Annotated in this window: 107 protein-coding genes and 6 tRNA genes (2 of these 113 running past the window's edge); 53 read left to right on the top strand and 60 right to left on the bottom strand. The window is 69.4% G+C overall.

Going from position 1 to position 110362, the window contains the following annotated elements:
• On the top strand, positions 1-686 hold the final stretch of the coding sequence (locus AMK58_RS20255; protein ID WP_035678348.1) for an AsmA family protein. It extends 1333 nt beyond the left edge of the window; only the last 686 of its 2019 coding nucleotides appear in the window; the start codon falls outside the window, past its left edge; the stop codon is at positions 684-686.
• Positions 687-719: 33 nt separating this feature from the next.
• On the top strand, positions 720-2501 hold the full coding sequence (locus tag AMK58_RS20250; protein WP_035678351.1) for an SLC13 family permease: 1782 nt from the start codon (positions 720-722) through the stop codon (positions 2499-2501).
• Positions 2502-2511: 10 nt separating this feature from the next.
• On the opposite strand, the gene AMK58_RS20245 is transcribed toward AMK58_RS20250, so the two are convergent.
• Both AMK58_RS20245 and AMK58_RS20240 read right to left on the bottom strand, forming a co-directional pair.
• The gene (locus tag AMK58_RS20245; protein WP_035678354.1) at positions 2512-3336 is read right to left on the bottom strand and encodes an aldo/keto reductase; all 825 of its coding nucleotides are present in this window, start codon (positions 3334-3336) and stop codon (positions 2512-2514) included.
• A 40-nt stretch (positions 3337-3376) separates the two neighbouring features.
• Positions 3377-4570 carry an MFS transporter gene (locus AMK58_RS20240; RefSeq protein ID WP_035678356.1) on the bottom strand — a complete coding sequence of 398 codons (1194 nt, stop codon included), beginning with the start codon at positions 4568-4570 and terminating at the stop codon, positions 3377-3379.
• A gap of 127 nt (positions 4571-4697) precedes the next feature.
• Between AMK58_RS20240 and AMK58_RS20235 the strand changes: the two genes are divergently transcribed.
• From AMK58_RS20235 to AMK58_RS20210, 6 genes are all read left to right on the top strand, one after another.
• Entirely contained in the window at positions 4698-5597 is a 900-nt protein-coding gene (locus AMK58_RS20235; protein WP_059399432.1) for a LysR family transcriptional regulator, read from the top strand.
• Between the two features lie 57 nt (positions 5598-5654).
• Positions 5655-6131: a MarR family winged helix-turn-helix transcriptional regulator gene (locus AMK58_RS20230; RefSeq protein WP_035678360.1), complete on the top strand. Its 477-nt coding sequence runs from the start codon at positions 5655-5657 to the stop codon at positions 6129-6131.
• 90 nt (positions 6132-6221) lie between these two features.
• Positions 6222-7127, top strand: coding sequence for an efflux RND transporter periplasmic adaptor subunit (locus tag AMK58_RS20225; RefSeq protein WP_035678362.1), 906 nt, complete (start codon positions 6222-6224; stop codon positions 7125-7127).
• Positions 7124-9211, top strand: coding sequence for an FUSC family protein (locus tag AMK58_RS20220; protein WP_059399344.1), 2088 nt, complete (start codon positions 7124-7126; stop codon positions 9209-9211). The genes AMK58_RS20225 and AMK58_RS20220 overlap by 4 nt, the downstream gene beginning before the upstream one ends.
• A complete protein-coding gene (locus AMK58_RS20215; RefSeq protein ID WP_035678363.1) occupies positions 9208-9414 on the top strand; it encodes a DUF1656 domain-containing protein in 207 nt (68 codons plus the stop codon). The genes AMK58_RS20220 and AMK58_RS20215 overlap by 4 nt, the downstream gene beginning before the upstream one ends.
• Positions 9415-9644: 230 nt before the next feature.
• A complete protein-coding gene (locus AMK58_RS20210; RefSeq protein WP_035678364.1) occupies positions 9645-9878 on the top strand; it encodes a hypothetical protein in 234 nt (77 codons plus the stop codon).
• On the opposite strand, the gene AMK58_RS20205 is transcribed toward AMK58_RS20210, so the two are convergent.
• On the bottom strand, positions 9869-10651 hold the full coding sequence (locus tag AMK58_RS20205) for a glycosyltransferase family 2 protein (protein WP_051140570.1): 783 nt from the start codon (positions 10649-10651) through the stop codon (positions 9869-9871). The two genes, AMK58_RS20210 and AMK58_RS20205, sit on opposite strands and share 10 nt — an antisense overlap.
• Positions 10652-10732: 81 nt before the next feature.
• Between AMK58_RS20205 and AMK58_RS20200 the strand changes: the two genes are divergently transcribed.
• Positions 10733-12406: a tetratricopeptide repeat protein gene (locus AMK58_RS20200; RefSeq protein ID WP_059399343.1), complete on the top strand. Its 1674-nt coding sequence runs from the start codon at positions 10733-10735 to the stop codon at positions 12404-12406.
• Between the two features lies 1 nt (position 12407).
• Here the strand turns inward: AMK58_RS20200 and AMK58_RS20195 are convergent, their stop codons facing one another.
• The 3 genes from AMK58_RS20195 to AMK58_RS20185 form a co-directional block, all read right to left on the bottom strand.
• A complete protein-coding gene (locus AMK58_RS20195) occupies positions 12408-12653 on the bottom strand; it encodes a hypothetical protein (RefSeq protein WP_035678382.1) in 246 nt (81 codons plus the stop codon).
• Between the two features lie 114 nt (positions 12654-12767).
• The gene (locus AMK58_RS20190; RefSeq protein WP_059399342.1) at positions 12768-14930 is read right to left on the bottom strand and encodes an O-linked N-acetylglucosamine transferase, SPINDLY family protein; all 2163 of its coding nucleotides are present in this window, start codon (positions 14928-14930) and stop codon (positions 12768-12770) included.
• A 54-nt stretch (positions 14931-14984) separates the two neighbouring features.
• On the bottom strand, positions 14985-15530 hold the full coding sequence (locus AMK58_RS20185; RefSeq protein ID WP_079285597.1) for an RT0821/Lpp0805 family surface protein: 546 nt from the start codon (positions 15528-15530) through the stop codon (positions 14985-14987).
• A 137-nt stretch (positions 15531-15667) separates the two neighbouring features.
• Between AMK58_RS20185 and AMK58_RS20180 the strand changes: the two genes are divergently transcribed.
• The 5 genes from AMK58_RS20180 to AMK58_RS20160 all read left to right on the top strand — a co-directional run bounded on the left by AMK58_RS20180 (position 15668) and on the right by AMK58_RS20160 (position 19948).
• Positions 15668-17284 (top strand): acyl-CoA synthetase, encoded by a 1617-nt coding sequence (locus AMK58_RS20180; protein ID WP_035678391.1) that lies wholly within the window; start codon positions 15668-15670, stop codon positions 17282-17284.
• A gap of 254 nt (positions 17285-17538) precedes the next feature.
• Complete coding sequence (locus tag AMK58_RS20175; RefSeq protein ID WP_035678399.1) at positions 17539-18282, top strand: sulfite exporter TauE/SafE family protein; 744 nt, start codon at positions 17539-17541, stop codon at positions 18280-18282.
• Positions 18283-18358: 76 nt separating this feature from the next.
• The gene (locus AMK58_RS20170; RefSeq protein ID WP_035678402.1) at positions 18359-19063 is read left to right on the top strand and encodes an ABC transporter ATP-binding protein; all 705 of its coding nucleotides are present in this window, start codon (positions 18359-18361) and stop codon (positions 19061-19063) included.
• A 92-nt stretch (positions 19064-19155) separates the two neighbouring features.
• On the top strand, positions 19156-19569 hold the full coding sequence (locus AMK58_RS20165; protein WP_035678404.1) for a MerR family transcriptional regulator: 414 nt from the start codon (positions 19156-19158) through the stop codon (positions 19567-19569).
• Entirely contained in the window at positions 19520-19948 is a 429-nt protein-coding gene (locus AMK58_RS20160) for a carboxymuconolactone decarboxylase family protein (protein ID WP_035678406.1), read from the top strand. The genes AMK58_RS20165 and AMK58_RS20160 overlap by 50 nt, the downstream gene beginning before the upstream one ends.
• A 3-nt stretch (positions 19949-19951) precedes the next feature.
• Here AMK58_RS20160 and AMK58_RS20155 read toward each other — a convergent pair whose 3' ends face one another.
• Positions 19952-20230 carry a GNAT family N-acetyltransferase gene (locus tag AMK58_RS20155; protein ID WP_035678432.1) on the bottom strand — a complete coding sequence of 93 codons (279 nt, stop codon included), beginning with the start codon at positions 20228-20230 and terminating at the stop codon, positions 19952-19954.
• Between the two features lie 43 nt (positions 20231-20273).
• Positions 20274-20906, bottom strand: a complete 633-nt coding sequence (locus AMK58_RS20150; RefSeq protein WP_035678407.1) for a trimeric intracellular cation channel family protein — start codon at positions 20904-20906, stop codon at positions 20274-20276.
• A gap of 169 nt (positions 20907-21075) precedes the next feature.
• Here AMK58_RS20150 and AMK58_RS20145 point away from each other — a divergent pair, with 169 nt between their 5' ends.
• On the top strand, positions 21076-21774 hold the full coding sequence (locus AMK58_RS20145) for a pirin family protein (protein ID WP_035678409.1): 699 nt from the start codon (positions 21076-21078) through the stop codon (positions 21772-21774).
• 37 nt (positions 21775-21811) lie between these two features.
• On the opposite strand, the gene AMK58_RS20140 is transcribed toward AMK58_RS20145, so the two are convergent.
• The 3 genes from AMK58_RS20140 to AMK58_RS20130 are packed head-to-tail and all read right to left on the bottom strand — an operon-like array spanning position 21812 to position 23724.
• Positions 21812-22372, bottom strand: coding sequence for a hypothetical protein (locus AMK58_RS20140; protein WP_035678411.1), 561 nt, complete (start codon positions 22370-22372; stop codon positions 21812-21814).
• A 60-nt stretch (positions 22373-22432) separates the two neighbouring features.
• On the bottom strand, positions 22433-22870 hold the full coding sequence (locus AMK58_RS20135) for a hypothetical protein (protein ID WP_051140573.1): 438 nt from the start codon (positions 22868-22870) through the stop codon (positions 22433-22435).
• Positions 22871-22884: 14 nt separating this feature from the next.
• On the bottom strand, positions 22885-23724 hold the full coding sequence (locus AMK58_RS20130; RefSeq protein WP_035678415.1) for a TIGR02587 family membrane protein: 840 nt from the start codon (positions 23722-23724) through the stop codon (positions 22885-22887).
• Between the two features lie 137 nt (positions 23725-23861).
• On the opposite strand from AMK58_RS20130, the gene AMK58_RS31150 reads away from it, so the two are divergent.
• The 4 genes from AMK58_RS31150 to AMK58_RS20110 all read left to right on the top strand — a co-directional run bounded on the left by AMK58_RS31150 (position 23862) and on the right by AMK58_RS20110 (position 27626).
• Positions 23862-24068 carry a heavy-metal-associated domain-containing protein gene (locus AMK58_RS31150; RefSeq protein WP_035678417.1) on the top strand — a complete coding sequence of 69 codons (207 nt, stop codon included), beginning with the start codon at positions 23862-23864 and terminating at the stop codon, positions 24066-24068.
• Between the two features lie 78 nt (positions 24069-24146).
• Entirely contained in the window at positions 24147-26543 is a 2397-nt protein-coding gene (locus AMK58_RS20120; protein ID WP_035678420.1) for a heavy metal translocating P-type ATPase, read from the top strand.
• Between the two features lie 11 nt (positions 26544-26554).
• On the top strand, positions 26555-27046 hold the full coding sequence (gene cueR, locus AMK58_RS20115) for a Cu(I)-responsive transcriptional regulator (protein WP_196813177.1): 492 nt from the start codon (positions 26555-26557) through the stop codon (positions 27044-27046).
• A 19-nt stretch (positions 27047-27065) separates the two neighbouring features.
• A complete protein-coding gene (locus AMK58_RS20110; protein WP_059399341.1) occupies positions 27066-27626 on the top strand; it encodes a glycine zipper 2TM domain-containing protein in 561 nt (186 codons plus the stop codon).
• Between the two features lie 13 nt (positions 27627-27639).
• Here the strand turns inward: AMK58_RS20110 and AMK58_RS20105 are convergent, their stop codons facing one another.
• From AMK58_RS20105 to AMK58_RS20080, 6 genes are all read right to left on the bottom strand, one after another.
• Complete coding sequence (locus tag AMK58_RS20105; protein ID WP_059399340.1) at positions 27640-28668, bottom strand: 4-(cytidine 5'-diphospho)-2-C-methyl-D-erythritol kinase; 1029 nt, start codon at positions 28666-28668, stop codon at positions 27640-27642.
• A 101-nt stretch (positions 28669-28769) separates the two neighbouring features.
• Complete coding sequence (locus AMK58_RS20100; protein WP_236778248.1) at positions 28770-30464, bottom strand: tetratricopeptide repeat protein; 1695 nt, start codon at positions 30462-30464, stop codon at positions 28770-28772.
• 190 nt (positions 30465-30654) lie between these two features.
• Complete coding sequence (locus AMK58_RS20095; RefSeq protein ID WP_059399339.1) at positions 30655-31668, bottom strand: phosphotransferase; 1014 nt, start codon at positions 31666-31668, stop codon at positions 30655-30657.
• Positions 31665-32201 carry a molybdenum cofactor biosynthesis protein B gene (gene moaB, locus AMK58_RS20090; protein WP_035677415.1) on the bottom strand — a complete coding sequence of 179 codons (537 nt, stop codon included), beginning with the start codon at positions 32199-32201 and terminating at the stop codon, positions 31665-31667. The genes AMK58_RS20095 and moaB overlap by 4 nt, the downstream gene beginning before the upstream one ends.
• Positions 32188-34158 carry a lytic transglycosylase domain-containing protein gene (locus tag AMK58_RS20085; RefSeq protein ID WP_059399338.1) on the bottom strand — a complete coding sequence of 657 codons (1971 nt, stop codon included), beginning with the start codon at positions 34156-34158 and terminating at the stop codon, positions 32188-32190. The genes moaB and AMK58_RS20085 overlap by 14 nt, the downstream gene beginning before the upstream one ends.
• A gap of 416 nt (positions 34159-34574) precedes the next feature.
• Complete coding sequence (locus AMK58_RS20080; protein WP_059399337.1) at positions 34575-35441, bottom strand: uracil-DNA glycosylase; 867 nt, start codon at positions 35439-35441, stop codon at positions 34575-34577.
• A 145-nt stretch (positions 35442-35586) separates the two neighbouring features.
• On the opposite strand from AMK58_RS20080, the gene AMK58_RS20075 reads away from it, so the two are divergent.
• On the top strand, positions 35587-37236 hold the full coding sequence (locus tag AMK58_RS20075) for an electron transfer flavoprotein-ubiquinone oxidoreductase (RefSeq protein WP_059399336.1): 1650 nt from the start codon (positions 35587-35589) through the stop codon (positions 37234-37236).
• Positions 37237-37257: 21 nt separating this feature from the next.
• Here the strand turns inward: AMK58_RS20075 and AMK58_RS20070 are convergent, their stop codons facing one another.
• Complete coding sequence (locus AMK58_RS20070) at positions 37258-39489, bottom strand: helicase-related protein (protein WP_079285428.1); 2232 nt, start codon at positions 39487-39489, stop codon at positions 37258-37260.
• 113 nt (positions 39490-39602) lie between these two features.
• On the opposite strand from AMK58_RS20070, the gene AMK58_RS31470 reads away from it, so the two are divergent.
• Complete coding sequence (locus AMK58_RS31470) at positions 39603-40052, top strand: hypothetical protein (RefSeq protein ID WP_051140500.1); 450 nt, start codon at positions 39603-39605, stop codon at positions 40050-40052.
• A 6-nt stretch (positions 40053-40058) separates the two neighbouring features.
• On the opposite strand, the gene AMK58_RS31720 is transcribed toward AMK58_RS31470, so the two are convergent.
• Positions 40059-40187 carry a hypothetical protein gene (locus AMK58_RS31720; RefSeq protein ID WP_014197696.1) on the bottom strand — a complete coding sequence of 43 codons (129 nt, stop codon included), beginning with the start codon at positions 40185-40187 and terminating at the stop codon, positions 40059-40061.
• Between the two features lie 153 nt (positions 40188-40340).
• Here AMK58_RS31720 and AMK58_RS20060 point away from each other — a divergent pair, with 153 nt between their 5' ends.
• Entirely contained in the window at positions 40341-40841 is a 501-nt protein-coding gene (locus AMK58_RS20060) for a hypothetical protein (RefSeq protein ID WP_035677373.1), read from the top strand.
• Between the two features lie 19 nt (positions 40842-40860).
• Here the strand turns inward: AMK58_RS20060 and AMK58_RS20055 are convergent, their stop codons facing one another.
• From AMK58_RS20055 to AMK58_RS20015, 9 genes are all read right to left on the bottom strand, one after another.
• Positions 40861-41625 carry a Crp/Fnr family transcriptional regulator gene (locus AMK58_RS20055; RefSeq protein WP_059399335.1) on the bottom strand — a complete coding sequence of 255 codons (765 nt, stop codon included), beginning with the start codon at positions 41623-41625 and terminating at the stop codon, positions 40861-40863.
• 239 nt (positions 41626-41864) lie between these two features.
• Positions 41865-42176 (bottom strand): hypothetical protein, encoded by a 312-nt coding sequence (locus tag AMK58_RS20050; RefSeq protein ID WP_059399334.1) that lies wholly within the window; start codon positions 42174-42176, stop codon positions 41865-41867.
• Positions 42177-42326: 150 nt separating this feature from the next.
• Positions 42327-42812, bottom strand: a complete 486-nt coding sequence (locus tag AMK58_RS31145; protein WP_035677370.1) for a hypothetical protein — start codon at positions 42810-42812, stop codon at positions 42327-42329.
• A 68-nt stretch (positions 42813-42880) separates the two neighbouring features.
• A complete protein-coding gene (locus AMK58_RS20040) occupies positions 42881-43108 on the bottom strand; it encodes a hypothetical protein (protein ID WP_035677369.1) in 228 nt (75 codons plus the stop codon).
• 142 nt (positions 43109-43250) lie between these two features.
• Positions 43251-43324, bottom strand: a tRNA-Gln gene (locus tag AMK58_RS20035).
• Position 43325: 1 nt separating this feature from the next.
• Positions 43326-43400 (bottom strand) — tRNA-Val (locus AMK58_RS20030).
• 36 nt (positions 43401-43436) lie between these two features.
• Positions 43437-43513 (bottom strand) — tRNA-Asp (locus AMK58_RS20025).
• Positions 43514-43612: 99 nt separating this feature from the next.
• Positions 43613-43688: transfer RNA gene (locus AMK58_RS20020), tRNA-Ala, on the bottom strand.
• 1 nt (position 43689) lies between these two features.
• Positions 43690-43764, bottom strand: a tRNA-Thr gene (locus tag AMK58_RS20015).
• Positions 43765-43941: 177 nt separating this feature from the next.
• Between AMK58_RS20015 and AMK58_RS20010 the strand changes: the two genes are divergently transcribed.
• Positions 43942-45276 (top strand): class I SAM-dependent methyltransferase, encoded by a 1335-nt coding sequence (locus AMK58_RS20010; RefSeq protein WP_236778247.1) that lies wholly within the window; start codon positions 43942-43944, stop codon positions 45274-45276.
• A 71-nt stretch (positions 45277-45347) separates the two neighbouring features.
• On the opposite strand, the gene AMK58_RS20005 is transcribed toward AMK58_RS20010, so the two are convergent.
• Complete coding sequence (locus tag AMK58_RS20005) at positions 45348-45821, bottom strand: RT0821/Lpp0805 family surface protein (protein ID WP_014197686.1); 474 nt, start codon at positions 45819-45821, stop codon at positions 45348-45350.
• Positions 45822-46057: 236 nt separating this feature from the next.
• Here AMK58_RS20005 and AMK58_RS20000 point away from each other — a divergent pair, with 236 nt between their 5' ends.
• Both AMK58_RS20000 and AMK58_RS29835 read left to right on the top strand, forming a co-directional pair.
• The gene (locus AMK58_RS20000; protein WP_059399332.1) at positions 46058-48853 is read left to right on the top strand and encodes a carbohydrate-binding domain-containing protein; all 2796 of its coding nucleotides are present in this window, start codon (positions 46058-46060) and stop codon (positions 48851-48853) included.
• 52 nt (positions 48854-48905) lie between these two features.
• Positions 48906-49082, top strand: coding sequence for a YqaE/Pmp3 family membrane protein (locus tag AMK58_RS29835; protein ID WP_014197684.1), 177 nt, complete (start codon positions 48906-48908; stop codon positions 49080-49082).
• Between the two features lie 143 nt (positions 49083-49225).
• Here AMK58_RS29835 and AMK58_RS19995 read toward each other — a convergent pair whose 3' ends face one another.
• Positions 49226-50929: a methyl-accepting chemotaxis protein gene (locus AMK58_RS19995; protein ID WP_035677366.1), complete on the bottom strand. Its 1704-nt coding sequence runs from the start codon at positions 50927-50929 to the stop codon at positions 49226-49228.
• A 125-nt stretch (positions 50930-51054) separates the two neighbouring features.
• On the opposite strand from AMK58_RS19995, the gene AMK58_RS30610 reads away from it, so the two are divergent.
• Positions 51055-51270: a hypothetical protein gene (locus AMK58_RS30610; protein ID WP_137165217.1), complete on the top strand. Its 216-nt coding sequence runs from the start codon at positions 51055-51057 to the stop codon at positions 51268-51270.
• A 9-nt stretch (positions 51271-51279) separates the two neighbouring features.
• Here AMK58_RS30610 and AMK58_RS19990 read toward each other — a convergent pair whose 3' ends face one another.
• The 3 genes from AMK58_RS19990 to AMK58_RS19980 all read right to left on the bottom strand — a co-directional run bounded on the left by AMK58_RS19990 (position 51280) and on the right by AMK58_RS19980 (position 54555).
• Positions 51280-52101, bottom strand: a complete 822-nt coding sequence (locus AMK58_RS19990; protein ID WP_035677363.1) for a metallophosphoesterase family protein — start codon at positions 52099-52101, stop codon at positions 51280-51282.
• A gap of 13 nt (positions 52102-52114) precedes the next feature.
• Positions 52115-53305 carry a carboxylate--amine ligase gene (locus tag AMK58_RS19985; protein WP_035677360.1) on the bottom strand — a complete coding sequence of 397 codons (1191 nt, stop codon included), beginning with the start codon at positions 53303-53305 and terminating at the stop codon, positions 52115-52117.
• Positions 53306-53367: 62 nt separating this feature from the next.
• A complete protein-coding gene (locus tag AMK58_RS19980; RefSeq protein ID WP_035677358.1) occupies positions 53368-54555 on the bottom strand; it encodes a GNAT family N-acetyltransferase in 1188 nt (395 codons plus the stop codon).
• A gap of 398 nt (positions 54556-54953) precedes the next feature.
• Between AMK58_RS19980 and AMK58_RS19975 the strand changes: the two genes are divergently transcribed.
• The 3 genes from AMK58_RS19975 (at position 54954) to AMK58_RS19965 (ending at position 55975) form a co-directional block, all read left to right on the top strand.
• On the top strand, positions 54954-55403 hold the full coding sequence (locus AMK58_RS19975; RefSeq protein ID WP_014197677.1) for a Fur family transcriptional regulator: 450 nt from the start codon (positions 54954-54956) through the stop codon (positions 55401-55403).
• Positions 55403-55654, top strand: a complete 252-nt coding sequence (locus tag AMK58_RS19970) for a hypothetical protein (RefSeq protein ID WP_035677355.1) — start codon at positions 55403-55405, stop codon at positions 55652-55654. The genes AMK58_RS19975 and AMK58_RS19970 overlap by 1 nt, the downstream gene beginning before the upstream one ends.
• 105 nt (positions 55655-55759) lie before the next feature.
• Positions 55760-55975: a SlyX family protein gene (locus AMK58_RS19965; RefSeq protein ID WP_035677353.1), complete on the top strand. Its 216-nt coding sequence runs from the start codon at positions 55760-55762 to the stop codon at positions 55973-55975.
• A 17-nt stretch (positions 55976-55992) separates the two neighbouring features.
• On the opposite strand, the gene AMK58_RS19960 is transcribed toward AMK58_RS19965, so the two are convergent.
• The 4 genes from AMK58_RS19960 to AMK58_RS19945 all read right to left on the bottom strand — a co-directional run bounded on the left by AMK58_RS19960 (position 55993) and on the right by AMK58_RS19945 (position 60006).
• Complete coding sequence (locus AMK58_RS19960; protein WP_014197674.1) at positions 55993-56253, bottom strand: hypothetical protein; 261 nt, start codon at positions 56251-56253, stop codon at positions 55993-55995.
• 155 nt (positions 56254-56408) lie between these two features.
• A complete protein-coding gene (locus AMK58_RS19955; RefSeq protein WP_059399331.1) occupies positions 56409-58094 on the bottom strand; it encodes a GGDEF domain-containing protein in 1686 nt (561 codons plus the stop codon).
• A gap of 144 nt (positions 58095-58238) precedes the next feature.
• Positions 58239-59024, bottom strand: coding sequence for an HNH endonuclease family protein (locus AMK58_RS19950; protein WP_035677347.1), 786 nt, complete (start codon positions 59022-59024; stop codon positions 58239-58241).
• A gap of 118 nt (positions 59025-59142) precedes the next feature.
• On the bottom strand, positions 59143-60006 hold the full coding sequence (locus tag AMK58_RS19945) for a LysR substrate-binding domain-containing protein (RefSeq protein ID WP_236778246.1): 864 nt from the start codon (positions 60004-60006) through the stop codon (positions 59143-59145).
• Between the two features lie 116 nt (positions 60007-60122).
• On the opposite strand from AMK58_RS19945, the gene AMK58_RS19940 reads away from it, so the two are divergent.
• Both AMK58_RS19940 and AMK58_RS19935 read left to right on the top strand, forming a co-directional pair.
• Positions 60123-61022 carry a DMT family transporter gene (locus AMK58_RS19940; RefSeq protein WP_035677343.1) on the top strand — a complete coding sequence of 300 codons (900 nt, stop codon included), beginning with the start codon at positions 60123-60125 and terminating at the stop codon, positions 61020-61022.
• A gap of 183 nt (positions 61023-61205) precedes the next feature.
• A complete protein-coding gene (locus tag AMK58_RS19935) occupies positions 61206-62846 on the top strand; it encodes a Na/Pi cotransporter family protein (protein ID WP_236778245.1) in 1641 nt (546 codons plus the stop codon).
• An 18-nt stretch (positions 62847-62864) separates the two neighbouring features.
• On the opposite strand, the gene AMK58_RS19930 is transcribed toward AMK58_RS19935, so the two are convergent.
• The 8 genes from AMK58_RS19930 to AMK58_RS19895 all read right to left on the bottom strand — a co-directional run bounded on the left by AMK58_RS19930 (position 62865) and on the right by AMK58_RS19895 (position 70475).
• Positions 62865-63812, bottom strand: a complete 948-nt coding sequence (locus AMK58_RS19930; protein WP_035677336.1) for an NAD-dependent epimerase/dehydratase family protein — start codon at positions 63810-63812, stop codon at positions 62865-62867.
• A 341-nt stretch (positions 63813-64153) separates the two neighbouring features.
• Positions 64154-64549: a response regulator gene (locus AMK58_RS19925; protein ID WP_035677334.1), complete on the bottom strand. Its 396-nt coding sequence runs from the start codon at positions 64547-64549 to the stop codon at positions 64154-64156.
• Positions 64527-66569, bottom strand: a complete 2043-nt coding sequence (locus tag AMK58_RS19920; protein WP_051140496.1) for an MASE3 domain-containing protein — start codon at positions 66567-66569, stop codon at positions 64527-64529. Before AMK58_RS19920 ends, AMK58_RS19925 begins: the two co-directional genes overlap by 23 nt.
• 217 nt (positions 66570-66786) lie before the next feature.
• Positions 66787-67173 (bottom strand): ribbon-helix-helix domain-containing protein, encoded by a 387-nt coding sequence (locus AMK58_RS19915; RefSeq protein WP_051140495.1) that lies wholly within the window; start codon positions 67171-67173, stop codon positions 66787-66789.
• 105 nt (positions 67174-67278) lie between these two features.
• The gene (locus tag AMK58_RS19910; RefSeq protein WP_035677332.1) at positions 67279-67989 is read right to left on the bottom strand and encodes a Crp/Fnr family transcriptional regulator; all 711 of its coding nucleotides are present in this window, start codon (positions 67987-67989) and stop codon (positions 67279-67281) included.
• 56 nt (positions 67990-68045) lie between these two features.
• Positions 68046-68813 (bottom strand): TfuA-like protein, encoded by a 768-nt coding sequence (locus AMK58_RS19905; RefSeq protein WP_035677329.1) that lies wholly within the window; start codon positions 68811-68813, stop codon positions 68046-68048.
• A 40-nt stretch (positions 68814-68853) separates the two neighbouring features.
• Positions 68854-70116 carry a YcaO-like family protein gene (locus tag AMK58_RS19900; RefSeq protein WP_035677328.1) on the bottom strand — a complete coding sequence of 421 codons (1263 nt, stop codon included), beginning with the start codon at positions 70114-70116 and terminating at the stop codon, positions 68854-68856.
• Positions 70117-70280: 164 nt separating this feature from the next.
• Positions 70281-70475 (bottom strand): hypothetical protein, encoded by a 195-nt coding sequence (locus tag AMK58_RS19895; protein WP_035677326.1) that lies wholly within the window; start codon positions 70473-70475, stop codon positions 70281-70283.
• A 231-nt stretch (positions 70476-70706) separates the two neighbouring features.
• Between AMK58_RS19895 and AMK58_RS19890 the strand changes: the two genes are divergently transcribed.
• On the top strand, positions 70707-71015 hold the full coding sequence (locus tag AMK58_RS19890; RefSeq protein WP_059399330.1) for a ribbon-helix-helix domain-containing protein: 309 nt from the start codon (positions 70707-70709) through the stop codon (positions 71013-71015).
• A gap of 37 nt (positions 71016-71052) precedes the next feature.
• Here the strand turns inward: AMK58_RS19890 and AMK58_RS19885 are convergent, their stop codons facing one another.
• Entirely contained in the window at positions 71053-74094 is a 3042-nt protein-coding gene (locus AMK58_RS19885) for an ATP-binding protein (protein WP_051140494.1), read from the bottom strand.
• Between the two features lie 351 nt (positions 74095-74445).
• On the opposite strand from AMK58_RS19885, the gene AMK58_RS19880 reads away from it, so the two are divergent.
• A tRNA-Gly gene (locus tag AMK58_RS19880) sits at positions 74446-74520 on the top strand.
• A gap of 117 nt (positions 74521-74637) precedes the next feature.
• Here AMK58_RS19880 and AMK58_RS19875 read toward each other — a convergent pair.
• Positions 74638-75645: an inorganic phosphate transporter gene (locus tag AMK58_RS19875; RefSeq protein WP_014197658.1), complete on the bottom strand. Its 1008-nt coding sequence runs from the start codon at positions 75643-75645 to the stop codon at positions 74638-74640.
• Between the two features lie 4 nt (positions 75646-75649).
• Positions 75650-76303 (bottom strand): DUF47 domain-containing protein, encoded by a 654-nt coding sequence (locus AMK58_RS19870; RefSeq protein ID WP_014197657.1) that lies wholly within the window; start codon positions 76301-76303, stop codon positions 75650-75652.
• Between the two features lie 230 nt (positions 76304-76533).
• Here AMK58_RS19870 and AMK58_RS19865 point away from each other — a divergent pair, with 230 nt between their 5' ends.
• Entirely contained in the window at positions 76534-77580 is a 1047-nt protein-coding gene (locus AMK58_RS19865; protein WP_059399329.1) for an NUDIX hydrolase, read from the top strand.
• Positions 77581-77638: 58 nt separating this feature from the next.
• The gene (gene rraA / locus AMK58_RS19860) at positions 77639-78136 is read left to right on the top strand and encodes a ribonuclease E activity regulator RraA (RefSeq protein WP_035677316.1); all 498 of its coding nucleotides are present in this window, start codon (positions 77639-77641) and stop codon (positions 78134-78136) included.
• Positions 78137-78214: 78 nt separating this feature from the next.
• Here the strand turns inward: rraA and AMK58_RS19855 are convergent, their stop codons facing one another.
• Both AMK58_RS19855 and AMK58_RS19850 read right to left on the bottom strand, forming a co-directional pair.
• Entirely contained in the window at positions 78215-78505 is a 291-nt protein-coding gene (locus tag AMK58_RS19855; RefSeq protein ID WP_035677313.1) for a hypothetical protein, read from the bottom strand.
• Positions 78506-78649: 144 nt separating this feature from the next.
• Positions 78650-79855 (bottom strand): MFS transporter, encoded by a 1206-nt coding sequence (locus AMK58_RS19850; protein WP_059399328.1) that lies wholly within the window; start codon positions 79853-79855, stop codon positions 78650-78652.
• 127 nt (positions 79856-79982) lie between these two features.
• On the opposite strand from AMK58_RS19850, the gene AMK58_RS19845 reads away from it, so the two are divergent.
• Complete coding sequence (locus AMK58_RS19845) at positions 79983-80783, top strand: AraC family transcriptional regulator (RefSeq protein WP_051140493.1); 801 nt, start codon at positions 79983-79985, stop codon at positions 80781-80783.
• Positions 80784-80944: 161 nt separating this feature from the next.
• On the opposite strand, the gene acnB is transcribed toward AMK58_RS19845, so the two are convergent.
• Positions 80945-83530, bottom strand: coding sequence for a bifunctional aconitate hydratase 2/2-methylisocitrate dehydratase (gene acnB, locus AMK58_RS19840; RefSeq protein WP_035677310.1), 2586 nt, complete (start codon positions 83528-83530; stop codon positions 80945-80947).
• Positions 83531-83958: 428 nt separating this feature from the next.
• Between acnB and AMK58_RS19835 the strand changes: the two genes are divergently transcribed.
• The 5 genes from AMK58_RS19835 to AMK58_RS19820 all read left to right on the top strand — a co-directional run bounded on the left by AMK58_RS19835 (position 83959) and on the right by AMK58_RS19820 (position 88619).
• A complete protein-coding gene (locus tag AMK58_RS19835) occupies positions 83959-85683 on the top strand; it encodes a DUF2491 family protein (RefSeq protein ID WP_059399327.1) in 1725 nt (574 codons plus the stop codon).
• A 40-nt stretch (positions 85684-85723) separates the two neighbouring features.
• A complete protein-coding gene (locus AMK58_RS19830; RefSeq protein ID WP_014197642.1) occupies positions 85724-86149 on the top strand; it encodes a DUF350 domain-containing protein in 426 nt (141 codons plus the stop codon).
• A gap of 46 nt (positions 86150-86195) precedes the next feature.
• Complete coding sequence (locus AMK58_RS19825; RefSeq protein ID WP_035677296.1) at positions 86196-86966, top strand: hypothetical protein; 771 nt, start codon at positions 86196-86198, stop codon at positions 86964-86966.
• A 113-nt stretch (positions 86967-87079) separates the two neighbouring features.
• Complete coding sequence (locus tag AMK58_RS30940; RefSeq protein ID WP_167555921.1) at positions 87080-87247, top strand: hypothetical protein; 168 nt, start codon at positions 87080-87082, stop codon at positions 87245-87247.
• Positions 87248-87359: 112 nt separating this feature from the next.
• Complete coding sequence (locus tag AMK58_RS19820) at positions 87360-88619, top strand: M16 family metallopeptidase (RefSeq protein ID WP_035677292.1); 1260 nt, start codon at positions 87360-87362, stop codon at positions 88617-88619.
• 119 nt (positions 88620-88738) lie between these two features.
• Here AMK58_RS19820 and AMK58_RS19815 read toward each other — a convergent pair whose 3' ends face one another.
• Positions 88739-89752 (bottom strand): DUF2125 domain-containing protein, encoded by a 1014-nt coding sequence (locus AMK58_RS19815; RefSeq protein ID WP_035677290.1) that lies wholly within the window; start codon positions 89750-89752, stop codon positions 88739-88741.
• Positions 89753-89860: 108 nt separating this feature from the next.
• Here AMK58_RS19815 and AMK58_RS19810 point away from each other — a divergent pair, with 108 nt between their 5' ends.
• The 5 genes from AMK58_RS19810 (at position 89861) to AMK58_RS19790 (ending at position 95731) form a co-directional block, all read left to right on the top strand.
• Positions 89861-90499: a gamma-glutamylcyclotransferase gene (locus AMK58_RS19810; protein WP_051140492.1), complete on the top strand. Its 639-nt coding sequence runs from the start codon at positions 89861-89863 to the stop codon at positions 90497-90499.
• Between the two features lie 55 nt (positions 90500-90554).
• On the top strand, positions 90555-92498 hold the full coding sequence (locus AMK58_RS19805; RefSeq protein WP_059399326.1) for a M1 family metallopeptidase: 1944 nt from the start codon (positions 90555-90557) through the stop codon (positions 92496-92498).
• Positions 92499-92603: 105 nt separating this feature from the next.
• Positions 92604-93236: an SH3 domain-containing protein gene (locus tag AMK58_RS19800; protein ID WP_035678448.1), complete on the top strand. Its 633-nt coding sequence runs from the start codon at positions 92604-92606 to the stop codon at positions 93234-93236.
• 122 nt (positions 93237-93358) lie between these two features.
• Positions 93359-94498, top strand: coding sequence for a hydrogenase formation protein HypD (hypD, locus tag AMK58_RS19795; RefSeq protein WP_059399325.1), 1140 nt, complete (start codon positions 93359-93361; stop codon positions 94496-94498).
• Positions 94499-94642: 144 nt separating this feature from the next.
• Entirely contained in the window at positions 94643-95731 is a 1089-nt protein-coding gene (locus tag AMK58_RS19790) for a TRAP transporter substrate-binding protein (RefSeq protein WP_035678450.1), read from the top strand.
• A gap of 45 nt (positions 95732-95776) precedes the next feature.
• Here the strand turns inward: AMK58_RS19790 and AMK58_RS19785 are convergent, their stop codons facing one another.
• Both AMK58_RS19785 and AMK58_RS19780 read right to left on the bottom strand, forming a co-directional pair.
• Positions 95777-95989 carry a hypothetical protein gene (locus AMK58_RS19785; RefSeq protein ID WP_035678452.1) on the bottom strand — a complete coding sequence of 71 codons (213 nt, stop codon included), beginning with the start codon at positions 95987-95989 and terminating at the stop codon, positions 95777-95779.
• Between the two features lie 121 nt (positions 95990-96110).
• Positions 96111-97730, bottom strand: a complete 1620-nt coding sequence (locus AMK58_RS19780) for an ABC-F family ATP-binding cassette domain-containing protein (protein WP_035678456.1) — start codon at positions 97728-97730, stop codon at positions 96111-96113.
• A 140-nt stretch (positions 97731-97870) separates the two neighbouring features.
• On the opposite strand from AMK58_RS19780, the gene AMK58_RS19775 reads away from it, so the two are divergent.
• A complete protein-coding gene (locus AMK58_RS19775; RefSeq protein WP_035678457.1) occupies positions 97871-98563 on the top strand; it encodes an AraC family transcriptional regulator in 693 nt (230 codons plus the stop codon).
• 79 nt (positions 98564-98642) lie between these two features.
• Positions 98643-99095, top strand: a complete 453-nt coding sequence (locus AMK58_RS19770) for a DMT family transporter (RefSeq protein ID WP_035678458.1) — start codon at positions 98643-98645, stop codon at positions 99093-99095.
• A 5-nt stretch (positions 99096-99100) separates the two neighbouring features.
• On the opposite strand, the gene AMK58_RS19765 is transcribed toward AMK58_RS19770, so the two are convergent.
• Positions 99101-99883, bottom strand: coding sequence for an NAD(P)H-dependent oxidoreductase (locus AMK58_RS19765; protein ID WP_035678459.1), 783 nt, complete (start codon positions 99881-99883; stop codon positions 99101-99103).
• A 96-nt stretch (positions 99884-99979) separates the two neighbouring features.
• On the opposite strand from AMK58_RS19765, the gene AMK58_RS19760 reads away from it, so the two are divergent.
• Positions 99980-100924: a LysR family transcriptional regulator gene (locus tag AMK58_RS19760; protein WP_035678460.1), complete on the top strand. Its 945-nt coding sequence runs from the start codon at positions 99980-99982 to the stop codon at positions 100922-100924.
• Between the two features lie 26 nt (positions 100925-100950).
• Here the strand turns inward: AMK58_RS19760 and AMK58_RS19755 are convergent, their stop codons facing one another.
• Positions 100951-102189, bottom strand: coding sequence for a benzoate/H(+) symporter BenE family transporter (locus tag AMK58_RS19755; RefSeq protein WP_035678461.1), 1239 nt, complete (start codon positions 102187-102189; stop codon positions 100951-100953).
• Between the two features lie 113 nt (positions 102190-102302).
• On the opposite strand from AMK58_RS19755, the gene pdxR reads away from it, so the two are divergent.
• The 4 genes from pdxR (at position 102303) to AMK58_RS30605 (ending at position 106311) form a co-directional block, all read left to right on the top strand.
• Positions 102303-103793, top strand: a complete 1491-nt coding sequence (gene pdxR, locus AMK58_RS19750) for a MocR-like pyridoxine biosynthesis transcription factor PdxR (RefSeq protein ID WP_035678463.1) — start codon at positions 102303-102305, stop codon at positions 103791-103793.
• A gap of 136 nt (positions 103794-103929) precedes the next feature.
• The gene (locus tag AMK58_RS19745; protein WP_035678466.1) at positions 103930-104631 is read left to right on the top strand and encodes a glutamine amidotransferase; all 702 of its coding nucleotides are present in this window, start codon (positions 103930-103932) and stop codon (positions 104629-104631) included.
• A gap of 99 nt (positions 104632-104730) precedes the next feature.
• Complete coding sequence (locus tag AMK58_RS19740) at positions 104731-105375, top strand: DedA family protein (RefSeq protein WP_211105205.1); 645 nt, start codon at positions 104731-104733, stop codon at positions 105373-105375.
• A 318-nt stretch (positions 105376-105693) separates the two neighbouring features.
• Positions 105694-106311, top strand: a complete 618-nt coding sequence (locus AMK58_RS30605) for an Ig-like domain-containing domain (protein WP_137165218.1) — start codon at positions 105694-105696, stop codon at positions 106309-106311.
• A gap of 42 nt (positions 106312-106353) precedes the next feature.
• On the opposite strand, the gene AMK58_RS30600 is transcribed toward AMK58_RS30605, so the two are convergent.
• The 4 genes from AMK58_RS30600 to AMK58_RS19725 form a co-directional block, all read right to left on the bottom strand.
• Positions 106354-106551, bottom strand: a complete 198-nt coding sequence (locus tag AMK58_RS30600) for a hypothetical protein (protein ID WP_137165219.1) — start codon at positions 106549-106551, stop codon at positions 106354-106356.
• Entirely contained in the window at positions 106548-108848 is a 2301-nt protein-coding gene (locus tag AMK58_RS19735) for an adenosylcobalamin-dependent ribonucleoside-diphosphate reductase (RefSeq protein ID WP_035678469.1), read from the bottom strand. Before AMK58_RS19735 ends, AMK58_RS30600 begins: the two co-directional genes overlap by 4 nt.
• Before the next feature lie 143 nt (positions 108849-108991).
• Positions 108992-109975, bottom strand: a complete 984-nt coding sequence (locus AMK58_RS19730; protein WP_035678472.1) for an alpha/beta hydrolase family protein — start codon at positions 109973-109975, stop codon at positions 108992-108994.
• Positions 109975-110362, bottom strand: the 3' end of a protein-coding gene (locus tag AMK58_RS19725; protein WP_059399324.1) for a lysophospholipid acyltransferase family protein. Its footprint extends 395 nt past the window's final position; only the last 388 of its 783 coding nucleotides appear in the window; its start codon lies off the right edge, out of view; it ends in the stop codon at positions 109975-109977. Before AMK58_RS19725 ends, AMK58_RS19730 begins: the two co-directional genes overlap by 1 nt.

The following is a 110362-nucleotide window of genomic DNA, read 5'->3' as shown; positions in this document are numbered from 1 at the left end:
CCCGGCTGTTCCGCGAGACGGCCTTCGCGCAGGAAATGGGCGGCACCGCCAGCGGGCGCATACAGCTCAAGGGGCAGGGGAGCACGGTCGCCAACATCCTGGGTGCGTCGGACGGCAAGCTGGGCGTCGCCGTGGACGGCGGCCGGATCACCAGCTACGCGGTCAAGGGGCTGAAGACCAACATCCTGGAAACGCTGGGCGTCGTCCTCTCCGGCGACAAGCCCTTGCCGTTCAATTGCCTCGTCGCCGACGTGACGGTGAAGAACGGGCTGGTGGAAAGCCGCGCCCTGGTGCTCGACACGCCGGAAACGCTGGTGACGGCGGACGGCACGATCAATCTGCGCAGCGAGGCGATGGACATGACCGTGCTGGGACGCGCCAAGAGCCCGCAAATCTTCGCCACCCATGTCCCGGTCCATGTCCGCGGCACGCTGGGCGCGCCGGACATCGGGGTAAACGCGACGGAGTCGGCGGCGCGCGGCGCGGCGGCGGTGGCGCTCGGCGTCCTGCTGACGCCGCTGGCCAGCGTCCTGCCTTTTCTTGACCCAGGCAGTGACGAGCAGCCACACTGCGGCGAACTTGTCCGGAACGCCCGGTCGCCGTCGAACGCCAACACCGGCTCCAGCGGGGCCGGCAAGGGGCGCGAGGCGGCCCCATCGGGCTCCCCGTCCGGCAAATCGCAGTAACGACGCACCAACAATTCCCGAAAAAAGGGCTGCATGACGCTCGACCAGGGACTCGCCTTCGGCATCATCGGCGCGGTGATCGCGCTGCTGATCTGGGACAAGCTGCGCTACGATCTCGTCGCCATGCTGGCGCTGCTGGCGGCGGTGGCCGTCGGGATCGTCAAGCCAAAGGACGCCTTCAGCGGCTTCTCCGACGACATCGTCATCATCGTCGGCTCGGCGCTGGTGGTCAGCGCGGCGGTCGGCCGCTCCGGCATCGTCGAGGAGGTGATGCGCCCCCTCAGCGCCCGCATGAAGACCGTGCCGGCGCAGATCATCGTATTGACGGGGGCGGTGACGCTGCTGTCGGCGGTGGTCAAGAACATCGGGGCGCTCGCCATCTTCATGCCCATCGCCATGCAGGTGGCGCGGCGCAACGGCACGAAGGTGTCGTCGCTGCTGATGCCCATGGCCTTCGGCTCGCTGCTGGGCGGGCTGATGACTCTGGTCGGCACCTCCCCCAACATCATCGTCAGCCGCCTGCGCAACGAGATGGTCGGCGAGCCCTTCACCATGTTCGACTTCACGCCGGTCGGCCTGACCATCGCGGTGGCGGGTGTGGCCTTCCTGACGGTCGGCTACCGCCTGCTGCCCACGGGACGCCAGGCGGCCACGGGGAGCGCCGGGGGCTTTTCCATCGACGACTACACGGCGGAGGCGCTGCTGCCGGAGAAGTCGCCCTTCGTCGGCAAGACGGTCGCCGACCTGGAGGCCTACGGCGAGGGCGACGTGACGGTCGCGGCGATCATCCGCGGGCGGCACCGCCGCCACATCCCGTCCGGCCACTGGGTGCTGCTCGCAGGAGACGTGCTGGTGCTGGAGGCTGACACCCAGGCGCTGGGCGACCTCGTGAAGCACGCCGGCCTGGAGCTGATGCACGAGAAGGAGCTGGAAGGGGTGCAGAGCGACGAGGATCTGGCGGTCCTCGAAGCGGTGGTGGAGCCGCGCTCGCCCCTGATCGGCAGCAACGTGGAGGATGTCGAGCTGCGCGAGCGCTACGGCGCCAACCTGTTGGCGCTCAGCCGGCGCGGCCGGCCGATCCGCCAGCGGCTGCGCCGCGTCCGCTTCCAGCCGGGCGATCTGGTGGTGCTCCAGGCACGGGCGGCCGGGCTGTCGGACACGCTGAACGAACTCGGCTGCCTGCCGCTGGCGGAGCGCAACCTGTCCATCGGGCGGCGGCGCAAGCGGCGGATCGCGCTGGCGGTGATGGCGGTGACCATCGGGCTGGTGGCAACCAGCCTCGTCCCGGTGACTCTGGCCTTCTTCGGCGCCGCGGTCGCCATGACGGCGTTGCGGGTGATCACGCTGAAGGAAGCCTACGAGTCGATCGAGCTGCCGATCCTGGTGCTGCTGGGCGCCCTGATCCCGGTCAGCGAGGCGTTGCGCACCACCGGCGGGACGGAGCTGATCGCCGGCTGGCTGTCCATCGCCGCGCAGGGGCTGCCGCCCGTCGGCGCGCTGGCCCTGATGCTGGTGGCGGCGATGGCGGTGACGCCCTTCCTGAACAACGCGGCCACCGTGCTGGTGATGGCCCCCATCGCGGCCAGCCTCGCCAACCATTTGGGCCTGCGGCCCGACGCCTTCCTGATGGCGGTGGCGGTGGGGGCGGGCTGCGACTTCCTCACCCCCATCGGGCACCAGTGCAACACGCTGGTCATGGGGCCGGGCGGCTACCGTTTCAGCGACTACGCGCGGCTCGGTTTGCCGCTGTCGCTGATCGTCATCGTGCTGGGCACAACGGCGATCGCGCTGTTCTGGCCCCTGATGCCGCATTAGACGGTGGACGTCAATCCCAGGCGGGGGCCAGACCGTCCGGGCTGACGATCCGCCCGTCGGGGCGGGCGAGGCCATGGATGGCCGCCATGTCCGCCTCCGACAGTTCAAAGTCGAAGACGGCGAGGTTCTCGGCGGCGCGCTTCTCGCCGACCGTCTTCGACAGGGCAATCACCCCCTCCTGCTGCACCAGCCAGCGCAGGACCACCTGGGCGGGGCTCCGGTCCAGCCGGGCGGCGATCTCGGCCAGCACGGGGTCCTTGAAGACCTTGCCGTCGGCCATGGCGTAATAGGCGGTGACCGACTGGCCGTGGCGGCGCGCCGCCTCCAGCATCACCGACTGGTCGAGATAGGGATGGTATTCGATCTGGTTGGTCACGATGGGCGCCGGGCTGAGGCGCACGGACTCGTCCAGCAGCGCCCGGTTGAAGTTGCTGACGCCGATGTGGCGGGTCTTGCCGGCGGCCCGGACGGTGTTCAGCGCCGCGATCTGCTCGGCGAGCGGCACGGCCTCGTTCGGCCAATGGAGCAGCAGCAGGTCCACGTAGTCGGTGCGCAGCTTCGCCAGGCTCTCGTCCACCGAGCGGCGGAAATCGTCGGCCTTGTAGTTGCTGACCCAGACCTTGGTGGTCAGGAAGACCTCGCCGCGCGGCAGGCCGGACGCCTTGATGGCCTCGCCGACCTCGCTCTCGTTGCCGTAGATCTGGGCCGTGTCGATGTGGCGGAAGCCGAGCTTCAGGACCTCCGGCACCATGCGCAGCACGTCGGGGCCGCTCATGCGGAAGGTGCCGAAGCCGAGGGCGGGGATGGAGGCGCCGTTGGCGGTCACGGTGTGCATTGGTCTCGATCCTCTCGAAGGCTGAGTTTTTCTCGGTGTATCAGGCAGATTGCGCGATGGCGGCGCCTTGGCGCCCGTCCTTGCGGTCGAGCGCGCCGCTGAGCAGGGTCAATGCCAGCCCACCCAGGACGAACAGCCCACCCACCCACGGTGTTGCCGCGAGGCCGAGGGCGCTGTCCACCACCCGCCCGCCGAAGAAGGCGCCGGCGGCGATGCCCAAGTTGAAGGCGGCGATGTTCAGGGCCGAGGCCACGTCCACCGCGCCCGGCGCGTGGCGCTGCGCCAACTGCACGACATAGAGCTGGAGCCCCGGCACGTTGGCGAAGGCCAGCGCGCCCATGCCCGCCAGCGTGACCAGCGCCGGAACGGGGCTGGAGGCGGTGAAGGTGAAGACGATCAGAACGGCGGCCTGGAGGGCGAACAGCCACGCCAACGCGCGGACCGGGTTGCGGTTGGCGACCCTGCCGCCCACCATGTTGCCGACCGCGATGGCCGCGCCGTAGAGCACCAGGACGAGACTGACCGTGCCGCTGGAGAAGCCGGTGATTGTCTCCAGGATCGGCGCCAGATAGGTGAAGGCGACGAAGGTCCCGCCATAGCCCAGCGCCGTGATGGCGAAGGCCAGCAGCAGGCGCGGCTTGGCCAGCACGCGGACCTGCGTGCCGAGGCCGGCGGCGGGCGGCTGGCTGAGCTTTGCCGGGACCAACGCGGCCACACCCAGCGCGCCGATCACGCCCAGAGCGGACACCGCCAGGAAGGTGGCGCGCCAGCCGAAATGCTGGCCGATCCAGGTGCCCATCGGCACGCCGGTGACGATGGCGATGGTCAGGCCGGAGAACATCATGGCGATGGCCGAGGCGCGCTTGTCCTCCGGCACCAGATCGGCGGCGATGGTCGCGCCGACCGAGAAGAAGACGCCGTGGGCGAAGGCGCTGAGCACGCGGGCGGCCAGCAGCGTCTCATAATTCGGGCTGACCCCGGCCAGCAGGTTGCCGGCGATGAAGAGGCCCATCAGGCCGAGCAGCAGCGGCTTGCGCCGCAGCCGGCCGGTCAACGCGGTCAGGACCGGGGCGCCGACGGTGACACCCAGGGCGTAGACGCTGACCACCATGCCGGCCATCGGCAGGCTGACGTTCAGGTCGGTGGCGACGGTCGGCAGCAGGCCGACGATGACGAACTCCGTCGTTCCGATGGCATAGGCGCTGATTGCCAGCGCCAGCAGTGCGAGTGGCATGACTGAAGGCTCCATCCATGCGAGCTGTGCAGGACGCATCAGATGAGCCAAAAATCCGGGATGCGGAATGCTGTCCGTTTTCGCATGATCGTGTCATTCAATGACAAGATCGATGAAGGGCAATGCGATGAGCGACAGCCGCGCCTGGGACATGAGGGTCTTCCTGCGCGTCGCGGCGCTGGGCAGCTTCAGCGCCGCCGGGCGCGAGGTCGGCATGACCCCGTCCTCCACCGCCAAGCTGGTGACCCGGCTGGAGGAGCGGCTCGGTGTGCGGCTGGTCGAACGCTCCACCCGCCGGCTGCGCCTGACCGCGGAGGGGGAGCTGTACCGCGAGCGGGCCGAGAGCCTGCTGGGCGATCTCGACGCCATGGAGGCGGAGGTGGCGGGCGGCGCCCGCTCGCCCACCGGCCTGATCCGCATCAGCGTGTCGGTGCCCTTCGGGCGGCATTGCCTGCTGCCGCTGCTGCCCGACTTCACGCGGGCCTATCTCGGCATCCGCCTGGACCTGACCCTGACCGACGAGGTGGTGGACCTCTACGCGGCGCGGACCGACGTGGCCTTCCGCGCCGGGCGGCTGTCCGACTCGGCGCTGCTGGCGGTGCGGCTGGGCGACGTGCGGCGGCGCATCGTGGCGTCGCCGGATTATCTGGAGCGCAAAGGCACGCCGGAGAGCGCCGCCGATCTGGAGCGCCACGACTGCCTGGGCTTCAACTTCCGCCGCGCCGCCGCGGTCTGGCCGCTGAAGTCCGGCGGGCGGCTGGTCGACCGCGAGATCGACACGCGCATCGTCGCCAACAACGGCGAGACGGTGCGCCACATGGCCCTGCTCGGCCTCGGTCTGGCCCGGCTGGCCGAATACCACATCCGCGCCGACCTCGCCGAGGGGCGGCTGGTCAGCGTGCTCGACGACGTGCTGGTCGACCGCGAGGAGATCCACGCCGTCTACACCGGGCGGGAGCGGGTGCCGCACCGGGTCCGCGCCTTTCTCGACCACATGACGCCGCGGATGCGCGCATGCCTGCAATGACCGAGCGGCGGGGTGGGGCACCTTGCCGAAATTAGATAGCAAAGCTATTAAATAGGCATGCAATCGAACGACCCGTCCATCCCCGCTCCCACCGCCGCCCCGGACTTTCCGTCCAACTTCGGCATCCACCTGTTCCGCGCCGCCCATCTGTGGCGGCGGGAAGCGAACAAGGTGCTGGCGGAGAGCGGCTTCTCCTCCTCCGTCATCTCGCCGCTGATGCTTCTCAACGAACTCGGCGACGGGATGCGCCAGCGCGATCTGGCCGAGGAGATGGGAGTGGAGGGGCCGTCGCTGGTCCGGCTGCTCGACAGCCTGGAGGCCGCGAAGCTGGTCGAGCGCCGGGAGGCGCCGGACGACCGGCGGGCCAAGACCCTGCACCTGACCGACGAGGGCCGCGACATGCTGGTCCGCGTGAACACCGCGCTGAACGACGTGCGGCGGCGCCTGCTCGAAGGCGCCTCCGGTCCGGAGATCGCCGGTGCCATGCGGGCCATGGCGGCGATTGAGTCGAACGCTCGAGCCATGAAGGGCTGACAAGGGTTCTACACAGCAGCGCGTCCCGCAGCGGCGGGACACCGAACGATCGCTCCCGGCCGTGCCGGTGGAGCGCAAGGACGAACCACGGTGAAACTCTTCTCCCTCCTCATTCGGATCACGGTCACGCTGGTCGTCACGCTGGGCGCCGTCGGCGGCGGCTGGTGGCTGTGGGACTACTACATGAACCAGCCCTGGACCCGCGACGGGCGGGTGCGGGCCGACGTGGTGCAGGTGTCCTCCGACGTCGCCGGTCTGGTGACCGAGGTCCGGGTCATCGACAACCAGGCGGTCCGCAAGGGCGACGTCCTGTTCGTCGTCGATCCCAGCCGCTACCGCCTCGCCGTCGATCAGGCCGAGGCCAACCTGGAAAGCGCCCGCGCCGAGCTGTCCTTCCGCAAGGCCGAGGCCGACCGCTACGCGCAGCTTGGCAACAACGTCGTCTCCACCGCCCAGCGGCAGGAGGTCGCTTCCACCCAGGCCAAGGCCGCCGCCGCCGCCCGCCAGATGGAGGCGGCGCTCGACCTCGCCCGCTTCAACCTGGAGCGGACGGAGGTGCGGGCGACGGTGGACGGCTTCGTCACAAACCTCCAGCTCAAGGCCGGCAATTACGTGACGGCGGGCCAGCCGGTGGTCGCGGTGATCGACCGCCATTCCTTCTACGTCGTCGGCTATTTCGAGGAGACCAAGCTGCCGCGCATCCGCGTCGGCGACCCGGTCCGCGTCACCATCATGGGCGAGCCGGAGCGGCTGACCGGGCGGGTGGACAGCGTGACCCACGCCATCGTGGACCGCGACCGCACCGAAGGCACCGGCCTGCTGCCAAACGTCAACCCGACCTTCAATTGGGTCCGTCTGGCCCAGCGCATCCCCGTGCGCGTCGCGCTGGAGCGGGTGCCCGACCCCCGCGACCTCGTCGCCGGACGCACCGTGACCGTCGAGGTGGTGCGGGAGGCGGAGCAGGGAGCGCCCGCCAAGCGGGTGGCCGAGCAATGAGGACGCCCGCCCTGAAACTGGTCTCGCTGAAACTGGTCTCACTCAACGAGGCGCTGTTCTCGGTCAAGGCCTTCGCGGCGGCCATGCTGGCGCTCTACATCGCCTTCTCCATGGGGCTGCCGCGGCCCTTCTGGGCGATGGCGACCGCTTACATCGTCTCCGGCCCGCTGTCGGGCGCGGTGCGGTCGAAGGCGGTCTTCCGCGTCGCCGGAACGGCGCTGGGCTGCGCCGGGGCCATCGCCCTGGTGCCGGCGCTCGCCGATTCGCCGGAGCTGCTGACGCTGGCATTGGGGCTGTGGGTGGCGGTCTGCCTGTTCATCTCGCTGCTCGACCGCACGCCGCGCAGCTATCTCTTCATGCTGGCCGGCTACACCATCGGCCTGATCGGCTTTCCCGCGGTGACCGACCCGTCGGCCATCTTCGACACCGGTCTGGCCCGCGTCGAGGAGATCCTGATCGGCATCCTCTGCGCGACCGTGGTGCACAGCGTGGTCTTCCCGCAGAGCGTCGGGCCGGCGCTGCTGGGCCGGCTGGACGCCACGCTGCGCGACGCGGAGCGCTGGACGCGCGAGGCCCTGTCCGGCAAAGCCGAATCCGGCGGAGACCGGCAGAAGCTGGCCCGCGACATCACCGAACTGCGCGTCATGGCGACCCATCTGCCCTACGACACGTCGGAGGTGCGCTGGATGACGCGGGCGGTGCGGGCGATGCAGGACCGCATGGCCTATCTGCTGCCGCTGACCGCCGGCATCGAGGACCGGCTGGACGCCCTACGCGGCCAACTGCCCGCCGAGGTCTCCGCCCTGCTGGCCGATCTCGACCGCTGGGTGGGCAGCGAATCAGCCGGCGGTGATGATGAGGAGGGCGGCGCCGACCTCCTGCGCGCGGAGATCGCCCGGCTGTCCCCGGTCATCGGCGCGGGCACCGGCTGGAAGGAGGCGACGCTTCTCAACCTGCTGACCCGGCTGCGCTCGCTGGTGGACATCCACCAGGATTGCCGCGACCTGCAGGCGCACATCCGCGACGGCAAGAGCAGCCTGCCGGAGCGTCTCGACCCGCTGACCCGCCGCCGCTCGCGCGACGTCTTCCATCTCGACGCCGGCATGGCGCTGTGGTCGGGCTTCGCGGCGCTGCTCGGGATCGCGGTGGTCTGCGCCTTCTGGATCGGCACCGGCTGGTCGTCGGGATCGGCGGCGGCGATGATGACGGCGGTCTTTTGCTGCTTCTTCGCTTCGCTGGACGATCCGGCACCGGGCATCCGGCTGTTCCTGGTCTTCACCCTGCTGTCGGTGCCGCTGGCCGCCTTCTACCTGCTGGTCGTCCTGCCGTCCTTCGACAGCTTCCCCATGCTGGTGCTGGGCCTCGCCCCGACCTTCCTGACGCTGGGCGTCTTCGTGGCGCGGCCGGCGACCATGGGCAAGGCGATGGCGCTGCTGATGGGGGTGGTCGGCTCGCTCAGCCTGCTCGACCTCGGGACGGGGGATTTCGCGTCCTTCCTGAACAGCACCGTCGCGCAGGTGGTGGGCATCGCCACGGCGCTTCTGGTCACCCAGCTCTGCCGCTCGGTCGGCGCGGCGTGGAGCGCCCGGCGCCTGCTTCGCGCCGGCTGGAGCGAGATCGCGGCGATGACCGCCGCGCGCTCCGGCATTCCGGTGGGCAGCTTCGAGAACCGGATGCTCGACCGCGTCGGGTTGCTGTCCTCCCGTCTGGCGCTGGCCGGTCCGCAGCAGGAACTGGCGGCGGCGGACGCGGTGAACGATCTGCGGGTCGGTCTGAACGTGGCGGAACTGCAACGCGCGCGCCGCGCGCTGGGCGGCCCGGCGGCGCCCCATGTGGCGCGGCTGCTGGGCGCGGTGGGGCAGCATTTCCGCGGCCTGTCCAGCCGCCGCCTCGGCACGCCCCCGGCGGAGGTTCTGCCGATGATGGACGCCGCCTTGTCCAACCTGTCGGCCGAGCCGCGGTCGACGGAGCGCGACCGCGCGGTGATCGCGCTGGCCGGGCTGCGCCGCGCGCTGTTCCCGCACCTGACCTTCGCCGCCCCCGACCCCTCCAGCGAATCGCTCCGCGAACCGGTGACCGCATGATCGGCGAAATCGACATCTACGGGCTGTTCATCCCGCCGCTGCTGATCCTGGCCATCGCGGCCTGGTTCGTCTCGGGCCTGCTGCGGCGCGGCCTGCGGGCGGCGGGCTTTTACGGCTGGGTCTGGCACCCGCCGCTGTTCGATCTGGCGCTCTATGTTCTGGTGCTGAGCGCGCTGACGGCGCTGACCGCATGGTTGAGGTGAGAGGGAAGGCGGGTCGGGGCGCTTATTGTTATGGACTTCCCTCCGACGCCCCGAACCACCTATACCCATCCAAACCGTAAGGTTTAGAGACGTATCGGTTACCGCTGATATAACAGTTTGTCAAGCAAAGGGACGAACGGGAACGGAGCCATCACCTCCACCTGCGACAAGGGTTGGTCCGCGCCGGCTCCGCCTTGTCAGTGAGGCGTCGGTTGCGGTACGTATCGGGCATGGTTGAAACGCGACGCACCGGTGACCGCTCCAACGAACCGATCCGCTCCGAGGTCGGGGGCGGGCGCGTCGCGTCGCCCGGCGCCGTCGGCGTCCGCAACCGGGCGGAGCAGGTGGGCGGCGGACGCCAGCGCATCCCCAGCGTCCGCGAACTCGCCAGCCTTCTGGTCAACGGCATCCTGACGCTGCCGCGCAATTACCGACGCGGCATGTATCTCGACGTTCAGGTCTGACCCGGATTCAGGTCCGACCCAGCCCACCCCCCCGTGTAAGCCGCGATCTCCGGTCCAAACAGGCGCTCCAGCAGCAGGGGCGGCAATTCATATTGCGGCAGGCACAGGCTGGTGCTGCGGGCGTGCAGGGTGTGCAGGCACAGCCCTTCGGCGTCCGGAAAGGCGGCGACGCGGAAGCGCCCCTGCGCACTCTTCATGAACGGTGCGTCCTCGCAGGCGTTGACCGGCGGGAAGCGCACCGCCTCCCACACCGACCGCCGGTAGGCGTAGGAGAAGCCGTAGCCCAGCCGATTGTCGTCGGACGGCGGTGTCTCCGGCGCTTCGACATAGGCGCGGGTCGTCCGGCCCCAGCGGTGATGAGAGCCGCCGCGCGCCGTGTCCCAATAGCCGAAGGTGCCGTGCACCGCGCTGTGCAGGAACCAGCCGGACAGGGTCACCGCGTCGTGCCCCGCCTCCAGCCAGCCGAGCAGCCGCTCGACATAATGGGGCGCGTAGAAGTCGTCGTCGTCGAAATGGACAATGACCTCGCCGCGCGCGTGCTCGGCCAGGATGTTGCGCTTCTCGCCGATGGCATAGCGGCGCGGCGCATAGAAATACTTCAGCCGCGGCCCGGCGAGTGGCTGGAGATAGGCGGACGGGCGCGGGCTATCGTCGAACACCAGCCATTCGATGTCGGGGACGGTCTGCGCCAGGACGCGGGCGTGGCACAGCGGCAGGACGTCCTCCCGTCCCCAGCTTGGCGTGATGACGCTGACGAGCGGCCGGTCGGCCATGGTCTCTCCTTCGCAACAGACGGCGCCCCCGACCGCGACGCCGCATGGACTCCGGCCCGGCGGCGCGTGTAGACAGGCGGCATGGTGACACTTCGGGATGCCCTGGCCGCCGCGGTCGGCCATCATCAGGCGGGCCGGCTGGACGCGGCCCGGCCCCTCTATCATAGCATCCTGCGCGGCCAACCGGGCCATCCCGACGCGCTCCACCTGCTGGGCGTGCTGGAAAGCCAGAGCGGTCGGGCGGGCGCGGCCCTTCCGCTGCTGCGCCGCGCCGTGGCGCAGCGGCCCGGCGACGCCGATTTCCTCGGCAATCTGGCGCGGACCCTGCGAGCCGCGGGACTGCCCGAGGCTGCGGAGCGCGCCTTCGCCCGCACGACGGCGCTCGACCCGGCGGATGTCCAGGCCGCCTTCGCGCTGGGCACGCTACGGCTGGAGCGCGGGGACGCGGCGGGTGCGGCGGCGGCCTTCGCCCAGGCGCTGGCCGGGCGGCCCGACTTCGCCGAGGCGCGGATCAACCGCGCCAACGCCCTGGCGGCGCTGGGCCGGGCGGAAGACGCGGCGCAGCTTCGCCGGCAGGCGGTGGCCTTGGCGCCCGCCCATCCCGACGCGCTGCACAACGCGGCGGTGAGCGCGCTCGCCGACGCCGGGCTGGACCGCCCGCTGTCGCACGCCCGGCGCCTCGACCCGGAGTTGGTGGAGCGCGCGGGGCGCGCCCTGGCCCGCGCGCTCGCCGCCGATCCGCGGCACGGGGCGGCGGCGGACGCGCTGCTCGGGACGGCGCTTTCGCTCGTCCAGGCCGGGCAGGCGCCGCCTTGGCTGTTGGACCGCGCCGCCCGCACCGCCCTCACGGTCCTGCGCGGCAACCCGCGCGACACGCGGGCGGCGGCCGTGGTCGCCTACCGCTTCTACCGGCGGGGGCGGACGGACCTCGCCAGCCGCTTCATGCGGCGTTTTGCCCGGAGATTCACCGCAGCGGAGGTGGCGGCGGATTTCGAGCTGCGCCTGTGGTCGATGGTGCGGGCGGGGCGGCGGGCGCTGGACGGGCTGCCCGACGCCGACTCGCTGCTCGGCGCCTTCCCCCCGCTGGAGTTGCTCGCCGAGCTGCCCGCGGGCAACGGGCCGCTGCTGGCGGTGTCCTGCGACGACGGCTATTACCGGCGCTTCGCCACCGGCCTGCTCGATTCGGTCGAAGCGGTGGGCAGCGGCGTGGCGGTCCATGTCCATGTGGTGAACCCCTCGCCGGAGACTATGGCCGACCTCACCCGGCGGCAGGAGCGCTTGCTTCTAAGCTGCAGCCGGGAACGGGTGGACTTCACGGGTTGGGACGACCACCGGCGCACCACCTACTACGCCTGCATCCGCTTCCTGCGCTGGCACCAGTTAATGACGCTTTGGGGACGCCCCCTGCTGCATCTGGACGCCGATTGCACGCTGGCCGGGGGTACGGACGCGCTGGCGTTGCTGCCGGAGGGGGCCGACGTCGGGTTGCTGCGCGATGCCCGCTGGCGCGGCCCGACGCGGGAGATCACCGTGTGCTTCGCGGCGTTCCAGCCGACTCCGCTGGGGCGTGCCTTTCTGGCCCTGACCGCGGCCTACATCGCGGCCTTCCTGCGGGAGGGGCGCGGGTTCTGGATGCTGGATCAAGCCGCGCCCTTCGTGGTGCTCGACGCGCTGGAGCGGCGGGGGGAGGGGCCGGAGGTGCGCTGGTTCGACGTTCTGGATTTCCCCTGGGTCCGCTTCATCGGTGAGAAGTGAGTCAGCAGGGAAGCCGGGCGCAGCGTCCATCCGGGCAGTCGCGGCAGCATTGCCCGCAGATGTCGTCCAGATCCACGGCGATGCCGTGCCGCTTGAGAACGCCCTGGGCATAGGCGGTGTAAAGGCGCGCCAGCGCCCGCCGGTTGGTGGCGACCGTCTTGGCGGCCAGCGTTTCCGGCGCCAGCATCGCGGCGATGGCTTGCTCCACGTCCTCAATGGCCGTGCGGACAGCCGAAAGGTTCAGCATCCAGGACCCCCTGGGCGTCACGACCCTTGATGAATCTGATATACAACATGTGACGAAAATTCAGTGGCCAAACAACCCCCAATTTAGGGATCCGGGGTGTCCTATCCGGAAAGGCTAGGCGCCTTGTGTCAAATCCCGCAGAGACTTCACCAAGGCTTCGGCCAGGCGCCGCCCGTCGCAGAGCGGCCCGGCCGCCATGCGCGGGCGCAGAGTCCGGCGCAGTTCCGCCAGCCGAGCCGGGTCGGCGGCCCAGCCGGCAGCGCGATCCACATAGTCCGCCGGGTCGCGGGCGACGCAACCCTCGACTCCCGCCACGCTCAGAAAAGCCAGGGAGTGCCGGCTGGAGAAGGTCTCGCCGGGCAGGGTGACGACCGGCACGCCCATCCACAGCGTCTCCAGCGTCGTCGTGCTGCCGGCGAAGGGAAAGGGATCCAGCGCCACGTCGACGCGGGCGCACCAGCCCATATGCTCCCGGCTGGCGGTCGCTCCGGCCAGGATCAGCCGCTCCGGCGCGATGCCCGCCGTGGCCAGCCGTTCACGCCACTGGGCGGCGGTTTTCGGGCAGGACAGGGCCTTGGTCTTGAGCAGCAGGCGCGACTCGGGCACCCGGACGAGCAGGGCGGCCCAAGTCGAAAGAACCTCGTCGGTCAGCTTGGTCAGGATGTTGAAGACGCCGAAGGTGACGGGCTGGCCGGTCAGGCAGGGCGGCGGGCCGGGCTCCGGGGCGTCCGGCGGCGGGTCGTAGGCGATGAAGGCGCCGGGCATGCGCAGGATGCGCTCGCTGTAGAAGCGCTCCGCCCCCTCCGGCACATGGTGGGCGTCGGCGACCAGCGCGTCCATGGCGGCGAGCCCGGTGGTCGCCATGTAGCCGGACCACGCCACCTGGACCGGCGCCGGCTTGCGCGCGAAGACGCCCAGCCGCCCGCGGGCGTTGTGCCCGGCGAGGTCGATCAGCGCGTCCAGCCGGTCGTTGCGGATCAATGTTGCAAGTTCAGCGTCGGTCCGGTCGGCGACCGGCACCCAGCGCGCCGCCGCGGCGCGGAAGCGGTCGGTGAGGTCGTCCGCCTCCATCTGGTTGGCGTAGAGGGTCAGTTCGACGCCGAAATCCGGAAGCGCCTCCACCGCCCGCACCGCGAACTGCCCCGCCGGGTGGCGGCGGAAGTCGCCGGACAGAATGCCGACGCGCAGTGGCCGGGCGTCATGTCTCACCGCCGGGGAGCGCGGCGCCCACTCGGACCGCAGCGGTGCGCCGTGCACGGCGTCCCAGCCGCGATGCGCCTCCAGCACGCGGGCCAGCGTGACGCCGGGCCGGAACAGCTCCAGATAGGCGAGGTTTGAGCGCACCTCGGCCAGATCGGGCCGCAGCGCCAAGGCGCGGCGGTAGCCAGCCTCGGCGGCGTCCAGCTCGCCCTGCGTCTGGCGCACCAGCGCGAGGTTCGCGTAAGCCTCCGCCAGATCGGGACACAGGGCGGCGGCCCGGGCGTAGGCACAAGCGGCCTCGGCCAGACGGTTGCGCCTTTGCCGCGCGTCGCCGCGGCGCAGCGCGGCTTCCGCGAAGTCCGGGCGCGCGAATTCGGCGCGGCGGGCCGCCCGCTCGGCGTCGGCGGGGGCGTCGAGGGCCAGCAAGGCGGCGGACAGGTTGGCGAGCGCCGTGGCGTGGTCGGGGCGCAGCGCCAGCGCGCGGCGCAAGGCCCGCTCGGCCTCTGCCGCCCGGCCGCGTTGCAACATCAGCGAGGCGCGGTTGGCGTGCGCCTCGCCGAATTCGGGATCGTCGGCGAGCGCGGCGCGGAAGGCGTCGTCCGCCTCGCCCAGCCGGCCGAGCGCCGTCAGCGTGTTGCCGAGGTTGAAGCGCGCCCGTGCGTAGCCGGGGCGCAGCGCGGCGGCCTGCCGGTAGGCGTCCGCCGCCTCCTCCAGCTGGCCCAGCCGGTCCAGCGCGTTGCCCAGGTTGTAATGGGCCTGCGCGAAGGCCGGGCGCAGGCGGATCGCCGCGCGATGGGCCTCCGCCGCCTCCGCCGTCCGGTCCAGGGCGCGCAGCGCGCTGCCCAGATTGTCGTGATAGTCGGCGACGGTCGCGTCGGCGCGGAGGGCGGCGCGGATGCGCGGCTCGGCTTCCGGCGGATGCCCGGCCTGGAGATAGACGACGCCCAGCAGATGCAGCGCGTCCGCATGGTCGGGCAGGGTGTCGAGGACGGCCTGATAGCCGGCGGCGGCCTGCGCCAGCCGTCCGGCCTGATGATGGGCCAGCGCCGCGGCCAGCACGTCCTTGATCGTCGCCATGCCCGTCTGTCTAGAGCATTTCCCCGCTTGGTTGAAGGGCGTGCGCGCGGTGCGTCAGCTCACCATGCGCCAGCTTCCGTCCGCTTGGCGGCAGGCGGTGCCATAGCCCTGCTGGAGCTGCCCGCCGACCACGATGCTGGTCTGGAACTCCCGGCACAGCTCGCCATAGGGGCCGGTGCCGTCGCGGGTCGGGGTGTAGGTGCCCCAGTTGCCGGTCTGCGGGTTGTTCCACTGCACGGTCGCGCCGGTGGGCGCCATGTAGGCCTGCCCCGCCGCCTGCTGCGCGTACATCAGGTCGGCGCGGTCCATCGACTGGCCGGCGGCGTTGCCCAGCGCGGCGCCGAGCAGCGTGCCGATGCCCACCGCCACCAGCTTGCCCGTGCCCCCGCCGAAGCGCGACCCGGCGAGGCCGCCGGCCACGCCGCCGAGCAAGGTGCCCGCCGTCGCCTTGTTGCCGTAACCGGGGGCGTAGCCGCCGCCATAGTTGGCCCCGTATCCGCCACCACCATACCCATAGCCATAGGGGCTGGCGCAGCCGGCCAGCAGGCCCACGGACAACACAACCGCAACGAACCCCTTGGCCTTCATCTCGAACCCCACGGAACGGAACCTGTGTTCATCAACATGGCAGCCCCGCAAACTATTCCGTCCGCGTGACGGAACGCCGTCGTTGCCCCTATGATGAGCCCAAATGGCCGCGTCCAAGCGGCCGGCAAGAACCCGTCGGGAGGAAAAGCATGCTGCCGGAAGCGGACAGCTACGAGGGCCTGCGCGACCGTTTCGTCTGGTCGGTGCCGGAGCGTTACAACATCGGCGTGGACGTCTGCGACACGTGGGCGGAGCGCGACCCGGACCGCACCGCCCTGATCCACAAGCGCCGCGATGGCGCGGTGGAAACCTACAGCTTCGCCGACATCCGCCGCCTGTCGAACCGGCTCGCCAACGCGCTGGCCGCCCATGGGGTGGCGCGCGGCGACCGGGTGGGCATTCTGCTGCCCCAGGCCCCGGAGACCGCGGTCAGCCACGTCGCCGTCTACAAGATGGGCGGCGTCGCCGTTCCCCTCTTCTCGCTGTTCGGGGTGGAGGCTCTCGAATACCGGCTCGGCAATTGCGGGGCGCGGGCGGTGGTGACCGACGCCTTGGGCGCGGCCAAGATCGCCCAGATCCGCGATCGCCTGCCCGAGCTGAAACTCGTCCTGCGCATCGACGAGGCCGGGGAGGGCGAACTGGACTGGCACGCGCTGGTCGATGCCGCCTCGGAGGACTTCACGCCGGTGGACACGGCGGCGGACGATCCGGCGGTCATCATCTACACCTCCGGCACCACCGGCCAGCCGAAGGGGGCGCTGCACGCGCACCGGGTGCTGCTCGGCCATCTGCCGGGGGTGGAGATCTCCCACGACCTGTTCCCGCAGCCGGGTGACCGCATCTGGACCCCGGCGGACTGGGCGTGGATCGGTGGTCTGCTCGACGTGCTGATGCCCGCTTGGCACCATGGCGTGACCGTGGTCTCCCACCGCTTCGAGAAGTTCGACGCCGAGGAGGCCTTCCGCCTGATCGCCGATTTCCAGGTGCGCAACGCCTTCCTGCCGCCGACCGCGCTGAAGATGATGCGCGCGGTGAAGGACCCGCAGACGCGCTGGGCCTACAGCATGCGCTCCGTCGCCAGCGGCGGCGAGACGCTGGGGGCGGAGCTTCTCGACTGGGGCCGCCAGACCTTTGGGCTTACCATCAACGAGTTCTACGGCCAGACCGAGTGCAACATGATCGTGTCCTCCTGCGCCACGGTCATGCCGCCCAAGCCCGGCGTCATGGGCCGTCCGGCGCCAGGCCACGACGTGGCGGTGATCGACGGTCAGGGCAAGCGCCTGCCGCCCGGCGAGATCGGCCTGATCGCCGTGCGCCGCCCGGACCCGGTGATGTTTCTGCAATACTGGAACAACCCGGAGGCGACGGCGGCAAAGTTCATCGGGGATTGGCTGGTCACCGGCGACCAGGGCGAGCTGGACGCCGACGGCTACATCCGCTTCGTCGGGCGGGACGACGACGTCATCACGTCGGCCGGCTACCGCATCGGCCCCGGCGAGATCGAGGATTGCCTGATCGGCCACCCCGCCGTCCGCATGGCCGCCGTGGTCGGTGTGCCCGACCCTCTGCGCACCGAGATCGTGAAGGCCTTCATCGTCCTCCAGGACGGCGTGCGCCCCAGCGACGCACTGGCGGCGGAGATCCAGGCCCATGTGAAGACGCGGCTGGCCGCCCACGAGTATCCCCGCGCGGTGGAGTTCGTGGACAGCCTGCCGATGACGACCACGGGCAAGATCATCCGGCGTGAGCTGAGGGGGAGGGAGTAGGTTGTTGAGCCCTTCTCCCCTCTGGGGAGAAGGGTATGGGATGAGGGGGCGGCCGCAGGCCGACAACGCTCCCTCATTGCAGTGCTTGGACGCCCTACGGGCGCCCCCTCACCCTAACCCGGTTGCTCGCAAGCCTCGCATCCCCTCTCCGCCTTTGATCGCCTTCGGCGTTCAACCGGCCTTTGGCCGGCGGCTCCGAGCCCCGGAGGGGCGAGGGGATAAACAAACAACAAGAAAAGACAACGACCCGAACGATGGTGACGACATCCCTTCTTCTGCTCGCCGCGGCCTTCCTGGCCGGGGCGATGAACGCGGTCGCCGGCGGCGGCAGTTTCCTGACCCTTCCCGCGCTGATCTACGCCGGGGTTCCACCGGTGGCGGCGAACGCCACCGGCACGGTGGCTTTGCTGCCCGGCTACGCCAGCGGCGTCTACGGCTACCGCCACGACCTGGAGCCGGTGGGCGGGGTCGGGCTGGTCACGCTGTCGGTGGTCAGCCTGACCGGCGGGCTGATCGGGGCGGCGCTGCTGCTGGTCACGCCGGATTCGGTGTTCCGCAGCATCGTGCCCTGGCTGCTGCTGGTTGCCACCGCGCTGTTCGCCTTCGGCGGCATGCTGGCGGCCCGGCTGCGGGCGGTGGGGCTGCACGGGACGGGGGCGATGCTCGCCACGCTGTTCGCGGTGTCGGTCTATGGCGGCTATTTCAACGGCGGCCTCGGCATCCTGCTGCTGGCGCAGTTGAGCCTGTTCGGGATGACCAACCTGAACGCCATGAACGCGCTGAAGAACCTGTTCTCCGCCGTGCTGACCGCCATCGCGGTCGCCGCCTACGCGGTCGGCGGGGCGGTGGAGTGGTCCTACGCCGCGCTGATGACCGTGGCGGCGGTGGCCGGCGGCTATGTCGGGGCGCGGGTCGGGCGCAAGATACCGTCGCGCATCCTGCGCGCGGGCATCATTGGGGTGGGCTTGGCGATGAGCGTCCTGTTTTTCCTGAAGTAAAAGCCGTTCGGTTCCGGCGGCGCCTGCGCTAAGGTGGCGGCCCTTCTCCCAAGGCCGCCACGACGCAAGACCCCGCATGCTGACCGTATCCGACCTCGACCTCTTCTACGGCGACGCCCAGGCGCTCGACGGCGTGTCCATCGCGGTGGCGGAGGGCACGACGACCGCCATCGTCGGGGCCAACGGGGCGGGCAAGACCTCGCTGATCCGCACCATCTCCGGCATCCTGAAGCCGGCCCGCGGCACCATCCGCTTCCGCGGCAAGGACATCGCCGGCCTGCCCAGCCACGTCGTCTGCGACCTCGGCATCGGGCAGGTGGCGGAGGGGCGGCAGATCTTCCCGACGCTCAGCATCCGCGAGAATCTGGAGATGGGTGCCGTCATCCCGCGCGCCCGCGCCGGGGCGAAGGACACGTTCGAGCGCGTGCTGACCCTTTTCCCCCGCCTGAAGGAGCGGCTGGAGCAGGCCGCCGGCACCCTGTCGGGCGGCGAGCAGCAGATGCTGGCCATCGGGCGCTGCCTGATGGGCAAGCCCGACCTGATCATGTTCGATGAGCCGTCGCTCGGCCTCTCCCCGACCATGGTGCAGGAGCTGTTCCGCACCATCCGCGCGCTGGCCGCCGAGGGCATGACGATCATCCTGGTGGAGCAGAACGTCGCCGCTTCGCTGAAGTTGGCACAACGCGCCTATGTGCTGGAGAACGGGCGCGTTGTTCTGGCCGGCACGGGCGAGGAGCTGCTGGCAGACCCTGCGGTCAAGCAGGCCTATCTCGGCCTGTGACGCCTTGGCGGTCGCGGTGACCGAATCCCTCTTGACTTAGAGCGCGCTCGAACCCGTAGCGTCCTGTGCATCGTGATGAGAAGCAGACGCGCATGAAGATCGGGGACCTCGCGAAACGCTCGGGACTGACGGCCCACACCATCCGCTACTATGAGCGGATCGGGCTGCTGCCCTACGCCGACCGGAACCAGTCCCGCCACCGCGATTACGACGCCTCGATCCTGACCTGGATCGAGTTTCTCGGCCGGCTGAAGACGACCGGCATGCCGATCCGCGACATGCTCCGCTACGCGGCGCTGCGCGAGGAGGGCGCCGGGACCGAAGCGGAACGGCGGGCGTTGCTGGAGCAACACCGGGAGCGCGTGCGTGCCCGGGTCGATGAGCTGAACGCCTGTCTTCTCGTCCTCGATACCAAGATCGACGGTTACGTCGAAACGGAACAGAGGAAGACTGACGATGACGCACCTGTCCAAGATCGCATCCGGGGTCGAAGAAAGCCGGCTTGAGCGCGGGCAACGGGCGCTTGCCGAAATCGACGGCGAGGCCGGCCACAAGGTGGTGGCGGCGCTGGCCGACATCGCGCCGGACTTCGCGACCTATGTGTTCGAATTTCCCTTCGGCGACATCTATTCGCGGCCCGGACTCGATCTGCGCTCCCGCGAGATCGCCACCATCGCGGCGCTCGCCGCCATGGGGAACGCGGCACCCCAGCTCAAGGTGCACATCGAGGCCGGATTGAACGTCGGGCTGACCCGCGACGAGATCGTCGAGGTCCTCATGCAGATGGCGGTCTACGCGGGCTTCCCGGCCGCTCTCAACGGGCTGTTCGCGGCCAAGGAGGTGTTCGCGGCGACCGACGGGCATCGGCCGCCGGGACCGTCGTGAGGCTTACCGCGCCAGCAGGTCGTGATGCTCGCGGTGGCGGTGCATCCAGTTGGCGGCATAGCCGCAGATCGGGACGATGGTCAGCCCCTCGGCGCGGGCAATGGCCATCACCCCCTCCAGCAGCCGCCCGGCGGCGCCGGTGCCGCGCAGGGACGGTGGCGCCTCCACATAGGGGATGTGCAGGATGGTGCCGCGGCGGCGGTAGGTCGCGAAGACCGTCTGGCCGTTCACGTCCAGTTCGAACCGGCTCATGGCCGGGTTGTCGGTCACGGTGTCGCTCATGCCCATTCCAACAGCGGAAGCCTTTGGTTGTTCACCGCAAATGTCATGAGCCGGGAGCGCGCGGCGCGCTCCAACCGCGCAGCACGCTGACCACCCGCAGCAGGAAGGCCGCCGCCGCCCCGGCGATGGCGACCGGCGCCTTCGGCAGGTCCAGCATGGCCCCGGCGATGACGATCGCCGCCCCCAGCAGGGCGGCCACCGCGTAGATCTCCTCGCGCAGCACGCGCGGCACCTCGGCCACCAGCACGTCGCGCACCAGCCCGCCGCCGCAGGCGGTCAGCACGCCGAGCAGAACCGCGGGCAGCGGCCCCAGCCCATAGGCCAGCGCCTTGCCGCAGCCGGCCACCGCGAAGATGCCCAGACCGGCGGCGTCCAGCACCATCACCGGCTTGACCAGACGGTTGATGAAGGGGTGGAAGAAGAAGGCGAACAGGCCCGAGGCCAGCGCCGTGATCAGGTAGCGCTCGTCCTGCATGGTGGCCGGCGGGATCGCCCCGATCAGCAGGTCGCGCAGCACGCCGCCGGCCAGCGCCGTCACCAGCGCCAGCACCATCACGCCGAAGATGTCCAGACGATGCCGCACGGCCAGCGTCCCTCCCGTCAGCCCGAAGATGAAGATCCCGGTCAGGTCCATGGCGAGGAGGAGGGGCGAAACATCAGGGATGATGGCGGGCATGATCGTGGTCGGCGACGCTGGTTGAGGGGAGCCGCCATCATAGCCGTTTGTTGCGTCTCATGGAACAGATAAGCCGCAACTCCGGCAATTGTTGTTTTGCGGAAACGGGAGCACATTCCTCTCCAGACGAGGGGCCACAGGGCCTCGCACAGGACGAGGAGGAGCAGAGATGATCACGATCCGCAACCGCGACGAACGGGGCGCCGTCAACATGGGCTGGCTGAACAGCAAGCACAGCTTCTCGTTCGGCCACTACTACGACCCGGCCCACATGGGCTTCCGCGCGCTGCGCGTCATCAACGACGACCGCGTGATCCCCGGCGCCGGCTTCCCCACCCATGGGCACGCCGACATGGAGATCGTGTCCTATGTGCTGGACGGCGCGCTGGAGCACAAGGACACGCTGGGCACCAGCTCGGTCATCCGCCCCGGCGACGTGCAGCGGATGAGCGCCGGGTCGGGCATCCGGCACAGCGAGTACAACGCGTCCAAGAAGGACCCGGTGCACTTCCTGCAGATCTGGATCCTGCCCAACGAGGAGGGGATGGTCCCCGGCTATGAGCAGAAGGCCTTCGAGCGGGAGGAGAAGCAGGGCCGCCTGCGCCTCGTCGGTTCCCAGGACGGGCGCGACGGCAGCGTGGTCATCCATCAGGACGTGGACCTCTACGCCACGCTTCTGGACGAGGGCGACAGCGTGACCCACGAGCTGCGTCCGGGCCGCCACGCCTGGGTGCAGGTCGCCCGCGGTCAGGTCCGGCTGAACGGTGAGATCCTGAAGGAAGGCGACGGCGCCGCGATCAGCAAGGAGGACTCCCTGACGCTGGACGGCGTGGTCAGCGCCGAGGTGCTGCTGTTCGATCTGGCCTGACGAGCGGAAGGCCCCTGCCCCACTGGGGTGGGGGTCTTCACATCCCCTCTGGCGCAGCGAGGCGGATGCCCATGCGGCGGGCCTCCAGCATGAAGGCGCGGGTCATCTGCACGAGGTCCGTGCGCCAGTAGAGCTGCTCCAGCGGGTTGTCGAGGAAGTCATCGGGCAGCATGGCGTAGCAGTAGGTCTCCACCGCGCGCCGGTCGGGTTGCCAGGGGTCGGTGCCGTCGCGCCAGCCGATGGTCCAGCCGGCGTGGCCGGCGCCGATGGCCCAGCGTTCGAAATGCGGGGAGATGGTGGCGCTGGCCACCGGATCGGCGACCGGAATCTGATAGATCGCCACGAAGCGGCGGACGTTCAGTTGCAGCCGCATCACCAGCGATTCGTCGAAGGCGTCCACGCGGTACAGGCAGTCGGACGCCCCCTCGACATGGCTGAAGCGCACCGCGGCCCGCCGTGCCGCCTCCAACGTCAGGCCGGACGGCCGGTCGGCCAGCGGCGGGGATTCATAGTCCACGGCGCGCAGCGCCTCCACCATGTCGCCGGTCAGGAAAAGGCGGATGCGCTGCTGCGCCTCGTCGATGGTCAGGCGGGTCATCGCGGGATCTCGGTGTCCTCTGTTTCCGGTGCCAGGACAACAGGCCGGGACCCGCTTGGTTCAGGGCTCCACGTAGCCCAGCACGCGCAGGCGCAGATCGTGTGCCCGCGGGTCGCGGTCGAAGAACAGGCCACCCTTCTGTTCGGAGCCGGCGGGCACATAGTCGAATTCGGCCACGGACGTTTCCAGAGCTTCGTCGCCCCCCATCAGTTGGCCCTCCACCTGGACCTTCGCGCCGGTCTTGCCGCCGTCGTTGGTGACCAGGATGTGGGCGAGCCAGCGCGGGCCGGCGGGAACCACCGCCTCCACCGTGGCGGTGATCACCGGCGGGCCGTTGCCGCGGGTGATGCCCTCGTAACCCAGCACCCCGACCGATCCCAGGAACAGCAGCAGCCCCAGCCCCGACGAGATCCAGGCCAGCCGGGAGACCGACGCGCTGCCGTCCTCGTCCCTGGAGGCGCTCCCGGAGGCGATGTCGTTTTCGCGGATGTCGGCCATCGGCGTCCCTCTCGTCACACGATCAGGCGGGCGGTGGCGGCGCCCAGCGCGCTGGGGAAGCCCAGCACCACCGTGGCGGTCACCAGCTCCATCATCGACAGGCCGGCGATCCGCTCGAAGGTCCACAGCAGATAGAGGCTGATGAGCAGGGCGATGCCGTAGCCGGCGACCGAGAAGCGCAGGAAGACGGACAGGAACCCGTCGTCCCCGGCGCTCTCCTGCCCGGCGAAGCCGACCGTGTAGACGAAGATGTGCAGCAGCCCCAGCGACAGCACCGCCAGCGCCACCGCGTGCCAGGGCGACATCTTGTAGGAGATCAGGATCATCTCCTCGGTCGGGGCGACGTTGAAGCCGACGAACAGCGCCCCCGCTCCCATCAGGAACAGTTCCCCCGGATAGCTGGAGCGGATGCGCCGCTCCTTGTCGCGGTCGTCCTGCTGGCCGAGCTGCTTGCGCGCCAGCATGGCGCCGATGCTGGCCGGCACGGACTGGAGCGCGATCTTGCCGATGATCTCCGGCAACGGCTGGTCCAGACGCACGATGGCGAAGACGGTCAGCAACGCCGCCGACATCAGGAAGCCGACGGCGAAGGCGGACAGTGCGTCGATCAGGTCGTCCTGCCAGCAGAAGGTCTCCTCGAATCCGGCGAAGTAGGACAGGCCGAACAGCACCGGCAGCGTCACCAGGATGAACAGGGCCAGCCGGAAGCGGTCCATGTAGAAGCCCAGCTCCCACATCTCCATGGTCATCAGCAGCGGCAGGGCGAAAATGATCGCCCCCGCCGATGCGCGGGCCAAAGCGCGGGCGAATTGAGCTTCGTCATGGAGAAAGCTGCGCTGGCGGGTGATGTCCATGGCCCATGAATGCGCGGGCAGAGCGGTTGGTTCCGGCGGTACCACGGCAGTGACCGGGTTGCGAATTTCCTCTTGACCTTCCAATCGCTGGAAGGCGGAAGCTGACGGCAACACCACCTTCTGGGAAGGAGTTCGTCATGATTGCGTTCAAGGTTCCCGGCATGACCTGCGGCGGCTGTGCTGCCTCCGTCCGCCGCGCTCTCGGCACCGTCGCCGGGGTCGAGGATGTGCAGATCGACCTGGAGTCGAAGGACGTCCGCGTCGGCGGTGCGCCCAGCGCCGACGCCTTGCGGACGGCGCTCGACAAGGCCGGCTTCGAGGCCGAAGGGCTGCCGGTCGCGTAACGGTTTTCGGCACCCTTGACCTTCCAGTCATTGGAAGCCTTATCTGGGGTGCCGGTTGACGACGAAGAAAGGACGATCATGTCCGCCACCACCGACCTCGACATCGGCATTTCCGGCATGACCTGCGCCTCCTGCGTGGGGCGCGTGGAAAAGGCGCTGTCGCGCCTGCCGGGCGTCACCGGCGTGTCGGTCAACCTCGCCACCGAACGGGCGCGGGTCGCCTTCGCGGGCGAACCCGATCCGCGGGCGGTGGCGGAGGCCATCGAAAACGTCGGCTTCGAACCGCAGAGACAGGACTTCGACCTGACGGTCGGCGGCATGACCTGCGCCTCCTGCGTCGCGCGCGTCGAGAAGGCGCTGCTCCGCGTGCCGGGGGTGGAGTCGGCCGCGGTGAACCTCGCGACGGAACGGGCGCACGTCACCGCCTATGCCGGAACGGTGGACGCCGCTCGGCTGGCCGAAGCCGTGGAGATGACCGGCTTCACCGCCGCCCCCGTTGCCGAGACAGACTCCGCCGTGGCGGCGGAAGACCCGGCGCAGGACCGCAACCGGCGGGACCTCCACCATGTGCTGATCGCCGCCGCGCTGTCGGCGCCGCTGGTCCTCGGCATGGCGGGGGATCTGCTGGGGCTGAATCTGATGCTGCCGCCCTGGGCGCAGTTCCTGCTGGCGACCCCGGTGCAGTTCTGGCTGGGTTGGCGCTTCTACCGGGCCGGTTTCATGGCGGCGCGCGCCGGGTCCGGCAACATGGATCTGCTGGTGGCGCTCGGCACCTCGGCAGCCTGGGGGCTCAGCGTCTACATGATGCTGACGGCGCATCCGGGCCACACGCCGCACCTCTATTTCGAGGCGTCGGCGGTCCTTATCACCTTCGTGCTGCTCGGCAAGTGGTTGGAGGCCCGCGCCAAGGGCCGGACGGCGGCGGCGATCCGCGCGCTGATGCAGCTTCGCCCCGACACCGCCCGCGTCCGCCGCGACGGCGTTGAGGTGGACCTGCCCATCGCCCAGGTGCGCGTCGGTGACCGCGTGGCGGTCCGCCCCGGCGAGCGCATTCCCGTGGATGGGCGCGTGGCGGAGGGGGTGGGCAGCGTCGACGAATCCATGCTGACCGGCGAGAGCCTGCCGGTGGAGAAGGCGCCGGGTTCGCGCGTCACCGGCGGGTCGATCAACGTGGACGGGCTGCTGCTGGTCGAGACGGTGGCGGTGGGCGCCGAGACGATGCTCGCCAAGATCGTCCGCATGGTCGAGGGGGCGCAGGCGTCCAAGGCGCCGATCCAGCGGCTGGTCGACAAGGTGGCCGCGGTCTTCGTGCCGGTGGTGCTGGGCATCGCCGCGGTGACGCTGGCCGGCTGGTGGATCGGCACGGGCAATGCGGAGACGGCGATCATCACGGCGGTGTCGGTCCTGGTCATCGCCTGCCCCTGCGCGCTGGGCCTCGCCACGCCGACCGCCATCATGGTCGGCACCGGAGCGGCGGCCCGCCACGGCATCCTCATCAAGGACGCGGAGGCGCTGGAGCACGCCCACGCCATCACCGCCGTCGCCTTCGACAAGACCGGCACACTGACCGAGGGCAAGCCCCGCGTCACCGATCTGGTCGCCGCGGATGGCTTCGAAGAGGCGGAAGTTTTGCGGTTGGCGGCGGCGCTCCAAGCCGGCAGCGAGCATCCGCTCGCCCGCGCCGTCCGCGACCGTGCGGCGGAACGGGGCGTGGCTGCCGCTGCACCGGAGGGCTTCAAGGCGTTGGCCGGGCGCGGCGTAGCGGCGACCGTGGAGGCGCGCGCCCTTCTGCTGGGCAGCAAACGGCTGATCGTGGAAAGCGGCCTGTCCGACGCGGCGCTGGAGACACGGGCGGCGGCGCTGGAATCCGGCGGGCGCACCGTGTCCTGGCTGGCCGAAACGGCCCCGGAGCGGCGCGTTCTGGGCCTCGTCGCCTTTGGCGACACGGTGAAGGAAAGCGCCCGCGCCGCCGTCCGCTCCCTGAAGGCGCAAGGGGTGGAAACGGTGATGGTCACCGGCGACAGTGCAGGAGCCGCCCGCGCGGTGGCCGCTGATTTGGGTATCGACCGCGTCTTCGCGGAGGTGCTTCCGGACGGCAAGGCCGACGTGGTGGCGGCGCTGAAGGCGGAGGGCAAGGTCGTCGGCATGGTCGGCGACGGCATCAACGACGCCCCGGCGCTGGCCGCCGCCGATGTCGGCATCGCCATGGCGACCGGCACCGACGTGGCGATGCACACCGCCGGGGTCACGCTGATGCGCGGCGATCCGGCGCTGGTCGCCGGCGCCATCGACGTGTCGCGCCGGACCTATTCCAAGATCTGCCAGGGTCTGTTCTGGGCCTTCATCTACAATCTGGTGGGCATCCCGCTGGCGGCGTCGGGCCTGCTCAGCCCGGTGCTGGCCGGGGCGGCGATGGCGCTGAGTTCGGTCAGCGTCGTGTTGAACGCCCTGTCGCTGCGGGGGTGGAAGCCATGAGCGTGGGCGGCATGACCATCGGCGACGCGGCGAAGGCGTCCGGCGTGAACGCCAAGCTGATCCGTTACTACGAGTCCATCGGCCTGATCCCCGAGGCCGGGCGGACGGCGGCGGGCTATCGCGTCTATTCGTCCAGCGACGTGAATGTTTTGCGCTTCGTCAAGCGGGCGCGGACGCTGGGCTTCAGCATCGAGCGCATCCAGATCCTGGTCGGGCTGTGGCAGGACCGCAGCCGTTCCAGCGCCGAGGTGAAGCGCGTGGCGCTCGACCATGTGGCGGAGCTGGAGGCCAAGATTGCCGAACTGCGCGCGATGAGCGACACGCTGACGCATCTGGCGCACGCCTGCCACGGCGACGAGCGGCCGGACTGCCCGATCCTGCGAGACCTGGAGGAAGGGGGAGGAGCCGGGCAGGAACACCCCGATCGCGCACCCCAAAAATGTCACGCCCCTCCCGGTTGTCGGATGGATGAAGACTCCAGCCCCGGATGTTCATCCGGGTAAGACGTATCCTGGAGCCATCATGACGCACATCCGCTTCGCCCCCAAACCCCTCGCCGTCGCGCTGCTGGCTGGCGTGGCGGCCTTGGGCGCGGGGGTGTCCCCGGTCCTCGCCGATCCGCCGGATTGGGCTCCGGCCCATGGCTGGCGTGCCAAGCAGGAGCGCCATCATCATGAGCGCGAACGCCATGGACGTGAACGCCATGAGCGTGGCCGCTATTACGAGCATGGCTACATCGACGGCGGCTACGGCGACGGGCGCGTGGTGATCGTCCGCCGGCCCCCGCCGGTCGTGGTCTATGAGGAGCCGCCGGTCGTGCATTACGCCCCGGCCCCCGTCTACATCGAGGAACCGCCGCCGGTCATCGTCCAGCAACGCCCGCGCGTCGTGCGCGCCGCGCCACAGGTCGTGGAATGCGGGCCGCTCGACGGCGACCTGATCGGTGTGCTGGGCGGCGCCGCGGTCGGCGGATTGGTCGGCTCGCAGTTTGGGCGTGGCGATGGCAAGCTGGCGGCGACGGCCGCCGGCACGCTGGGCGGCGCCATGCTGGGCGGCGCGATGACCCGTGGCGGTGGTTGCTAAGCCGGCATAAAGGTCAGCCGACGCCCCAGCCGCCGGTGTCCGGGAAGGGGACCGGCGGCACCGGGGCCGTGGTGACCGCGGACGGTGCCGCCAGCCCCTTGGGCAGCGGCGGCGCGTCCGCCGGGGTCGGCAGGAGCCGCGCGGCCTTCGCCCACCAGCGCGGCTGCGCCGTCTGGATCGACCGGGCGGCAGCGTCGGCCTGTTCCGCATCCGCATAAAGGCCAAAGCAGGTCGCCCCGCTGCCCGACAGGCGGGCCAGCAGGCAGCCGTCCGTGCTATCGAGCGCCACCAGCACGTCGGCGATCACCGGGGCGACGGTCAGCGCCGGTTCGGTCAGGTCGTTGCGCCGCTCCTTCAGCAGCACGGCCAGCGCCGCGGCGTCGGCGGGGGCTTCGGTGAAGCGGGCCGGGGCTGAGAAGGTACTCTTGAAGATGCCTTTACAGGCCTTGAACACGGCGGGGGTCGGCACCGGCACGCCGGGGTTGACCAGAACCGCAAAGGTGTCCGGCAGGGCCGGCGCCTCCTCCAGCACCTCTCCCACTCCGCCGAAATAGCAGCTCCGCCCGGCGACGCAGACCGGCACGTCGGCGCCCAGCGATGCCGCGATCTCATAGAAGCGCGGGTCGGTCACCGGCACGCCCCACAGCCGGGCCAGGGCGCGCAGCGTCGCCGCCGCGTCCGCCGAGCCGCCGCCGATCCCGGAGGCGATGGGCAGAACCTTCTCCAGCACGATCATTGCGTCGGCCTCGCGCCCCAGCCGGGCGGCCAGCGCGTGGGCGGCTCGGATGACCAGGTTGTTCGCCGGATTCTCTCCCATCAAGGCCGGGCCGAAGGGGCCGGAGATGGCCAGCCGCGGCCCGACCGGCGGCAGGTCCACCCCGCGCAGCGCGATCCGCGCGACGCCCGGCTGCACCGTCACCCGGTCCGCCACGTCGGCGAAGGCGACGAGGCTGTCCAACTCGTGATAGCCGTCGTCCCGGCGGCCCACCACATGCAGATAGAGGTTCAGCTTGGCCGGTGCGGCCTCGGCGATGGAACTCATGGTCGGGTCCCCGGAAACGAAAAGCCCTTCCTCCCGAATGGGGAGGAAAGGGCTTTATGCGGCACGGATGCGGCGAGCGCCAGACCCTATGTAAGCGCCGCTTACTGAACCTTCGCCGGAGCGGCCTCGGCCGCCTTGGGGTCGACCAAACCCTTATCCAGCTTAGCCCGGATGTCCTCCTTCTGCGGCTCCTCCTCCGCGGTGCGGAGCGCGCGGGTCCACTGGAAGCGGGCCTCGTTGCGGCGTCCGACGCGCCAGTAGGCGTCGCCCAGATGGTCGTTGATGGTGGCGTCGGTCGGCTTCAGCTCCACCGCGCGCTCCAGCTTCTCCACCGCCCCTTCGAAATCGCCGGTGCGATAGAGCGCCCAGCCCAGACTGTCCACGATGTAGCCGTCCTTGGGGCGCAGGGCGACGGCCTTCTCGATCATCTTCTTGGCTTCCTCCAGGTTCAGCCCGCGGTCGACGTAGCTGTAGCCCAGATAGTTCAGCAGGAAGGCCTCGTCCGGCTTCAGTGCCAGCGCCGCCCGCAGGTCGCGCTCGGCGTCCGGCCAGCGGTCCACCTTGTCATAGGACATGGCGCGGGCATAGAGCACCGCCCAATGCCGCTCCTCCGGCGTGCCGATGCGCTCCAGCGCCTTGCTGTAGCTGTCGGCGGCCTCGCCGTAGCGCTTGGCGACACGGTACAGGTCGCCCAGCCGGATCAGCGCGTCCGTCCGCTCGGGACGCTCGGCGGACAGGGCGGAGAAGGCGGCGATGGCGTCGTCGGTGCGCTCCAGACGGGCGAGGCTCTCGGCGGCGCGCAGCCGGGCGGTCCAGCCCAGCACCGGGTCCTTCTCCAGCGCCTGGAACTCGACCAGCGCGTCGGCGTGGTGGTCGCGGTTCTCCATGATGTCGCCGATCATCAGCCGCGCCAGGGACAGGTCGGGGCGCAGATGAAGGGCGATCCGTCCGAACAGCAGGGCGGTTTCCTCCGCCCCCTCGTGATGGATGGCGCTGCCCAGATCGAACAGGGCCTCCGCCAGCCCCTGCTTGGCGTCGGACACCACCGGGGCGGCGGCCTTGCCCTCGTCCAGCGCCTTCAGCGCCGGCTCGACCATCAGGCTGTCGGGATTGCCGGCGCGGAAGGACTCGTAGAGCTTGCGCGCCTCGTCCTTGCGGCCGGTGCGCTCGTAGAAGCTGCCGACGATCTGGATGACGCGCAGCGGCGCCTCCTTGTCGAGCACGCGGGCGAAGCGCTCCGCGGCGGCGTCTTTGCGCCCGCCCAGTTCCAGCAGCAGACCGGCGTGCAGGTCGTGCAGGGCGGCGAAGCCGCTGGCGGTGGAGAGCGGCTCCAGCGCCTTCAGCGCCGCGTCGGTCTTGCCCTCCGCGGCGGCCAGCCAGGCGTCGATCAGCGGGCCGATGTACTTCGCCATGCCCTCCTTGGGCATGCGCGCGGCCATGGCCTTGGCTTCCTTCAGCTTGCCGCGGGCCAGATTGTCGGAGGCCAGCAGGGCGATGGCCATCTGCGGGTCGTTGTCCTGCTCCAGCAGCCGCTTGGCGAGGTCTATGGCGGCGTCGAACTGCCCTTCGCCCAGCTTCAGCAGGTAGGTGCGGCGCAGCAGCGTCAGGTCGCCGGGGTCGGCAGACAGGGCGTGCGCCATGAACAGGGCGGCGGCGGCCCAATCGTCCTGGCGCTGGGCGAAGCGCCCGGCCAGATAGCTGCCGGTCGCCGAGGTCAGCGACGGACGCTCCGTCGCAGCCGGGGCCGCGGCAGTGGCGTTGCCGGCCGGCAGGAGACCCGCCGTGGAAAGGAGCAAGGCACCGAGCGCCGTCCGACCCAACCGGGTCCGCCCAAATCGGAATGTCATCATGCCGCGTCCACCTGCACGCCTACGGAGTCCGGATCAGGAAAGCCTGAAACTCGATTCCTCAGTCTAACACCAACCGCCGGCAAGGGTTAACCACGCTGCGGCCCGAACCATCGCATGTCTCGGCCGCCCGTCGCCCTCAACGCCATTCGGCGGCGACCTGCCGGATGATCTCCGGACGCAGGACGTCGACCGCGTGGGCGTCCATGTGGGCCGCCAGAGACTCCGGCATGTCCGGGGACAGGGCGGCGCCCTCCACCCGCCAGCGGGCCATCCAGGACAAGGTGCGCAGCCAGGTCAGCCGGCGCAAGGGCCGGCGCCACGGGCGCGCCGCCTCGGCCAGCGCGGGCGGCACCGCCTCCTCCCAGGCTCTGTGGAACGCCCTGACCTCGTCCGGCGCCAGCACCGCCGCGACCTCCCGCTCCCACATGGTGGAGGTGTAGAGGCTGGCGTGGGCGAGGTCGATGGCCGGGTGGCCGTACTGGGCCTTCTCCAGATCGGTGAACCACGCTTTGCCGGCGTCGTCGATCAGGAAGTTGCCGGGGTGGACGTCGCTGCCGACCATCGTGATGGGAATCGGCGCCGCGCAGCGGAAAACGCGGGCGGCCTCCAGTTCCTTTCCAAGCAGCGCCAAGGCCTCCGGCGCCAGCCCGGCCCGCTCGAACCACACCGCCTGCCGCTCCACCTGGGCCAGGGTCGCCGCCACCGGGTCGGCGGGGGCGGGCAGGGGGGCACGCTCGCCGTCCGGCGGCAGGGGCAGGGCGTGGAGGGCGGCGAGCGCCCGCGCGATGGCCGGCATGTCGCCCGGCAGGCGCGGCGGGCGCCCGACGATTTCCGTCACCACCAGCGCGCCCATGGGCAGCTCCGGCCCCGGCGGCAGGACAGTGGCCAGCTCCGGTGTGTGGCCGCCGGAAGCGGCGCGGCGGAAGGCGGTAGCCTGCTGCTCCAGATTGGCGAAGGGGTCGAGCCCGAGCTGGCTCCAGCGCGGGACGCGGGCAACCAAGCCCTTTCCCGACAGCCTCACATGGTCGTGCGCCACGCCCCGGCGCGGCATCGGCTCCAGCGCGCCTTGCGGCAAACCGGCGAAGGCCGGCAGCCGCGTCAGGGCGCTGTGCAGGCCGGCGGTGCCGGTCGAACCTGAGGTGCCGGTCACACCTGATGCTCGCGCAGGCGCGGCATCAGTTCGACGAGGTTGCAGGGGCGGTGCCGGTTGTCGAGCTGGAAGACGAGGATGTCGTCCCAGGCGTCGCGGCAGGCGCTGGGCGAACCCGGCAGGGCAAAGATGTAGGTGCCGTTGGCGACCCCGCCGGTCGCGCGGCTCTGGATCGTCGAGGTGCCGACCTTGGCGTAGCTGAGCTGGCGAAACAGCTCCCCGAAGCCGGGGATCGCCTTGTCGAACAGGGTCTCGACCGCTTCCGGCGTGACGTCGCGGCCGGTCACGCCGGTGCCGCCGGTGGTCAGCACCACGTCGATCTCCGGATCGGCGATCCAGGCCTGGACCTGGGCGCGGATGGCGGCGACGTCGTCCTTCACGATGGCGCGGGCGCCCAGCCGGTGGCCGGCGCCGGCCAACCGTTCCACCAGCGCGTCGCCCGAGCGGTCGTCGGCCAGCGTGCGCGTGTCGGACACGGTCATGACGGCGATGTTGACGGGCAGGAACGGACGGGATTCGTCAATTTTCGGCATCGGCGGATTCGGCGTGTTGCGCGACCTGGGTGGACCGGGCCGCCGGGAAGACATCCACCGGCATATAGACCGGCCAGCCGCCCGCCGCAACGGCGTCCAGCGATTCGATTTCCTGCCCCAGCCGCAGACGGTAGATCCAGAAGTTGGCGACGACCTTTTCGACGTAGTTCCGCGTCTCGGCGTAGGGCAGGCTCTCGATGAAGAGAAGCGGATCGTTGCCGATGTCCGACAGCTCCCGGCGCCAGCGAGCCAGCGTGCCGGGGCCGGCGTTGTAGGCGGCGGCCAGCAGGAACAGGTTGTTGCCGATGTCCTGGCTGTTCAGAAGCTCCGCCATGTAGCGCTGCCCAAGCTCCATGTTGGTGGAGGGATCGAACAGGCCGGTGCGGGCGGCGTCGGCCTGACCGATGTCGGCGTTGCGCTCCTGCACGTGCTGGGCGGTGGCGGGCATGATCTGCATCAGGCCGGTGGCCCCGGCGGAGCTGACCAGCTTCGGGTCGAAGCGCGATTCCTGCCGCATCACCGCGAAGACCAGCGCGCGGTCCACGGCGAAGCCGTCGCGGGGCTTCCAATGCGGCACCGGGTAGAGGGCCGCCGTGTAGGGCGCGCCGTCCGGGCCGGCCACCGCGTTGCCGACCTGGAGCGCCAGCCCCGGCAGTTCCGCGCGATCGGCCAGCGCGACCAGCGCCTGTTCGGCCAGCGTGTCGCCGCGCGGGTGGATGCGGCGCAGTTCCAGCTCCGCCGCCTCGCGCTGGCCGGCCTGGATCAGGGCGATGGCGCGGGTGCCGCCGGGCAGGGCGGACAGCGCCTTCAGATGGTCCCCGGTCAGCTCCGGCGTGCGCCAGTTCAGGTCGCCCGAGCCGCCCAGCTTGCGGTGGGCGAGAAGCCCATAAAAGGTGTGCGGGTAGCGCGCCGCGGCGGCCAGATGGGCGCGGGCCTGCTCCTCGCGGCCCCGGCGGGCGTGAGCGCGGGCGGCCCAGAAATCAGCGGCGGAGGCCAGCCAGGGCGATCGCGGTCCAGCCTCGGCCAGATTGGTGAAGTGGCGGGCGGCGCGGTCGTACTGCTTCAGCCGCCAGGCGGCGAGGCCGGCGATCCAATGCGCCTCCGTCAGCGCCGGGCCGGAGCGGGCGGCGCTGGCCGAGGCCAGCGACAGCGCCTGCGCCACGTCGCCGGAATAATAGAGCGAGGCGGCGATGCGCGCCCGCGCCTGATCGTACTGCACCGGGTCGAGGCTGCGCCCAAAGTCGTCCTGGTTGAGCAGGGCGAGCGCCGCGCCCGGTTTGCCGGCGCGCAGCAGCTCCGTCACGCGGGACGGGGTGGTGTGGGTGGTGCGGCTGGCGGTGCGGCTGCGCGGGGCGACGGTGAGCTTGGTCTTGTCCTCGGAAGCCTCGGCGCTCTTGTCCGGGTCGGACTGGTCCTCGTCGGAGACGGCTTCCGGCAGCGGTTCGGGGCGCAGGCCGCCCAGCCGCTCCAGCGATCCGGTCAGCCGCTCCCCATCGCTGCCGCGCGGAGGCTTCAAAGCGCGCTGCTGGCCGGCGGGGGCGCGGCGCTGGGCCAGGGCGTGGATGCGTTCGGCCCCCGGCAGGTCGCCGTAACGCTGGAGCCAGCCGGCCAACTCGTCGTAGCTGGCCTTGCGGTCAGGGTGCAGATAGCGCTGGCGCAGCACATGGCCCATCAGGCGGCGGTCGCGCAGCAGGCGGATTTCCCAGTCGGCGCCTTCCCACTCGCCCCGTTCCTGGAGCGTGAAGATGCGCCGGTAATGGCGGGCGTCCTCTTCCGTCAACTGGACGGCGCGCGCGTCGGCGTCCGTCGCCAGAAGCAGGTTCTTCTCGGCACGATCGAATCCCGGCGGGACGACGGGGCGTCCATCCGGCGCGTGAATCACAAGGCCGGCCTGGGCTGGGCGATAACCGCCCGTCGGGTCGGGTGCCGCGCACAGCGCCAGCGCCACCCCCGCCATTCCCAGGACCTTCCGCCGCAGCGAGACGGTGTTTGCTGCGCTGCACAATATCCGGAACATGGTATTCGAATAACCGCAGTGGACGGGAATCGCAAGAAGATGATTCCCCAACAGCGGTCAAGGTGATCTGTTCGTAAGGGTTTTCAGCAACTTAGTGGGGGTGGAAAAATGGCCCTAGCCCGGTGGGAAGACCCATTTGGCGTAAGGTCATGGGGCTTTCTGTGCTGATTGGCATAACGGCATAGCGGTGACTTGGTAAACCAATCCGATCTTTCGAAGTACTTGGGCAATGTTTGAAATGTCTATGGATATCGAATGTTCGAACGACCGCGTAAGAATAAACGCAATAAGCGGGACATTTTAGAGAATCGATGGCGTTAACCATCGCTGTGGGGCAAAACGACTCTTGCGGTGACTCAGCCCGGATAACGCTGGCGCAGGGTCAGCAGGTCGCGCCACGCCTCGCGTTTGGCGATCGGGTTGCGCAGAAGATAGGCCGGGTGAAGCATCGGCAGGACCGGCACCGGGCCGGACAGGCCGGGGGAGGCGTAGTCGAACCAGCGGCCGCGCAGGCGGGTGATGCCCTCCGCCCGGTTGAGCAAGGTCTTGGCGGAGGTGCCGCCCAGCGGCACCAGCACCTTCGGGCCGATCAGCTCGACGTGCCGTTCCAGGAAGGGCAGGCAGGCGGCGATCTCCGCCTGGGTCGGCGAGCGGTTGCCGGGCGGACGCCAGGGCAGGATGTTGCTGATGTAGACCGTGCTGCGGTCGAGTCCCACCTGGGCCAGCATGCGGTCGAGCAGCTTGCCGCTGACCCCGACGAAGGGCTTGCCCTGCCGGTCCTCGTCCTCGCCCGGCGCCTCGCCGATCAGCATGATGTCCGCGGCGGGGTTGCCGTCGGCGAACACGGTGTTCATCGCCGTCGCCTTCAGCGGGCAACCGTCGAAGGCGCGCAGCGCCGCCTCCAGTTCCTCCAGGCTGCGCGCCTCGGCGGCGCGGGCGCGGGCGCTTGCCCCGGCCTCGCTGGCGCCCAGCGGCAGGTCCGACCCGATCGCCGCGCCGAACATCGACGCGCCGGAGGGACCCCCGAAAGCCGACCGCGACACCGGCGCCGGGGCGGGGCGCGCCGCGGCGGGCGGCAGCGCCGACGCGCCGGCCGGCGCACGCGTCACCGCCGGCCGGGCGGCCAGCGTCGCCCAGTCCAGGGGCTCGTCCCCGATGGCTTCGTCGCACCCGATGTCGACGTGCCAGCGCAGGGCGGCGAGGATGTCGGATTGGTCAATCATCGTTTGACCTTACCACGGCTCCTGTGGTCTTACATGGGCTTAGATATCCTTTTTGGCGGGTGCGAAAGGCATACGCCGTTCCGAAAGCCGCCGGACCCTGCGGAAATGGCCCCGGCGCTTCAATCAAGCGGGAGGCATGGGGACCATGGATCGCGATCCGCGCGAGGTGATGGAGTACGACGTCCTTGTCGTCGGAGCCGGCCCGTCGGGCCTGAGCGCGGCCATCCGCCTGAAACAGCTCGCCAACGAGGCGGGGCAGGAACTGTCGGTCTGCGTCGTCGAGAAGGGTTCGGAGGTCGGCGCCCACCTGCTCTCCGGCGCGGTGTTCGAGCCGCACGCGCTCGACGAGCTGATCCCCGATTGGAAGGAGAAGGGCGCGCCGCTGACCACCCCGGCCCGCGAGGACCGCTTCCTCTTCCTCACCGAGACCAAGGCGCTGAAGTCGCCCTTCGCCCCGCCGCAGATGCACAATCACGGCAACTACATCATCAGCCTCGGCAACCTCGCCCGCTGGATGGCCGGGCAGGCCGAGGAGCTGGGGGTGGAGATCTATCCCGGCTTCGCCGCGGCGGAGGTGCTCTACGACGACACGGGGGCGGTCAAGGGTGTGGCCACCGGCGACATGGGCATCGGCAAGGACGGCGAGAAGACCGCCAACTACACGCCGGGCATGGAACTGCACGCCAAGCAGACCATCTTCGCCGAGGGCTGCCGCGGCTCGCTGACCAAGACGCTGTTCGAGCGCTTCGACCTGCGCCGCGACGCCGACCCGCAGACCTACGGCATCGGCATCAAGGAGCTGTGGGAGGTTGCGCCCGAGAAGTCCCAGCCCGGCCTGATCGTCCATACCATCGGCTGGCCGATGGACCCCAAGACCTACGGCGGCTCCTGGCTCTACCACATGGAGGGCAACTTGGTGTCGGTCGGCTTCGTGGTCGGGCTCGATTACGAGAACCCGCACCTGTCGCCGTTCGAGGAGTTCCAGCGCTACAAGACCCACCCGGCGATCCGCCCGACCTTCGAGGGCGGCCGGCGCATCGCCTACGGCGCGCGCGCCCTGTCGGAGGGCGGCTTCCAGTCGATCCCCAAGCTGACCTTCCCCGGCGGGGTGATCGTCGGCGACGCGGCGGGCTTCCTCAACGTGCCCAAGATCAAGGGCAACCACACCGCGATGAAGTCGGGCATGCTGGCGGCCGAAGCGGTGCACGAGCTGCTGTCCGCCGAGGCGCCGGCGCGCGAGGCGACGGCCTATCCGGAGAAGCTGAAGGCGTCCTGGGTGTGGTCGGAGCTTCACGCGGTGCGCAACATCCGCCCCGGCTTCCAGAAGGGCCTGTGGGCGGGGCTGGCCAACGCGGCCTACGAGACGGCGACCAAGGGCAAGTCGCCCTGGACGCTGCACCACCGGCACGGCGACCACGAGACGCTGAAGAAGGCGTCGGAGATGCCGAAGATCGCCTATCCCAAGCCGGACGGGGTGGTGTCGTTCGACCGGCTGTCCTCGGTGTATCTGTCGAACACCAACCACGAGGAGGACCAGCCGGCGCACCTGACGCTGAAGGACGCGTCGGTGCCGATCGCGGTCAATCTGGCGCTCTACGACGCGCCGGAGACGCGCTACTGCCCGGCGGGCGTCTACGAGATCGTGCGTGCGGAGGACGGCAGCGACCCGCGGCTGCAGATCAACGCGCAGAACTGTGTGCACTGCAAGACCTGCGACATCAAGGACCCCACCCAGAACATCAACTGGGTCGTGCCCGAGGGCGGCGGGGGGCCGAACTATCCCGGCGGGATGTAAGGGCCGCCTCCTACCGCCGCTCTACCGTCGCGGGCCGAAGCGCTTGCGCGGGGCGCCGCGGAAACCGGCCTTGGGTGGCGGCTCGCGCCGCTGCCCGGCGGACCGCGCCCCGCGCGTGGCGAGCAGATCGGCCAGACGCCGGCTGATCTCGCCGCGGCGGCTGCGCACCGCCTCCCGCTCCGGGAACAGGGCCGGGAACTTGCGCGCCGCCCAATAATAGAGGTCGCAGGCCCGCGACAGCCCCTCCAGCGCCGCCCCGTCCAGCCCGTCGAGCCGGGCCGGGACGAAGCGCCCGAGGGGCGACGGCTCCCCGGCCTCCACCGCGCCGAGGATGGCGGCGAGGATGCGGGCCTCCGCCTCGTCCTCCAGATCGGCGGGGATCAGCAGCAGGTCGAGCTTGGCGGGCAGCGCCAGCCGCCGCTCGTCCAGCATCGCCGCCAGCCGCCGCATGCCGGACAGGTCGCCCACCCGGTAGGGCGACCCCGCCGTGCGGGCGTCGGCGAAGCAGTCGAGCAGCAGGACCGTCTCCTCCGTCCCGATGTGATCGGCCAGCCGGGCCAGCATGGCGCGGGTCGGCCGCACGGTTAGCGGGGCGTCGGCGCGCAGCCGCCCGTCCGCCTTTTCCAGCAGGCTGCGCAGGGCCTGCGGCGTGCCCCGCCCGACCACGCCGAACTCCCCCGACTCGAACTTGCCGAAGCGCCCGGCGCGGCCGGCGATCTGCTTGACCTCCGTCGCGCTCAGCGGGCGGACGCTGGTCCCGTCGAACTTCTCCAGCGCGGTGAACAGCACGCGCCGGCAGGGCAGGTTCAGCCCCATGCCGATGGCGTCGGTCGCCACCACCACGTCGGCCTCGCCGGACAGGAAGCGGGCCGCCTCGCGCCGCCGCACCTCCGGGGCCAGAGCGCCGTAGACCGCGGCGACCGACAGGCCCTTGGCGCGCAGCGTGTCGCGCACCGTGTGGATCTCCCGCCGGGAGAAGGCGATCAGCGCGTCGCCGGGCTCCACCTCCTCCCAATTCAGGCGGCGGTCGATCAGGGTCAGCGGCACCTTGCGCTCCAGCTCGATCACCTCCAGCCGCTCGCCGAGATGGGCCGCCACCCGCTCGACCAGCGGGCGGGCCTCCGGGGCGCCCAGGATGTAGACGGTTTCCGCCGGGGCGCCCATCAGCGCCGCCGTCCAGGCCCAGCCGCGGTCGGGATCGGCGAGCATCTGGATTTCGTCGATCACCGCCACCTCCACCGGGCGGTCGGGGTCCATCACCTCGATGGTCGAGGCGGTGTGCCGGGCGCCGGGCGTCGTGATCGCCTCCTCGCCGGTCAGCAGGGAGGCGGGCGTGCCCTCGGCGTTCAGCCGCTCCATCACCTCCAGCGCCAGCAGGCGCAGCGGCGCCAGATAGATGCCGTCCCAGGCGCCCTTCAGCGCCTCGATGGCGTGGTGGGTCTTGCCGGAATTGGTGGGGCCGATCACCAGGACCAGCCGCCTCCCCAGGCCGCGGGCCACCGGGAACAGCTTCTCGAAACGGGCAAGGTCGAAATGCCGGTCGACATAGGCGCGGCCGCGCGCCTCCGCCCGCTCGCGGCGCCAGACGGCGAATTCGCGGTCCCAGCGCTCCAGCAGCTCGTCCACCCCGTGGCGGTTGCGGGCGGCGCGGGACAGCCGGTCGGCCAAAGACGTGAAGGTCCAGCCATCGTCCGCACCCTCCGCTTCTCCGGCGTAGCGGTGCAGCCGGGCGGCGGTGCGCGACAGCGCGTCCTCCAGCGCTGTGGCCAGCGCCGGGTCGCCCTCCAGCCGCAGGGCCAGATCGTCGTCCGTCAGGTCGGCCAGTTCCATGGCGTCGAGCACGCGCGACACCTGGAGCCGCACCGGGGCGGGCAGGCCGGGCCAGGGGAGGTCCTCGCCGCGCACCGCCCGCACCCGCGTGCGGTCGTCCGCCGGGTGCAGGCTGGTCGACCAGCCCTCCAGCGCGCGGCGCCCCTGGGCGAGCAGGGCGTTGCGCCGCCGCGCGCGGTCGAGCGTGCCGTGGATTTCCAGAAGCACCGCCTCGCGGCGCTCCGCCGGGACCAGCAGGTCGCGCTTGCCCTTGGGCAGCGGCAGACCGAGCGGCACCAGACCCAGCCCCTCGCCATGGGCCACCCGTGTCACGCCCGCGGCGGCGGCGGTGACCACGTCGGGGTGGGCGCTGGCCAGCTCGTGCACCAGATGCGGGTCGGCGGGCTCGCCGGCGCTGGAAGGGTCGGGGGAAGTCATGTCCATAGGGCGCGGTCTCTGGAGAACTTTTCACAAATTCGCACTGGCGGTCCGCGGCCATCCATGTCATGAGCCACGTCCCGCAGGGGCAGTCCCGGCCCCGAGGCAGGCATCAAGCCATGACCAGACCGCTCCGCGCAAAGATTCTCCGACCCGACCTCGATCCGGCCCACCGCAAGGGCGCCAGCGGGGAGAACCGCTGCCGCTGCTGCGGGCGGCCCGGCGGCGCCGTCGTGCGCTGCCTGCCGGACGGGCGCTGGTACGACGCCGCCGACCAGACCTGGCGCGACGGGCGCGGGCGGCGGGCGGCCTGGCCCGACGTGGTGGAGTATGCCGAAACCCGCGACGTGCAGGTCGTCGTCCGCCCGGTGCGCCCTTCCGGCAACCCGGAGGCCCGCCCCAAGAACCTCTGCCGCCGCTGCCACATGCAGGAGGAGGCGTTGCGCAACGCCATCCGCTCCCGCATCCGGGCGCGGATGCGCCGCGCGCTGGGCGACCTGTTCCTCGGCGATTACTCGTCGCCCGGCATCCTGGAGCGCGCCATGGCGCTCTACCGCCGCAAGCCTTGAGGACCCTTACACGGGTTCCTGCGGCTCGCCGGGCATCGGCGGGGCCTCCACCGGCTCGTCCGGCGGGGCGTCGGGCGGCAGCGGCATGGGGATCGGCACGTCGGGTTCCTGCCGGGGCGGCGGGTAAGGGCTCATGTCCGGTCTCCGGTGATGGGGTGGGGCTGTCCTGTGGAAACACCGCCTCCGCGCAATCGCTCCCTTAGTTCCTCCACCCGCGCGGCGCATGACCAAAATCAAAGCGGCGGACCCAGGCATCGCGGAGAATGCCCGCGAAAGGATCGCCCGCCCATGCCCAGAAGCTTCATCCTCGCCCCGCTCGCCAAGACCCAGGCCGATCAGGCCCTGCCCGTCGTCCAGACCCTGCACCGTGACATGACGCTGGACGAGTGGCGGCAGGTGGCCGCCCCGTTCCTGCAGGACGGCGGCGACGGCGGGGTGATGGCCTGCGAGATGAGCGACGGGCACATCCGCGGCCTGTTCTGCTACCGCGTCAGCGCCGAAGGGATGATCCGCGTGCTGACGGTGCCGATCTTCATCGCGGTGGGGCTGTTCGACGCGGCGGTGACCTCGGCGGCGCAGGCCGATGGCATCGACCTGCTGGCGCGCAAGCTGGGCTGCTCGTCGGTGGTGGTGGACGAGCGCGGCTGCGTCGTCGCGGCAACGGCGCCGAAGCTCGACGCCGCGGGCCTGTTCGGCCGGCTGGGCTACCGCCGGGTCGGGCAGGCCTTCGTGAAGGACGTGGCGGCGGGATTCGGCGGCGAGGGCTATCCGGTGGCGGGCCGGGCCTGAGACGGAATGGGGTGGGAGGTCAGGCGGCGGCTTCGAGCGCCGCCGGATTCTCGATGCGGATGCGGTCGTTGGTCAGGCGGGTGATCGCCCCGGCGCTCTCCAGTTTGCGCAGCACGCGCGACAGCGTTTCGGGGCGCAGGCCGAGATAGGCGCCGATATCTACCTTCGGCATGGGAAGGAAGGCGCTGGGCGTGCCGTCGGCCAGGGGCCGGGACCGCCGCGACAAGGCGAGGAGGAAGCTGGACACCCGCTCCACCGCCGTCTTGCAGCCGAGCAGCAGGATCTGGTCCTGCGCCGCCGACAGCTCGACCGAGGTCATGGCGAGCAGCCGCCCCTGGACCGCCGGGTGCCGCTCCATCAGGCGGCGCAGGGCCGTGCGCGACATGCGGCAGACGGTGGAGGCGGTGACCGTCTCGGCGGTGTAGGCGTAGCCGGTGCCCACGGCCAGCCCGATTACGTCGCCCGCGGTGGCGAAGCCGGTGATCTGCTGCCGTCCGTCCGGCAGGGTCTTGTAGAGCTTCAGCATGCCCGACATGACGGTGAAGACGGCCAAGGCCTCCTCGCCCTCCATCACCACCGGGGTTGCCGACAGCAGGTCCAGCGGACGCGACGTCGTCGACAGGTCCGGCAGGTCCCCGGCGGTCAGGGCGCCGCACAGCCCCTTGCTCCGCGCCGAGCAGCCGGCGCAGCGGCCGGTCACCGTCTCCGTCCCCCGCGTCTGCGGAGCGGGCATCGGCGGCGGAACGATGGCTGCGGTGGTGGCGGCGGCGACGGAGAAGGTCATGGCATGTACCCCTGGGCTGTCTCGCTTCGGCGCCGTGGGACGGCGCGCTCGCTTCGGACGTCCGGTCCAGACCAAAGCATCAGACTAAGGTCTTGGAACCGAGCCAAAGGTATGATTCATGACCAGGACCCGCCCTGATCTGGATCAACCGGACCCTGGATCGGTCCGGCGGTGGAGCAACCAGACAGAGCAACGGCCCGGAGAGTGATCCGGGCCGCGAGGCATGATTTCATTGCGGTTCAGAAGGTCCGGCCCGGCCGTCCGCGCGGCGGGAAGCGGCTGGAGGTGGCGCGCATGGTGCCGTCCGCCATCGGCATGTCGCCGGACTCCGCGTCCTCATCATCGCCGCGGGGGCGGCGGGCCTCGCGGTCCGTCACCCGGGCCGCCTCGGCGCGGGAGAGCGAGGATTCCAGCTCGCGGATGCGCGCCTGCAGGCTGCCGACGACCGCAGCACCCGCCTGACGGGACTTGAACTGTTCGAGATCCTGCTTCAGGCGGAGCAGCTGACTTTTCTGTTCCTGGAGGCTCGGCCCGTCCCGGCGCTTCGTCACGCGATAGACTTTTTCGTCAAATCGGTTCACTGCGTTTCTCCTGTCTGCTCTTAAGCAGATTGGGTCGACGCGCCGCTGCACCATCGTTCGAATGGGATAGGCCCTGCATTTCCACCGCTGGTGGCAGCGGCGGTGGCGTTTTTCCGGCGCTCAAGGCATCCGTTCGTTGACGCTCCGCTCGGCAGCGACCGCGGCGGCCAGCGCGTCGCGGTAGCGGCGCAGCCGCGCGTAGGTCGGCCAAGCCATGCCGACCAGCGGGTCGCACCAGTGCACCAGCACCATCAGCCCCATCCCGGCGAAGCCGCCGATCAGCGTGCCCGAGAGCAGGCCGGGCAGGGCGCCCAAGATCCACGGATCGGACAGCCGCCCGGCGTCGTAGGCCTGCAAACCCGCCATCCCCAGCGTGGCCGCCAGAGCGAGCAGGACCCCGACACGGCCCGGCGCGTACCAGATCCGCAAGTCGTCCCGTGTCAGGCCGTAATCTTCGGGGACCGGTCGCGCCGCAGCCTCTGCGACGCCGTCCGGACGCGCGTCGTCATTGCGGGACGTTCCGGTCACCTCGACCGGCGTTCCGCCCCCTTCGATCACCCGCCAGCGCCGCCGTGGGCAGCCACCATCGTCTTCCAGCCGTTCCATCGCGCGATATTGCGCGGGCGGAGGGGATTCGGCAACGGCGCTGTTGCGTGGTGCTCTCGCCCGGAAAGTCAGCCGGGGCGGCCTTCCGCCGACCCGGCGCCGGCAGCCGGCCGGAAACCACCATCGGACAGCAAACCGCCATCGGATAGCATGGTCTCGCAATCCGCCTCCTGGGCGTATTTCACGATGCTGCCGTCCGCCAGCCGAAGATCATAGGATGAATGCCCACCCAGGGTCCGCGCGATCACCATGGCGTCCTGCCCATGATGCCGGACCTTCGTGCCCAGTCGCAGCATGGTTCCAACCCCCACATCCCAAGTTTCGTTAACGAAACCTTACCCCGGGTTGCCGTCAACGGACGAGCAACAAAAAGAGGCATCGGAATGGGGCGGCGAACCGCGATGGCGAGATGGTGTGGGGGAGGAGAAAAATGTGGTTTGGTTGGGGGACTAGGATTCGAACCTAGGTAGCCAGAGTCAGAGTCTGGAGTCCTACCGCTAGACGATCCCCCAATGGTGGTCCCGACTGGGATTGAACCAGTGACCCCTACGATGTCAACGTAGTGCTCTCCCGCTGAGCTACAGGACCAAACCGCGAGATACCTAAACCTAACCACAAGAAACGTGGCGCGAGTGACGGGACTTGAACCCGCGGCCTCCGGCGTGACAGGCCGGCGCTCTAACCAACTGAGCTACACCCGCGTCGTAGGCGACCTTCTAAAGAACAAAGACCGCCGAAGCAAGCACTAAATTCAACCTTACCCAACTTACTCAAGTCAACCAACCAACCGCCGAAGAAGTTGGTGGAGCCGAGGGGGATCGAACCCCTGACCTCCTCATTGCGAACGAGGCGCTCTCCCATCTGAGCTACGGCCCCATGGTGCTGCCAGAGAGGATTGAACTCTCGACCTCTCCCTTACCAAGGGAGTGCTCTACCACTGAGCTACGGCAGCGTCCGGCGGGAGCGGGTGAATAGCAATCCAGGCGGCCCCCTGTCAAAGGGAAAAATATCGAAGGGGGCATTTCTTTCTTTTCACCCCCGCGGGGGGCGCAGGCGGCGCTTGCATCCCGCCGCTTACGCGGGGCATCTGTGCCCCATTCCGACCATGCCCGACCGACAGGTTTTCCCCGTGGATGAGGTTCTGACCGAGGCGCGCCGCCTGATCGCGGCGCGGCATTACCGGCAGGCGGTGCGCCTGCTGCGGGACACCGCGCCGGAGTCCGGCGGCTCCGCAGAACGCGACCGGGCCGAGCGTGACCGGCTGACCGGCATGGCCGCTCTCGGCCGGCGCGACGCCGCGGCCGCTATCGCCGCGCTGCGCCGTGCCCTGGCGCGCGAGCCGGAACACTCGGAAACCCTCTATCATATGGCCCAGGCCGTGCTGGCCGCCGGGGACCGCTTGCGGGCGGTGCAGTGGCTGGAGCGGTTGGCCGTGGCCGACCCCGCCTTTCCCGGCCTCCCTGAGGCGCTGGCCGGCGCCTACCGCCGCGACGCCCTCTATGAGGAGGCGTTGCGGGTGACCGGGAAGGCGCTGGCCGCCGGGAACCGGTCCGCGGACATCCTCTATGAGCGGGCGGTCAGCCTCGCCCATCTCGGCGACGCCGCGGGCGCGCTGGCCGTCTTCGACGAACGGCTGGCCGACGACCCGGAGCACGCCGCCGCGTGGTTCGGCAGCCACGCCGCGGCGCTGGGCCTGAACGGGGTGGAGGACGCGCTGCGCCGCCTGCGCCGGGCCGCCGACTGTCCGGGGGCGGCGGGCAAATACTGGGGCTTCCTGTGCGCCTACCTGCTGTTGCTGGGCCGCGATGCGGAGGCCGAGGCGCTGTATGGCGAGAAGCTGGCCGGTCAGCCGAAGCGCTTGGCCCTGGTGGAGGCGGTGACGGCGATTCGCCCGCGGTTGGCACAAGACGTCCGGCTGTTCGGAGTCGGGGCGGAACTGCTGCGCTTCGCGCTGGAGCGGGCGGAGGTGCCCGGTCTGGTGCTGGAGTTCGGCGTGCGCCGCGGCACCTCGCTGAACCAGATCGCCGACATGGCCGGGCAGACCGTGCACGGCTTCGATTCGTTCGAAGGGTTGCCGGAGGGCTGGGTGAACGCGCCGCGCGGCGTGCTCAGCACCGGCAAGAGCCTGCCGCCGGTGCGCGACAACGCGGTGCTGCACGCGGGCTGGTTCGAGGACACGCTGCCGCCCTTCCTGGCGGCCCATGACGGCGCGGTGCGCTTCGTCAATGTGGACAGCGACATCTATTCCTCGGCGCGGACGGTGCTGACCGCCCTGGCGCCCCGCTTCCGGGCGGGGACGGTGCTGGTCTTCGACGAGTTCATCGGGAACCGGACGTGGCGCGAGGACGAGTACCGCGCCTTCCTGGAATACGCCGCCGAGTCCGGTGCGGCCTGGGAGATCGTCGCCGTCAGCCCGCACACCAAGCAGGTGGCGATCCGGCTGACCGCGCTTCCAGCATCCTGACGGGGGCTCCCGCCCCGGCCGCCAGTTCCGCAGAGTGCGGCGGGACGGCCGGGGTGGGGGCGTGCCGGGTGTTAGGACACGATGCGCCAGCTGCCGTCCGGCTGCTGGCAGGCGGTGCCGTTGGCCCGCTCGGCCTTGCCGCCGACATAGACGGTCTGCTGGTACTCGCGGCAGTAGTTGCCGGAGTTGTCGCGGCCGTCGCGGATCGGGGTGATGGTGCCGCGGTTGCCCGATTCCGGGTTGTTCCACTGGATGGTCGAGCCCATCGGCGCCGCGTAGGCCTGGGTGGCGGCGCGCTGGGCGTAGCCCTCGTCCGCGCGGTCAAGCGACTGGCCGAGCTCGCTGCCGAGATAGGCGCCGAGCAGCGTGCCCACACCGGTGGTGATGAGCTTGCCGGTGCCGCCGCCGAACTGCGAGCCGATCACGCCGCCGGCCGCCGCGCCGCCGAGCGCGCCGACCGTCTGCTTGGTCCCGATGCCGCTGCCGCCGCTCTGGCAGGCGGCGAGCGACAGGGCGACAAAGGCGGTTACAGCGATCTTCTTCATGGGGTCTCTGCCTCTTGGTTCCGTATAAGCCATCAACACGTAAGGCTTCTCTTTAATCCGGGGGAGCCTGCGCTTTGGTGCGTATGACTCCCGTTCAACCGCCTCTCCCGTCATAGGCGGTGGCGGATACAAGCACGGACCCGGTGGCCCTCGCCTGTTATCAAAATGGCGCACAAATGTCCGGCCGGCCCCGCCATGCTCGCGGCCGTTGAGCATAAGAGCGAGGGAACCATCCAATGGCTTCGACCACCACGGGCAAGACCGACGCCAAGATTGTCGTGAGTGCCTATGGGCAGTCCGCCGGAGGCATCTGGCCGCATTTCCGCCTGTTGATCGACGGCGTCGAGGTGGGCCAGGCAACCGTCAACGCCACCAGCCCGGCCGCCTACAGCTTCACGGTGCCGGTCACCGCGGCGCAGGCGCACAAGGTGCAGATCCAATACGACAACGACGCCGTGGTGAACGGCCAGGACCGCTCGCTGATCGTCAGCGGGGTCTCCATCAACGGCAAGACCCACAAGCCGACCGACGCCAACGTCACCTACGACAAGGGCGCGCTCGACGGCAAGGACGTGGTCAAGGGCCAGTCCGGCATGTGGTGGAACGGCACGCTGGTGGTGGACACCCCGGCCGCCGACTTCCCCGCCCCGCCGGCGCCGGTCGCCGGAACCTCGACCTTCGTGGTGAACGCGCAGGGCATCGCGGCGGGCGGCACCAACGCGCATTTCAACCTGTTGGTCGACGGCAAGAAGGTGGGGGAGGGCACGGTCGGCACCGCGGCCAAGGACTACAGCTTCACCGCCAACGTGGCGCCGGACCAGGCGCACAAGGTCCAGGTCCAATACGACAACGACGCCGTGGTGAACGGGCAGGACCGCTCGCTGATCGTCAACAAGGTCACCATCAACGGCAAGTCCGTCTCCGCCACCGACAGCATCGTCACCTACGACAAGGGTGCCCTCGACGGGAAGGACGTGGTCAAGGGCCAGTCCGGCCTGTGGTGGAACGGCACGCTGGTGGTCGACGCCGACAAGAGCTTCTTCGCGACCGGCGGGTCCACGCCGGCCCCCACGCCCACGCCGACCCCGAACCCCACGCCGTCCCCCGCCCCAACCGGGCCGGCGTTCTTCGTGGCGACCAACGGCAACGACAAATGGTCGGGCAAGCTGGCCGCCCCCAACGCGGCCGGCACCGACGGGCCGAAGGCGACGCTGACCGCCGCCCGCGACGCCATGCGCGCCGATCCGAACATCGACGTCACCTACGTCCGCGGCGGCGACTATTACATGAAGGACATGCTCTGGCTGGACGGCCAGGACAGCGGCGTCCGCTTTGCCGCCTACGGCAGCGAGAAGCCGGTTTTCCACGGCGGTTCGCTGGTCGACAACTGGGTGTCGCGCGGCAACGGCCTCTACAGCGCGCAGCTTCCCGGCGGGTCCAAGGCGGTGCTCGACCTGTCGATGGACGGCGACCGCCAGACGGTGGCCCGCACGCCCAACGCCGACCCCAGCCACCCCATCGACGGCGGCTGGCTGATCGCCACCAAGGCGGGGGCCAACGCCTACACCCAGTTCGGCTTCAAGGCGGGGGCGATCCCGACCTATGCGAGCACGGACGGGCTGATGGTCAGCGTCTTCACCCAGCACGGCTACGACAACATGACCGTGCCGGTGAAGAGCATCGACTACGGCAGCAACACCATCACGCTGGCCCAGAGCACCTACGACGCGCTCGGCGCCGGCAGCCGCTTCTACCTGTTCAACGGCAAGGACCAGCTCGACGCGCCGCGCGAGTGGTTCTTCGACAAGGCGTCCAACCAGGTGCTGTTCAAGCCGGAGGGCGGGGCGGTCGCCGGGCACAAGGTCGTCGCGGCGCAACTCCCCGTGCTGGTCGGGCTGGGTGGCGCGAAGAACGTGACGATCGAGGGGCTGACCCTGACCGACGGCGCGCCGGACGGTCACGCGGTCTACGCCAACAACGCCGCCGGGCTGACCTTCAAGAACAACACCGTCACCAACACCGGCTACGGCATCACGGTGGAGGGCAGCGCCAACAGCACCGTTACCGGCAACCACTTCGCCGAGACCGGGCGCGAGGCCGTCTACGTCAAGGCCGGGTCCAACTTTACCAAGGTGTCGGACAACTTGATCCAGCACGCCAGCGCCGTCGACCACGGCGGCGACGCGCTGTGGGTGAACGGCAGCAACGACGTCTCCATCACCCACAACCAGATCGAGGACACGCCGGGCAAGGCCATCGCGGTCGGCTCCGTCCAGGCCTCGGGCGACGCCACCTACCGGGCGACGATCACCCACAACAAGATCGTCGGCGCCAACCAGGAGACCAGCGACGGCGGCGGCATCTACCTGATCAACCGTCAGCAGGATCTGGCCGGGCACACGGTCGCTTACAACGAGGTTTCGGGCACCACCGCCTTCGGCAACGTGACCTGGGACGGCAAGGTCTCCCCCACCTTCCTCGACCCGACGAAGCTGGTGAGCTGGGGCATCTATCTGGACGACTGGACCAGCGGCACCACGGTGAAGGGCAACGTCGTCCACGACAACGTCGGCGGCATCTTCCTGCACGGCGGCTGGAACAACACGGTGACCGACAACATCCTGGCCGACAATCTGGGCACCCAGATCGGCCTGCAGCAGAGCGTCGGCTGGGGCGGCTGGAAGGGCACGCCGATGGCGAACAACACCATCACCCAGAACATCGTGGACGCCGGCGACGGCCGGGCGGTCGCCCTCGACGGTCCGAAGACGGCGGGGACCTTCACCGGCAACTTCTACGCCGACCTCGACCCCAACGAGGCGCTGTTCCAGGCCTGGCCGCAGGTGATGGCCAACGGCGCCACCGGCACGCTTGCGCAGTGGCAGGCCGCCGGCTACGACAAGGGGTCCTTCACCTTCGACCCGCAGTTCACCGACGCCGCGCACGACAACTTCGCGCCGGTGGCGGGCTCGGCGGTGTACCAGCACGGGTTCGACCACCTGCCCTTCGACCAGATCGGCCTGCTGGGCTGAGGATCGCGAAGGACGAAGGGAACCGCGGGCGGGGCGGGAGCGTTATCGCGGCATGGACATCATACGCATCATCCTGGCGCTTCTGCTGCCGCCCGTCGGCGTCTTCCTCCAGGTGGGGTTTGGCGCCCAGTTCTGGATCAACGTGCTGCTGACCCTGCTCGGCTACATCCCGGGCATGATCCACGCGCTGTACGTCATCGTGAAGTACAAGGACCGCTATCCGGCGTGAGGTCCGATATAGCCCTCTCCCCTCTGGGGAGAGGGTGGCCCGAAGGGCCGGTGAGGGGGGTGCGCTTATGCCGGACGTTCCGACACGCGCAACCCCCTCACCCTAACCCTCTCCCCGGAGGGGAGAGGGAATAAAGCGCCTCCTTACGCCGCGCGGACCTTCGCGAGGAAGCCGCTGACCTCCGCCCGCAGACGCGCGGCGGAGCGGCTCAGTTCCTGCGCGCTGCCCAGCACGCGGCCCGCCGCGGTTCCGCCCTGCGAGGCGGCGCCGCTGACCTGGACGATGGCCCCCGACACCTCCGCGGTGCCCGCCGAGGCCTGCTGGACGTTGCGGGCGATCTCCTGGGTGGCGATGCCCTGCTGCTCCACCGCCTGGGCGATGTCGTCGGCGATCTGGCTGCTCTCTCCGATGACCTGGGCGATCTCCCGGATCGACTGCACCGTGCGCAGGGTCACGTCCTGCACCCCGGCGATCTGGGCGGTGATGTCCTCGGTCGCCTTGGCGGTCTGGTTGGCGAGATTCTTCACCTCGCTCGCCACCACCGCGAAGCCCTTGCCGGCCTCGCCCGCGCGGGCCGCTTCGATGGTCGCGTTCAGCGCCAGCAGGTTGGTCTGCTGGGCGATCGAGTTGATGAGCTGCACCACCTCCCCGATCTTCTGCGACGTGCTGACCAGACCTTCCGCGGTCGCCTGGGTGTCCTCGGCGTTGCGGACGGCGCGGTTGGCGATGTCGGCGGACTGGCGGACCTGCTGGCCGATGCTGCTGACCGACCCGGCGAGTTCCCCGCAGGCCGTGGCCACCGATTCCACGTTGGCCGTCGCCTGGGTCGCTGCGGCGGCCACGGTGCCGGCCTGATCGTTGGCGCGCTCCATGGTGGCGTTCAGCGTCTGGGCGGCGCCCTCCAGCTCGGCGGCGGCGTGGGAGACCAGCTCGACGATGGAGCCGACGCTGCGCTCGAACTGGTCGGCGAGCCCGTTCATGGCCTCGCGCTTCTCGGCCTCGGCGCGGCGTTCCGTCTCCTCCTTCTCCGACTCCATGCGGCGGGCGCGGACCATGTTGTCCTTGAAGACCTGGACGGCGCGGATGATCTCGCCAACCTCGTCGCGGCTGGTCGCCTGCGGCACTTCGATGCTCAGATCGCCCTCGGCCAGCTTCAGCGTCGTGTCGGTCAGGCGGCGCAGTGGCCGCACCGTCAGGATCGACCACCAGGCGAGCCCGGCGCCGAGCAGGACGGTCACCGCGCACAGTGAGATCATCAGCACCTGGAAGCTCTCGGACACCGTGCGGGCGTGCTTGGCCACCGCCTGGCTCTCGGCCTCCTGGAGGTCGATGAAGGCGTTGATGCGGGCCAGCCACTCGGTGAAGCCGGGGCGGGCCTGCTCGACCAGGATCTTGACGGCGCGGGCGGCGTCGCCGGCCTGGCGCGCCTCGATGACGCCGCGGGCCAGGGGCAGGGTCTTGGCTTCCGTCTCCTTGATGGAGGCGAGGATGTCCCGTTCCTTGGCGGTGATGTGGGTGCCGACGGCGAACATGCGGTCCAGCTGCTCGGCCGAGCGCGCGTAGTCGGCGGCCAGCCGGTCGATGGTGGCGAGTTCGGCCTTCAGCGCCGCGGCGTCGGACAGGAGCGTGACGTCGCGCAGGCTGATCGCCCGGTCATGCACGCTGCCGCGGAAGTTGATGGCGTAGCGCTGCTTGACATTGTTGACGTCGTTGATCGTGGAAAGGCTGTCGTTGATGCTGTTGACCTTGTAGATGGCGATGGCCGCCAGCGCGACCATGAGCACCAGGATGCTGGAGAAGCTCAGCATCAGCCGAAGGCCGACCTTGGCGTTTCGGAACCAATTCATTGTCCACACTCCCGCCGGTCCGTGTCGTCGAAGACTCGTTGGATGCCGCCGGTCGCCAATGGCCCCCTTTGGGATGACCCATCCTGCGGCGGAACCGACGATAGCACCAAAGAGTTGATACGGATTTGCCGAGAGATTGGATCAAAAGGAAAATTTTTCAGGAGGTGGGAAGGGATGGCTGGGTTGTGGGATTTGTCACAGAAAATCGCCGCCCGTCCGGCTACAGTCGCGCGCGTTCGCAAACCCCTTACGAGATGAAAATGGCCGGCCCGATGCTCAAGCTGCTGCTCGCCCTGTTGCCGCTCGGCGCGTCGCTGCTGATGCTGGCGACGGTTCAGTGAGAAAATGGGTCATGAGTTGATGACCCGCCGCACCATCTCGTAAATCCCCATCCGCCGCAGCCCTCCCTGAAGGGCGGCACGCAAGGGGGCCGGAATGGACAGCAGGCGCCGCGGCTCGATCCCCGCCCGGCGCGTCTTCTCGAACGCCGCGCGGTCGTCGTAGGCGACCCGCCGCACGCTCACCGTCTTCCGGCCGGTGTCGAACAGCATCCAGGTCGCCCGCCGCTCCTCGCTCCGCGGCTCCCCCACCGTGCCGGGGTTGAGCAGGTAGCAGGAACCGCCGCGCAGGGGGACCTCGCTGCCGGGATCGTGCTCCCACAACTCACCGTTGCGGTATTCGTGGATGCCGAGCCGGTGCGTGTGACCGTAGGCGCAGACGCGGGCGCCGGAGGGGTGGACGAGCAGGGCCTGCGCGGTCCGCCGCATCCGGTCCTCGCTGTTCAGCCGGACCAGCTCGCAGCCCCGGTCCACATGAAGCGCTCCATGGACGGCGACGAGATGCTCGCCGACATTGGTCTTCAGTGGCAGGGCGGACAGCCACGCCACATCCTCCGGCGGCAGGCGCTTGCGCGTCCAGGCGATGGCCCGGATGGCGCGGACGCTGAAGCCGTCGGTGGGGATCTGGCGGGTCACCGCGCGGTCGTGGTTGCCGGCGACGCAGACCGCCCCGGCCTCGCGCAGCAGCCTGATGCAGGGCGACGGGTCGGTGTTGTAGCCCACCACGTCGCCCAGGCAGACGACGCGCTCCACCCCCGCGCCGCTCATGTCGGACAGCGTGGCCTCCAGCGCCTCACGGTTGGCGTGGATGTCCGACAGGATGCCGATCCTCATCGCCGCGGCACCCTCACTGGGCCTTCATCGCGCCGTCGGGCGCGTCGTGGTGCGCGCGCGACGGCAGGAAACGGGCGAGCTGGTTGTGCAGGAAGGGCATCGGGTCGTCGAGCGCGATGGCCTTGGCTTCGCAGCCCAGCACCCAGGGCAGCCACGCGGCCATCGACAGGCCGCTGTCCTTGGCGGCCAGCCGGTCCTTGGTGATGTGGCACCAGCGCGCCCCGGCCCGCGCCTTGCCCACCGCCGGGCGCGGCAGGCCGAGCTGGTCGGCGTGGACCAGCGCCGGCAGGTTGACCCCCGCCACCGCCCCCAGATGGTGCCACAGGTTGAAGCGCGGGTTAACCTCCAGCAGGTGCAGTGCGCCGTCCGGGGCGCGCTTGAAATCGAACTTGGCGACGCCGCGCAGCCCCAGCCGTTCGGTCAGCGAGCGGCCGAGCGCCGCGACGTCCGGCGCATCGGTGATGGTCAGGGCGGTGCTGTGCCCGTAGGCGAGCGGGTAGGTGCGGATCTTGGCGCCTGTGAACTCACCGGCCACGCTGCCGCCCTCGTCGACATAGACGTGATAGCTCTCGATCCGGGTCTCCGGGCCGGGGATCATCTCCTGCACCAGCAGGTCCAGCCCGACCGCCGCCAGCCGCGGCCACAGGGCCCGCAGCTCCTCCGCGGAATCGACCTGGATGGCCTTGGCGAAGCCGTCCGCCTCGTCCCACACCCGGCGGCGGGTCAGCGGCTTGACGATCAGGGGGAAGCGCAGGTCCACCACGTCGGGTGCGGCCTCGCGGGTCGGGGAGAGGCGGCGGGTTGCCGGGACGGGCAGGTTCAGCCGCTCGGCCAATGCCTGGAAGCGGCCCTTGTCCACCAGATCCTCGACCAGCTCGGCGTCGGCGATGGCGAAGCGGAACCCCTCGGCCAGCCGGTCGCGGTTGCGCGAGACGAGCAGGAGCTGGGTGTCGTCCTGATAATAGAGGACCGGCTTTTCCGGCTGGCCCTTGGCGAAGGCCATCATCACCTCGACCAGCCCGTCCGGGTTGCGCGCCGGGTCGTCCCACAGGATGGCGTCCCTGGTGAAGCGGGAGTGCAGGGCGGCAGCGCCGGGATGGGTGACGACGGCGCAGCGCAGCCCGGCCAGCCCCAGCGGGCGCACCATGTCCATGTCGCCCATCACGCAGGCCAAGGCGGGGTTGGTGGCGGGGGTGTTTCTCATTTTCGGCATCCTCCAACCGCCCGGTCGGCGGCCCTGCGGTTGCGGCGTTGGTCTTAACGGAGTCAGCGGTTCATCAGGGGAAGCGGGCTGCGGATCAGCCGTCTCATCCGGTCCGCCACTCCGGCTTTGACGCGGCGCAGGCGGGTGTCGAGCTGGCGGCTCAGCCGGTCGGGGCCGAGCGCGATCCAGTTCATCGGCTGCTCGGTGTTGGAGAGCAGCGGCTTGTGGCCCGCCGGGGTGGACATGAAGTCGTAGCAGTTCTCGCCGCGGGCCAGCGTGTCCTCGATGGCCAGGACATGGGCGACCAGACCGGGTTTCAGCCGATTGTCGGCCTCGTAGGCGAAGCCGCCCTGGTAGTTCATCACCCGCCCGCGATGGACGAAATTGTAGAGATAGCCGATGACCGCGTCCCCGGCGCTGACCCGGCACAACCGCACCGTCCCTGCCGGCACGCCGCTGGCGATCAGCCGCTCGTGGAAGGGGCGGAAGGCCGGGTTGGAGAAGGCGCCGGACTGGCCGCGGGCGTTCCAGCTCGCCTGATGCAGGACCTCCATGGCGTGGAAATCCTCCAGCGCTTCTTCCGCCGTCGCGGCGACGCGGTAGGTCAGCGCGCCACGCTCCGTATAGAGCCGCATGGCCCGGCGCACCGCGGCGCGGGTGTTCTTGCCAAGGCTGGCGAGATAGCCGGCGCCCTGCCGGCGCACGCCCTCCAGATCGACCCATTGGCAGCTGTCGGCCACCCGGACCTGCAGCGCGTGGCCCTGGCGCGCCGCGGCGAGCCGCACCGCCGCTTCCGCCTGCGGCTCCAGCCCGCCCAGCACCAGCTCGTCCCAATTGGTCAGGCGCCGCCCCAGCCAGTCGAAACAGGCAGCCAGCACCGCGTCGGCGCAGTTCCGGTCGGCGAGGATGCCGTTGTACTCCACGAAAATTCGGTCGAAGGTCCGCTCCCCCGTCTCGTGCAGCAGCCAGCAGCGGGTGCGCAGAAGACCGAAACGCCATTGCGTCCGCGGGCAGAGGAAGGCCAGCCCGACGACCTGCCCGCCGCGTCGCGCCACCAGCGCGTGGGGCCGCGTGCCGTGGGGCAGGGAAGCCAGCCAGTTGCCGATCCACTGCCAGCTCAGGAAGAAGGACCCGTCGGCGCGCCGCTCCAAATCAATCCAAATCTTTTCAAATTTTCCGCGATCTTCCAGAGGCTGCAAGGTGATGTCGATGGTGTTGCCGTCGTCCTCAACAAGAGTCCTCATGTCCATGGGCTTGGTCTTCCCCGGGGGATGTTGATGAAGGGGCGGCTTCGGACGTCTACGTGCAAAGAATGGGATTGGATCGACGTCTCAAAAACTTTGACCTCATCCGATCTTTCCTGTTTTCCAGCGTCTGCATCATGTACGGACGACTGTGACAAAAAACGCTGTGGCGGAAGGTGGGGGGCGGCGTCCCGGTGGGGGAACCCGTCCGGGTCATCCGGGGTATCGGGCGGTGATGCGACCGCGAGATGGGGATGTCCGTCTGCCCTTGGGATGATCTTCCGCCCGATGCGATGGGCCTATATCCGGCCATTCGTCCAGGTCTTGCGGATGACCGTTGTTCTTTTGGGCTTTCCTCTCCATCTCTTGAGTCCATGGGTTAGGCATCGGAAAGGACCGGCCCCGTGACCACGCCCGAAGAAGCCCTGCCGTCGCGGCTGGAACGCGCCTGCGCCGAGCGGGGGTTGAAGATGACCGGCCAGCGCCGGATCATCGCGCGCGTCCTGTCGGAAGCCGCCGATCATCCCGATGTGGAGGAGGTCTACCGCCGCGCGGCAGCGATTGACGCCGGGATCAGTCTGGCGACCGTCTACCGCTCGATGCGGCTGTTCGAAGAAATCGGGATCATCCAGCGCCACGATTTCGGCGATGGACGTGCCCGCTACGAGGAGGCGCGTGGCGACCACCACCATCACCTGATCGACATCGAGACCGGCGAGGTGGTGGAGTTCCAAGACCCGGAATTGGAGGCCGCCGTCACTCGCATCGCCCGTCATCTCGGCTTCGACATGATCGGGCAGCGGCTGGAGATCTTCGGACGTCGCATCCAGCGCAAAGGCCCGGAGACGGCCTGATGGCGGCGGAGCGGAGAAGCGGGCCGGCGCGCGATCCGGCGGAGCGTTTTGCCGCCTGCGAGGCCGCGGTCTGCGGCTGCCGTCCCGTGGTGGAGCGCGCCTACCGCGAACTGGTCGATTGCGGGCGCCCCGACCGCCACGCGCTGGAGGCGGCAACGGTGGTGCTGCGCTGGCATCATCCGGAACTGGACGTGCCGCAGGCGCTTCAAATCGTCGAACGCTGGGTGATCGCCCAGGGCCGGCTGCATTGATACCGGATGCGGTGATACCGGCTGCATTGATGGCGCATTGATCTTGCCTTGCCCGGTGGTGCGGTTCTAAAGCTCTGTTCCGACCGCGACACCGCAGGGCCATACATGGACGCCGACGCCGAAAGACGCCTGACCGAGCTGGAATCCCGCCTCGCCCATCACGAGCGCATGGCCGAGGAGATGTCCGCCGTTCTGTTCGAGCAGGGGCGGACCATCGACCTCATGACGATGCAGATGCGCCGCCTGCGCGACCGGATCGCGGAGCTGGAATCCGGTTTGCCCCGCGCGCCACAGGACGAGCCGCCCCCACCCCATTACTGATCGTCCTTTTTGGATCGTCACCGCATCTTCCAGCCGCCGCGCGGGCCGCACCAGCTGAGCTGCGGGCCGGCGGGCGGCTGGCGCGAGCAGTCGGCCTGGGCGCAGTTGCAGGCCGGGAACAGGCAGCGGTCGCCGTTCACGTCGGTGGCCTGCACGGCCAGTTCATAACGCGTGCCCCGCATCAACTGCGCGCCCGCCGCGCTGTTGCGTTCGTAATGCTCGACGACGGCGAGCAGACGCAGCATGCGGGCCCGCTGTCCCTTGGTGTCGAGGCTCATCTTCCAATCTCCCGCCATGGCCGTCCGAGTCGTGCTCCGATGGACATGAAACGGCAGAAAAGGGCCAAGGCTCCAGCGTGCAACGGCTTTACCCACCGCTGGCCGCCGGCCTGCCAGACGCGGTTCCCCGCTTGGCGGAGGCTTGGCCGCGGGGCTTAGGACGCCGCGCTCCTTGTCGCCTCTGCGGCTATGCCCTGGCTCTCGGCGGGAGCGGGCGGCAGGCCGGCCGTCCAGCGGATGCCACGGTTGCGCCCGGCGCGCTTGGCTTGATAGAGCGCCTGATCGGCGCGGCGCAGGGTTTCCGCCACGTCGGGCGAATCTTCGGGCCACAGGGCGATGCCGAGGGAGCAGCCGACCCGCACCGCTTCACCCTGTACGCTGACGGGCTCGTTCACCGCCTCGATGATGCGGCGGGCCAGCCCGTCCAGGTCCGGCGGTTCGGCGCCGGCGCGCTGCGGCAGCACCGCCGCGAACTCGTCGCCGCCCAGCCGGGCCACCACGTCGTCGCCGCGGAAGCAGGCGGCCAGCCGCTCGCCCACCTGACGCAGCACGAGGTCGCCCGCGTCGTGGCCCAGCCGGTCGTTCACCGGCTTGAAGCCGTCCAGATCGATGTAGAGGAAGGCGGCGGAGCCGTTGCCGGCGGTCGTGGCCTCCACATATTGCTCGAAGTAGCGGCGGTTCGGCAGGCCGGTCAGCCGATCCTGATAGGCGATGTCCTCCAGCCGGACCAGGGCGGCGTCACGATGGGTCAGTCCGTCCACGAGATCGCGCAAAGTCGCTGACAGCGACGTGATCTCGGCGCTGCCGCCCAGCACCGGCATTTCCGCCCCGCGCTCGCCGCTGCGGATGCGTTCCGCCGCCTGGGCGATGCGGCGCAGCGGTCGGGTGACCCGCCCGGCGGCCATCCAGCCGAGCGCGCTGAACAGTAGCACCATGGCGCCGCCGGCCAGCACCGTCTCGACCATCTGGGCGGTGGCCGGGGCGTAGGCGACGGCCAGAGGCTGGCGGGCCACCACGCTCCAGCCCAGACCCGGATAATTCAGGTAGCCGTTGCCGTAGGCGTAGCCGGTCAGATAGCGCTGCCCGTCCGGCCAGCGTTCGACGATCCAGCCGCTCTCGTTCTTCTGCGCGCTCCGCACCGCCTCGATGTCGAGGGGGGTGCCGAGCAGTTCGCGGGGGCCGAGCAGCACCGTGCGGTCGGCCGCGACCACGATCAGCTCCAGCTCCGCGCGGCCCCGCATGGTGTCCATCAGGGAACGGCGGATCTCGCGCGTCCACTCCCAGCTCAGATGCGTGGCCAGCACGCCGACGACCTCGCCCCGGTCGTTGTGCACCGGGGTGGAGATGTCCACGAACTTCATGGCCTCGCCGGTCGGGTTCGGCAGCAGGAAGGCCAGCATCACCGCGTCGTGCACGTCACCGACGAACTGTGATTTCTGTCCGTTCTGAAAGACCGGGCGCTTGGAAATGTCCACGCCGTCCAGCAAGCCGCCCGTGGCGGCCAGAACCTTGCCCTTGGTGTCGGTCACGCCCATCCAGGAAACGGTCGGGAAGAAGCCCTGGAACTGATCCAGCAACCAGCGCAGCCGGACCGGATCGTCCATGGCCGGTGTGATGCCGAGCTTGGCCAGCATGCTGATCTCGCTGGCGCGCGACCACATGGAGCGGTCCAGCCGGTCGGCCATGTTGTGCGCGGCCTCTGCCAGGGAATGACCGATCTCGCTCTCGATCCGCTCGCGGGAGCGCAGGCCGGTCAGTGCCGCCAGCACGACGGAGACGCCAAGGACCAGAACGGCGCCGGTCAGAGCCACCGTTGTCCGCAGACCGCGTTCCCTCGCCATGACGCCCGGCCACTCCCTTCAACACCCCGCCGCCGTTCCGTCAGGAAGACCGCTTACGAAGGTTCTATCAACTTCGGCCAGGTTTCAAAAGTGACATTGGCTTCAGAGGAGGCATACCGGCGTATGGAATTGTCGGGAAGGCGTTCAGCGGGCCGGCCGCGCGCCCACCGCGGTGCGGCGACAGTCGGAAAGGATGTTGCCGACGGTGACGCGCTCCCGCTCGTCCATGGTCAGTTCCCAGCGCGCCTTCACGGCGATCCAGCCCGCCACATAGGCGCAGATGTACTCCTCGCGCGGCGGCAGCCAGTCCTCCGGCCCCTTCGATCCCTTGGCGCGATTGGCCGCCGCCGAGACGGTGACGAGGGTCAGCGGGTCGCTCACGTCGTTGGCGTAGGCGGCGCGCTTCTCGCGCGGCCAGTCGTAGCCGCCGCTGGCGTAGGTCTCCTCCAGAGGCACGCGGTGGTCGATGTCCACCTGCTTCGGCTCGGTGAAGGTCTCGCCGGTGTAGGGATCGTTCCACACGCCGGACAGCACCGAACAGCCGTTGGCCGACAGCTTCGCCGGCTTGACGGAATCGCGGATCAGCACCTGCTCGCGCGTGTTCAGGCATTTGGAGTCGATGGTCAGCCAGTGGGGCCACTCGTCCCGCACATAGCCGCGGCGGCGCTCCTCCTCCACCCGGATGCTGTCGAGCTGGGCGGCGACCGCGGCGTAGTCGATGCTGGCGTCGGGGACGGGGCGGGGGATGGGCCGTTGTCGCTGGGTCTTCTCCTCCCCGAGGATGGAATCCAGCGTGCCGGGCGGGACGAGGTGGAAACGCTCCGCCGCATAGACCGCGGCCAGCACCAGCAGAACGGCGACCAGCCCGCCCAGCGTCAGCGGACGGCCCCTCCGGCCGCCCCGCGGTGCTCCGCTTCTCCGTCGCGCCATGCCCCTGGTCCCTCAACCCTGTTCTTCGCCATACCTGGATATGGTTCCTGGGCTGTTCTATGGCGCTTTGGGGACGTGGCGCAACGGTGCGAGTGGAGTGGTCGGGCCGGGGTCTCCGTCACGCCCAAACCGGTTCCGGAAGACTCTCCACCAACAGCCCGGTGACCATCTCCACCCCGGTTCCCCGCACCGCGCTTCCGGTCAAGAGCGCCAGCTCCGTCTCCGGCAGGGCCGGCAGGCCGTCCGCAACACCGAGGAAGCGTGCGCCGGGCGGCAGGGCGCTGTGGGGAAGCACGCTGACGCCCAGCCCGCCGGACACCGCGGCGCGCACTCCGGCGTGGTTCGGGCTGGAATAGGCCACCCGCCAGCGCCGCCCGGCGCGTTCCAGCTCATGCACCGCGCGGTTGCGGTAGACGCAGCCCTGGGGGAACAGCACCAGCGGCAGCGGGTCCTCGCGGTGCAGGTCCTCCGCCGCCGGACCGACCCAGCAGAGCGGTTCCCGCCAAGCGCGCAACGCTCCGGGGCGGCCGGGTTCCTGCTTGACCAGGGCGATGTCGAGGTCGCCGCACTCCACATCGGCGCGCAGCCGCACCGACAGGTCGCAGCGCACGTCCAGCCGCAGCCGCCGGTTCGCCCGCGCGAAATCGGCGAGCAGGCGGGGCAGCCGCTCCACCGCGTAATCCTCCGGCACGCCCAGCCGCACCACCTCTGCCGCCGGGCGCCCGGACAGCACGGCGTTCGCCTCGTCGTTCAGCGCCAGCAGCCGGCGGGCGTAGCCGAGCAGCCGCTCGCCGTCGTCGGTCAGCGCGACGGCGCGGCTGTTGCGGTCGAGGAGCGGCTGCCCGATCTGCTCCTCCAGCCGGCGGATCTGCTGGCTGACCGTCGATTGCGTCTTGTGCACCCGCTCGCCGGCCCGCGTGAAGCCGCCGGCGTCCACCACGGAGACGAAGGTGCGCAACAGGCCCAGATCCATCTCGCGCATCGGACCGACCATTCAGGTTTCGAATGCAATGGATGATATCATCCAATTTCCAAATGAAAAGAGTCCGCGCCATCCTTTCCCTGACGCACACCATTCCGCATGGAAGAGGACTGGCCATGACCCACGCCGCCACCCACCCTTTGCCCCTGACCGACCCGCGGACGGCGCCGCTCGCCCTGGTCGTGCCCTTCTGCCTGGCCTGGAGTTCGGCCTTCGCCGCCGGGAAGATCGGGTTGGCCGACTGCCCACCGCTGCTGCTGCTGGCCTTCCGCTTCCTGATCGCTGGGGCTCTGTTGGCCGCCGTTGCGGCGTGGCGGGGCGAGTATCGGGGAATGGCCGGGCGGACCCTCGGCCTGCTGGCGCTGCTCGGCCTGCTCAACCACGCGCTCTATCTGGGGCTGAGCTACAGCGGCATGACCTACGTGTCCTCGGGCCTGACGGCGTTGATTGTCAGCGCGAATCCGGTGCTGACCGCGGCGCTGGCCGCCCTGCTGCTGGGCGAGGCGATGAACCGGCGCAAGGCGCTGGGACTGGCGTTGGGAGTGGTCGGGGTGGCGCTGGTGGTGCGCGGGCGGCTGGGCAGCGGGACGGACGCGCCGCTGGGCATCGCGCTGGCCGTCGGCGCGCTGGTGGCGCTGTCGGTCGGAACGCTGCTGTTCAAGCGGCTGGCGCCGCGGACCGGGCTGCTCGCCGGCACCGGGGTGCAGGTGCTGGTGGCGGGGCTGGCATTGCTGCCCATCGGGCTTCTGGTGGAGGATGCCGGGTCGATCCGGTTGACCGCCGGCTTCGCCGGGTCGCTGGTCTATCAGGCGTTGGTGGTGTCGATCGGCGGTTATCTGCTGTGGTTCCGCCTGCTGCAACGGACGAGCGCCACGGAGGCCAGCGCCTATCATTTCCTGATGCCGCCCCTCGGGATGCTGTTCGGCTGGGCGCTGCTCGGCGAAACGGTGCAGCCCTGGGACCTGCTGGGCATCCTGCCGGTGGCGCTGGGCATCCGGCTGGTGACGCGGGGGTAAGGGCCGCATCCTGGCAAAAGGGATACGCCTTTCGCGGGGGATCAGGTTGCGCCCTGCGATTGTTACGTTTTCATGACGCCCCACTCTCCATCGTCCTGTTGTTGAGGCCCACACGCCGGGAGGCCCGCCATCACGACCGCCGCCATCTCGCCCACTCTGGTCCTGATCGACATCCTCGGCGCCGTGGCGCTGCTGCTGTGGGCGCTGCGGCTGGTGCGGACGGGCGTCTTCCGGTGGGGTGGGGCGGCGGTCCGCCGCTGGGTCGGCTATGGCACGCGCAACCGTCTGGCCGCCTTCCTGGCCGGCGTCGCCGCCACCATCGCGGTGCAGAGCAGCACGGCCACCGCTCTGATGACCGCCTCAATGGCCGGGCAGGGCTTCATGACCACCTCCATGGCGCTGGCGGTGATGCTGGGGGCCGACGTCGGAACCAGCCTCGTCGCCCGGCTGCTCGCCATTGACCTGCACTGGCTGTCGCCCAGCCTGCTTCTGCTCGGCGGGGCGCTGCACGCGCTGGGCGGCGAGCATCGCGGGCGGCGGGCGCTGGCCCGCATCCTGGTCGGCATCGGGCTGATGCTGCTGGCCCTGAAACTGCTGGGCGCGGCCACCCTGCCGGTCCGGGAGTCGGCGCTGGTCCAGGCGATGCTGGAGGCGTTGGGCGGCGAGCCGTTCTTCGCCCTGATCGTCGCGGCGGCGCTGACCGCGGCGGTGCATTCCAGCCTCGCCACGGTGATGCTGGCGGGGTCGCTGGCCGGGGCGGGGGTGATCGGGACCGAGACGGCGGTGGCGTTGGTCCTGGGCGCCAATCTGGGCGGTGCCGTCCCGGCGGTGTTGGCCACATCGGCGGACGGCGCGGTGGCGCGGCGGGTGCCGCTGGGCAATCTTCTGGTCCGGATGACCGGGTCGCTTCTCGCCCTGCCGCTGGTGCCCATGGCGGCGGCGTCCCTGGCCGGCATGGCCCCGCTGACGGCGGTGGTCAGCGCGCATGTCGCCTTCAACGCGGTGCTGGCGCTGTTCTTCCTGCCGCTGGTGACGCCGCTCGCCCGGCTGACCGAACGGTTGCTGCCCGAGCCGGAGGACGTGGGGGAGGACGCGGCGACGCCCCGGCATCTCGACGAGTCGGCGCTGGAAACACCCACCGTCGCCATCGCTGGTGCCGTGCGCGAGACCCTGCGGCTGGGTGATCTGGTGGAGGACATGCTGTCCCGCAGCCTGACCGCCCTGCGCCAGAACGACGAACGTCCCATTGCCGAGGTCAGCCGTGCCGACGACCGGGTGGACCGGTTGCACACCGCCATCAAGCTCTACCTCGCCAAGCTCGGGCGCCGCCACTTGGATGCGGACGAGACCCGGCGGGTCGACGATCTGATGGCCTTCGCCATCAACCTGGAGCACATCGGCGATATCATCGACAAGAGCCTGATGGAACTCGCCGCCAAGCGCATCCGCCACCACCTGCATTTCGCGCCGGAGGATTTCCGGGAGGTCGAGGAGTTGCATCGCCGCACGGTGGAGAACCTGCGGACGGCGCTCGGCATCCTGATCGGAGAGGACCGGCGGCTCGCCCGGCAGCTCATCGCGGGCAAGGACGCGGTGCGGGCGCTGGAGCGCACCGCCACCGCCCGCCATCTCGACCGCGTGCGCCGCGGCAACGCCGCCAGCATCGAGACCAGCGCCCTGGTGCTGGACATCCTGCGCGACCTGAAACGCATCAACGCCCATGTCGCCGCGGTCGCCCTGCCGATCCTGGATCAGGTGGGGGAGCTCAGCGAAAGCCGCCTGAAGGTCGTCGGTCTGCCCCGGCTGGAAAGCCGGGATCTGTAGGGGAAAACCCCCGCGGGTTTACCGTGGCATCTCCCCGGTCAGGGTAGCGCTCAGCCCTTGCAGCAGGCCGAACCGGCACCCCTCGCCGAAGGAGGCGCGCAGCCGTGCCGGGTCGCCGATCGACACCCGGATGTCGCCCGCCCGCGCCGGCTGGTGCAAGCGGCGCACCCGGCTCGCGCACAGCTCCTGCAACACCTCCAGCAGCATCAGGAGCGAGGTCGGGCGGCCGGTGCACAGGTTGAAGACCTCGGCCCCCTGGGGACGGCGCTCCATCGCCTTGATCTCCATCGCTTTTACGAGGAAGCGCACGACGTCACCGACGAACACGAAGTCACGCACCTGTTCGCCATCGCCGAAGACCGTCACGTCCTCGCCCTGCGCCACCCGGCGGGCGAAGATCGAAATCACCCCGGAATAGGGGGAGGACGGGTCCTGCCGCGGCCCGTAGACGTTGAAGAAGCGGAAGCCCGTCGTCGGCACCCCGTGGATGGCCCAGGCGACGTTGGCGTGCATCTCGCAGCCCAGCTTGTCCACGCCGTAGGCGGACAGCGGGCGCGTCGCGGCGTCCTCGCGCAGCGGGGTGGCGGTGTTGTCGCCGTAGACCGCGGCGGAGGAGGCGTAGACCACCGGCACCGGGTTGCCGTTGCGGGCGTTGCGCGCCGCCTCGAAGACGGTGACGGTGCCCGACAGGTTGGTGCGGTGGGTTTCCGCCCACAATTCGCGCGAGCGCTGGACGGAGGCGACGGCGGCCAGATGGAACACGCCGTCCACCCCCTGGATTGCCTGTCGGACCGCGTCCGGGTCGGCGACGTCGCCGACCACCAGCTTCGCCAGCAGCGGCTTGTTCTCCAGCCGGCCGGTGCTCATGTCGTCCAGGATGGTGACCCGATGCCCATCGCCGATCAATTGGTCGGCCAGATGCGATCCGATGAATCCGCAGCCGCCGGTCACGAGAAAATGGGCCATGCGCCGTCCTTTCCACCTTCGCAATGCATGCTGTCATAGTGGAGAGGCAGGGCGGGGCGGACCAGCCCATCTTAGGGGTAGCGAAGGGCGCAAGGGGTGCGCCGTTTCTGGCCGTTCGGGGTGGCGCATCCCGAATCGGCGCCGTTTCAGAGGTCTTTTCCGGCACCCTCGCGGCGGGCAGGCGGAACCGAAGGTTCAACAGCCTTATCCACCATCTTATGCACTTTTTTGTGGATAACTCCGGTCAAGGGGACCGATGGCCGCCGAGGAGCGGAAGGGATGCCGCCGTGTGTCCAGAGCAACAGCGCGAAGACATGGCCCGGCTGTCGGCCGGCTCCCTTTCAGCCGGTTTCCGACTCGCCCGCCATGGACAGCAGGCGGGCCACGGCCTTGCGCAGTTCCTCGTTCAGGAAAGGCTTGTAGAGCACGGCGTCCGCCGCGAACATCTCGGCCATCTTCAGGGCGTAACCGGCGGGCAGGTTCGGCGCCCCTCCGGACATGGCGAGCACCTTTCCGCCGGGATTGCGGGTGCGCGCGGCCTTGATGACCTCCACCCCGTCGGCCTCGGGCATCAGCACATCGGTGACGATCAGGTCGAAGACCGCGCCGCTGTCCAGCAGGGTGATGGCGACGCGTCCGTTTTCCGCCTCGACGACCTCGTGGCCGGCCTGTTCGATCACTTCGGTAACCGCCAGCCGCACGGCGGCCGAATCCTCAACGACCAGCACCTTCGCCATGAACCAGCATCCCATGTGTCGTTTGGCCCGGTCCGCCGGTCAGGGCGGTGGGCAGGTCGATGATGAAGGACGTTCCGCGTCCGGGGGCGCTCTCCACCAGAATGTCGCCGCCCCCGTTCCGTACGATACCATATACCACCGAAAGCCCAAGCCCAGTCCCGGTGCCGACCGGCTTGGTGGTGAAGAAGGGGTCGAACACGCGCTGGCGCGTGGCCTCGTCCATACCCGTGCCGGTGTCGGCGACGGTCAAGCGCACATAATCACCCTCGCCGAGCTGGCGGCGGGATGCGTCCCGCTCCCTCAGGAGCAGGGAGCGGGCGCCGATGGTCAGGGTGCCGCCCTGCGGCATGGCATCGCGGGCGTTCTGGATCAGGTTGAGAAGGACCTGGGTCAGTTCGGTCGCGGTGATCGTCACCGCCTTCAGACCGGGTTCCAGCCGCGCGAGCGTCTCGATGGACGCCGGCATCGACGGGGCGGCGAGTTCCAGGGCGGAATGCACGGCCTCCTCCAGGTTGCCCGGCGGCGACTCGGCCACCTCGACACGGGCGAACTGAAGGACGTCGCGCATGATCGTGCGGGCTTTCACCCCGCTGTCGTGGATGGCGTTCAGATAGGTGTGGAGCTTGCGATCCTCTCCGGCGCGGCCGCGCGCCAGATCGGACAGGCTGATGACCGGTTGCAGCAGGTTGTTGATCTCGTGGGCAAGGCCTCCGACGAGGCTGCCGAGCGCCGCCATGGTCTGCTTCTGCCGCGCGGCTTCCGCCGACTGGCGCCGCGCGCTGATGTCGCTGGTGGTGCCGCGGTAGCCGAGGAAGGCGCCGTTGCCGTCATAGCGCGGCGTGCCGCTGACCATGACCCAGCGCCCGCTCCCCCCCGGCGAGGCCAGCGGGAAGGACAGGCGGCGGAAGGGCTCCCGCCGGTGCAGGGCCTCCGTCAGGGCGGGGAAATCCTCCTCGGGACGGTTGCGGTCCAGAAGGTCGGCGTGGGTGAAGCCCAGAAGCTCCGCCCCGCCACGCCCGGTGGATTCCTGGGCGCGCGGCGACAGGGCGGTGAAGCGCCCGCGCTCGTCGGTTTCCCAGAACCAGTCGTTGGAACATTCCAGAAGCGCCCGCCAACGCGCCTCGCTCTCGCGCAGTTCGGCGGTGCGGGTGGCGATCAGCGATTCAAGCCCGCTCAGATGATCGCGCAGGGCCTCCTCGCTGCGGCGCATCCGGTAGAAGGCGAGATCGTAGGGATTCTGCAGGGCGGTGACGATGATCGCCCGGTACAGCAGGTAGAAGGACAGGATCTTGATGAAATGCCCCAGCGCGTTCATCGCCCCGTGGGGATCGGTGTAGAGCGTGAAGATCAACTCCTGCGGGGCCAGCAGGGCGATGCCGGCGAAGGTCAGGCCGAACACCTTGGGCTCGAACTGCCGGCGCTTGCGGCACAGCAGCAGGCAGGCGACGACCGCCGCGGTGCTGAACGCGTATTCGGCGCTCACCTTAAAGGGGGTCAACCCGACGTCCGGAACGAAGCTGTCCGGCATGATGTCGAAGGTGAAGATCGACAGCAGGGTGCAGGCCACGACCGCGGCCTGGATCAGCAGAACGTCGCCCGTGCGCAGCCGCTTCTCCGTCAACAGCGGCGCGGCCAGGAAGACCGCGGCCTGAAGGCCGCGGGCGGCGATCCAGAGTTGGGTGGATTGGTTGGCGCCGGCCTCGCCGATGACGTTCATGCCGGGAAAGGCGATGGCGTGCAGCAGGTCCAGCAGCGCGATGCCCGGCATGGACAGGCCGACGAAGGCGAGGAAGGGCGATTGGTTCGTGTCCCGCGTGTTCCAGGCGATCGTGAAGATCGTCATGGCGACGGCGACGGCGAACAACTCTGCACAGAGATGGAACAGCAGGTAGTTGTGGCGCATCACCGTGCCCAGAACCGCCATCAGGATCAGCAGGGCGGTCAGGCCGGACAGGAAGGAACGGTCCCGGAGCCAGCGGGTAAACGTCGATCTGATGGCGGACGGCTGGGTCCCGCTCATGAACGGTCGGCTCCGCGGTGGACGGTAGGGGCGGCCCACGGATGGCCCAGTCAGCCGACCATGGCTATGCCGCTGGACCGATCAACACACCAATTCCCGTCGCGGTGCAAGCCGGACGTTGCGTCGTTCAATCCGACGCGGCGATTCCTCACAGGCGAGTGGTTGAAACCGTCCCGTTGTCGACACACGCGCGGTTCGGCGGGATGCCGCCAGGAAATCAGCCTTCCTTGGCCGGCTGGGCGGGAGGCAGGTCGAAGGGGGTGCTGACGAAGGGGTCGCCACGACCATGGCCGGCGCGGTCGTGACCTTTCTCGGTCGCCGCCTTGCGGTAGTAGCCGACGATGAACACACGGACCGCGTTGGCCAGCGACACGGCGCCCCCGCGCGACCGTCGGGACTGAGAATCGAGGCGGTCCTTGAGATCGCTGCACAGCTCATCCACGGTCAGGTCTTCCCGGTTGCAGATGTCGTCCAACGCTTCCCAGTAGGAGGGCTCCAGCCGAAGCTGCGTCGGATGTCCGAACAGCTTGACGGTGCGCGCCACCAGCGGGATGGCGCTCAGCGGCGATGGCGCGTTGGACGCCCGTGAATCCTGACCCGACATAGCCCTGTATTCCTTGAATGTCAGCCGTGTTTAAAGCCACGCAGCCAATATAGCGCGATTGAAAAAATTTGCGACGATAAAACTCCTCAGACGTGCAGGGTGGCCTTACGGCACGTCGCTGGACTCTCCAGCCATGTCCTTCAGCATGTACAGATTGGTAACGACAATAAAACCTTTGTTATAGGTAATAGCTCCGGCGTTGCGCAGTGCACGCAGGCTTTTGTTCACCATCTCGCGAGTGACACCTAACATTGCCGCCAGGGCTTCTTGTGACACGGGTTGGTTGATCCGCAAGCCTGCAGGGGTCTTCTGGCCATAAGTGTCGCCGAGCAACAGGATGCGCCGGGCCAGCCGGCGCGGAACGTCATGGAAAACCGCATCCTCGATGTTCTCCGATACCCAGCGCAGCCGCTCGCACAACACGCCCATCATCCGGATGCACAGGGAAGGGTGCCGCTCCAGGAAGGAAATGAATTCCGGACGGTCGATGCGGAACAGTTCCGCTGGGCGGAGCGCTGTGGCCCCCGCGGTGCGGTCCTTGCCGTCGATCAAGGCGATTTCCCCCAGCACGTCACCGGGGTTCAGGATGTTGAGCAACATCGTCTTGCCGTCCTCGGACGAGGTCGAGACGGCGATCTGCCCCTTCATGATGGCGTACAGGCAATCGCCAGGATCACCCTTGCTGAACACGGTCTGATTCTCGCTGAACCGCGACACCCGGCCCAGCGCGACCAGTTCCTGCATCCGGGCGTCGTCGAGAACGCCCAACATTCGGTTGCGCTGCAGGATGCCGGCGACGTCCTTCAGTAAGGCCATGGCGTTCGCGGTCCCGGTTGAGTGCCGTCGAACCGTTGATGGCACCCGGCGGACGATCAGTCCAGCGGATTCCCCGTCTGGCAACGCCCGCCGTCCCGCAGGGCGCGGTCCCACAGGACGGTGTGCTCGAAATGGAAACGCGCCTCCGGCGCGCGTGCGCCGCCCGCGGCCCAGCGGCGCATGGTCTGGAGCAGGTCCAGCGCATCCTCCCGCTTCTGGTCGCACCGTCCAGTGGGCAGCCAGTTGCGGAGATCGGCGAGTTCCTCCTCCGGCAGCCCCTCGGCGGCGGCGAGGCGGAACACCCGGCCAAAGCCGCGCTCGCGATAGGGCAGGGCCTTGGCGATGGCCTCAAGCCGCCGCGCCGTGGCCGCGGGGACGACGCCCTCCTGCGCGGCGTCGGCCAGGGTGCGGCGGATGTTCACCATGGCCTCGGACAGGCTGGGATAGCCGAGTTCCGCTGGGCCGTGGATCACCGCGACCTCGTCGTCGTCCTCCAGTCGCCCGTCGCGGAAGGCTTCGAAGACCGCACCGACGCCGATCATGCCGAAGGGGTGCAGTTCCGCGGCGCGCAGGGCGCCCATGCTGGACGCGCCGAACACGGCCACCCCCTGATGGATGGCGTGCAGGATCTCCTTGTGCCAGACGGACGGAACGTTCTCGAAGTAGCCGTCCACAATGCCGATGGCCCGCGGCTTGCGCTCGCACAGCCGGATGACGTCGCCCTGGGCGACCGGCGGCAGATAGGTGGCGTCCAGGTATCGGGCCGCGTCGGTGCGGGACAGGGTGGGGCCGAGGAAGACGTAAAGGCCGTCCGGCGTCTGCATGGGAGTCTCCGCCTTCGCTCTCTCTATCATAAGGCCACTGTCACAGGCCGGCGACGGCGCGCGCCCGCGCACCCATCGCGTAGTCCGGGGAGGAGTCCAGCCCTTCCAGGCCGGGAATGACCAGACGGACCACGGCGATGCCGAACTCCGGCTTGGTCAGGTCGACCGCCACCGCCTCCTCGATGCCGGCGGCGCGCAGCCGGTCGAGCTGGCAGGCCAGATCCTCTTCGACGGTGCGACCGGCGAGGCCGGGGACGGTGGCGAAGTCGCGACGCCCGGTGTCCCCGGTGATCAGCGCCTTCCAGCGCGCGTGCTGCGCAGGGTCGAGATGGCGTTCGTATTCGGAGCGGGGCATGTCGTCGCGTGCCCCGGCGATGAAGGTCAGCCGGCTCTGCGCCGCTTCGGTCAGCGCGCGGGACAGCGAAACCTCCGGCGCGGCGTGGCAGCCCATGCCCATGGCCGGGCGGATGCTGTGCTGCGGAGCGTCTTCCCGCGTCGCGATGCGGCAGAGGAAGGCCGGCAGGCCGATGTCGCTGGTGATGTCCCACAGGCCGACAGCGACTCCCGCGTCGTCGAAGCGGTCGAGCAGCGAGCGGCAGACCGGGTCGGCGACGCTGTCCGGATCGATGCGGGTGGCGGCCTGGGCCTCCGGAGAGGAGAGGCGCCACAGGGTGGCGGCGTCGCGCTCGACCAGTTCGGTCATGGCGTGCGCGGTCGCCTCGGCGAGGCTGTTGCCCGAGGCCAGCCCGTTCGACCCGGCCAGGAAGCAGCCGGACCCCGGCGGCATCGGCAGCGTGAAGTTCAGATGCACCGTCTCGAAGGGCACCCACGTCCGCCCGCCGCCCAGCAGATCGTCGCCTTCGATCCACAGCATCGGGGTGTGGGGGGTGAAGGCGCTGGTCGACAGCCGCGGCAGGCGGGTCACGTCCACCACCCGGTGGGTCCAGCGCAGCTCGTCGTAGCTGGCGAATTTCAGGGGCAGGGTGATGCGTTCGGCGTGATAGCTCTCGATCGACTCCATGACGCCCGAAGCCTTGGCGGCGGCCAGGGTCACGCCCTTGCCCTGGGCGACGGAGATGGAGCGCGCGTTCGGCCGGGTCACCATCACGACGGGGATGCCGACATGGTCCAGCCCCGTGACGTTCGCCACCCGCGTGATGCCCATGACGGGAAGAAAGGGAGCGACACGGGCCAGCGTCTGGTCCGGCGTGGCGATCCGGTGGGTTCCGGTGGTGTGAACCTTCAGCGGCTGATCGGACATGGCCGGATCCCGCGCGATGGCGCGGACGAAATCGAGGGGCATGGGAGAGGCTCTCCGCCGTGAAATGCCCGTTGTGGACCGGAATGGAAACAGGCGAAGGACGAGGGAGCGGGCGGGGACCGTGGCAGGCCGGCCAGGGAAACACCGGTCGCCACGGCCCGAAGAACAGGCCCGGATGGTGGGCCTTGGCAGGGTTGCCCCGCCGATCAGAGGCCCGGAGTGATCGCGTGGCGGGCGGCCTCGTGATCGTCGCTGTTGAAGGCGCGGCGGTCGCCGATGCGGGCGGCGGCGGTCAAAGCGGTGGCCTGTTCGGCAACCTCGGTCACGCCCTGGGCGGTCACGGCGAAGAGACGGCCGTCGGCACCACGGATGAGGGCGGTCTGGTCGATGATGGCGGTCATGGGAACAGCTCCTGGGCGTGGGTTTCGAGGAACCGCGAATACTGCGGTATGTCGAAACCTTGGCCGCTATGACCCGTCCGGACTGTGAAGAACTTCACATGCCGGACACCCCGGCGCCGGGTAAAAATCGCCTACACGCGCACACACGCATGTTTAGTCCCGGAAAAATTCCGGCGACCTGGGAAAAATTCGCCAAGCCGAGAACCGGCCAGCCGAGACAGGAGCGTACCGATGAAGTTGGACCGCCGCATTCCCCGCAGCCTCGACGAGATGGCCGACCTCAGCTCGCTCGCGGCTCCGCCCGCCGTGGTGACGCGCTCGCTGACGATCGGAGGACGCCGCGCCAGTCTGCGGCTGGAGGCGACGATCTGGGACGGGCTGAAAGACATCGCCCAGTCTCAGGGCAAGTCGCTGGAGGCGCTGTGCGCCGAGATTCACGACAGCCGGACGGAGGGAATCCCGTTCGCCACCAGCGTCCGGGTCTATGTGCTGAACCACTTCCGCAGCACCGCCGCGGGCAGCACCACGCTGGTGGCCTGACGCTCCTGAAGGCGGCTCACCGGGGCAGGTCGCCGCGTCAGGTCACTTGGCCTGACGCGGCCAGGCAGCGGCGGAAGGTGCGGCAGCGGTCGGAAAGCGGCAACATGGACAGCTGGCGGCTCATCGTCTCGGCAGCCGCCAGATGCTCCATGGCCTCGCGGTGCTGGGCGGTGGCGGTGAAGGCTTGGGCCAGGGCGAAGTGCGACCAGCCCTGTTCGGACAGCTGCCCGGCGTCCGTCGCGATGCCCAGCGCGTTGGCGGCGCAGCCGATCGCGGTGTCATGCTGCGCCGTTTCCAGGGCCAGGTCCGACATCCAGTTCAGAATCCGCGGCCTGGGCAGGGAGTGATTCAGAATGTGCGCCTGTTCCAGGCTGGCGTTCAGCAGGCGCGCCCCCTCCGCAGCGCCACCGGTGCGGGCGATGGCGTAGCCCAGCGCGCCCAGCGTGATCGGTTGGAAGATGTGCAGTCGCGTCGCCTCGGTGATCGTCACGGCGTCCTTCAGCAGCGGCAGCGCCTCGGCGAAGCGCCCGCCAATGATATGGACCAGCGCCAGATGCACCTTCACCGACGATACGGAGAAGGCGTGTCCAACCTCTTCCGCGATGTCGAGCGCGTGGAGCATCACCTGGACGGCCTCGTCGTCGCGCCCCAGTTCGGCGAGGCAGCGGCCCTGGTAGGCGGCGGTGATGGCGACCGCCACCGCGGTCAGGCCGAACCGTGCGCGTGGCGCATGGGCCAGCGCCAGGGTGCGTGCCTGCTCCAGCTTCTCCTGGGCTTCGGGGAAATGCCCCTTGTCCACCAGCATGCCGCCCAGCCGCATCAGCCCCTGGATGCGCAGTTCCATCGTCCCCTGGTTGCCCAGATGGTCAAGCGCGCTGCGGCTGAGCGCAATGGCTCCGTCGAGCACGCCGTAAACCCACTGGAAGGACGCCTTAAGGGAGGTGGCGCGGGCGTAGCGGATGCGGTCGTCGATGCCCAGCGCCATGTCCCGCGCCTCCTCCAGCGGGTCGCCGGCCAATTGGCGCCCCTGCGGCAGCAGGACGAGGGGAATGCCGACCCACAGGTCGATCCGCCGCTGGATGTTGCGGCGGGTGTCCGGCAGATGGTCCAGGGCTTTCAGCGCCTGTTCGTAGAAGCGCCCGGCATCGAAATGCTTGCAGCGCATCTCCGCCCGGCGCCCGGCCCGGCGGCCGTAGGCGCAGGCGAGCGGCCAATCCTCGGCGTAGAAGGCGTGATGGGCGACCAGTTCCGCCCGGTTCGGCAGGTTGCGGTCGGACCGCCGCCGCAGGGCGTGCAGAACCCGGCCATGGAGTGGCTGGCGCTCCCGCTTGGTCAGGGTGGCGTAGGCGACCTCCTGGACCAGCGCGTGGCGGAAGGTCAGCTCCAGGTTCGGCAGCAGGCGGGAGCGCGCGAAGAAGCCGCTCTGCTCCAGCCGGGCCAGAGCCGACGGCAGGTCGGCGGCGGGGATTGGGGACACCGCGCGCAGCAGGCCGAGATCGACCGACGTGCCGATCACCGCCGCGTGCATCAGCACCCGCCGCGGTCCGGGCTCCAGCGCGTCGATCCGCGAGGCCAGCAGGCCGTGCACCGTGGCCGGCAGGGACATCCGGGCGTCGGCCTTGCCCAGGCTGTAACGCCCCGGACTGCCGACGATGACCCCGGTCGTCTCCAGCGTGCGAAGCGACTCCTCCAGATAGAGCGGTACGCCCTGGCTTTGCGCCGCGACGCGCGCCTTCAGATCGGCCAGCGATGGGCTGTGGCCCAGCCAATGGTCCAGGAATTCGTCGGCCTGCAGCGGCTCCAGCGGTTCAAGCGCGATGGCGTGGACGGAGTCCGCTGCGGTCCAACCACCCGGGGTGTCCGGCCGCGAGGTGACCAGGACGAAAACGCGGGTGTCCTCCACCCCTTCGACGAGGGCGTCCAGCAGGCGGTTGGTCAACCCGCGCGTCCAGTGCGCGTCCTCGACGAGGATCAGCAGCGGGCGCTCCGCGGACAGCTCGCGGATCGCCGCAACCAACCCTTCGACGCTGAAATCGGCTTTCTGGGCCGGGTCGAGCCCCTGCCACAACGGGTGGACGGAAGGCTGGCCGAGCAACTCCCGCATCGCCTCGCCGGCAAGCTCGCCGCCGTTGCGCGTTGCGGCGGCGGTCAGGCGCCCCACCGCCGGGTCGCTCATCTCTCCACAGACCGACAGGGCGAGGCAACGGGCCGCCGCTTCCAGATCGTCGGGGTCGCCCAGGCGGCGGATCGGGAACTGAGGCCAGATGGCGATGGTGAAAGCTGCGGCCTCCGGGCTGCGCATCAGCTCACCGGTCAGCCGGGATTTGCCGATGCCGGCTTCCCCGATCAGAATGGCGCAGGCACCGCGGCCCCGCTCGGCCTGCCGCAACGCGCCGGCCAGTACCGCCAGTTCGGGTTGACGCCCCACGAACAGGGTTCCTTCGGCGGACAGCAGGTCCATCGCCGTGCGCCGCATCGCCCGTGCCGCTTCCAACGCGAAGGCCGTCACCGGCTCCGCTGTGGCGGCCAAGCGCAGTTCCCCCGCCGGACGGACAGTCAGGCCCTTCGGCACGAGGTCCAACGTCTCGCGGCTTAGCAGCACGCTGTTGGGTTGCGCCCGCTGCTGCAGCTTTGCGGCGACATGAACGGTCTCGCCCACCGTGCGGTAGTCGGTCCAGACGCCCGTCTCGATGATCTGGGCCACCACCTCGCCCGAACTGATGCCAATGCGCACCTTGAACTCGTCCGAATCGATGGCCGAGCGGGCGATGTCCTGCGCGGCGAGGCAGGCGCGCAACGCGTGGTCCTCCAGCGCTGAGGGGGCGCCGAACACTGCCATGATGCCGTCGCCCAGCACCTGGGCCACCGTGCCGCCGTAACGCTCCACCGCGTCGGTGAGGATTTGCAGGATGGTGAGAAGAGTCTGGTCGGCTTCCTCCGGGTCGCGGCCCGACACCATGCTGGAGGATTCGACGATGTCGGCGAACAGCACGGTGACGACCTTGCGTTCCGCGCTGTTGCGCCGGGCCGGCCCGCTGTCCGGGGAGTCGGTGGGGGGCGTGGCGCTGGGCGCGGGCATGGGCCGGCATGACGCTTCGCGAGGCGCTGCCGTGGGCATCGATTGCGATTCGCCCAAGTCCATGTCCGTTCCGGCCATCGAAGCCCCCCTGCGGAGCGTCATCGGCATGTTAAAGGAAAGCGTTGGGAATGCGCAGACATTCAAAACAAGCGATGGGTAATTTCACTCCAAGAGGCCTAGCCTAACATATGTTGGTATGTTTCCTCGTGCAATCGGCGAGCGGCAGCCTGTCCCGGCCCGCATTTCTGCCGTGTCCGTCCGCCGCCGACGCACGGATTGAGGTGGCGTGAGAAATAAGGCTTGCCTTGGCCGTCTCCGGGGCGTATACGGGCGCTCCTCCGCTGGAGCGGCGCGGGCGTAGCTCAGGGGTAGAGCACAACCTTGCCAAGGTTGGGGTCGAGGGTTCGAATCCCTTCGCCCGCTCCATTTTCAGCGCGGATGGTACGAAAAAGGGCGGCCTTGGGCCGCCCTTTTCGCATTTCGGGGGTCGCTGCCGGAAGTCGGCGGCGGGCCTTTCCGGCCCGCCGTGCCGCGTTCCAGCTGTCACCACAGCGCCAGCGAGAGCTCATAGAAAAGCGCGCCGACCACGGCGGTCGCCGGCAGGGTGATGACCCAGGCCATGACGATGCCCTGCGCCAGCCCCCAGCGCACCGCGCTGGTGCGGCGGGCGGCGCCGACGCCGATGATCGCACCGGTGATGGTGTGGGTCGTGCTGACCGGCACGCCGAGCCACGTCGCGACGAACAGTGTGATGGCCCCGCCGGTCTCCGCACAGGAGCCCTGGACCGGCTTCAGGTCGGTCAGCTTCGACCCCATCGTCTTGACGATGCGCCAGCCGCCGAACAGCGTGCCCAGCCCCATCGCGGCCTGACAGGTGATGACCACCCAGAAGGGCACGTGGAAGGTTTCGCCCAACAGGCCCTGGGAATAGAGCAGGACGGCGATGATGCCCATGGTCTTCTGCGCGTCGTTGCCGCCGTGTCCCAGGCTGTAGAGCGCGGCGGAGCCGATCTGGATGTGGCGGAACAGCCGGTCGACCGCGAAGGGTGTGCTGCGCCGGAAGATCCAGGACACCGCCACGATCATCACGCTGGCCAGCAGGAAGCCGACCACCGGCGAGACGACGATGGCCGCGGCGGTCTTCGCCAGGCCGGACACCACCACGGCGTCCAGCCCGGCCTTCGCCACGCCGGCCCCGACGAGGCCGCCGATCAGCGCGTGGGAGGAGCTGGACGGGATGCCCAGCCACCAGGTGAAGACGTTCCAGACGATGGCGCCCATCAGCGCGCCGAAGATGACGTGCGGGTCGACCACCCCAGCCCCGACGATGCCGGTGCCGATGGTGGTCGCCACATGCAGCCCGAAGAACAGGAAGGCGATGAAGTTGAAGAAGGCGGCCATCGCGACGGCGGTCCGCGGCGACAGCACGCGGGTGGAGACGACCGTTGCGATGGAGTTGGCCGCATCGTGCAGCCCGTTGAGGAAATCGAAGAGGAGGGCGACGCCGATCAGCCCGATGAGGATGGGCAGGGCGAGGGTAGCGGCTTCCATGGGATCAGACCTGTTCGACGATGATGCCGTCGATGGTGTCGGCCACGTCCTCGCACGCATCGAGCACGCGTTCCAGCAGCTCGATGATCTCGCGTTGAAGGGCGTGGCGGTGGGTGATGGGGGAGTCGAGCCCGCCGCTCTCGTCGCGCAGCCGGTGATTGGCCTCGCGCAGGAGCCGGTCGCCTTCGCTCTCGATCCGCGAGACCTCGGCGGTCATCGCGTGGAGTTGCTCGACGTGTTTGGGGATGTCGCGGAGCAGAGGGATGCCCGCGCTCAGCCGGGCGGTGCAGCGCACGATGGCATCGGCCTGGGCGTGCATTTCCGGTGTGTAGTCGGTGAAGCCCGCCTCCACGAGGTGACGCGCGGTCTCCTCGATGAGGTTGAGAACGTCGTCCATCCGCTTGCCGAGTTCCTGGATGTCCGAACGGTCGAAGGGCACGATGAAGGTGCGGTGGACGGCGAGCTGGATCTCCTTCTCGATGGCGTCGGCCTCGCTCTCGACCCGGCGGATGGTCTGGAACCGCTCCTCCAGGTCCTGGCCGCTGGCCATCATCGCCCGCAGCGCCTCGGCGCCCGTGGCGACGGTCCGGGCATGCTCGGCGAACAGGTCGAAAAACCGTTCTTCGCGCGGCATCAGGGCCCGGAACAAATTCAGCATGCGTGGTTCTCCAACTTACGCCGGCCTGCAGTGCTGGGGACCCGCACGGACGGGCGCGAGCCTCAGCGTCGCGGCTGGTGTAACATCCCCGGCGCCCGTGGGGAGTCACAAAAGTGTCATGCCGGGCCGGCTTGCGGCGAGATTTCACGGGGGTACCCGGCGGAAAGACCGGTGATTTGCCGCGGCGGGCCGCTTATCCTGCCGCCGACGGATCGGCAACGGGGTGGCGCGTGGCAGGGGAAACACGGAACGGCTCGGAAACACAGATCGGGCTGACGGCGGCCATTGTTTCGGTGGGCGTGTCCCCGGCGAACGGCGCCGAGCCGCGCGTGGTGACCGTGCGCAGCGGCTTCGAGATCCCCGAATCGCACCGTCGCGGCGACGAATTGCCGCCCCACCGCGACGCCCTGCCGGGCGCCCCCTTCGATCCCGAGCGCTTCCGCACGCTTCAGGACGGCCTGCGCGCGGTGGCGGAGGACGCGGCCGGGCTGACCCTGCGCTATGTGGAGCAGCTCTACAGCTTCGGCGACCGCTACCGCGACCCGCATGAGCTGTTCGGTGGCCCGCGCTCGTTGGTGGTCGGCTATCTGGCCTTGCTGCGCGAGGCGCCGCTGCGCATCGACGGTGCGGAGTGGCGTGGCCTGTACGAGTTCTTCCCCTGGGAGGACTGGCGCGAGTCGCCGCCGGCGCTGCTCGATTCGGTGATTCGGCCGGCGCTGGCCCGCTGGGTCGCCGCGGCGCCGGACGAGCCCGCCCGCGCCCGCCGCGGCGAGCGCGCCCGCATGGCCTTCGCCCTGGACGGCGGGGAGTGGGACTCCGAACGGGTGCTGGAGCGCTACGAGCTGCTCTACGAGGCCGGACTGGTGGTGGAGGCGTTCCGCGACCATGACCTGGCCCGCCGGGCGGGGGTGGAGGAGCGGACGGTGCGGCTGGAGATGCCCCGCGCGCTGGGCCGTCCGATGGCCCGCGATGGCCGCCGCATCCTGGCGACGGCGCTGGAGCGGCTGCGCGGCAAGCTGAAATACCGCCCCATCGTGTTCGAGCTGCTGCCCCCGACCTTCACTCTGCACCAGCTTCAGCAGGTGGTGGAGGCGCTGTCCGGCGAGCGGCTGCACAAGCAGAATTTCCGGCGCCTGATGATCTCTGGCGGGCTGGTGGAACCGACCGGCCAGTATGAGAGCCAGACCGGCGGCCGCCCCGCCGAACTCTACCGCTTCCGCCGCAGCGCCATCCTGGAGCGCACCAGCACGGGCGCCATCGCCGCCCCGGAGGATTGACCATCGCCGCACTGCGGGTATTCTGCCGCCAACAGCTAAAGAAGGGGAGCGAAACCGCATGACCGATTTCGACAGCACCTGCGACCTCTACGACCGGTTCGAGAAGACCGCCCGCGTCGCCGACCCCGTCTTCCGCGATTTCGGCGGGCGTCGCCGATTCAGCGGTGCCGCGGTGACCGTGAAGTGCTTCGAGGACAATTCCCGCGTCAAGGAGCTGCTGGGCACGCCGGGGCAGGGCAAGGTGCTGGTGGTGGACGGCGGCGGCGGCCTGCGGGCCGCCCTGATGGGTGACCTGATCGCCAAGGATGCGGTGAAGAACGGCTGGGAGGGCGTGGTCATCCACGGCTGCGTCCGCGACGCCGCGGTGCTCGCCACGCTGGATCTTGGCATCAAGGCGCTGGCGGCGATCCCGCGCAAGACCGTCCGCAACGGCGAGGGGCAGAAGGATCTGCCGGTGACGTTGGCCAGCATCCGCATCAACCCCGGCGATCTGGTCTTCGCCGACGCGGACGGCGTGCTGGTGCTGACCCCGGAGGAGTTCGGCGCGACCGCGTGAGTCCTGCGTTTGAAAGCCCTCCCCCGCTCAGCGGGGGAGGGTTGGGTGGGGGCACCAAGGACGGCGCCCCGTCACATCTCAGCCCGCAACCTTCTCCCACCCCATCTTCTGGTACCGGTATTCGAGGATCGTCGGGGCCGCGCAGGCGTAGCCGACCCAGACGCCCAGCGTCATCAGAACGCCGGTCGGCCACAGCAGGAGGGAGATGAGGATCAGCAGCGCGTGAATCCCGGCGTGCAGCCACTCGGCCTTTTTCGCGAAGTAGACGGGGCCGAGCAGAAAGGCCCAGAGGATCTCGCGGTTGGTCACCGCCTCCCGCTGGCCGTTCTCCGGATTCTCGAACACCATCCCGGACGGAGCCGCCGCCATCCCTGCCTCCCCTTGGTTGTTTTCCATTTTATTTGGGGAGGCAGTCTGGACGACGGCGGCCCGGCCTGTCGAGGCCGAAACGACCTTTTTCCGGATGGTGGAGCGGAGACACGTCCGGCGGACTCACGTCGGCTCGCTTGCGGTTCAGGGCTCCTTGTGCGGGGAAACGTTGGGCAGCAGCGCGGCGAACAGGCCGAGCAGGGGAACGACCGAGCAGGCCTGGAAGACGAAGCCGATGCCCTTCCAATCGGCCAGGACGCCGAGCCCGGCGGCGGCCATGCCCCCGATGCCGAAGGCCAGACCGAAGAACAGCCCGGACACCATGCCGACGCGGCCGGGCATCAGCTCCTGCGCGTAGACGATGATGGCCGGGAAGGCTGAGGCCAGGGCCAGCCCGATCACCGCGCTGAGCGCGACCGTCGCCGTCAGCCCGACATGGGGCAGCAGCAGCGTGAAGGGCAGGATGCCCAGGATCGAGATCCAGATGACCGTCTTGCGCCCGATCCGGTCGCCGACCGGCCCGCCGATGATCGTCCCCGCCGCCACCGCTGCCAGGAAGACGAACAGGCAGAGCTGCGCGGAGTCCGGCGCCAGGGCGAAGCGCTCCATCAGGAAGAAGGTGTAGTAGCTGGTGAGGCAGGCCAGATAGACGTATTTGGACAGGATCAGCACCATCAGCACCGCCAGCGCCCGGTTCACCTGCCCGCGGGTCAGGCCGGGGTGACGGACCGCGGCGCCGCGGCGAACCGGGCGGGCGTGGTCGCTGCGGGCGTACCAGCGCCCGATGCCGGTCAGCAGCGCCATGCCGCCCAGGGCGGCCAGGGCGAACCAGGACAGGCTCTCCTGCCCGCGCGGCAGGATGATGTAGGCGGCCAGCAGCGGCCCCAGCGCCGACCCGGCGTTGCCGCCCACCTGGAACAGCGACTGCGCCAGCCCATGCGCGCCGCCGGAGGCCAAACGGGCGATCCGCGACGCCTCGGGGTGGAAGACCGAGGAGCCGAAGCCCAGCAGGGTCGCCCCGATCAGCAGCGCCGCGTAGTTCGGCGCGAAGGCGAGCGTGACCAGCCCGACCAGCGACGCCCCCATGCCGATGGTCAGGGAGTAGGGCGCCGGCCGCCGGTCGGTGGCGAGCCCGATGATCGGCTGAAGCAGCGAGGCGGTGATCTGGTAGGTCAGGGTGAGCAGGCCGATCTGCGCGAAGCTGAGGTCGAATCCGCCCTTCAGGATCGGGTAGATCGCGGGCAGCAGGGACTGGATCAGGTCGTTCAGCAGATGGCAGACGCTGATCGTCCCCAGGACGGGCAGGGCCGTCCCCCCGGCCTTGGGCCGGGACAGGGTGGTGTCGGTCACGAAAGGAAGCCTTTTTTGGCGCTTGGCCGGTGGGCGGGCGGCGCGTTGCTTGGTGTGGAGCAACAGCCTATGGTGAGCCATGGCGGCCTGCCACCGCGGTCAGGCCGATTTCTTACGAGACTGGGCCATGGTCCGGAACCTGCGCATCGACACGGTCGAGGAGTCGCCCCGCCCGCTGATCGCCCTGGGGCAGGATCACGCGGACGGCACCGTGCTGGCCGCCCACACGCACCGGCGCGGGCAGTTGCTGTCCGGGGCGACGGGGACGCTGCTGCTGTCCACCGCCCAGGGGCGCTGGGTGATGCCGCCCCATTGCGGGCTGTGGATTCCGCCGGGCGTCCCGCACGAGGTCCGCATGATCGGGATGGTCATGACGCGGAGCCTCTATCTGGCCCCCGCGCTGGCCGACACCATGCCGGGCCGCTGCGAGGTGGTGGCGCTGTCGCCCTTCTTCCGCAGCCTGATCGGGCGGGCGATCGACGTGCCGGTGGATTACGACCCGGAGAGCCACGACGGCGCGGTGATGGCGCTGCTTCTGCACGAGATGCGGCGGCTTCCGGTGGAGCCGCTGTCGCTGCCCTTTCCCGCCCACGCCGCCCTGGCGGAGCGCTGCCGGCGGTTTCTCCAGGAGCCGACGATCCAGGCGACGATCGAGGCGTGGAGCGACGGGCTGGGCATGAGCCGCCGCAACTTCACGCGGCTGTTTCGGCGCGAGACGGGCCTGAGCTTCGTCGAATGGCGCCAGCAGGCCTGTCTGGTGTCCGCCCTGCCGCGGCTGGTCGCCGGGGTGCCGGTGACGACGGTGGCGCTCGACCTCGGCTACGACAACCCGGCGGCCTTCACGACGATGTTCAAGCGGACGCTGGGGGCGTCACCACGTGCCTACTTGGCGAAGGCCGGTGATCATGGCCCGGAGCGTTCGGTCTGAGGCTCTCTGTGTTTCTGCGATTCAAATCTCGGTGCCAAAGATGAAAAGCCCCGCCGGAGCGATCCCGGCGGGGCTTTTCATTAGCGCAGAAATTCTCGTGCTTGGCCCCCCTCCCGACCTCCCCCCGCTTACGCGAGGGGAGGGGAAGAAGTGCAGGCGGATCAGGCGGCGACCGTGTCGGCCACGTCCTGGAACTCCTTGATCTGGTCGAAGTTCATGTAGCGGTAGATGTCGCCGGCTTTCTGGTTGATGACGCTCACCTGCTCCAGATACTCGGCCGGGGTCGGCAGCTTGCCCAGCAGGGCGGCGACGGCCGACAGCTCGGCGGAGCCGAGATAGACGCGGGTGTCGATGCCCAGGCGGTTCGGGAAGTTGCGGGTCGAGGTCGAGATGGCCGTCGAGCCCTTGCGGATCTGTGCCTGGTTGCCCATGCAGAGCGAACAGCCGGGCATCTCCATGCGGGCACCCGACTTGCCGAGAACGCCGTAATAGCCTTCCTCGGTCAGGATCTGGGCGTCCATCTTGGTCGGCGGCGCGATCCACAGGCGGGTCGGGATGTCGGTCTTCCCGTCCAGGATCTTACCGGCGGCGCGGAAGTGGCCGATGTTGGTCATGCAGGAGCCGATGAAGACCTCGTCGATCTTGTCGCCGGCAACCTCCGACAGCAGCTTCACGTCGTCCGGGTCGTTCGGGCAGGCGACGATCGGCTCCTTGATGTCGGCCAGATCGATCTCGATCACCGCGGCGTACTCGGCGTCGGCGTCCGGCTCGAGCAGCGACGGGTTGGCGATCCAGTCCTCCATCGCCTTGATGCGGCGGCCGAGCGTCCGGGCGTCCTCGTACCCGTTGGCGATCATCCACTTCATCAGGGTGATGTTGGAGCGCATGTACTCGATGATCGGCTCCTTGTTGAGCCGGACGGTGCAGGCGGCGGCGGACCGCTCGGCCGAGGCGTCGGACAGCTCGAACGCCTGCTCCACCTTCAGCTCGGGCAGACCCTCGATCTCCAGGATGCGGCCGGAGAAGATGTTCTTCTTGCCCTTCTTCTCCACCGTCAGCAGACCCTGGCGGATGGCGTAGAGCGGGATCGCGTTGACGAGGTCACGCAGCGTGACGCCCGGCTGCAGCGTGCCCTTGAAGCGGACCAGCACCGATTCCGGCATGTCCAGCGGCATGACGCCGGTGGCCGCGGCGAAGGCGACGAGGCCCGAGCCGGCGGGGAAGCTGATGCCGATGGGGAAGCGGGTGTGGCTGTCGCCGCCGGTGCCGACGGTGTCGGGCATCAGCAGGCGGTTCAGCCAGGAGTGGATCACGCCGTCGCCCGGACGCAGCGCGACGCCGCCGCGGGTCGAGATGAAGGTCGGCAGCTCGCGGTGGGTCTTGACGTCCACCAGCTTCGGATAGGCCGCGGTGTGGCAGAAGGACTGCATGACCAGATCGGCGGAGAAGCCGAGGCAGGCCAGATCCTTCAGCTCGTCGCGGGTCATCGGGCCGGTGGTGTCCTGCGAGCCGACCGTGGTCATCTTCGGCTCGCAATAGGTGCCCGGACGCACGCCCTGGCCCTCGGCCAAGCCGACCGCGCGGCCGACCATCTTCTGGGCGAGCGTGAAGCCCTTGCCGCTGTCGACCGGGGAGGACGGCAGGCGGAACAGGGTCGACGGGGCGAGGCCCAGCGCCTCACGGGCGCGGGCGGTCAGGCCGCGGCCGATGATCAGCGGGATGCGGCCGCCGGCGCGCACCTCGTCGAAGATCACGTCGGACTTGACGGTGAACTCGGCGATCACCGCGCCATTCTTCAGCGCCTTGCCCTCGTAGGGGCGCAGCTCGACCGTGTCGCCCGTCTCCATCTGCGAGACGTCGAGTTCGATCGGCAGGGCGCCGGCGTCTTCCATCGTGTTGTAGAAGATCGGGGCGATCTTGGAGCCCAGACAGACGCCGCCGAAACGCTTGTTCGGGACGTAGGGGATGTCTTCGCCCGTCCACCACAGCACCGAGTTGGTGGCCGACTTGCGCGAGGAGCCGGTGCCGACCACGTCGCCGACATAGGCGACGAGGTTGCCCCGGGCCTTCAGATCCTCAAGCTGCTTGATCGGGCCGCGGACGCCGGCTTCCTCCGGCACGATGCCGGGGCGCGGGTTCTTCAGCATGGCCAGGGCGTGCAGCGGGATGTCCGGGCGCGACCAGGCGTCCGGGGCCGGAGACAGGTCGTCGGTGTTGGTCTCGCCCGACACCTTGAAGATGGTCAGCGTCAGGCTGGCCGGGACCTCGGGGCGCGAGGTGAACCACTCCGCGTCGGCCCAGGACTGGATCACCGCCTTGGCGTTGGCGTTGCCCTTGTCGGCCAGTTCCTTGACGTCGTGGAAGTAGTCGAACATCAGCAGCGTGGTCTTCAGACCGGCGGCGGCGGCCTCGCCGCACTCGGCGTCGCCCAGCAGGTCGATCAGCGGCTTGATGTTGAAGCCGCCGAGCATCGTGCCCAGCAGCTCCGTCGCCTTGACCTTGGAGATCAGCGGCGAGGTCTCGTTGCCCTTGGCGAGCGAGGCCAGGAAGGCGGCCTTGACCTTGGCGGCGTCGTCGACGCCCGCCGGGACGCGGTGCGTGATGAGATCGACCAGGAAGGCTTCCTCGCCCTTCGGCGGGTTCAGGAGAAGGTCGACCAGCTCCTCGGTCTGCTTGGCCGAAAGCGGCAGGGCGGGAATTCCGAGCGCGGCACGCTCAGCGACATGCTGGCGGTAAGCTTCAAGCACGGTGCGGTCCTCTCATCCAAGGTTGCTCAACAGTCGTCCGATTCCCCGACCCGGGGGGCGCGCTCGCGGACCCGGCTTTTTTGCCCTTGCGGCGTCTTGCCACGCCGCTGGTCCTACCATTCCGGAAGGAACCTTCCGCGGAACGGAGATGTCTTACGTCGCCGCCTTGGGAGTCGTCAAGTCAACGCTCCGCCTGCGACACGTTTTCAGGCGCCGGTCATAGAAGTGGTATTACAACTTGCTCCCGCTGGCCCTGTGGAGGGGTGGTGATTTCCTGAATTTCTCATGGTTTTTGCAATGAACGCCCCGGTGGGGTTTCTGCGCAGGCCGCCGCATCACCATGGCTAACCCGCCGGGGAAGAGGTTGATGGCGAACAATTGGGCATGTAGGGTGTTCTGGCCGGCATCCACGGCACCGCGCAGGCTCCATGCCCTCAGGCTCCATACCCCTTCGACACCGGATCACCGCCCGGTTCCTCAGCGTTCTTCTGGCGCTGGCGCCGCTCCAGCCGCTGCCCGCCGCCGCTCCCGCGGCGGTGCCCGCCGGGCTGGTCGCGGCCACCGGCGCGCTGCTCTGGCCGCAGGAGGTCGAGGCGCGGGCCGGCGGAGGCCGAAGCTCCAGCGGGGGATACAGCCGCCCGGCCGTGCGCACCCCGTCCTTCTCCACCCGCTCCGCTCCCTCGCGCACGCCGTCCACCGGCAGCGGCGGCTACAGCCGTCCTCAGAGCGGGCCGTCCTATGGCTTGCCCGGCGGGTCGCCGTCCGGCGGCGGCGATCTGGGCGTGTCGCGGCGGTCGAGCGGCGAGGCGCTGGACCGCTACCGGGCGCAGCAGCAGCAACAGCAACAGCGGGAACGCACCCCGCCGGTCGCCGCGCCGCCTCCCCGTTCCGGGTCCGGGTCCGCTTCCGGGTCCGGCTGGGGCGGAGGGGGATGGCAGGGCGGCGGCTGGGGGTCGGGTTCCGGTGCGGGCTGGGGGCAGCGGCGCACCGGCGGCTATGGGCCGGGCGGCTGGTACGGCGGCTGGCGTGCGCCGGGCTGGGCCTCCGGCGGCCGTTCCAGCTTCGGGCTGTGGAACGGGCTGTTCCTGTGGTTCCTGCTCGACAACCTGTCGCGCCCCGGCTACGCCGACTGGTTCCACAACCACCAGGGCGACCCCGGCTACGCGGAATGGCGCGCGGAGGCGGAGCGGCGCGCGCAGGACGACCCCGACCTGCGCCGCCGCCTGGACGATCTCGACACCCGCCTGCGTGCGCAGGAGGACCGGCCGCGCGATCCCAACTACCTGCCGCCCGATATCCCCCGCGACGTCGCGCAGGCCGCACCGGAGACGCCGTCCGCCCCGGAGGGGTCCTCCGGGGGCGGCGGAGGTGGTTTGGGAACCCTGCTTCTTCTGATTGTGCTCGTCGGGGGGATGGTGGCGGCGGTGACCCTCCTGCGCCGCCGCTCGTCGGGCTCCCGACCCGGAGGTTCCGCCATGACCCGTTCGCCCTGGGGCGCCGCCGCCAGCACCGCTGCCGGCATCGTGAAGGCCAAGGCCACCGGCGCGACCTACGAACCGTCGCTGTTCCGTGTGGGCATGACGCTGACGCCCGATCCCACACCCTTCCTGCTGGGCGGCGGCGCGATCAAGGCCACCGCGCCGGAGGGCGCCGGCTCGATGGTCAGCGTCGAGGCCGTCGGCACGCTGACGGGCGGCGGCGTGACGCTGCACCGGCTGTATCTTCCGGGCGGAAGCGGCTTCTACCAGCTTCATCTCGGAGCGGGGGGGGCGCCGGACGAATGCCGCTGGTTCTCCATGCTGGACGAGGTGCACCCCACCGACAACGACGAATGGGGCTTCTGGCTGGACCCCGCCGACGGGATGATCGGCTACCCGCAGTTCCAGACCAAGGACGGCAAGCTGTACGGGCGGCAGTGGTCGCCCGGCGCGTCCCGCATCGCCCCCGTCACCTTCGACGAGACGCTGACCGACCACCGCGGCAGCCGCACCCGCCGCGTGACCGCCATGCTCTACGCGGCCCCCACGGGCGCCGCGGACCCCGCGCCCCGCACCGAATATGTGCTGGTCGCGGCGGTGGAGGACGGCGGCGAGGCGTGGGTGGAGGTCCGCGCCGGCATCGACGTCAACCCCGCCTCGCTCTCCCTCTCCTGAGTTTCCTTATCCGATCCCGCCAGCCCCTACGGAAGACACCATGGACACCAGCGTCGCGCAAATCCTGCAGGGCCTCGAATCCGGCCTGCCGCTGCTGCTTCTGCATTTCGGAGCGACCCTGGCTCTGTTCCTGATCGGGGTGGCCGTTTACGTCGCGGTCACGCCGCTGCACGAGCGCGAGCTGCTGGCGAGCGGCAATCAGGCCGCCGGCGTGGTGCTGGGCGGCACGATGGTGGCGCTGGCGATCCCGCTGGCGGCAACGCTGGCGACCAGCCTCGTCCTGGCGGACATCCTGATCTGGGGAGCCGTTGCGCTGGTGCTGCAATTGATTACCTTCCTGATCGCCATTTGGCTGTTCCGCGACCTGCGCACGATGATCGAATCCGGCAACGTCGCGGCGGGCACGGCGCTGGCCGGACTCCAGATCGCCGTCGCGCTGCTGAACGCCGGAGCCATGGCAGGCTGAATATCCGCTGAAAACAGACCCGCCCAAACTGAGAGGAACCGCAACCATGATCTCGTTCATCCGCAACCTCGTCGGGGTGAAGACCGATCAGGCCGTCCAGTCGGCGGTGGAAGCCCTGGTGCGCTGGGACCCCAAGGCTGCGACGGAGGCCGAGCTGCGCACGATGGAAGAGCATCTGGACAGCCTCGGCCTTCAGGTCGCGCAGGCCCGCGCCGCCTATGAGAAGGAGCAGAAGGAGGCCGACGCCATCCTTCAACTCTCCCGCCAGCGCATGGCCGCCGCCGAGCATCTGCAACGCCAGTTGGAGGCTGAAGCCGACGCCGGCCGCAAGGCCCAGCTCGAAAAGAGCCTGGAGACGCTGGTGGGGATGCTTGAGCAGATGGCTCCGGACATCGACCGGGAGGAGCAGGACGCCGTGGACGCGCGCGAGTTCCTGACCATGCTGGAAACGACCTACGCCGAGGCCGGCGGCAAGCTGAAGGCCGCCCGCAGCGCGTTGCAGCGGGCCGAACGGGACATGGGCCGCGCCGCCCAGCAGCGCGACATGGCCGAGCAGCGGGCGGAGGCGGCCCGGCAGGCGGCGGGGCTGAGCGGCGCCACCTCCAGCCTCGGCACGGCGTTGAAGGCGATGCAGGACGCGGCGGCCCGCGATCTTGCCCAGGCGGAAGCGTCCAGCGCCAAAGCCCGCCTGCTGAAGCCGTCCAAGCCGGAAGAGGACGATCCCAACATCAAGGCGGCGCTCGATGCCGCCACCGGAGCGAAGCCGGCGCCCAGCAGCCTGTCCGACCGTCTGGCCTCGCTGAAAAGCCGACATTGAGCGGCGTGATGAATAGGCTCATCCTATCGTTGAGATAGGATAAGCCATATCGATCCTATTGAATTTCTCCGCCATGATGCGAGCAGTAAAAAATCTGCTCGCTGGAGGAAGCCATGCGTCGGTCTATGGCGGAGCTGTTGAACGAACTGGAACGGCACGGCGTCCGGTTGCTGCCGGGCGGACGCCTGCAAGTGCCGGGCAACGTTCCGGCGCCGCTGCTGATGCGCGCGCACCGCAACCGCCGCGCCCTCAGCGCCGCCTTGACGCCGCCGCGCGGTTGACGGCGCACTTGACCCCAAACCGCGGAGCGTTGTTCCTGCGCGGACGGCGCCCCACGTCAATGCAACGCCCCCGATGTTCCGGGCGATCCCGTGCCCTACCAGGAGACCCTGTGTGACGATCCAACTGACCACCCTCGCCAACGGATTCCGCGTGCTGACGGACCACCTGCCGCATCTCGGCACGGTGACCAGCGGCGTCTGGGTCGGCGTCGGGGCGCGCAACGAACGGCCGGCGGTGAACGGCATCGCCCATTTCCTGGAGCACATGATCTTCAAGGGAACGGAAAGCCGCGACGCGCTGGGCATCGCGCTGGAGATCGAGAACCGCGGCGGCGAGTTCAACGCCTACACGGACTACGACGTCACCGCCTATTACACGCAGATGGCGGCCAAGCACGTCGACGTCTCCTGCGAGATCATCGGCGACATCGTCCTCAACTCCGTCTTCCCGGAAGAGGAGGTGGAGAAGGAGCGTGGCGTGGTCATCCAGGAGATCGGCCGCTACGCCGACGAGCCGGAGGACGTGGTCTACGAGGCGCTGCGCCGCACCGCCTTCGACGGGCAGGCGCTCGGCCGCCCGATCCTCGGCCCGAAGGAGAACGTCGCGGGCTTCGGGCGGGACCATCTGTTCGACTATGTGTCCCATTACGACCCGCGCCGCATGGTCTATGTGGTGTCCGGCAACGTCGATCACGGCACCGTGGTGCGCCGGGCGGAATCGCTGTTCGGCCATCTGACCGCCAAGGACGATCCCTTCCACGAGACGGTCGTCAACAAGGGCGGTGCGGCGCTGCTCAAGCGCGACGCCGAGCAGGTGCATTTCATGGCGGCCTTCCCCGGCGTCGGCACCGAGGATTCGGCGAGCTACGCGCTGCGCCACCTCGCCAACATCCTGGGGGGCGGCATGACCTCGCGCCTGTTCCAGGAGATCCGCGAGAAGCGCGGGCTCGTCTATTCGGTCTACGCGGCCCCCATCCAGTATGCGGACGGCGGTGCGCTCAGCTTCTACGCCGGCACCGGGCCGGAGGAGGTGGCGGAACTGGTGCCGGTCTTCTTCGAGGAGCTGCGCAAGGCCCGCGACGGCGTGACCGCGGTGGAGCTGGAACGGTCGAAGGAGCAGATGCGCTTCTCGGTCGGCAAGTCGCTGGAATCGACGATGCGCCGCGCCGACCGCTTCGCCCGCACCCTGCTGCGCACCGGCGAGGTGCGGACCATCGAGCAGATCTTCGAGCGCATCGACGCCGTGACGCCGGAGGCTGTAGCGGCGGCGGCCAACCGTGTGTTCGCCGGCCCGATGGCGGTGTCGGCGGTCGGCAAGCTGGACCATCTGCCGTCCTACGAGGACATGCAGGGGATGCTGAAGGCGGCGTGAGGGTGTGGTGTAGCTGCGTCTTGCCCCCTCCCTAACCCTCCCCCGCTAACGCAGGGGAGGGGACCAATCTCCCTCCCCTGCGAAGCGGGGGAGGGCCGGGGTGGGGGCAAGACGTCGCCCTACCAGACCACCGCCGGCAGCGCCGCGACCTTCAGCGGCCCCAGGAACAGCCCGCGGTTCTGCACGGTGACCGGAGCAGTCAGGACCGGCTCGCCGTTCGGCCCGGAGGGACGGGCCAGCAGTCCCAGCATGGTGCGGGCCATCGCCAGTTCCTTGGGCCGGAACATCCCCTGGAGCGCGTCCAACACCGCCTGATACCCGCGCACCTCCGCGGTCAGCGCGGCCTGCGGCTGCAAGGCGGCATCCAGCGCCAGCGTGCCGTTCATCGCGAGCTTCAGCGGTCCCCAATCCACATTCAATCCGTCGAGCTGGAGCGTGCCGCCATCGCGGCTCCAGGCCGACAGGCTGACCGGTTCCGGCTTCGGCGGCTGGCCGAGGATGCGCGCGGTCAGCAGGAGCCGCTGCACCTCGCGGCCCAGCGAATCCGGCGCGCCGTCGGGCAGGGTGGCGCCGCGCGCGTCCAGCGTGACCGACAGGCCGGTGTCGCTGTGGCTGGCCGGCGGCGCGGCCGGCTGGCTGGCGGTCAGGTCCAGGGCGGCAATGGGAACGGGCAAGGCTTCGGGCTGCGCCACGAGGTTGGTGAAGGCCAGTTGCGCCTCGACCGGCTGGCCGGTCAGGGTGAGGCCGACATGCCCCCGGCCGCCGTCGCGGGCGACCAGCGTGAAGGGCGGCTGGTTCGCCTGCACCACCGTTACCCTCTGCTCGCCGGGCAGCGACAGGGCGATGCGCGTGTGGTTCCAGGGCGGCGCTTCCGCCACCAGACGGGCGCCCCGCCATTCCGCATCGCGGGTGGCGAGGTGCGGTGCCTCCAGCGCGGCACGGATGGTGAAAGGATAGCCGCCGACGCTCAGCCCACCATGGGCCACCACGGCGCCCGCCGCCCGCTGCTCGTCCATCCAGGCGAGCACCCCGCGCTCCACCGCCGAGGCGGCCTGCCACCACCACACCGAATAGGCGCCGGCCAGCAGGGCCAGGGCGAGAACGGCGAAGCCCAAGATCTTCCGAACGCGCATCTGTGGCATTTCCGTTTTGTGGCACCCACCTTATAGCGGGCGGCCAGGGGCCGTGCTAGCATTCACCGTGTCGCCGCCAGTCGGCGCACGCTGCATTACTTAAGGGTCATGCTGCTCGATACGCAATCGCCTGTTGCCGAGCTTCCGGTCACCGCACCGACGCAGCGTCCGGCACCATCCGCCTCTTCCTGGTCCGCCGACATCGTCGTGACGCCCGGCGCCGACCTCTGGGTCTTCGCCTACGGCTCGCTGATGTGGAACCCGGAATTCCCCTTTCTGGAACGCCATCCGGCGGTGTTGGGCGGCTATCACCGCCGTTTCTGCGTGTCCTCCCACCGTTACCGCGGCACGCCCGAGCGGCCCGGTCTGGTGCTCGGGCTGGACCGCGGCGGCTCCTGCCGGGGCATCGTCTTCCGGGTGGCGGCGGAGCGGGTGCCGGAGACTCTGGACTATCTGTGGGACCGGGAGATGCTGAACCGCGTCTACCGGCCGAAGCTGCTGCCGGTGCGCCCGCGCGACGGCGGGGCGCCGGTCACCGCCTGCACCTTCGTGGTGGACCGTCGCCACCGGCAATATTGCGGCTGCATGGACGAGACCGCGATGGCCGAGCGCATCGCCTGCTGCCGCGGCGAGCGCGGCCCGAACCTGGACTATCTCGCCAACACGGTCGCGCATCTGGAGGCCATCGGCATCCACGACCGCGGGCTGTGCAGCCTGCTGACCGCGGTGCGCACGCGGATGGGGTGATGCGGGTGGGGGCAAGTGCTGGCGCGGCGCAGCCCAAGCCTTATATTGCTGGGCCATGCGCATCCTCCTCGCCCTTCTGGGCATCCTCGCCGCCGCGCCCGGCTGGGCCGCCGGCCTGCACCATGACCTGACCGTCACGCTGGACCCCGCCGCGCGGCGGCTTGAGGTCGAGGACCGGCTGCGTTTGCCCGCCGGGACGCACCGGCTGCTGCTGGCGCCGGGGTTGACGGTGGGGGAAGCGCGGCTCGACGGCCAGCCGGTCGCGGTGCGCGGCAACGCCCTGCCGGTCACCGTGCCGGAGGGCGGCGGCGAGCTTCGCCTGCGCTACGCGGGGACGCTGCCGCCCCTGACGCCGGAGTCGCGCGGCGGCGGCGGGGGGGCGGAGGGCGCCTATCTGCCCGCCGGCACCGGCTGGATTCCAACCCCCGAGAATGCGGAGTCCCCGCCCTCCTGGCGCCTGTCGGTCCGGGGGCCGGCGCCCTTCGTGGCGGTGGCGACGGGCCGTCTGGTCGAGGAGACTCGCGACGGCGTGGGCTACGCTGCGACCTTCGCCGAGGATCGCAGCGTCGAGGAGCCGTCGCTCTTTGCCGGGGCGTGGCAGGTGACGGAGCGGGTGCACAATGATGTGCGCCTGCGCACCTACTTCCATCCGGAGCAGGCCCCGCTGGTCGAGGAGTATCTGGACCTCAGCGCCCGGACCATCGATGCGCAGGCGGCGCGGATCGGCGCCTATCCCTTCGCCGGCTTCGCTATCCTGTCGGCGCCGCTGCCGGTCGGTCTGGGCTTTCCCGGCCTGACCTACATTGGGCGTCAGGTGATGCCACTGCCGTTCATCCGCGCCCAGTCGCTGCCCCATGAGATCCTGCACAACTGGTGGGGCAACGGGGTGCGCGTCGGCGACGGCGACGTCTGGCCCGGCAACTGGTCGGAGGGGCTGACCACCTTCATGGCCGACTATGCGGCGGCGGAGGTGCGCGGGGAGGACGCGGCGCGGGCCATGCGGCTGGACTGGCTGCGCGACTACGCCGCCCTTCCGGCGGAGCGCGATTCCGCCCTGACCGATTTCCGCGCCAAGGTCCACGACGCCGCCCAGATCGTCGGCTACGGCAAGGCGGCGATGCTGTTCCACATGCTGCGCGCCGAAATCGGGGAGGAGGCCTTCGACGCGGGCATCCGCCGCTTCTGGGAGGAGAAGCGATTCCAGGACGCGGGGTGGGACGACCTGCGCCGCGCCTTCGCGGCGTCGTCGGGGCGGGACCTTGGGCCGTTCTTCAAACAATGGCTGACCCGCGTAGGGGCGCCGACGCTGGAACTGGCGGGAGCGAAGGGGGATGGCGACGGTGTGGCGCTGACTGTGCGCCAGGGCGAGCCGGCCTATGGCCTGACCGTGCCGGTGGAGGTGCAGACCGCGGCGGGGATGGAACGCCACGCCATCCGCCTCGACGGGCGAGAAACGACGGTGACGATCCGGACCGCCGCCGCGCCGCGGGCGCTGGCGGTCGATCCCGGCTTCGGCCTGTTCCGCCGTCTGGCGCCGGGGGAAGCGCCGCCGACCCTGCGCGACGTGACGCTGGACCACGCGGCCACCACGGTCATCGCCACCGCTGACGGCCCGGCCGCCGAATCCGCGCGCGCGCTGGCCGAGCGGCTGGCCGATGGCAAACCGCGCATTGCCGCCGCTGAGCGTTCCGATCCCGCCGCTCCGCTCGCCGTGATCGGGACGGCAGGGGAGGTCGAGCGGCTGCTGGCCCGGCTCGGCCTGCCGCCGCTGCCGGACAGCCTGAAGGGGCGCGGCACGGCGCGGGTGTGGACCGCAAGAACGCCGCAGGGCCGCCCGCTGCTGGCGGTGGCCGCGGACGACGCGGCGGCGCTCCAGGCGCTGCTGCGCCCATTGCCCCATTACGGGCGGCAGAGCTGGCTGGTCTTCGAAGGCGCCCGCGCCGTGGACCGTGGCGTCTGGCCCGCCGGCGACAGTCCCCTGCGTGTGTCTTTCGAGTAGTTCCGCCCGCCCGTCCTCTGTCCATGGAGCATACCCCGCCTTTGCCTGTTGTAGGGGAAACGGCGCGCGATGCGCGCGTTCTGCGGGAGAATGCACATGTCTCGGATGACGAAGACTTTCCTCGGAACCCTGGCCGGCTTCGGCGTGGCGGCGGCGCTGGCTCTGCCCGCGGCGGCGGCCCCCGGCGACATCCACACGGTGACCGGCGAGAAGGTCAACTTGCGCGCCGCCCCGTCCGACAACGCCTCGGTCCGCTCCACCGTCACCCGCGGCGACGAGGTGATCGAGTTGAAGCAGGAGGGCAACTGGATCGGCGTGCGTTCCATGCGCACCGGCGAGGAGGGCTGGGTGTTCGGCGACCTCGTGAAGCGGCAGACCCCCAGCACGCTTGGCGGCGCGTCGTCCGCGGCGTCGGACGCCGGGTTCGGGCGGATCTCCTCGGGCTTCGACGGGCTGCTGGCCGGCATCAACAACCAGCTCGGCTACCGCTTCGCGGAGAAGGTGGAACAGTCGGGCAACGGCGCGCTGCGCGTCATCCCGACCCAGGAATGGCTCTACAACACCAGCCGGGAGGCCAAGATCTACGCGGCGCTGGCGCTTTACGAGATGTGGAAGAACCATAACAATGGGCGTCCGGTCAGCGTGGCGCTGGGCTCCCCCGGCTCCTCGGCCATCGCCATCGAGGATTCGGGGCGGGGGCCGGAGCTGTCGCTGCCCATGATGGGCGCCTCCAAGTAAGAGGGTTCGCGGCGCGGCAAGCATGATGCCGCCGCGCCGCGCCCCATTCTTGATCCGCATCAACGCCAGCGCTTCCCGACGCCGTCCAAATGCCGGTATGGCAGGCCGAAGGGGCGGGAGCGATGAAGTACGTCGATGAATTCCGGGACGCGGCGCTGGCCCGCGGCATCGCCGCCGCCATCGCGCGGGAAGCGGCAACCGGGCGGCCCTATCACCTGATGGAATTCTGCGGCGGCCACACGCACGCGGTGTCCCGCTACGGCATCCCCGATCTGCTGCCGGACAATGTGCGGATGATCCACGGGCCGGGCTGTCCGGTCTGCGTCTTGCCAGTCGGGCGGATCGACGACGCCATCGCCATTGCGCGCCAGCCCGGCGTGATCCTGTGCACCTATGGCGATGTGCTGCGCGTGCCGGGATCGGGACGGGTCAGCCTGCTGAAGGCGAAGGCCGAGGGGGCGGATGTGCGCATGGTCCTGTCCACCATGGACGCCCTGCGCATCGCCGAGGACAACCCGGACCGCGAGGTCGTCTTCCTCGCCATCGGTTTCGAGACGACCACGCCGCCGACCGCGGTGGCCGTCCATGCGGCGCAGGCCAGGGGCCTGAGGAATTTCAGCGTCTTCTGCAACCACGTCCTGACCCCCGCGGCCATCCGGGGCATCATGGACAGCCCTGAGGTGCGGAACCTCGGCACGTTGCCGCTCGACGGCATCGTCGGGCCGGCCCACGTCTCCGTGGTCATCGGCAGCCGTCCCTACGAGTTCGTGGCGGAGACCTATCGCAAGCCGGTGGTGATCGCCGGGTTCGAGCCGCTGGACGTGCTCCAGGCCATCCTGATGCTGATCCGGCAGGCGAACGAGGGGCGGGCCGCGGTGGAGAACCAGTTCACCCGCGCGGTGACCCCGGAGGGCAACCGGAAGGCCCAGCGGCTCGTCGCCGACACTTTCGACGTGCGCCCCAGCTTCGAATGGCGGGGCCTCGGCGCGCTTCCCGACAGCGGCCTGCGGTTGAAGGAGGCGTTCGCCGCCTTCGACGCGGAGCGGCGCTTTGCCGTGCTGGGGCGCGCGGTGCCCGATCACAAGGGCTGCGAATGCGGTGATATTCTCCGCGGGGTGAAGAGACCCAGCGATTGCAGGCTGTTCGGCACCGTCTGCACGCCGGAGAATCCGATGGGCTCCTGCATGGTGTCGGCGGAGGGGGGCTGCGCCGCCCATTACACCTATGGGCGCTTCCGGGACCACCGATTGGCGGTGTCGTGACCGTTGGTTTCAACCGCGAACCGTTTGTCACGAAATATTTCGTCGGGGAAGCTATTCGCCCATTGCACGGCTAACCTTTTGCGGGGGTTCGGAGGACGCTGATAGGTTCGTTCCTGAACAAAAGAACAGGAGGGGACTTCCCGCATGAAACGCCGTTCATTCCTCGCCAGCGCCGGTGTCGGCGTCGCGGCCAGCACCCTGGCGGCTCCGGCCATCGCGCAGAGCACGCCGGAAGTGCATTGGCGCCTTGCTTCCAGCTTCCCGAAGAGCCTGGACACCATCTACGGCGCCGCCGACGTGATTTCGCGCCGCGTCGCCGCCATCACCGACAACAAGTTCACGATCCGCCCCTTCGCCTCCGGTGAGATCGTCCCCGGTCTCCAGGTCCTCGACGCCGTGCAAAACGGCACGGTCGAGTGCGGCCACACCGCCAGCTATTATTATGTCGGCAAGGACCCGACCTTCACCTTTGATTCGACGGTCCCGTTCGGCCTGAACGCGCGTCAGCAGAACGCCTGGATTCTCCAGGGCGGCGGCATGGAGCTGCTGCGCGATTTCTTCAAGGGCTACAACGTCGTCAACTTCCCGGCGGGCAACACCGGCACCCAGATGGGCGGCTGGTTCCGCAAGGAGATCAAGACGGTCCAGGATCTGAGCGGTCTGAAGTTCCGCATCGGCGGCTTTGCCGGCCAGGTGCTGACCAAGCTGGGCGTCGTGCCGCAGCAGATCGCCGGCGGCGACATCTACCCGTCGCTGGAGAAGGGCACCATCGACGCCGCCGAGTGGATCGGCCCCTACGACGACGAGAAGCTCGGCTTCAACAAGGTCGCCAAGTACTACTACTATCCCGGCTGGTGGGAAGGCGGCCTGAACGTGTCGCTGCTCGTCAACCAGCAGAAGTGGGAAGAACTGCCGAAGACCTATCAGGCGGCTCTGGAAGCGGCGTGCTTCGAGGCGCTGGCGATCATGAACGCCAAGTATGACGCCGACAACCCCGCCGCCCTGAAGCGTTTGATCGCCGGAGGCGCCCAAATCCGTCCCTTCCCGCGCGAAGTGCTGCAGGCTTGCTATAAGGCGGCGTACGAGCTGTACGACGAGACCGCCAAGACCAACCCGAAGTTCGCCAAGATCTACGAACCTTGGAAGAAGTTCCGCGACGAAGAGTTCCTGTGGTTCCGCGTTGCTGAGAACAGCTTCGACAACTTCACCTTCACCGCCGATCAGCGACGCTGATGAGAGACCGGTGCGGCGCGTTTCAGCGCCGCACCGCTTCGGCCGTTACTGGGCGACCACTTTCTGGGACAGGCGTTGCAGATCCTGCGACGCGCGGTCGGCGATGCGCTGGGCGGCGACCAGCGTGTCCGTCAGGTTACCGACGTCCGGCGCGATCTCGCCCGCGGCGTCGGACATCTCGTTCAGGGCCTTCACCGCGGTGTCGATCAGGCGGATGACCAGCCCCGCGGGGCCGTTGGCGTTGTCGTACCCAGCCATTCCAAAATCTCCATGGTTGCGCAACCCAGCCCGAACGACACGGGCACGAGTTTCCATGGAGGGGGCGGCCCGCGCAAGCCGCTTGTTGCGGCGCACGCATCCCCGCTTAGACCGGCCGGCGTCAGTGGATGCCCGGCGCTTCCTGCCCGGTGCTCGCCACATACTCGGTGTAGCCGCCGCCGTACTGGTGGATGCCCTCCGGCGTCAGCTCCAGCACCCGGTTCGACAGGGCGGCCAGGAAATGGCGGTCGTGCGAGACGAACAGCATGGTGCCCTCGTACGCGCCCAGCGCCGAAATCAGCATCTGCTTGGTGTCGAGGTCGAGGTGGTTGGTCGGTTCGTCCAGCACCAGGAAGTTGGGCGGGTTGAACAGCATGATCGCCATGACCAGCCGGGCCTTCTCGCCGCCGGACAGCACGCGGCACTTCTTCTCGACATCGTCGCCGGAGAAGCCGAAGCAGCCGGCGAGCGCGCGCAACGCTCCCTGGCTCGCCTGCGGGAAGGAGGTCTCCAGCGATTCGAAGATGGTCTTGTCGCCGTCCAGCAGGTCCATGGCGTGCTGGGAGAAATAGCCCATGCGCACGCTGCCGCCGACCGCGACGGTGCCGCTGTCCGGCTCGGTCGCGCCGGCCACCAGCTTCAGCAGCGTCGATTTTCCGGCGCCGTTGACGCCCATGACGCACCAGCGCTCCTTGCGGCGGATCGTCAGGTCCAGCCCCTCGTAGATGGTCCGGCTGCCGTAGCCCTTGTGCACGTTCTTCAGCACCGCGACGTCGTCGCCGGAGCGCGGAGCCGGCGGGAAGTCGAAGGTCACGATCTGGCGGCGCTTCGGCGGCTCGAAGCGCTCGATCTTGTCGAGCTTCTTCACCCGGCTCTGGACCTGGCTGGCGTGCGAGGCGCGGGCCTTGAAGCGCTCGATGAACTTCAGCTCCTTGGCCAGCATGGCCTGCTGGCGCTCGAACTGCGCCTCCTGCTGCTTCTCGCGCAGCGCCCGCTGGCGCTCGTAGAAGCCGTAGTCGCCGGAGTAGCTGGTCAGCGACCCGCTGTCGATCTCGATGATCTTGTTGACGATGCGGTTCATGAACTCGCGGTCGTGCGAGGTCATCAGCAGGGCGCCCTCGAAGCCCTTGAGGAAGCCTTCCAGCCAGATCAGGCTTTCGATGTCCAGATGGTTGCTCGGTTCGTCGAGCAGCATGACCTCGGGGCGCATCAGCAGGATGCGGGCCAGCGCCACGCGCATCTTCCAGCCGCCGGACAGCATGCCGACGTCCATGTCCATCATTTCCTGGCTGAAGCTGAGGCCGGCCAGCACCTCGCGCGCCTTGCCCTCCAGCTCGTAGCCGCCCAGCTCGTCGAAGCGGGCCTGGACCTCGCCGTAGCGCTCGATGATGGCGTCCATCTCGTCGGCGCGGTCGGGGTCGGCCATGGCGGCTTCCAGCTCGGCCAGTTCCGCGGCGACGGTGCTGACCGGGCCGGCGCCGTCCATCACCTCGGCGACGGCGGAGCGGCCGGACATCTCGCCGACGTCCTGGTTGAAGTAACCGATGGTCGCCTGCTTCTCGATCGCCACCTGTCCGGTGTCCGGCAAATCCTCGCCGGTGATCATGCGGAACAGCGTCGTCTTGCCGGCCCCGTTGGGACCGACCAGCCCGATCTTTTCGCCCCGGTTCAACGCCGCCGATGCTTCGAGGAAGAGGATTCGGTGACCATTCTGCTTGCTGATGTTGTCGAAGCGGATCATGTGCGGCTGCGTTCCTGCGGCGTTGTTCCCATGGCGTGGCGGGGGCTCTTATGCCACAGGATGTGCGGTGCGATGGAGTCCAGATCGGCGCCATGCGAAAATCGCAATCCGAAAACCGTGTGATGGGGAGAATCGCCGTCATGGAACGTCCGCCGCAGGTTTGGGACTATTGGCGCCCCAACGGAAGCGGCATCGTCGAGCTGGGGACGGTACGCGGGCTCGACGTGGCCTTGCCGGTGCATTTCCATCGCGAGGATCAGCTGACCTTCGTTCTTGCCGGGCGGCGGCGCTTCGTCATCGAAGGGGAGTTGTGCGAGGCCGGTCCCGGCGAGGGGGTGCACATCCCGACGGGAACGCCGCACCGCTCGCTGTGCGGGGCGGACGAGGTCGTCTGCATCAACCTCTACACGCCGCCCGGCCTGTACGCCGCGCCAGAGGCGATCGCTGGGCTGGCCCGGCACTGGCGGCGGACGGGCGGGCTGGGTTGGCCCGACCTGACGCGGATCGCCGAGGAGCATCGCCATTCCCTCGGGACCGGGGTGGAGCCCGCATCCGCGTTCACGGGGGGCGAGGCGTGGGACAGCGTCGGCGAGGCGGCCCGCCGCGCCGGGATGAGCCGCGAGGGGTATTCCCGCCGGTTCCGCAAGCACCACGGCGTGCCGCCGCACGCCTTCGCGCTTCAGGAACGTCTGAACGAGGCGCGGTTGCTGCTCCGCGCCGGGGAGCCCATCGCCGCGGTCGCGGCGGACACCGGATTCACCGACCAGAGCCATCTGGGGCGCTGCTTCCGCCGTGCTTTCGGCGTGACTCCGGGCCGCTACCGGGCCGGATAGGTCACATCCGTACCAGACCGCCGCCGCTCCGCCTGCTACCCATCCGGCATTCACCCACAGCCAATCTTGGGAGCATGGCATGTCCATCGCAGTGTCCGCCGTCTCGTACCTCCTGGTGGTCGGCGCCGGGGTCAGCGTTGCGTTGCAGCAGGTCCTCAACGCCAACCTCAGGGCCGACCTCGGCTCGCCCTGGTGGGCGGGCTTCGTCAGCTACGTCGTCGGCATGCTGGCGATGCTGGCGGTGGCACTCCTCGCGCCGGGCCCCCGCCTCGCCGAAGCGGTGAGCGGGGTGGGGTCGTGGGTGACCTGGACCGGCGGGCTGTTCGGCGCGCTGTTCATCGGGACCGCCATCCTGATGGTGCCCCGCCTCGGTGCGGCTACGGTGCTGGCGCTGATCGTGGTCGGCCAGATGCTCGGCTCGCTCGCCTTCGACCATATCGGTCTGCTCGGCCTGCCGCAGCAGCCGATCAGCCCAACCCGCCTGGCCGGCGCCGCCTCCCTGATCCTCGGCGTCGTCCTGATCCGGCTGTAGCGCTCTCAGGCGGTGCGGTGGAGGGCGAAGCCCGACGCGCCAGGGGCTTCCAACTCCGGGCGGAGTTCGAGGCTGGGGATCGCATAGTCGCCGCCGTTCTGGCGGCGGAAGGGAATCGGCGCCGTCGTCTCCAGCGTCCGCATCCGCTCCCGCAAGCCCTCCGCCGCCTGCGCGAAGCCGGTCTCGTCGAAGCGGTCCACCCGGTAGGCGACGAAGGGCGGCAGCACGTCGTAGCCGGGGTAATGCAGGATGCCGTGGTTGATCGGGAACAGCAGGTCTTCGATCGGGCCGTTGATGCCGCGCGGCGCGTAATGCTCGGCCCAGCCGCCCGTCGTCACAACGAGCATGGCGCGCTTGCCGGCGAAGCGACCCTCGCCGTAGCGGTCCCCCCAGCGGCGGTCGCTGTGCTCGCCGACGCCGTAGGCGAGGCCGTAGGCGTAGACGCGGTCGACCCAGCCCTTGAGGATCGCCGGCATGGTGAACCACCAGAGTGGGAATTGCAGGATCAGCGCGTCGGCCCACAGCAGCTTCTCCTGCTCGGCCTTCACATCGTCGGTCAGCGCGTCGGCGGCGAAGGCGGCGCCGGAGGCGGCGGCCACCTTCAGGCGCTCCCCCTCGCCGAGGCTGGGGAAGTCGGCATGGTCCACCGCGGCCTTCCAGTTCATGGCGTAGAGGTCGGAGACCCGCACCGCGTGGCCCTGCGCCTCCAGTTCCGCAACGGCGGTATCGCGCAGGGCGGCGTTGAGGGAGCGGGGGTCGGGGTGGGCAAAGACGATCAGCACGTTCATCACAGGCACCTGTTTGCTTGAAACGCTTGCGCCTCACGCTATGCGGGTGGAGATTGATCCGGTAGACGGGATGAATGGATAGAACTCTGCTGTAAAATGGATCAATCGAGCGCCCTACCCGCCAACGTCACGCTGGACCGCATGCGGACCTTCGTCCGCGTTGCCGAACGGGGAAGCTTGTCGGCGGTGGCGCGCGAGATGGCCATCGGGCAATCCAGCGTCACCCGCCACATCCGCGAGCTGGAGGAGGCGCTGGGCGTCGCTCTGTTCAGCCGCACCACCCGGCGCGTCGTCCTGACCGCGGAGGGCGAGCGCTACCACGCCAACGCCGTCCAGATCCTGCGCCTCGTCGAACAGGCGGGCGACGAGGCGCGCGACACCGGCCGCGCCTCGGCCGGGACGGTGCGCGTGTCCTGCACGGCGGCGCTCGGCGTCCGGCACATCAGCCGGCTGATCTTCGCCTTCCAGGACCGCCATCCGGACATCGCCGTCGATCTCGGCCTGACCGACGAGCGCATCGACCTCGTGCGTGACGGCGTGGACATCGCCATCCGCCTTGGCCCGCTCACCGACAGCTCCCTGAAGCGGCGGGCACTCGGGCTGAGCCGGCGTGTGCTCGTCGGGGCGCCGGCCTGTCTGGAGCGGCACGGCCGGCCGGCGGCGCCGGCCGACCTCGCGCGGTTCGACGGCGTGCGCATGTCGAACATCGCGGGGAGCGACCGGCTGACGCTCGAAGGACCGGACGGCGCCCTCCACGCCGTGTCCCTGGGGGGACGGCTGCGGGTCGATCACGGGCTGGCCGCGCGCGAGGCCTATCTCGCCGGGCGCGGCATTGGCCCGGCCCATGTCTGGCTGGTGGACGACCTGCTCGCCGACGGCCGCCTGGAGGTTCTCCTGCCGGACCACGCGCCGCCCGCCGTGCCGCTCAACCTGCTGATCGTGCCGGAACGGGCCGGCATCGCGCGGGTCCGGCTTCTGGTGGAGTTCCTGGCGGAGACGGTCGCGACCATCCCCGGGATCGAGCGGTCGTCCCGGGGATAGCCGCCCGGGGATAGCCGATGGGGTGACTACGGGGTCGCCCCCTCGGTCACCGCCTCTTTTCTGACCGCCAGGCTGCGGCGGGGCAGGCGCAGGCGCCCGTTGAGGACGAGGTGGGCGACGAGGCCGATCAGCAGACCCCAGAAGGCCCCGCCGATGCCGAGCAGCTTGATGTTCGCGGCGGACGCCAGGAAGGTGATGAGCGCCGCCTCGCGGGACGCCGGGTCGGCCATCGCCCCGGCCAGGCTGCCGCCGATGGTGCCGAGCAGCGCCAGACCGGCGAGCGCGGTGATGAAGGTCGCGGGAAACGCCATGAAGACGGCGGCCAGCGTCACCCCGAACACCCCGACGAGCACGTAGAAGACGCCCGCGGCGATCCCGGCGATCCAGCGCTTGGACGGGTCCTCGTGCGCCTCCTTGCCGGTCGCGATGGCGGCGGTGATGGCGGCGATGTTGAAGGCGTGGGAGCCGAACGGGGCCATGAGCAGCGAGCCGAGGCCGGTCACCGTCACGATGGGGTTGGCGCTCGTCGTGAAGCCGTCGTTCCGCAGGACCAGCATTCCCGGCATGTATTGGCCGGACAGCGTGATCAGGAACAGCGGCAGAGCGACCGACAGCAGCGCGTTCAGCGAGAAGGCCGGCGCGGTGAAGACCGGTGCGGCGAACTCCAGCGACAGCCCCGACAGATCGACGCGGCCCTGCGTCAGCAGGAAGGCCAGCCCGAGGACGAGGATGCCGACCACGGCGTAGCGGGCGGAGAACCGCTTCAGCGCGACATAGGCGACGATCAGCAGCCCGACCAGCAGCGGATCGACGCTGGCCCCGCCGAAGGCCCCGATGCCGAAGGGGAGCAGGATGCCGGCGAGAAGGCCGGAGGCGATGCCGGGCGGGATCAGCCGGATGACCTTCTCGAAGCAGCCCGACAGGCCGAGCGCGACGAAGGCCGCCGCCGAGATCATGTAGGCACCGACCGCCTCGGCGTAGGGTGTCGTCGCCAGCGCGGTGACGAGGAACGCCGCGGCCGGGGTGGACCAGGCGGTGATGATCGGCTCGCGATGGCGCCAGCTCAGGAACAGCCCGGTCAACCCGACGCCGATGGAAACCGACCAGACCCAGGAGGCGGTGAGGTCGGGGCTGAGGCCCGCGACCTTCGCCGCCTGGAAGACCAGGATGAAGGTGCCGCCGTAATTGACGATGACGGAGATCAGGCCCGCCACGACGGGGTGGGTGAGATCGTTGAGGCGGATGGGGGCGGAATTGGGTGGCATGGTTGCGCGAAACCTCCGGACGGTTCGAGCCGCAAGGGCGATGAGCGGCCTTGACAACTACCTGACCAATGGCCTGATGTGCCCATCCGCTTTATCGAAGAAGGCCAGACCAATTGTTCCGGCATTCCCAGCTCGAGTCCGTGAAGGCGTGGATCGCCAACCCCGCCCATGCGGCGATGCCGCTCCACGCGCGGATCCAGCGGGCCGTCCGGCAATTGATCGTCGACGGCGCGCTTGGACCGGGCAAGCCGCTGCCCGCCTCGCGCGCGCTCGCTGCTTCGCTGGGGGTGTCGCGCGACACGATCGAGGCGGCCTACGCCCAGCTTCACGCCGAAGGCTTCATCGACCGGCGCGTCGGCAGCGGCAGCTTCGTCGCGGAAATCACCGAGTTCACCCCCGGCCGCCGCCTGTCCCGGCGCGACACGCTCCTGAGCGACCCGACGCCGGCGCTCAGCCGGCGCGGGGCTGCCGTGTTCGAGGGCGGCGGCGTGCGCGAGATGCCGGTGCCCCGGCCCTTCGCCCATGGCGTTCCGGAAACCCGGACCTTTCCGCTTGCACTCTGGGAACGGCTGGAGCGTCAGGTGCGCAAGGAGGTCGGCGCGCAAAGCCTGTTCCACGGCGACCCGCAGGGGACCGAGCCGCTGCGCCGCGCCATCGCCGACTATGTGAACCTGGAACGCGGCGCGCGCGCCACCGCCGACCGCGTTCTGGTGCTGACCAGTTCGCAACAGGCGATGTCGCTCTGCGCGACCCTGCTGTTCGACCCCGGCGACGGGATTTTCCTGGAGGACCCAGCCTATTACGGGGCGCGCAAGGCGTTCGAGGCGGCGGGGCTGGACTGCGTTCCGGTCCGCGTCGACCGGCAGGGCATCGTCGTCGATCACATCCTGGCCGAGCCGCAGCGGGCGAAGGCGGTGTTCCTGACGCCGTCCCACCAGTTCCCGACCGGCGCGACGCTGGCGCTGGACCGCCGTCTGGCCCTGATCGAGTGGGCGGCCCGGCATCAGGCCTGGATCATCGAGGACGACTATGACAGCGAGTTCCGCTACGCGGGCAAGCCGACGGCCTGCGTGCAGGGGCTCGATCCGCATGGCCGCACCATCTACATCGGCACCTTCACCAAATCGCTCTTTCCCGGATTGCGGATCGGCTACGCCGTGCTGCCGCCGTCGCTCGTGAAGCCGATGACGGTGGCACGCACCCTGCTGGACGGCCACACGGCGCCGATGGCGCAGCTCACGCTGGCCCGCTTCATGGAGGGTGGGCATTTCGGGGCGCATGTCCGGACGATGCGCGGCGTCTACGCCGAGCGCCTCGATGCGCTGGCGGGTCTCGTCCGTAAACACCTGTCGGACTTCGTCGAGCCGCAGGTGCCCATCGGCGGCCTGCAGATGCCCTGCCTGCTGACCGGCGACCTTACGGAGCGCACCGCCGTCGACGCGGCGCGGCGGGCCGGGATCGAACTGCTCGGCCTGTCGGCGCTGCACGCCGCCGGCGACGGCAAGGCCGGTTTCCTGATGGGCTTCGCGGCCTACACGCCTTTCGAAATCGAGACCGCGGTCAGGAGGCTGGAGACGGCGTTCCGCGCGGCGACGAAGCCGTAAATTCGGCGGGTCTCCGGAACAAGGAGAATTGGTCTGGGCCGTTGCTGGAAAATGGCTGGGTACAGCGAGCCATTTGTCTGGTATCCGGGAGCCGATCAATCCACGACGTTCTCGGCGCGGGAGCGGGAGGCGACCCATGCACAAAACGGCACTGGCGATCCGGCACGTCCATTTTGAAGACCTCGGCATCTTCGGCGCGGTGCTGTCGGATGCCGGCTACTCCGTCCACTATCACGATCTCGACGCGGCGCCTTTCGCGACGATCGATCCTCTGGAACCGGATTTGCTGATCGTCCTCGGCGGTCCCGTCGGGGTCTATGAAAGCGACGCCTATCCGTATCTCGCCGAGGAATCCTCGCTCCTGGCGGCAAGGCTGGCCGCGGGGCGCCCGACGCTCGGCATCTGCCTCGGGGCGCAGCAGATTGCCAAGGCGCTCGGCGCGGCGGTGCGTCCCATGGGCCACAAGGAAATCGGCTTCGGGCCGCTCACGCTGACCGATGCCGGACGGGCCGGGCCGCTTCGCCATCTGGAGGGCGTTCCGGTGCTTCATTGGCACGGGGACGCCTTCCACATCCCTGCCGGGGCGGAGGGCTTGGCGTCGACGCCGCTCTGCGCTACCCAAGGGTTTTCGGTTGGCCGCCACACGCTGGCCCTGCAATTCCATCCGGAGGTCGATGTGGCCGCCGGCATCGAGCGATGGCTGACGGGCCATGCCGCCGAACTGGCCGGGGCTGGCATCGACCCGCGCGTGCTGCGCGGTCAAGCGGCGCGGATCGGCCCGGAATTGCGCGAGGCCGGGCAAAGGATGCTGGCCGAGTGGCTTCAGGCCGTGCCCTGATTCCTGTGCGGCGAGGCGGGATGCATTTTCACCGATCTGCACGACGCTGCCGATCTGTGGCACAGTCCGCTCCAACGAGCCGCCTCACAGGGAACTTGAATGAACGACGCCGCAAAGAACGTGCTGATCGACGGCATGGAGCGTTGGAGCGCCTTCATCGAAGCGAACGCCTCCTGGGCGGAGGTGATCTTCTTCCTGTGCGCGTTCGCGGAGTCCCTGGCCTTCGTGGGGTTCGTGGTGCCGGGTGTGGTGTTGATCGCCACGGCGGGCGCGCTGGTCGCCTCCGGCGCCCTCGGCTTCTGGCAGGTCTACGTCGCCCTCGCGCTGGGCGCGGTGCTGGGCGACGCCGTGTCCTATTGGCTCGGCCGGGTGTTCGGCGATCGGGTCCCGGTTGTCTGGCCGTTCCGTCAGCGGCCGGAACTGCTGGAGCGGGGCAGCCGATTCTTCCTGCGCCATGGCGGCAAGAGCGTCTTCTTTGCCCGCTTCCTCGGGCCGCTGCGGCCGGTGGTGCCGATCACCGCCGGGATGATGGCGATGCCGCACCACAGCTTCCAGACCGCCAACCTGCTGTCCGCGGTGATCTGGGTGCCTTTGATGATGGCGCCCGGCATCGCCATCGCGAAGGGGATCGGCATCGACGAACTTCTGTCCGGCGCCACGGCGACGCCGGCCGTTACCCGGAGTGGGGGCGACACGCCCTGCGTGCTGGCACCGCCGATTTCCGGCGAGCCGCCACGGTGCTGAGGGGCAGCCCGGCGTGCCACAGGCTGCATGAGGCGGTGAGCGGCCGAGGCATCAGTGCATCACAAGGGGGTTCCGTAGACCGCATCGACGTTTGAGAACAGAGCGGGTTGTCCAAACCGCCCGCTCCCTCCTCACGCTCAGACAGCGCGGTGTCCCTTATGGAAGACGTCCGTAATGTCCCAAGCGGAGTCATGGGAAACCCATGCCGCTATGCAGGCAATGCGAGGCGCAATCGAACGAAATTTTATATATGGCTGATCGACTGCATGCTAACGTAGTGCATCTGGTTGAATGGTCGCTTATCTATGGGAGAGAAGCATGCGTGTGGGTACGATTGGTGTCTTTCTGGCCTCAGCTTTATTAGCAAACTGCGCCGGAAAAGTGGACTACACCCCACCGCAGGTATATAGCAATGCCACAAATACCAAGGCGATCAACAAGACGAAAGAACAGGTCTGGTCTGAGCTAATCCCTGCGCTTTCTAAGGATTTCTTTGTTATCAACAATCTGGATAAATCCAGTGGCTTGATCAACGTCAGCTATGCTGGCGATCCGTCGAGCTATATTGATTGCGGTACAATCACTTCGTATGTCAAGAATGCTCGTGGTGAGCGTACTTATACATTCAATGGTGCTGAAAAGTATAAGCAATACGAGATCATGACAAATGATAACCTGATTTTTGTGGAGCGAAAAGCTGATCTCGAAGGGCGTATGAATATTATAGTCTCGGAGTCTGGGAAAAACCAATCTGTGCTTACGGCAAATACAAGGTATGTACTGACTGTCTCATCAAGGGTGTCCGATGTCGCTGGGAATCAGGTTTCTCAGAATAATATGATTAGCTTTAACACTGGCGGTGTCGGCCAGGGGCGAGAAACCATATGTCGCCCCAACGGAAAGCTTGAGCAGACGATTCTTGGTCTGGTTAATTGAGAATAGGGCGTCATGCCTCATCGGTATTCATTGTAACGCTTTTTAAGATTTCAAGCGATCCGCCCGTTTCCAACGGTGGATCGCTTGGAGCAACACCCCGTTGTCTTTTGCAAACCGGATGTGGCGAACCGTACCGTTGGTTGGCCGTATCCATGGGACCATGCCCGAACCACCCCACGCGTCGAGTCGATAGAAGGTTTCCAACGCCAGCTTGTCGGACGCGCCGCTGATCGTCGTCACGGACCGCATTTTGAGTAGCCGCAGTTCAGGCAGTTGTCGCAGTTCTCCTGCCGGATCAGGCCGGGCTGGCCACATTTCGGGCATTGGCGAAGAGGTACCGGTTCGGTTCCGATGACCACGGGATCGGGATCGGGATCGGGATCTGAGGCGGGGGGCGGCACGCTCACCGTCCGGTCATCCGGCAGCATATTGATGGCTTTCAGGTGCCGTTCGATCACATCCCCGATGGCCGCCAGCAACGAGGGGACGTAACGGCCCTGCATCCAGGCGCCACCGCGCGGGTCGAAGACCGCCTTCAATTCCTCCACGACGAAACCGACCTCGCCACCGCGGCGGAACACGGCGGAGATCATCCGCGTCAGCGCCACGGTCCAGGCGTAATGCTCCATGTTCTTGGAGTTGATGAAGACCTCGAAGGGGCGGCGGCGTCCGTTTTCCACGATGTCGTTGATGGTGATGTACATGGCGTGGTCGCTGTCCGGCCAGCGCACCTTGTAGGTCTCGCCCGGCAAGGTCTCTGGACGGTCGGGCGGCTTGGCCGTCAGGACGCCCGTGCCCTGAGCCGGGGAGGGGGGCTGGGTTGGGGACGAAGCCGTGCTCTCCTTTTTCACCGACAGGACGGAGCCGGTGACCGCATTCGGGCGGTAGGTGGTGCAGCCCTTGCAGCCCAGTTCATAGGCCTGCCAATAGACGTCCTTGAAGGTGTCGAAGGGCAGATCCTCCGGACAGTTGATGGTCTTGGAGATGGAGCTGTCGATATGGCGCTGGGCCGCCGCCTGCATCACCACATGCTCCGCCGGGGTCAGGGACTGCGCGTCCACGAAGTACTCGGGCAGGGGCTGTTCGGTCCCGAACCGCGCGCGGAACAGCCGGTAGGCGTGGTCGCTCACCTCTTCCGTCCGGCGGGTGCCGTCGGGCATCAGGACGGTGCGTTCGTAGCTGTAGGAGAAGACCGGCTCGATTCCCGACGACACATTGTCGGCGAACAGCGAGATCGTGCCGGTCGGCGCGATGGAGGTCAGCAGCGCGTTGCGGATGCCATGCTCGGCGATCAGGGCGCGCACGTCCTCGTCCAGCCCGCGCACCATCGGGGCGTTCAGATAGGCGTCGCGGTCATAGAGCGGGAAAGCGCCCTTCTCCGCGGCGAGCAAGGCGGAGGCGCGGTAGGCCTCGTTGCGGATGGCCTTCAGCCAGGACTCGGTCAGCGCCACCGCCGCCTCGCCGCCATAGCGCGCGCGGCAGAGGATCAGCGCGTCGGCCAGCCCGGTGACGCCCAGTCCGATGCGGCGCTTGGCGTGGGCCTCCCGCGCCTGCGGCTCCAGAGGGAAGCGCGAGGCGTCCACCACATTGTCCATCATCCGCACGGCGAGTGCCGTCAGCTCCTTCAGCCGGGCGGTGTCGAGCCGGGTCGTCTCCTCGAACGGGTCCAGCACCAGGGCGGCGAGGTTGATCGAGCCGAGCAGGCAGGCGCCGTAGGGGGGCAGCGGCTGCTCCCCACATGGGTTGGTGGCGGAGATGGACTCGCAATAACGCAGGTTGTTCTGCCCATTCACCCGATCGATGAAGATGACGCCCGGTTCCGCATAGGCGTAGGTGGCCTGCATGATGCGGTCCCACAGGCCGCGGGCCCGCACTTCGCGGTGGACCTGCCCGTCGAAGACCAGCGGCCAGGGCCGGTCCTCCCGTACGGCGTCCATGAAGGTGTCGGTGACCAGGACCGACAGGTTGAACATGCGCAGCCGGCCGGGCTCGCGCTTGGCGTCGATGAAATCCTCGATGTCGGGATGGTCGCAGCGCAGGGTCGCCATCATCGCGCCGCGCCGGGCGCCCGCCGACATGATGGTGCGGCACATGCTGTCCCACACGTCCATGAAGGACAGCGGGCCGGAGGCGTCGGCGCCCACACCCTTAACGAGGGCGCCCTTGGGCCGCAGGGTGGAGAAGTCGTATCCGATGCCGCCGCCCTGCTGCATGGTCAGCGCCGCTTCGCGCAGATGGGCAAAGATGGCGCCGAGGTCGTCCTCGATCCGCCCCATGACGAAGCAGTTGAACAGCGTCACCGTCCGCCCGGTGCCGGCCCCGGCCAGGATGCGCCCGGCGGGCAGGAACTCGAAACGGGACAGCGCCCGCTCGAATCGCGGCGCCCAGACCGCCGGATCGGACTCGGGCGCGGCGAGCGCCGTGGCGACGCGGCGCCATGTGTCGGCGATGGTCTGGTCGATGGGGTCGCCCGCGGCGGACTTGAAGCGGTACTTCATGTCCCAGATCCGCTGGGAAATGGTGGCGATCCCCGTCATGCATCCTCCCCTTGCGCGGGCGGCCGGTCCGCACGTCCGGTCCGCCGACAGCGGTGCCCAAGAGTAGGGGGCGCCCTTCCAGGGGTCAACCGTGGGGGCGGCCCGGCTGTTCCTCTTGCGTTCCGGCCTCTTGCTTCCCGCCGTCAGTTGCTGATCCGCTCCCGCTGATCCGGCATCGCCTTGAGCGTCGCAACGATCTGGCTGCTGTCGGCGCTGGACCCGCACAGGCCGAGCGCGGTCTCGCCGAAGTCCACGAGGCTGTGATGGCGCGGGGCCGGCGCCCGCTCCAGCGGCACCAGCCACGCCGCGTGCCCGCGCGCCGTCAGGGCGTCGAAGTAGCCGCGCTGGGTGTCGAACGGGATGTTGGTCTCGCGCGGGTCGCCGATGACGAAGACGCGGCGTTCGGGATCGCGCGGGATGCGGTCGAGCGAGTCGGCGGGGTCGAACCAGCCCTGCGGCCGGGCCAGCACCGTCCGCAGCCCGCGCGCCTCCAGATAGGCCCGGTAGGCCGGCGCGCCGGAGGAGATCACCGCGCAGCGCAGGTCGTGGCGGCGGGCGAGGAACTCGGCGGTCAGCGTGCCGCCGGCGCTGTGCCCGCCCAGTGCCCATTCCGCCACGCCATAGCGGGCCTTCAGGACGTCGAGCAGGGCGTTCATCAGCGCGGCCTCGCGCGGCGTGTGGCGGGTCGTCCAGAAACGGCCGGAGCTGCCATAGGCACCGGGCCGGGCGAGGAACAGGAAGGGGATGCCGAACCGCTCCGCCAGGGCGCGTTCCTGGTCGATCATGGAGGCGACGCCCAGCCCCTCCTGGTGGCCGACGGAGGTCGGCTTGGTCCCCATGATGTCGCCATGCATCCAGGCCGCGGCGATGGGGTTGGGGCCGGGGGCGGGGCGCAGGCCCGCCGCGTAGTAGCGCAGGCACTCCCCGCGCCCGTCCACCTCGACCCAGGCGGCGGTGTGCTGGGCCTCCAGCGCGGCGCAGGCCTTGCGGGTGATGGTGACTCCCCCGGTCACCGCGGCGTTGGAGAAGCGCTCCGCGCTCGGCTGCGACTGGGCGTCGGCGTCCGTCGCCGTCACCATCGACAGCGCAAGACCGGCGAGGAAGGCGAAGGCCGCGCCCCGGCGCATCAGGAAGCGGTTTCGCTCACCGCGGCGGTGGCCGGTTCCGCCGCCTTCGGCCGCACGGTCGCCGGTCCGCCGGCGGCGACGACCAGCCGGTCGGTGGCCGCCTCCAGCCGCTCCTCCAACTCCTGCATGGCCTTGGCGCGGCCCAGGCCCGCTGGGATGGGGGGCAGGAATTCCACGATGATGGTGCCCGGCCGCTTGATGAAGCTGTTGCGCGCCCAGTAGAGGCCGGCGTTCAGCGCCATCGGCACGATGGGGATTTTAAGATGGTCGTAGAGCACGCCGACGCCGATCCGGTAGGGGCGGTAGGCGCCGACGGCGACGCGCGTGCCCTGCGGGAAAATCACGATGGGCCGACCCTCGTCCCGCACCGGACGGGCGTTCCGGACC

Source organism: Azospirillum brasilense, assembly GCF_001315015.1.
Taxonomy (GTDB): domain Bacteria; phylum Pseudomonadota; class Alphaproteobacteria; order Azospirillales; family Azospirillaceae; genus Azospirillum; species Azospirillum brasilense.
The sequence above is the reverse complement of the archived record's forward strand: the minus strand, read 5'-3'. Positions and strand labels throughout refer to the sequence as shown.

What these genes read in the sequence shown, in the direction of transcription:
- AMK58_RS20250 (WP_035678351.1), top strand. Translation starts at nt 720, where the DNA reads ATGACGCTCGACCAGGGACTCGCCTTCGGCATCATCGGCGCGGTGATC.
- AMK58_RS20245 (WP_035678354.1), bottom strand. Translation starts at nt 3,336, where the DNA reads ATGCACACCGTGACCGCCAACGGCGCCTCCATCCCCGCCCTCGGCTTC.
- AMK58_RS20240 (WP_035678356.1), bottom strand. Translation starts at nt 4,570, where the DNA reads ATGCCACTCGCACTGCTGGCGCTGGCAATCAGCGCCTATGCCATCGGA.
- AMK58_RS20235 (WP_059399432.1), top strand. Translation starts at nt 4,698, where the DNA reads ATGAGCGACAGCCGCGCCTGGGACATGAGGGTCTTCCTGCGCGTCGCG.
- AMK58_RS20230 (WP_035678360.1), top strand. Translation starts at nt 5,655, where the DNA reads ATGCAATCGAACGACCCGTCCATCCCCGCTCCCACCGCCGCCCCGGAC.
- AMK58_RS20220 (WP_059399344.1), top strand. Translation starts at nt 7,124, where the DNA reads ATGAGGACGCCCGCCCTGAAACTGGTCTCGCTGAAACTGGTCTCACTC.
- AMK58_RS20215 (WP_035678363.1), top strand. Translation starts at nt 9,208, where the DNA reads ATGATCGGCGAAATCGACATCTACGGGCTGTTCATCCCGCCGCTGCTG.
- AMK58_RS20210 (WP_035678364.1), top strand. Translation starts at nt 9,645, where the DNA reads ATGGTTGAAACGCGACGCACCGGTGACCGCTCCAACGAACCGATCCGC.
- AMK58_RS20205 (WP_051140570.1), bottom strand. Translation starts at nt 10,651, where the DNA reads ATGGCCGACCGGCCGCTCGTCAGCGTCATCACGCCAAGCTGGGGACGG.
- AMK58_RS20200 (WP_059399343.1), top strand. Translation starts at nt 10,733, where the DNA reads ATGGTGACACTTCGGGATGCCCTGGCCGCCGCGGTCGGCCATCATCAG.
- AMK58_RS20195 (WP_035678382.1), bottom strand. Translation starts at nt 12,653, where the DNA reads ATGCTGAACCTTTCGGCTGTCCGCACGGCCATTGAGGACGTGGAGCAA.
- AMK58_RS20190 (WP_059399342.1), bottom strand. Translation starts at nt 14,930, where the DNA reads ATGGCGACGATCAAGGACGTGCTGGCCGCGGCGCTGGCCCATCATCAG.
- AMK58_RS20180 (WP_035678391.1), top strand. Translation starts at nt 15,668, where the DNA reads ATGCTGCCGGAAGCGGACAGCTACGAGGGCCTGCGCGACCGTTTCGTC.
- AMK58_RS20175 (WP_035678399.1), top strand. Translation starts at nt 17,539, where the DNA reads ATGGTGACGACATCCCTTCTTCTGCTCGCCGCGGCCTTCCTGGCCGGG.
- AMK58_RS20170 (WP_035678402.1), top strand. Translation starts at nt 18,359, where the DNA reads ATGCTGACCGTATCCGACCTCGACCTCTTCTACGGCGACGCCCAGGCG.
- AMK58_RS20165 (WP_035678404.1), top strand. Translation starts at nt 19,156, where the DNA reads ATGAAGATCGGGGACCTCGCGAAACGCTCGGGACTGACGGCCCACACC.
- AMK58_RS20160 (WP_035678406.1), top strand. Translation starts at nt 19,520, where the DNA reads ATGACGCACCTGTCCAAGATCGCATCCGGGGTCGAAGAAAGCCGGCTT.
- AMK58_RS20155 (WP_035678432.1), bottom strand. Translation starts at nt 20,230, where the DNA reads ATGAGCGACACCGTGACCGACAACCCGGCCATGAGCCGGTTCGAACTG.
- AMK58_RS20150 (WP_035678407.1), bottom strand. Translation starts at nt 20,906, where the DNA reads ATGCCCGCCATCATCCCTGATGTTTCGCCCCTCCTCCTCGCCATGGAC.
- AMK58_RS20145 (WP_035678409.1), top strand. Translation starts at nt 21,076, where the DNA reads ATGATCACGATCCGCAACCGCGACGAACGGGGCGCCGTCAACATGGGC.
- AMK58_RS20140 (WP_035678411.1), bottom strand. Translation starts at nt 22,372, where the DNA reads ATGACCCGCCTGACCATCGACGAGGCGCAGCAGCGCATCCGCCTTTTC.
- AMK58_RS20135 (WP_051140573.1), bottom strand. Translation starts at nt 22,870, where the DNA reads ATGGCCGACATCCGCGAAAACGACATCGCCTCCGGGAGCGCCTCCAGG.
- AMK58_RS20130 (WP_035678415.1), bottom strand. Translation starts at nt 23,724, where the DNA reads ATGGACATCACCCGCCAGCGCAGCTTTCTCCATGACGAAGCTCAATTC.
- AMK58_RS31150 (WP_035678417.1), top strand. Translation starts at nt 23,862, where the DNA reads ATGATTGCGTTCAAGGTTCCCGGCATGACCTGCGGCGGCTGTGCTGCC.
- AMK58_RS20120 (WP_035678420.1), top strand. Translation starts at nt 24,147, where the DNA reads ATGTCCGCCACCACCGACCTCGACATCGGCATTTCCGGCATGACCTGC.
- cueR (WP_196813177.1), top strand. Translation starts at nt 26,555, where the DNA reads ATGACCATCGGCGACGCGGCGAAGGCGTCCGGCGTGAACGCCAAGCTG.
- AMK58_RS20110 (WP_059399341.1), top strand. Translation starts at nt 27,066, where the DNA reads ATGACGCACATCCGCTTCGCCCCCAAACCCCTCGCCGTCGCGCTGCTG.
- AMK58_RS20105 (WP_059399340.1), bottom strand. Translation starts at nt 28,668, where the DNA reads ATGAGTTCCATCGCCGAGGCCGCACCGGCCAAGCTGAACCTCTATCTG.
- moaB (WP_035677415.1), bottom strand. Translation starts at nt 32,201, where the DNA reads ATGCCGAAAATTGACGAATCCCGTCCGTTCCTGCCCGTCAACATCGCC.
- AMK58_RS20085 (WP_059399338.1), bottom strand. Translation starts at nt 34,158, where the DNA reads ATGGCGGGGGTGGCGCTGGCGCTGTGCGCGGCACCCGACCCGACGGGC.
- AMK58_RS20080 (WP_059399337.1), bottom strand. Translation starts at nt 35,441, where the DNA reads ATGATTGACCAATCCGACATCCTCGCCGCCCTGCGCTGGCACGTCGAC.
- AMK58_RS20075 (WP_059399336.1), top strand. Translation starts at nt 35,587, where the DNA reads ATGGATCGCGATCCGCGCGAGGTGATGGAGTACGACGTCCTTGTCGTC.
- AMK58_RS20070 (WP_079285428.1), bottom strand. Translation starts at nt 39,489, where the DNA reads ATGGACATGACTTCCCCCGACCCTTCCAGCGCCGGCGAGCCCGCCGAC.
- AMK58_RS31470 (WP_051140500.1), top strand. Translation starts at nt 39,603, where the DNA reads ATGACCAGACCGCTCCGCGCAAAGATTCTCCGACCCGACCTCGATCCG.
- AMK58_RS31720 (WP_014197696.1), bottom strand. Translation starts at nt 40,187, where the DNA reads ATGAGCCCTTACCCGCCGCCCCGGCAGGAACCCGACGTGCCGATCCCC.
- AMK58_RS20060 (WP_035677373.1), top strand. Translation starts at nt 40,341, where the DNA reads ATGCCCAGAAGCTTCATCCTCGCCCCGCTCGCCAAGACCCAGGCCGAT.
- AMK58_RS20055 (WP_059399335.1), bottom strand. Translation starts at nt 41,625, where the DNA reads ATGACCTTCTCCGTCGCCGCCGCCACCACCGCAGCCATCGTTCCGCCG.
- AMK58_RS31145 (WP_035677370.1), bottom strand. Translation starts at nt 42,812, where the DNA reads ATGGAACGGCTGGAAGACGATGGTGGCTGCCCACGGCGGCGCTGGCGG.
- AMK58_RS20040 (WP_035677369.1), bottom strand. Translation starts at nt 43,108, where the DNA reads ATGCTGCGACTGGGCACGAAGGTCCGGCATCATGGGCAGGACGCCATG.
- AMK58_RS20005 (WP_014197686.1), bottom strand. Translation starts at nt 45,821, where the DNA reads ATGAAGAAGATCGCTGTAACCGCCTTTGTCGCCCTGTCGCTCGCCGCC.
- AMK58_RS20000 (WP_059399332.1), top strand. Translation starts at nt 46,058, where the DNA reads ATGGCTTCGACCACCACGGGCAAGACCGACGCCAAGATTGTCGTGAGT.
- AMK58_RS29835 (WP_014197684.1), top strand. Translation starts at nt 48,906, where the DNA reads ATGGACATCATACGCATCATCCTGGCGCTTCTGCTGCCGCCCGTCGGC.
- AMK58_RS19995 (WP_035677366.1), bottom strand. Translation starts at nt 50,929, where the DNA reads ATGAATTGGTTCCGAAACGCCAAGGTCGGCCTTCGGCTGATGCTGAGC.
- AMK58_RS19990 (WP_035677363.1), bottom strand. Translation starts at nt 52,101, where the DNA reads ATGAGGATCGGCATCCTGTCGGACATCCACGCCAACCGTGAGGCGCTG.
- AMK58_RS19985 (WP_035677360.1), bottom strand. Translation starts at nt 53,305, where the DNA reads ATGAGAAACACCCCCGCCACCAACCCCGCCTTGGCCTGCGTGATGGGC.
- AMK58_RS19980 (WP_035677358.1), bottom strand. Translation starts at nt 54,555, where the DNA reads ATGGACATGAGGACTCTTGTTGAGGACGACGGCAACACCATCGACATC.
- AMK58_RS19970 (WP_035677355.1), top strand. Translation starts at nt 55,403, where the DNA reads ATGGCGGCGGAGCGGAGAAGCGGGCCGGCGCGCGATCCGGCGGAGCGT.
- AMK58_RS19965 (WP_035677353.1), top strand. Translation starts at nt 55,760, where the DNA reads ATGGACGCCGACGCCGAAAGACGCCTGACCGAGCTGGAATCCCGCCTC.
- AMK58_RS19960 (WP_014197674.1), bottom strand. Translation starts at nt 56,253, where the DNA reads ATGAGCCTCGACACCAAGGGACAGCGGGCCCGCATGCTGCGTCTGCTC.
- AMK58_RS19955 (WP_059399331.1), bottom strand. Translation starts at nt 58,094, where the DNA reads ATGGCGAGGGAACGCGGTCTGCGGACAACGGTGGCTCTGACCGGCGCC.
- AMK58_RS19950 (WP_035677347.1), bottom strand. Translation starts at nt 59,024, where the DNA reads ATGGCGCGACGGAGAAGCGGAGCACCGCGGGGCGGCCGGAGGGGCCGT.
- AMK58_RS19945 (WP_236778246.1), bottom strand. Translation starts at nt 60,006, where the DNA reads ATGCGCGAGATGGATCTGGGCCTGTTGCGCACCTTCGTCTCCGTGGTG.
- AMK58_RS19940 (WP_035677343.1), top strand. Translation starts at nt 60,123, where the DNA reads ATGACCCACGCCGCCACCCACCCTTTGCCCCTGACCGACCCGCGGACG.
- AMK58_RS19930 (WP_035677336.1), bottom strand. Translation starts at nt 63,812, where the DNA reads ATGGCCCATTTTCTCGTGACCGGCGGCTGCGGATTCATCGGATCGCAT.
- AMK58_RS19925 (WP_035677334.1), bottom strand. Translation starts at nt 64,549, where the DNA reads ATGGCGAAGGTGCTGGTCGTTGAGGATTCGGCCGCCGTGCGGCTGGCG.
- AMK58_RS19920 (WP_051140496.1), bottom strand. Translation starts at nt 66,569, where the DNA reads ATGAGCGGGACCCAGCCGTCCGCCATCAGATCGACGTTTACCCGCTGG.
- AMK58_RS19915 (WP_051140495.1), bottom strand. Translation starts at nt 67,173, where the DNA reads ATGTCGGGTCAGGATTCACGGGCGTCCAACGCGCCATCGCCGCTGAGC.
- AMK58_RS19910 (WP_035677332.1), bottom strand. Translation starts at nt 67,989, where the DNA reads ATGGCCTTACTGAAGGACGTCGCCGGCATCCTGCAGCGCAACCGAATG.
- AMK58_RS19905 (WP_035677329.1), bottom strand. Translation starts at nt 68,813, where the DNA reads ATGCAGACGCCGGACGGCCTTTACGTCTTCCTCGGCCCCACCCTGTCC.
- AMK58_RS19900 (WP_035677328.1), bottom strand. Translation starts at nt 70,116, where the DNA reads ATGCCCCTCGATTTCGTCCGCGCCATCGCGCGGGATCCGGCCATGTCC.
- AMK58_RS19895 (WP_035677326.1), bottom strand. Translation starts at nt 70,475, where the DNA reads ATGACCGCCATCATCGACCAGACCGCCCTCATCCGTGGTGCCGACGGC.
- AMK58_RS19890 (WP_059399330.1), top strand. Translation starts at nt 70,707, where the DNA reads ATGAAGTTGGACCGCCGCATTCCCCGCAGCCTCGACGAGATGGCCGAC.
- AMK58_RS19885 (WP_051140494.1), bottom strand. Translation starts at nt 74,094, where the DNA reads ATGCCCGCGCCCAGCGCCACGCCCCCCACCGACTCCCCGGACAGCGGG.
- AMK58_RS19875 (WP_014197658.1), bottom strand. Translation starts at nt 75,645, where the DNA reads ATGGAAGCCGCTACCCTCGCCCTGCCCATCCTCATCGGGCTGATCGGC.
- AMK58_RS19870 (WP_014197657.1), bottom strand. Translation starts at nt 76,303, where the DNA reads ATGCTGAATTTGTTCCGGGCCCTGATGCCGCGCGAAGAACGGTTTTTC.
- rraA (WP_035677316.1), top strand. Translation starts at nt 77,639, where the DNA reads ATGACCGATTTCGACAGCACCTGCGACCTCTACGACCGGTTCGAGAAG.
- AMK58_RS19855 (WP_035677313.1), bottom strand. Translation starts at nt 78,505, where the DNA reads ATGGCGGCGGCTCCGTCCGGGATGGTGTTCGAGAATCCGGAGAACGGC.
- AMK58_RS19845 (WP_051140493.1), top strand. Translation starts at nt 79,983, where the DNA reads ATGGTCCGGAACCTGCGCATCGACACGGTCGAGGAGTCGCCCCGCCCG.
- AMK58_RS19835 (WP_059399327.1), top strand. Translation starts at nt 83,959, where the DNA reads ATGCCCTCAGGCTCCATACCCCTTCGACACCGGATCACCGCCCGGTTC.
- AMK58_RS19830 (WP_014197642.1), top strand. Translation starts at nt 85,724, where the DNA reads ATGGACACCAGCGTCGCGCAAATCCTGCAGGGCCTCGAATCCGGCCTG.
- AMK58_RS19825 (WP_035677296.1), top strand. Translation starts at nt 86,196, where the DNA reads ATGATCTCGTTCATCCGCAACCTCGTCGGGGTGAAGACCGATCAGGCC.
- AMK58_RS30940 (WP_167555921.1), top strand. Translation starts at nt 87,080, where the DNA reads ATGCGTCGGTCTATGGCGGAGCTGTTGAACGAACTGGAACGGCACGGC.
- AMK58_RS19815 (WP_035677290.1), bottom strand. Translation starts at nt 89,752, where the DNA reads ATGCGCGTTCGGAAGATCTTGGGCTTCGCCGTTCTCGCCCTGGCCCTG.
- AMK58_RS19810 (WP_051140492.1), top strand. Translation starts at nt 89,861, where the DNA reads ATGCTGCTCGATACGCAATCGCCTGTTGCCGAGCTTCCGGTCACCGCA.
- AMK58_RS19805 (WP_059399326.1), top strand. Translation starts at nt 90,555, where the DNA reads ATGCGCATCCTCCTCGCCCTTCTGGGCATCCTCGCCGCCGCGCCCGGC.
- AMK58_RS19800 (WP_035678448.1), top strand. Translation starts at nt 92,604, where the DNA reads ATGACGAAGACTTTCCTCGGAACCCTGGCCGGCTTCGGCGTGGCGGCG.
- hypD (WP_059399325.1), top strand. Translation starts at nt 93,359, where the DNA reads ATGAAGTACGTCGATGAATTCCGGGACGCGGCGCTGGCCCGCGGCATC.
- AMK58_RS19790 (WP_035678450.1), top strand. Translation starts at nt 94,643, where the DNA reads ATGAAACGCCGTTCATTCCTCGCCAGCGCCGGTGTCGGCGTCGCGGCC.
- AMK58_RS19785 (WP_035678452.1), bottom strand. Translation starts at nt 95,989, where the DNA reads ATGGCTGGGTACGACAACGCCAACGGCCCCGCGGGGCTGGTCATCCGC.
- AMK58_RS19780 (WP_035678456.1), bottom strand. Translation starts at nt 97,730, where the DNA reads ATGATCCGCTTCGACAACATCAGCAAGCAGAATGGTCACCGAATCCTC.
- AMK58_RS19775 (WP_035678457.1), top strand. Translation starts at nt 97,871, where the DNA reads ATGGAACGTCCGCCGCAGGTTTGGGACTATTGGCGCCCCAACGGAAGC.
- AMK58_RS19770 (WP_035678458.1), top strand. Translation starts at nt 98,643, where the DNA reads ATGTCCATCGCAGTGTCCGCCGTCTCGTACCTCCTGGTGGTCGGCGCC.
- AMK58_RS19765 (WP_035678459.1), bottom strand. Translation starts at nt 99,883, where the DNA reads ATGAACGTGCTGATCGTCTTTGCCCACCCCGACCCCCGCTCCCTCAAC.
- AMK58_RS19760 (WP_035678460.1), top strand. Translation starts at nt 99,980, where the DNA reads ATGGATCAATCGAGCGCCCTACCCGCCAACGTCACGCTGGACCGCATG.
- AMK58_RS19755 (WP_035678461.1), bottom strand. Translation starts at nt 102,189, where the DNA reads ATGCCACCCAATTCCGCCCCCATCCGCCTCAACGATCTCACCCACCCC.
- AMK58_RS19745 (WP_035678466.1), top strand. Translation starts at nt 103,930, where the DNA reads ATGCACAAAACGGCACTGGCGATCCGGCACGTCCATTTTGAAGACCTC.
- AMK58_RS19740 (WP_211105205.1), top strand. Translation starts at nt 104,731, where the DNA reads ATGAACGACGCCGCAAAGAACGTGCTGATCGACGGCATGGAGCGTTGG.
- AMK58_RS30605 (WP_137165218.1), top strand. Translation starts at nt 105,694, where the DNA reads ATGCGTGTGGGTACGATTGGTGTCTTTCTGGCCTCAGCTTTATTAGCA.
- AMK58_RS19735 (WP_035678469.1), bottom strand. Translation starts at nt 108,848, where the DNA reads ATGACGGGGATCGCCACCATTTCCCAGCGGATCTGGGACATGAAGTAC.
- AMK58_RS19730 (WP_035678472.1), bottom strand. Translation starts at nt 109,975, where the DNA reads ATGCGCCGGGGCGCGGCCTTCGCCTTCCTCGCCGGTCTTGCGCTGTCG.